The following is a 115343-nucleotide window of genomic DNA, read 5'->3' as shown; positions in this document are numbered from 1 at the left end:
GTGGGGCCGGCGACCACGCACGTGGCCGGGCTGTTCACCGCGGCCACGGACAGGCCCTCCGGCAGCATGGGCGTGACGTGCTCTTCGGGCAGCGACACCGCGAGCATGGAGCCCGCGGGCAGCGACTGCATCAGCCGGCCGCGCGCGGCCACCAGCGCCAGCGCGTCGTCCAGGGTGAAAACACCCGCGAGGCACGCGGCCACGTACTCACCGATGCTGTGGCCCACCATCGCGTGCGGCGTCACGCCCCACGACTCCCAGAGCTTCGCCAGCGCGTACTCGATGACGAACAGCGCGGGCTGGGTGAGGCCGGTCTGCTTGAGGCGCTCCGACGCCAGCTCGCGCGACCCGGCGGCCGGGTACAGCACGGTGCGCAGGTCCAGGCCCAGGTGCGGCTTGAGCTTCTCCGCGCAGGTGTCCACCTGGGCGCGGAAGGTGCTTTCCGTCTCGTACAGCTCGCGGCCCATCTCCACGTACTGCGAGCCCTGCCCGGAGAACATGAACATCACCGGACGGCCGCTGTTCTCCGCGGTGCCTGAGAACACGCGGCCCGGCGTGCGCTCCGCCAGCGCGGAGGCCAGCTCCTCCGTGGTGCGCGCCACCACCGCGCGGCGCTTGCCGAAGCGCTTGCGCCCCAGCTGGAGCGTGTACGCCACGTCCGCCAGGTCCACGCCCGGGTTCTCGCGCAGGTGCGCGGCCAGCCGGTCCGTGGCGACCTCCAGCGACTTCTCCGTGCGCGCCGACAGCAGCACCACCTGCGCGGGCAGGCGGGCCTTGTCGGTGGCGGGCAGCTCCGGCGCCTCCTCCAGGATGGCGTGCGCGTTGGTGCCGCCCATGCCCAGCGACGTGACGCCCGCGCGGCGCGGCGTCTCACCTCGCGGGAAGTCGCGCAGCTCCGTGTTCACGTAGAACGGGCTGTTGGGGAAGTCGCACGCGGGGTTGGGCGTCTTGAAGTTGAGGCTGGGGGGGATGACCTTGTGGTGCAGCGTGAGGGCCGCCTTGATGAAGCCCACCGCGCCCGCCGCCGAGTCCAGGTGCCCGATGTTGCTCTTCACCGAGCCCAGCGCGCAGAAGTTCTTCTTGTCCGTGCCCTGGCGGAAGGCCTGCGTGAGCGCCGCGACTTCAATGGGGTCGCCGACCTTGGTCGCCGTGCCGTGGGCCTCCACGTAGCCGATGGAGTCCGGATCCACGCCCGCCACCGCCTGCGCCAGCGCGATGACCTCCGCCTGCCCCGCGACGGCCGGGGCCATGTAGCTGACCTTCTGCGAGCCGTCGTTGTTCACCGCCGAGCCGCGCACCACCGCGTAGACGGTGTCGCCGTCCTTGAGCGCGTCCGACAGGCGCTTGAGCGCGACCACCGCCGCGCCGTGGCCGGCGACGAAGCCCGCGGCCTCCGCGTCGAAGGTGTGGCAGTGGCCGTCCGGCGCCGTGGTGCCACCCTCGTGGTACAGGTAGCCCGCCTTCTCCGGGAAGTGGATGGACACGCCACCCGCCAGCGCCATGTCGCACTCGAACGACAGGAGGCTCTGGCAGGCGTAGTGGATGCACGTGAGCGACGTGGAGGACGAGGACTGGACCGTGACGGCCGGGCCCTTCAGGTCCATCCGGTACGCCACCTCCGTCGTGAGGCTGTCCTTGTCGTTGCCGATGGACGCCTGGAGGCTCTCCACCGACGCGACGTGCGCCAGGTGCGAGTACAGGTTGGAGAGCAGGTACGTGTTCATGCTCATGCCGCCGAACACGCCCACGCGGCCGGGCTGGCGCTCCGGGCTGTAGCCGGCGCTCTCCATCGCCTCCCACGCGCACTCCAGGAAGACGCGGTGCTGCGGATCCATCAGCGCCGCCTCGCGGGGGTTCATCCCGAAGAAGGCCGCGTCGAATTGATCCGTGTCGCCCAGCGTGCCGCGGGCCTTCACGTAGTTGGGCGCGCGGACCATGGCGGGGTCGGCGCCCTCCGCGATGAGCTCCTCGTCGGTGAAGAACGTGATGCTCTCCACGCCGCCGGTGAGGTTCTTCCAGAACTCGGAGATGGTCTTCGCGCCGGGAAGGCGGCCGCCCAGGCCGATGACCGCGATGCCATCCACTTCAGGGGTGTCAGTGCTCATGGAGCCGTCCTTCGAAACCTGGGGGTGTGCCTGAAAGTCGTTCGTTACTTGCCGCGGCCGCGCGCCTGCTGACGCCGCGCCTGGGCGGCCCGGCGGCGCTCCGCCTCGTCCTTGATCTTCTGGGAGGCCGCGCCGGAGTCCTCGCCCTTGTTCGCGAGGTGCTGGGCCAGCGCGCTCACCGTGGTGAACTTGAACATGTCCACCAGCGCCAGCTCCGCGCCCAGCTCCTCCTTGAGGCGCCGGTGGGCCTGCGCGATGAGCAGCGAGTTGCCACCCAGCTCGAAGAAGTTGTCGTTGAGGCCGACGCGCTCCACCTTGAGCACCGCCGCCCAGATGGCCGCCACGCTGCGCTCCACCGCGCTCTGCGGCTGGGCGTAGGCGACGCCGGTGGCGAGGCGGGCCCCTTCCGGCGCGGGCAGCGCCTTCGCGTCCACCTTGCCGTTGGGCGACAGGGGCAGCGCGGACAGCGGCACGTACGCGGACGGCAGCATGTACGGCGGCAGCCCTTCCGCGAGGAAGGTGTTCAGGTCGGAGTGCGTGGGCGCGGGCTCGCCCAGCACCACGTACGCCACCAGGCGCTTGTCCCCGGGCGAGTCCTCGCGCGCCATCAGGAACGCTTCCTTCACGGCGGGGTGGCGGCGCACGGCGGCCTCCACCTCCCCCAGCTCGATGCGGAAGCCGCGGATCTTCACCTGATCATCCGCGCGGGACAGGAACGTGAGCACGCCGTCCGGCAGCCAGCGCGCGCGGTCGCCCGTGCGGTACAGGCGCTCGCCGGCATGGAACGGATCCGCGATGAAGCGCTCGGCGGTCAGCTCCGGCCGCTTCCAGTACCCGCGCGCCACGCCCAGGCCGCCCACGTACAACTCACCGGCGACGCCCACGGGCAGCAGGTTGCGCTCCGCGTCCAGCACGTACACGTCCGTGTTGATGACGGGCCGGCCGATGGGCACCCACGCGTGGCCCTGCAGGTCCTCCACCGCCATGCGGTGGTAGGTGGAGCACACGGTCGTCTCCGTGAGGCCGTAGCCGTTCACCACCGGCGTGGTGGCGAGCAGCTTCTCCACGTCGCTGGCCACCAGCGCCTCGCCGCCGGAGAGCACCAGCTTGAGCGGCGGCAGGTGCTCCAGGCGCGCGTTGAGCCCGGCGATGACCGCGGGCACCGTGCTCACGATGCTGACGGTGTGGCGGGTGATGAGCTGGTAGAGCCTCTCCTGGTCGAGGATCTCATCCTCGGTGGGCAGCACCAGCGCGCCGCCCGTGCACAGGAGCGGGAGGATTTCGCCCACGAAGCTGGCGGAGGCCACCGACGTGAGCGGCAGCATCCGGTCCGTCGCCGTAGGCGCGTAGGACTCCACGAACGAGCGGACGAGGTTGGCCAGGCCCCCGTGCTCCAGCATCACGCCCTTGGGCTGGCCGGTGGAGCCGGAGGTGTAGACGAGGCACGCCAGGTCCCCGGCCGCCACCGTCGCGGCGGGCGCGGAGGACAGCGCGCCGTCCAGCGGCTGATCCACGAACAGCGTGCGCGCGGAAGCACCGGCGGGCAGCGTGCGCTGGAGCCAGGACTGGGTGATGAGCACCGGCGCCTGCGTGTCGCCCAGGATGAAGGCCACGCGCTCGGACGGGTAGGCCGGGTCGATGGGCACGTACGCCGCGCCCGCCGCCATCACGGCCAGCACCGACACCAGCGTCTCCACCGAGCGCTCCAGGCAGATGCCCACGATGTCGCCCGGCTTCACGCCCGCGCCGCGCAGCCACGCGGCCAGCTGTCCCGCGCGCGCGTCCAGCTCGCGGTAGGTCAGCTGCGCGTCCTTGAAGAGGACCGCGACGTTGTCGGGCGTGCGCGCCACCTGCGCCGCGAAGAGCGCGGGCAGCATGTCCGCCTGCGTGAGCGGCACGCGCGGACCCTTCCAGGTCTCCAGCAGCTGCCGCTGTTCGGCCTGCGTGAGCAGCGGCAGGCCCGCGAGCGCGCGGCCCGGCTGGGCGGCGATGCCGGACAGCAGCGTGGCCAGGTGCCCGGCCATGCGCTCGATGGTGCCGGCCTCGAAGAGGTCGGTGTTGTACTCGAAGGAGGCCACCAGCTCGCCGTCCGCCTCGCCCATGGTGAGCGTGAGGTCGAACTGCGCGCCGCCGTGCGACAGCACCAGCGACTCGATTGGCAGGCCCGCCACGGTGGACTTCGCGCCTGGGATGTCCAGGGCGAAGGGCGTCAGGCCGCGCTCGTCCAGCTTGGAGGCGCGCTGGTAGACGAACATCACCTGGAACAGCGGCGAGCGGCTCTGGTCACGCACCGGCTGCAGCCGGTCCACCAGCGCGCTGAACGGGTAGTCCTGGTGCTCCAGCGCGCCCAGCATCGTCTGGCGCGTCTGGGCCAGGTAGTCCGTGAAGGACAGGGTGGGGGAGGGCCGCGTGCGCACCACCAGCGGGTTGACGAAGTAGCCCGTGATGCCCGCCAGCTCCGCGCGGCCGCGGCCCGCGCTCACCACGCCCAGCGTGAAGTCCTGCTGGCCGGTGTAGCGGTGCAGCAGCACCTGGAACGCCGTCTGGAGCACCATGTTCGGCGTGGCGCCGTGCTCGCGCGCCAGCGTCTTCACCGCGTTCGCGACGGTCGCGTCCAGACGGGTGGTGTGGACGTGGCCGTTGAAGGTCTGCGCCGGGGGACGCGGGTGGTCCGTGGGCAGGTCCAGCACCGGCAGCGTGCCGGACAGCTGCTCACGCCAGTACTTCTCCAGCGCCTGGCCGCGAGCCCCCGCGAGCATCTCCGCCTGCCAGCGCGCGTAGTCCGCGTAGGTGCGTGCGGGCTGCGCCAGCGAGGGGCGCTTGCCCAGCTTGAGCGCCGGGTAGAGCGCGTCCAGCTCCTCCGCCATCACCGCCAGCGACCAGAAGTCGGTGACGATGTGGTGCATCGCGATGAGCAGCGCGTGGTCCTCGGCGGACCGCGACACCAGCCGCACGCGCAAGAGCGGCCCCTTCTCCAAATCAAACGGGCGGCGGGCCTCGGCGGACAGGGCTTCCGCCACCTGCGCGTCGCTCCAGCCCTTCGCGTCCGTGGTGGTGAAGTCCAGCGGCAGCTCCGCGTGCACGCGCTGCACGGGGCCCGTGGCCGCCATGACGAACGTGGTGCGCAGGGCAGGGTGGCGGGCCACCAGCGCCTCGAAGGCGCCCTTCAGCGCGTTGGCGTCCAGCCCCGCGCGCACGCGAACGGCGACGGGCACGTGGTAGGCCGCGCTGTCCGGCGCGAGCTGGTGCATGAACCACAGCGCCTGCTGGCCGCCGGAGAGGGGCGCGTCACCCGTGGCGGACGTCACGGCCACGGCGCTGGAGGCCTGCTGGGACGGGGGCGCGGACAGCAGCGTGACGACGGTTTCCGCCAGCTTCGACAGCGACACGCCCTGGAGCACGTCGGACAGCGGCAGGTCGATGCCCAGGCCCGCGTCCACGGCGCTCTTGAAGTCCACCGCCATCAGCGAGTCCACGCCGTAGGCGTGCAGCGGCTTGTTCGCGTCCACCTGCGCGGTGGGCAGCCGCAGCACCTGCGCGGCCTGCTCCTGGAGGAACACCGCCACCATGGCCCGGCGCGCGGTCGTGTCCGTCACCACCGCCAGCATCTTCTGCAGCATGCTGGTGTCCGGGCCCACGGGCGCGGGCGCGGCGGCTTCCGGGGTGCTGGCTTGAGCCGTCACGGCCGCGGGGGCCTGGACGGGAGCCGCGGCGATGACGCTCTTGTGCAGCGCCTCCAGCGTGTCCGCGACGTACTCCGCGCGGGTGGCGAAGCGCTGGATCTTCCCGCTGGACGTCTTCGGGATGGCGCCCGGCCCCAGCAGCACCACGCCCTGGGCCTGCAGGTCGTGCCCGGCCGCGACGGCCTGCCGGATGCCCTGCGCCAGCGCGTCCAGGTCCACGCCGTCGCGCTCCACCGCGCGGCGGTCCACCTCCGTCACGACGATGAGGCGCTCCTCGTCGTCCTGCTCGATGGAGAACGCCGCCGTGCAACCGGGGCGGATGGCGGGGTGGCTGGACTCCACCGTCCGCTCGATGTCCTGCGGGTAGTGGTTGCGCCCGCGGATGATGATCAGGTCCTTCAGGCGGCCCGTCACGAACAGCTCGCCGTCCGCGAGGAAGCCCAGGTCGCCCGTGCGCAGGAACGGCGTCGGGTCGCCCGTGCCCGCGAGCGGCTGCTGGAACGTGGTCCGCGTCTGCTCGTCGCGGCCCCAGTAGCCCTGCGCGATGCTGGGCCCGGCGACGCGGATCTCTCCCACCTGGCCCGCGGGCAGCGGCGCGCCCGTCTCCGGATGCGCGATGACCAGCTTCTGGTCGGTGAGGTTGCGGCCGGAGCCCACCAGCGTCTGGGCGCCGGGGCTCGCGGCCTCCTTCGCCACCACGCGGTTGTCCTTCAGCGCGCCCCCGTCCACGGTGCGCTGCACCGGCAGCTCGCGCTTGTCACCGCCGGAGGCGATGAGCGTGCCCTCCGCCAGGCCGTAGCAGGGATAGATGGCCTCCGAGCGGAAGCCCTGCGGACCGAACGCCTCCGCGAAGCGCCGGAGCGTGTCCGGCATGATGGGCTCCGCGCCGTTGAAGGCCAGGTCCCACTGGCTCAGGTCCAGCTTCGCGCGCTCCTCCGGCGTGGACTTGCGCACGCACAGGTCGAACGCGAAGTTGGGCCCGCCGCTCGTGGTGGCCTTGTAGCGGGAGATGGCCTCCAGCCAGCGCATGGGGCGCTTGAGGAAGTCCACCGGCGAGAACAGCGTCACCGGGAAGCCGCCGTACAGGGGCTGCAGGATGCCGCCGATGAGGCCCATGTCGTGGTACGGCGGCAGCCAGATGACGCCCTGGCTCTGCGTGGAGTGACCGAAGCACGAGTGGATCAGCTTCGAGTTGTGCAGCAGGTTGCCGTGCGTCAGCACCACGCCCTTGGGCGACGACGTGGAGCCGGACGTGTACTGGAGGAACACCCGCGTGTCCGTGGCCACGCCGGGGTCCTTCCAGCCTTCGGCCACCTCCGCGTCCAGCGTGTCCGTGGCGATCCAGTGCAGCTCCCGCAGCTCCGGCGCCTGCTCGAAGAGCATCTCCCCCATGCCGTAGATGAAGTCGGTGGTGAGGGCGATGGTGGCCTGCGCGTCCTGGCTGATGGCCAGCAGGCGCGGCAGCGTGCGCGCCAGACGCATGGGGTCGGGCGGATAGATGGGGACCGCGATGACGCCCGCGTACAGACAGCCGAAGAACCCGGCGATGTAGTCCAGCCCGGGCGGATACAGCAGCAGCGCCCGCTGCCCCTGGGCCCCGCGCGCCTGGAGCGCCGCCGCGATGGCGCGCGCCTTCTGGTCCAGCTCCGCGTACGTCAGGTGCGCTTCGTCCGTTTCCCCGTCCAGCAGGAACGTAAAGCCGCGACGATCACCCTGGGTGCTTGCGCGGACGCGCAGCAATTCAACCAGGGTGGAAAACGCAAAGTCGGGGGCCGGGGAAGAACCGGGCGTGGTTCCAGTGGGCATGAACGCGACTCCTGGGATGCGGGGGGTGTTCCGTGCGCGGGCGGCACGGAGACGCGGATTCAGGGGCCGGGGGGAAGCTGTCGCCCGGCGAGACAGGGTTTCAAGAGGTCAGTCGCAAGCAGCACCCGCCGTGAAGGCGCGTTGTGTGGCGCATGTATCGTCTGGCGCGCGCGCGAGCAATCCCCCCCACCCCCCTTGAAGCCTCACCGGACCTCGGGCACGGCGGAGGGCTCGTGAATCAGGGGCGAGGCAGGGTGCGAATTTCATGGTGACGGAATTCGGTGAACGTCGGGGCCGCGAGTCACTTCATCGCGCGAACGGAGGCACATTCAAACGACCCCCAAGGTCGGAAACCCGGGGACCTCCCCTGTTCACGGGATACTGCGTGTGATGCCCGTGTAAACGTGACACATCGGATCATGTGACGGGAACACGCGGAGTGTATGGGTCCGCCCCCCCAACCGGCCTCTTCGCTACGCCGAAGTCGCGTGGCTATTGCTTGCATCTATGGATTGTCAGTGAAGATTGGATTCCTTGGATTCTTTCGGAGAGTGTTTCCGGAGGATACGGGGCAGGTCCGACACGGCCCTGCGCGCTTGTGCCGCAGGGGGTGCCCGCGAGGCGCATGGTAGAGGCGGCTTTGGAGCGTGAGGCATGCCGAGGCCGGTTCGTGACGTGACGCGGTGGACGTGGGGCGCCCTGCTCGTGTGCGGCGTGCTGGGCTGTTCCGTGGAGCCGGAGCTCGCGCGGGTCGTGGACGCGGGCGTGGAGCCGGGCCCGGACGCGCTGCCCTGTGACGTGCAGGCGGTGGTCGCGGAGCGCTGCGCGTCGTGTCACACCACGCCCGCGAAGGCGCATGCGCCCCTGGCGCTGCTGGCGCGCTCCGACTTCCAGCGGGTCTCCGCCGTGGATCCTCGGCTCACCGTGGGGGAGCGCAGCCTGGCGAGGATGAACGACGCCCGGTCTCCGATGCCGCCTGCCTCCGAGCCGCCGCTTCCGGAGGAAGCGCGGGCCGTGCTCACGGGGTGGTTCGAGGCGGGGATGCCGCCGGGCAACTGCGGCAGCCTGCCGCCGGGGCCCGCGCCGACGACGTGCGCGAGCGGGAGCGTCTGGACCGAGTCGAGCGGCGACACCGGAGCCGCCATGGCGCCGGGATACGCCTGCCGGAGCTGTCACCTGCGGCAGGCGCCCTCGCTGGCGTACTTCTTCATGGGCACGGTGTTCCCGACGCTCCACGAGAAGGACGGGTGTGATGCCCGGCTGCCAGAGCCTTCGCGGGTGAAGGTGGAGATATTGGACGCGGAGGGGCGGGTGCGGCTCACGCTGGTGCCGAACGCCGCGGGCAACTTCCTGTCCACGACGCTCCAGCCGTCCTTCCCGCTGCCGTACCGGGCGCGGCTGGTGGGGCCGGAGGGCACGTCGCGGACGATGGTCACGCCGCAGACGAACGGCGACTGCAACACCTGTCACACCGAGCAGGGAACCCAGGACGCTCCGGGGCGCATCGCGCTGCCGTGAGGCGCATGGCGCGGGCGCTGCGACAAATGACCGCAGCGGCCGCTCCTCCAGGGGCTGCTATCCGGGGTGCTCCATTCTTCCTGGAGTCACCTGATGAAGCTTCCCCTGGGGCCGCTGTGCTTTGTCGCGGGTTCGCTGCTGTCCTCTTCCGCCTTCGCGCACGCGGCGGTGGCGGGGGCCACGCCTCCCTATGCCGGCGCGACCTTCGAGGCGGACTTCACGGTGAGCCACGGCTGTGACGGCGCGGACACGTACAAGATGCGGGTCCGGATTCCGGAGGGCGTGACGGGCGTGCGCCCGGTGGACTCCGTCTTCGGCAAGGCCGAGGTGGAGAAGGACGCCTCCGGCAACGTGACGGCGGTGACGTGGACCCGGCCCGTGGGCGAGGTGAAGGCGGCGGACACGCACTTCTTCCACCTGGGGCTGCGGATGAAGCTGCCCGCGAAGCCGTTCACCGCGGTGTTCTTCCCCACGACGCAGACGTGCCGCACTCCGGCGGGCGTGGAGACGGTGGTGGAGTGGACGAGCACGGCCGGGGGCGAGCACGGCCACGACGGTGACGCGGGCACGGCGCCCACGGAGAACCCGGCCCCGTCGCTGTACCTGCTGCCCTCGCGGCTGCCGGGTTGGAACCAGTACACGGTGGAGGAGCACGTGCACGACCTGACCGTGTTCAAGGACGCGCTCATCGTCTGGTCCGGCGCGCAGGCGTACAGCTTCAACCCCGTCACGCAGGCGCTCATCGAGAAGGAGCCGGGCGTCACCGCGCTCACGCAGATCCACCCGGGCACGGTCATCTGGGTGAAGTACTAACGTGGCACGGGAGACAGCGACCATGCGCCACTGGCTCATCGTGTTGTGCGTCGGCGTCCTCGCCGGCTGTTCGGACAAGCCCGTCGCGCCGCCGCCTTCGGGGCAGACCGACGCGGGCACCATCGTGGAGGACGCGGGCACGTCCCCGTCCGGTGTGGAGCGGCCCGGGACGCTGGAGCGTCCTCCGCTGGAGCGCTTGCCGGACGACCTCAAGCCGCCGACGCGGTAGCGCGGGCTTCAGCGGGAATGGCGTTCCGCGACGCGGTAGAGCTGGGTGAGGGAGTGGTCCAGCAGTGACTGGGTGGACCGCATGTAGCGGTGGGCGCGGGCGAAGGGCAGCCACACGCGCTCACCGACGCGGACCTGGGCTTCCATCCACTGTTTGCGAGGATGCCACTGTCCGCCCAGGTGCTTGACCAGCACCTCGCCCAGGTAGGCGCCGATGGCCGGCACCGCGACGGCGTCGATGTTGTGCCGCTCGAAGGTGTCCGGGAAGGTCTCCTTCCAGAAGTGGAAGTCGATGTCCGTGAGTGACTCGGGGGACATCTTGAAGACGGAGGGCACCGGCGTGTGGAGCAGAGCGATGAGGCGCTCCGCGAAGTACGCGTATTGGTCGAGGGCGGCCTTCGGGTCGGCCACGTCCGGGGGAAGGGCGGCGTCCAGCGGAAGCCATTCCTCCGGCTCTGGAGGGACATAGGCGTTGAGCTCGGCGATGCGCCGCTGACGCTGGCCCAGGGAGGCGTATTCGGGCAGGCGTGAGAGCAGCGCGGCGATATCCGGAGCGAAGCGGGGTTCGACGGGGGCGAGCATGGCGCTTCGTTCGCGGAGGGTGGCCATCACGGTGTCGAAGTCCAGGTCCGGCCGGAGATGGACCCACGCGCGGGCCTGGGCGGTGCGTGCGGCTTCGCTGGCGAAGTCCGCGGCCGTAGGCCAGGTGACGAGGAGGACGGATCCGTCGGGAAGTTCTTCGACACGGTGGGCGGGCGTGGATCGCATGCGCTCGCGACCGACGGTCTCCACCAGCTTCGCGCCGAAGACGTTGAGCCAGCAGATTTCGTAGACCTTGTCGAAGCCGTCCCGGTAGTACGTTTCCCGGTCACGGCCGAAGCGAGGGGCGCCCGCCAACTCCATGTCCGCCGAACTGTGGGCCGAGGCGTGGGTGACTGGGTAGTGGATGGCCCAGGCCCGGACCATCTCCACGAGCTTCTTGCAACTCGGCTCCTGCGCGACGCGGTCGAGCGGCTTCAGCGTAAGAGAGAATCTCAGGCTTGGTTGTAGTGGCGGAAGTCGAAGATGGAGTGACGTGTCCAGGTCGGGCACCGTTGTGCTGTAGAGCCCCACGGAGGTCGTTCTTTCCTGGCGCCGTTCGGCCAAACCCTTGGCGACTGCCTCACGTGTGTATTTTCGGCGTCGCACCCCCTTGACGATGTCTGGCATCCACTCCTCAGCACCTGATTCGAGTGCTTCAAGAAACGGTGCCAGCTCGTGCCCGAGGTCGCCGAGGGTGTTACAGGCTCCATCAAACGAGAGATTCAGGTAGTCGCCCGCCATGAACCCGGGGTTCTCTTGCTCGATCATTGGATCTGGACCTCCACACCTGGGACCTGATCTTGGAGGTCCGCCAGGATTCCCTCTAGTTTGGCCGTGTCCAGATATTGGAGGGCCCCTCCCTCGTAGACGAGGCGCACCCTGCGGATGCGTGCCGGTCCTTCCAGCCCAGGTCTGCGGACGTTCACGGTCTCGCCGTAATACAGAACAGCCGCACGCGCGTCCGCCCCCATTTGGGCCTTCAATGCACCCTCGTCGAGCTGACGAAGATTTCGGCTCTTGAAGCTGAAGGTCTCCATGCGTGGCGGTTGTCCCGATGGCGGCCTCGTCTCAATGACCAGCACGTCCGCGAAGCGCAGGTCCGCCTTCGTCATTCCCACGTGCGTTTCGATGCGGGGCTCCTCGAAGTCTCGGAGCCACTGACGCTGCGCTCGGGGCAGTGCCGCGTCCGCCCGGAGCCGGGCGACCATGGCTCGCTCGAACAGCAGCCCGCGGATGAACAGGCCGCGCAGGTCCAGGTAGCCTTCCCATTTAAGGGGACCCTTCGCGGGCGTGCCTTGCTCCAGCTCCGCGAGCCGTGCCTCCCGGTAGCTCACGTACTCGGTCCAGAGCGGGTGCCCTTCGGCTCCCGGTGGTGCATCCCTCTCCGGTGGATGCTCCTTCAGGAAGGACACATCGCGGGACAGGCGTGGACCCGTGGCCTCCCACTCCACCTGGGCGAGCCGCGCCTCCAGGACCTCAGGTGGCACGCCCGCGAAGTCCTTCGATAGCGCGGCGGCATCTCCACTTCGTCCAAGACCCTTCTGTGCGGCGCCCGGGCGTTCGCGGCTTGCCTCCGCCAGCAGGGCCTGCGCCTTCGCCGCGTTGCCCCGGGCTTCGTACAGCGCGAGTGCTCCCGCTTCTCCCCACTCAGCCGCGAGGAGCGCACCTTCCCGGCTCGCCCGAAGCTGGCGCAACAGCTCCCGCGTGGCGTTCACGCCGAGCTGATCTTCAAGACGCTCCACCGCCGCCTTGAGCGCCTCCACGTCGAACGTGGGCCGGCCTTCTCTCAGCGCCCGTGCGCCCTTGCCTCCCGCGTACAGCGCCACCATGAGCGCGGCGGGTGCCAGCTCCCGTGTGGCCTGTTCATACCGGCCCTTCGCCAGGGACGCCGCGCCCTGCGCCGTTCCGGCGAGCAGATGGAAGAAGCCCATCGGGACACCGAACGTCAGGTGGTCGAAGCCACCCATCACCACGTTGCCCGGTGAGAAGTGCCCCGCCATCAAGGCCCGCTCCACCGCGTCGAGCGCGTCCTGGTACGGCGGAGGCAGTTGGGCCCGCTTCTTCGTGAGGTCCACGTAGCGGGCCCCGGCGCTCACATCCGTGCTGGAGAGCGCGTCCCGCCCCGCGCGGCCCAGTCCCCTCAGGACGTCTCCGGCCTGCTCCTCCCGCTCCGGAGAGGCCGTGACCTTCAAGCCCCTGCGCAGCAGTTCCTCGCGCACGGCGGGCATTCCGCCCAGCGTCTCCCCGAGCTGCTTGTCGCGCGCCAGGCGCTGGAGCAACTCGCGCAGCTCGTCATCGAAGGTGGTGTGCAGGAGGAAGAGGGCGAACACCTCCGCGCGCGGAGGGCCGTACTGCTCGACTGCGCTGACGAGGAAGGCCGCGCGCTTGCCCTGGAGGATGCCGGAGGCCTTCGCGTTTAGCGGGCCCAGCGCTCCCAGGCGGACGGCATCCCAATCATCGAGGGATTCCACCAGCCGGGCCATGTCCACCCCTCGCTGCATGGCCACGAAGGCCGCGGGCGAGGCGCAGGACAGGAAGGGCGCGAGGCGCTGCTCGCTTCGGTCCAGCTCCGGCCAACCCGGCGGCAGGACCCGGCCACCGCAGCCCCGTGCCCTGTCCGCCCGGGGCTCCGCGTGGGGCCTCCGGGGAACTCCACCCCACGGACTCCATGCGGAGCGCGCCGTCGGGGTGCCCTGGCTCCAGGTGCCCCCGTGGGATGGAGACGCAGCACAGCCCGTGAGGAGCAGGGCCAGGCAGGTCAGCACCGCCCACCGCTGCACGAGGAATCGCCATGGCTGGATCACAGCCGATGACGATACCGGCTCACGGCGCGGGGGCGGGATCCGCGAAGCGCGGGTCGGTCAGGAACGCGGTGTCCGTGAGCGACTCCAGGAACGCGATGACGTCCGCCTTCTCGTCGGGCGTCAGCTCGAAGCCGCGCACGAAGGGGCTCTGCAGGGGACTGGCCTGTCCTCCGTTCGCCGCCCTCGCGCGGCCTCCCGCCGCGTAGTGGTCCAGCACGTCGGAGAGCGTCGCCACGCTGCCGTCGTGCATGTACGGCGCGGTGACGGCCACGTTGCGCAGGGACGGCGCGCGGAAGCGCCCCATGTCCTCCGGACGGCCCGTGATTTCGAGCAGGCCGGTGTCCCCGGCGGGATACGCGCCCTGGCCGTCCTCGTTGTAGAGGCCCGTGTTGTGGTACGGCAGCACCGGCTCCGGCGTCTGCGCGTGCACGGTCGCGTCCTGGAAGTTGAAGCCGGAGTGGCAGTGGTCGCACTCCAGGCGCTCGGACAGGAACAGCTGCAGGCCCCGCTTCGCCGCGGGACTCAGCGCGTCCACCTCCTTGCCGTACAGATAGCGGTCGTACGCCGACGTGCCCGACAGCAGGGAGCGCTCGAACGCCGCCAGCGCCCGGGTCAGCGTGGCCAGCGACACCGGTGAGGCCTCCCCCGGGAACGCCTCCGCGAAACGGGCCGCCAGGTCTGTGTCCGCGCGCAGCCGCTCCAGCAGGACCTCCTGTTGATCCGCGAACCCCAGCTCCACCGGCTCTCTTCCGAACAGCGGCACCAGCGCCTGGGACTCCAGCGTGGTGAGCGCGGAGTTGGCCCAGGTGAGGCTGGTCGCGTACGCCACGTTCGCCAGTCCCTGCCCGTTGCGACGGTGCGCCTGCCCCGTGCTGCCCACCGCGTGCACCCGCCCGTCCGTGAAGGCCCGGGCCTGCTCGTGGCAGGAGCCGCAGGACTGCGTGCCGTTCAGCGACAGGCGCTTGTCGTAGAAGAGGCGCCGGCCCAACTGGACCTTCGCCTCCGACATGGGGTTGTCCTCGGGCACGCGCGGCGTGGGGAAGCCCGCCGGCAGCTTCCAGTCATAGGGCGCGGGGGGCTCGGGCTCCTCGCCAGGGCCCGAGGGATCCGCGCAGCCCGCGGCCAGCAGCGCCACCGTCGCGAGGGCCTTCCACGCCTGTCTCTGTCGTCGTGCCACGGCGGACGTCCTCTCCTACTCGGCCCGGATGAAGGTCTGCGCGGCCGGGTTCGCCGCCTGGGCTCCGAAGGCCAGCCCCATGCGCTCGAAGAAGGGACCGCAGTCCGCGTCGGTGGGGGACGACATGCAGCCCGCGGCCGTGTTGGGGGCGTTCACGTCCAGGTTGGAGCCCGCGAACAGCGTACCCAGGTCCATCACCACGCGGTTCTTCGTCACGTCGAAGCCGTCCAGGTGGAACTCCGGGCGGTTGTTGTTCGCGCACCCGGCGGTGCCCTGCGTCTGGCCCTCGGGCGGCGGCGCGCAGGACGTGCTGCCCAGGTGCAAGACGTGCTGGGCAAGGCCCTGCGTGCGGCCCTCGATGCGCGTGAAGATGAAGCCGCTCTGCCAGCTCCAGTGCAGGCCCATGTCCCCCAGGGGCGCGCCCAGCGTCGTGGGGTCGCCGTGGTTCAGGTCCTCCGGCACGCCCAGCGTGAAGCGCAGGCCCGTGTAGTCATCGTCCGGCACTGTGCCACGGATGGAGGCGTTCATGCCCTCCGTGCCCTGCGTGCACAGGCCGTCCTTGTTCGCGAAGTCCAGCAGCACCACGCCCGAGTGCTGCCACGTGCCGTCCTCGGTCAGCGCGACGGGCACCTCCTTCCCGTCCCGCGTCACCAACCGCACGTCGTGCACGTACACGCGGAAGTCCATGGGCTCGTAGGTCGTCCCCGTCGTCCCGACGTTCGTGTACGTCCTTCCGCACGCGAAGGCCTCGCCGCCCACGCGGGCGACGACGGGGAGGTCCACCGTCAGGGTTTCGGGTTCATCCTCGCCACAGCCGAGCGCGCCCACGAGGGCCAGCGGGAGGAGGAGGCGGGAGCGGAGCAGGGAGCGCATGGGGGTCATCCTTGGAAGGTGCCTCCGTTTAACGCACCGGCCGTGCGGGCATGCCGTGGCATGTTGCCGCACCCGCTTTCCGCCTCACGCCACCTCGCGCGCTTCGTCCGGAACCGGGAGCCCGGCCCCGCGCGCCTTGCGCTGCTGGATGGCGAGGAAGAGGGCCTCGTGCGTGGCGGGAGAGGGCAGCCCCACGTCACCGCCCGGCGCTCCGAAGGCGGCCACCGCGTCGCGCAGCGCCTCCCGCACGGACAGGGCCAGCATCAGCGGCGGCTCGCCCACGGCCTTGCTGCCGTGGATGACGCCCTTCTGCTCCGCCCGCTCCACGAAGGCCACGCGCAGATCGATGGGCGCGTCGCTGAACGCGGGCACCGCGTAGGTGCTGGCGGAGTGCGTGAGCAGCCGCCCGTTCGCGTCCCACTTCAGCTCCTCGCCCGTGAGCCACCCCAGGCCCTGCACGAAGCCGCCCTCCACCTGGCCCCGGTCCACGCCAGGGTTGAGCGAGTCGCCCACGTCCTCCAGCAGGTCCGCGCGCAGCACGCGCTTCATGCCCGTGTCGCCGTCCACCTCCACCTCGCTCACCGCCGCGCCGTAGGCGAAGTAGAGGAACGGCTTGCCCCGGCCCAGGGCCCGGTCGTAGCCGATGCCCGGCGTGCGGTAGTAGCCGGTGACGGACAGCCCCACGCGGTCGCGGTAGGCCTCCTCCACCACGGCCTCGAAGGGCAGCCCCTGGTCCGGACGCGACGCCGCCGCGATGCGCCCGTCCTCGAACACCAGCGCGTCCGGAGACACCGCCTGCCCGTGCAGCTGCACCAGCATCCGCGCGGCCACCGGGGCCAGCCGCTCGCGCACCTGGATGCACGCCTCGCGCACCGCCGCGCCGTTGAGGTCCGAGCCGCTGGAGGCCGCCGTCGCGGACGTGTTGGGCACCTTGTCCGTGGCCGTTTGCGCCACGCGCACCATGCCCGCGGGCAGGCCCAGCTCGCGCATGGCCACGCCTTGAATCTTGGTGTGCAGGCCCTGGCCCATCTCCGTGCCGCCGTGCGACAGCAGCACGGAGCCGTCGCGGTACACGTGCACCAGCGCGCCCGCCTGGTTGAGGAAGGTGGCGGTGAAGGAGATGCCGAACTTCATCGGCGTGATGGCGAGGCCGCGCTTGATGCGGGGGCTGGACGCGTTGAAGGCCTCCACCTGCGCGCGGCGCTTCGCGAAGTCGGACGACTCCATCAGGTCGTTCCACAGCTTGGGCAGCCGGTTGTCCTCCAGCTCCTGGCCGTAGTGCGTGGTGTTGGTGTCGCCCACGCCGTCATAGAGATTGCGCTGGCGCACGGCCTCCGGCGCCAGGCCCAGCGCGCTGGCGATTCGGGCCAGGATGTCCTCCATCACCAGCATGCCCTGCGGCCCGCCGAAGCCCCGGAAGGCGGTGTTGGAGACCAGGTGCGTCTTCGCCACGCGGCCCGTGTAGCGCACCGAGGGCACGTAGTAGCCGTTGTCCAGGTGGAAGAGGGCGCGGTCGGTGATGGACTCGGACAGGTCCAGGGACCAGCCGCCGTTGGACGTGAGGTCCGCCTTGAGCGCGAGCAGCCGGCCCGTGGCGTCGAAGCCCACCTCCCAGGCCGCGTGGAACGGGTGGCGCTTGCCGGTGACGACCATGTCCACGTCCCGGTCCAGCATCCACTTCACCGGCCGGCCCGTGTGCACCGCAGCCAGCGCCACCAGCGCGGCGGGCGCGTTTCCTTGCGTCTCCTTGCCGCCGAAGCCGCCGCCCATGCGGGGCGCCTTCACCACCACGCGGCTGCGGGGCACGTGCAGCACGTGCGAGATGATGGCCTGCACCTCGGACGGGTGCTGGGTGGAGGACGTCACCGTGACGTCGCCGTCCTCGCCCACCTCCGCGAAGGCCGCGTGCGTCTCCAGGTAGAAGTGCTCCTGGCCGCCCATCGTCAGCACTCCGGCCAGCCGGTTCGGGCTGGAGGCGAGCGCACTGTCCACGTCGCCCCGGCGGATGACGTGCGGGTCGGTGTGGAAGCTGCCCTGCTTGAGGGCTTCGTCCAGCGTGAGCACCGCGGGCAGGGGCTCGTAGTCCACCACCACCTGGCGGGCGCCCTCGCGGCAGGCCTCGGGTGTCTCGCCGACGACGAGCGCCACCACCTGCGCGTGGAAGAGGACCTCGTCCTTCGCGAGCAGCGGCTCGTCGTGGCGGATGGGGCCCGTGTCGTTCATGCCCGGGATGTCCTCCGCGAGCAGCACCTTCACCACGCCGGGCACCTTCAGCGCGGCGCTGGCGTCGCGGCGGAGGATGCGTGCGTGCGCGTGCGGCGACAGCACCGGCCACACCGTCAGCATGGGGCGGCGCTGCGCGAGGTCGTCCACGTACTGCGCGCTGCCCGTCACGTGGCCCAGCGCGCTCTCATGGCGCAGCTCGCGGCCCGCGTCCGCCGTGGCGGCAGGAGCGCCCGGGGCGAAGCGCGGGCGGCCGTCCAGCGCGGGGCTTCGCGCGCCGGACGCGAACTTCTCCAGCAGCGACACCACCAGCCCGCGCCGGTAGTCCGCGCTGCCGCGCAGGTCGGTGAGCGGCGTGAACTCGCGCTCCAGCGTGGCGCGCACGCGGGCCACGGCCTCCGTGTTCCACGGGTGGCCCAGGAGCAGGGCCTCCGTCTGCTTCGCGCGCGCCGGAGTGGCCGCGACACCGCCGTAGCCCAGCCGCGCGGTGCGCACGAGCCCCAGCGCGTCCGTCTCGATGCAGAAGCCCGCCGCGACGATGCTGATGTCCAGCTCGCGGCGCTTGGAGACCTTGAAGCTGTCCGAGTGGCGCGTGAGCCCGCTGTCCTTCGCCGGGGCGTGGGGGATGACGACGAAGCGGACGACCTCGTCCGGCTGGAGCGCCGTCTTGCGGTACGCGAGGAAGAAGTCCGACAGCGCCACGGTCCGCTCGCCGCGCACGGACGCGAGCACCAGCCGCGCGTCCAGCGCGAGCAGCACCGGCGCCGTGTCCCCGATGGGCGACGCCGTCACCAGGTTGCCCGCGAGCGTGGCGCGGTGGCGGATCTGCCGCGAGGCGAAGACGTTGAGCATCTTCGCCAGCTCCGGCACCTCGTGGCCCAGCGCGTCCTCCACGTCCACCAGCGACGCGGCGCCGCCCACGTACCAGCCGTCCTCCTCGCGGCGGATGGCGCGCAGGGCCTCCACGCCTTCGGTGGAGATGAGGAAAGGATAGCGGCGGGACTTCTTGGTGATGTCCACGCCCAGCTCCGTGGCGCCGGCCACGAGCATCGCCTCCGGGTGCAGGGCGCGCAGCGCGAGCAGGTCCTCCCAGGTGGTGGGGCGCAGGAACAGGCCGTCGCGGGCCTCGTAGCGCAGGGGCGGCGTGGGGGAGGGCGGGCCCTCCAGCGACACGCCGGGGAGGCCGGGGCCGTCACCCTTCGCGTCGCGGGTGGCGAGCGCGTCCATCATCGCGTCGCGGATGGGGCGGTAGCCGGTGCAGCGGCAGATGTTGCCGCAGAGCTGATCCGCCACGGCCTCCGGCGAGCCCGCGTCCTTGCGACACCAGGCCTCCACCATGGAGACGACGAAGCCCGGCGTGCAGAAGCCGCACTGCGAGCCGTAGTGCTTCACCATCGCCTGCTGCACGGGATGGGGCGCGGCGCGGCTGCCCACGCCCTCCACCGTGACGAGCTCGCGCCCGGCCACCATGGGCAGGAGCGCGATGCAGCTGTTGAACGCGCGCAGGGTCTTCTGGCCGTTCACGTCCCGGTCCACCATCGCCACGGTACACGCGCCGCAGTCGCCCTCGGCGCAGCCCTGCTTCGTGCCGGTCAGCCCGCGCGCGCGCAGGTGGTCCAGCAGGGTGGTGTTGGGCGACGCGCCGTCGACCTGGACGGTCTGGCCGTTGAGCCGGAACTCGAAGGGGGTGCTCATTCCCCGGAGGATAGCAGGGGCGTGGGCGGCGGCTGAGCGCCTGTCTCCTGGGCCAGTCCATGGTGGAGCTGGAGCAGCCCGGCGGCGATGCTCACGGCCACCTCCTGCGGTGACTTTCCCCCGATGGGCAGCCCCATGGGGCACTGGACGCGGCCCACCTGCCGGGCGGGCATCCCCTTCGCCTCCAGCCGCTGCCGGAAGCGGGCCCACTTCGTGTCGCTGCCGATGAGGCCGATGTAGCGGGCAGGCTTCTGGATGGCGAACGCGATGATGTCCTGGTCCACGTCGTGACGGTGCGTCATCACCGCCACGTAGGTGCGCGCCTCATCCCAGACCGCGCGCGACGCGAAGTCGTCCCAGGGCTCCTCGTGGCGGACCACGCCCGCGGGCACCAGCGGGGACTGGACCCACTCTGCGCGCTCGTCCACCAGGTGCACGCGGAACGGGGTGCCCTCCAGGATGCGGCACAGCGCCTGGCCCACGTGGCCCGCGCCGAAGAGGTACAGCTGGGGCCCGTGGTTGACGGGCTCGACGAAGACGTCCACGACCCCTCCACAGCACTGGCCCAGCTTCGCGCCCAGCGGATAGCGGAACGTGCGCGCCTCGCCCTTGTCCAGGCACGCGCGCGCGTCCTGGAGGACCAACTGCTCCAGGTGGCCGCCGCCGATGGTGCCGTGGAAGGTGCCGTCCGCGCGCACCAGCAGCTTCGCGCCGGGGGACGCGGGCGTGCTGCCCTTGCACTCCGTCACCGTCACGACGGCGAACGGCGTGTCCTCCCGTGCCCACTCCGCCAGCTGGTGAACCCAGTTCCACATGCCGCGGGCGAGTCTGCCACGGCCGCAGGCGCACGTCTCCACCGCCTTGAGGTGAAGCGCCTCGTCCAGTCCCGCCCAATTCAATGCAAGTCAGTCGAAGTGGTCGGCTTGGTTTGGGTGAATGAGGTTCTGGTTTCTATGGAAATTTATTTGCAAGAGAATGTCGTGGGATTCCACAGGGCGTCGCTGTATATCTTTGTCTGTCGTTGCGGTGAGTCACCAACGGAGGGATGCATGCGGAAGTTCGTGATGTTGGGTGCAGTGCTGCTGTCGATGGCCGGATGTGGCGCGGGCGTTCAGGAGGACACCGGGAGTCAAGAGATTGGCTCGAGCGAAGCCGCCGTCTGCAGCGGCACGGCGGGGAGTGGCCAGTGTCGGAGCGGAACTTGTTTTGGAACCACGGGGTCTACAGCGGCCTGTAATGGCCAGCCCTGTATGAGCCCTGATGATTGCGCGTCCGCGTGTGTGAATGGCGAATGGGCTTGCAGCCCGATCGGCAGGTAGTCACGCGCTGCCAGTCTGAAGTCTGACCAGGGGTGGCGCTGGAGCAGGTTGTCCGGCGCACCTCGCTGCGGCGCGTACTGCGCGAGCGCATGCATGAAGGCCATGAATGGAACGGCGGACCCTGGTTCCCTGGACAAGGACGGTGGCTCTTGTGCCGCGAGGATGCGGCCCGGCATTGCTGGCCCCCTCCTGGCTGCCTGCCCACCGGACAGGGAGGACTGCGCCCGTTGTCGCTGGGAAGGAGATCACCACCTTGTCGGCCAGCGTCATCCCTTCACTGATTCCAAGGAGAAGCACGTCATGGCCAACGCCGCCGCCGAACTCGAAACGTTGAACTCCTTCCTGCGGGGGGAGATCTCCGCCGTGGAGACCTACCGGCTCGCCTCGAAGCACATCGAGACCGAGGTTGCCCGGACGGAGGTGGAGGCCTGCCTCCATGACCACGAGAAGCGCGTGGAGGCCCTCAAGGAGCGCATCGAGAAGCTGGGAGGCGAGCCCGCGAAGGGCTCGGGGCCCTGGGGCATCTTCGCCAAGGTCGTCCAGGCGGGCGCGGACCTGCTGGGCGAGAAGCGCGCCATCGACGCGCTGGAGGAGGGCGAGGACCACGGCCTGAAGGACTACAACCGGGACGTGGACAAGCTCCACGGCGAGGCGCGCACCTTCGTGCGTCAGCAGCTGCTGCCCTCGCAGAAGCAGACGCACGCGCGCCTCAGCGCACTGAAGAAGAACCCGACCCTGCACTGAGCGTATTGGTTGCGCAGTGCCGGACATCCCAGGGCGTCCATCCCGGCTTCAGGGACGGGCGCCCTGTGGTGCATCGCACGTCCCCGCATCCAGCTCTGGAGGCGACAGGGGGCGTGCGATATTCGGAAGGACGGAGCTTCCGCCGGCGAAGGAGGGTGAAGCGCGCATGGTGCGTGAGCACACGGTGCCGGGGCCGCATGGGCCCGGCACCGACAGCGAGGATGTGGAGACCCTGTCTCCGCGTGCGACCGGCGTGCGCGCCGAGGCCCCCGGCCTGCCTCCCATCCCCTCTCCGACGACCGCCGACACCAGCTACGCCGCGGGCGCGCTGGGCACCGGCCTGGAGGTCCTCTTCACCACCTCCGAGCGCGCCCTCCAGTGGGCCTGGCGCGTGCTCCAGCTGGCGCGCGGCGTCGTGGACCCCACGCCGAAGGGCGACGTGTTCGTCCGCGAGGCCCGCGCGTGCGTGGTGGACTTCCTGGACCACATCCCGCCGCACGTGCGCCGCGGCGTCGAGGAGGTGCTCGTCTTCTGCAACCTCTGGCAGGCGGTGGTCGTGCGCCTGCGCCGCCGGGGGGACTTCCCCATGGGCGATGACGTGGCGTGGCGCCAGCTCTGCGAGGACGTGGAGCTCTTGCAGCGCGCCGCCCAGGCCCGGCTGGGCACCGCCGCCGCGCTGGAGCAGGGGCTGCTCAAGGACCTGGGCCGCCTGCGCGCGCTGGCCCTGTCCTGCGGCGACTGCGCCAACGAGGTCACCGTGGGCATGGAGGTCTTCACCCGCTGCATCGCGGAGCTGATGGCCGTGGCCAGCGCCGTGCGCCGCGCGTGGGAGGCCGCCGCCGGGGAGCTGGCCGAGTCCTCCGCGTGGCTGCGCGCGGGCGACCCGGCCTTCAGCGCGTGGCTGGCGGAGCACCTGGTCGCCGCCGAGCCCGCGTGGGAGCGCACCCAGAAGATCGCCCGCTGGCTGCGCGACGTGGGTGCCTTCGCGGGCCAGCCCTGACGGCGTCCTTCGCGCAGGCCCGCGCTCAGGGCTCGACGAGGATGCGGTGCCGGTGCAGCTCCAGGAGGATGTCCGGATCCAGGTCCGCCTGCTTGTGGTCGCGCAGGTGCTGGCGGACGGCCTCCACGGGCTTCTGGCCGGTGAACTCCACCAGCAGCGCGTACGCCTCACCGGGCAGCGCCACCGCGTCGTATTCGCTGTACGAGCCCAGCGCGACGCTGCCGTCCGGCAGCCACTTCACCGTCGCGTCCGGGTTGAAGCGCAGCACGCGCGGCAGCGTGGGGGCGGTGGCCTGGGTGTGCAGCTTCTCCAGCACCTTCTGCTCGATGGTGCCGTCCAGGCCCAGCAGCCGCTCCAGCCCGTCGCGGTCCACGGCGCGCACGGCGTCGTAGCAGGCGCGGTAGAAGTCCTTCTCCATCCCGGCGTACCCCTTCCACAGCGCGGCGTACACCTTCGCCGGGGGGGCCGCGTCGTCCAGGTCCTCCACGGACAGGGGCGCGGTGGCCACCTCCGCCTTGTCGCGCCCGTCCAGGAGGAACTCCGGCATGAGCTGGAGCAGCGCGTGGCGCGACAGCTGGAACTCCGCCAGCGTCAGGTACGTCTTGAGCGACATCCAGAAGCGCTGGCCGTCCCGGCCCGCCACGTACTTGCAGAAGAACGTGGAGCAGACCGACTCGCGGTACGCCCAGATGGTGCAGCCGCCGGACTCCAGCGCGTAGTACGGGCAGCGCAGCGACGACGCCCGTCCGAAGAACTGGTGCGCGTTCTTGTACAGGTGGTTGAACTTCGCCGGCGGCTTCACCCACTGCGGGCTCACGCCGATGCGGCTGTCGATCTTCGCCTCGATGCGCCGGCGCCCCTCCGCCATCTGGGGCGAGTCATCCGACAGCAGCGCCCCGACGAGGTAGTTGGGCAGCCGGGGGTAGTACGTGCAGCACTTGGTGTCCGGCCGGAACAGGTGCTCCGCCCCGTCCACCGACTCCACCGTGGCCTGCGCGGAGGCGCGGCTCATGGCGCAGTTGGAGCAGGTGGCCTTCACTTCCGTGGGCGCCTCCTTGCGGAAGAAGGCCGGGAGGAGGTCCTGGTAGAGGGCGGGCAGCGTCGAGAGGATGGAGGACATGGGAGCCGGTGTCAGGAGGCGTGGTCGGCCCAGTCCAGGTGGTAGGTGGCGGACTCGGGCGAGTGGCGGGTGCGGTGCAGGGTGAACTTCTGCACCCCCACGCGCAACATCCCTTCTTCCAGCACGCCGTCCACGAAGCCCTCCAGCGCCTGCGGCTCGTTGAACCAGAGGTCCGCCTGGGCCGGGCCCAGCACGGTGAGGCGCGTCTCCGTGTAGTTGTTGCCGCTGCGGAAGTTGTGCTGCATCCGCTCCAGCGAGCGCATGGGCCCCACCACGCGGGCCAGCGTGAGGACGGCGCCGCCCACCAGCGTCTGCGCGTAGCCCTCCACCATGCGCCGGCCCAGCATGCGCCGGCCCTGCTCCACCGGCTGGTCCGGGTGGAGCGTGCGGGCCGTGTCCTCCAGGCACTCCACCCAGACGGCGAACGGATACGCGGCGAGCAGCGGAGCGTGGAGGTTGAGGCCGCGCGAGCGCAGCCGGTCCAGCAACTCGGGCGTCAGGGAGGGCGCCAGCACCTTGCGGTACAGGCTGTCCACGCTGCTGCTGAAGATGACGCGCTCGTCCCTCATGGCCCTCTGCCTTGCCGGAGGCCCGAAGCGGCCCCGGGCGCGCATTCTTCGCCCAGGGCCCCGAAGGAGGCCAGCCCCCAGGTGCCCACCCTCACCGCGCGTGCGCGCGGCGGAGGGCAGGCAGCCAGGTGTGTCAGTAGTGCACGGACAGGCTCACGCCGCTGTAGGCGCTGAAGCCCTGGAGCAGGATCCACTGGCGGCCGGCGGTGGCCTGCGCCGCCAGGTTGCACGTCTCGTTGTTGCCTCCCAGGTAGGGCCGGCAGTTGTAGGCCGTCGTGGTGGGCGCGGCGCCAAAGCGCGTGTAGAGGTCCACGTCCCCGGTGCCGCTGGAGATGGACACCGTGGACGCGGTGCTCGCGGGCACGTCGAAGCAGTAGTACTGCTGCGAACCGGCGGCGCCGGAGAGCAGGGACACCGTGGTGTTGTTGGGCAGCAGCGTGCAGGTGGGCGGCGGTGTCGCCACGCCCACGCCCACCGCGTCCCATGCCGCGCCCACCGCGTTCTGGATGGCGGTGCTGTAGCCCAGGTTCACCGCCGCCTGCCGCGTCGCCGTCTTCGCCGCGGCGAGGGTGGTGGTGGAGGTGAAGAGGTTGGCGTTGGCGTAATAGAAGATGCGGGCCGCGGCCTGCACGCCGATGGCCGGCACGTTCACGGTCGTCTTGCCGCGCGGGTGCACGCCGCCGGTGGACAGCAGCTTGAACGCCAGGTTGGGCACTCCGGAGCCGTAGTGGACGTCCGTGGCGCTGGTGACGTCCGGGGCGTAATCCAGCGACGCGCCATCCAGCGCGGGGTCGTTCATGTAGCGCAGGGCGTCCCCGGGCGTGCTCGGCGTCCAGGCCGTCTCACCCAGCTGCCAGACGGACGCGGCGGTGCTCCAGGTGCCGGTGGCCCAGCTGGTACAGGTGGCGGCGAAGATGTCCGACAGGGACTCGTTCAGCGCGCCGGACTGGCCGCTGTAGACGAGGTCGGACGTGCTGTCCGTGACGGCGTGCGTGTACTCGTGCACCACGATGTCCGGGTCCCCGCACGGCGGCCCGAACTGGGGCAGGCTGCCGTCGCCGCACACCAGCTTCGCGCCGTCGAAGTACGCGTTCGGGTAGTTGGTGCCGTAGTGCACCTGCGCCAGCAGCTGGCCTCCCGTGCCGTTGTACGAGTCGCGGGCGAAGTTCTGCTGGAAGCAGTCGTAGAAGAGACCCAGGTTGTCGTACGTCTTGTCGATGCCCGTGTCGCCCGTGGGCAGCTGACCCTCCAGCCGGCACCAGCCGTTGGACGCACCGCCCACCGAACAGACCTTGCGGTTGCGCGCGGTGTGGATTTCAGGCGTGCGCAGCACCTCATGGCCGTCTGCCGCGCTCACGTAGACGCGGTCGCGCAGCGGCAGGCCGTCCTCGTGCTGGCCGGACACCACCACCTCGAAGGCGCGGACCAGCGCTGCTTCCGGGGCGGGACGGACGAACACCTCCCGCACCGATTCCGCGAGGCCGCCGGAGGACGCCGCCAGCGCCGCCTCGCTCGCGGCCTCCGGGCTGATGAGCGCGGGGGCCGGCAAGGGCTCGCCGTCGCGCGCGGTGCTGTTCACCGCGTACACCTGGCCCTGCGCGTCCACGTGGACGATGAGCTCCTCGTTCACCACCGGCAGGCCTGCCTTGGTCTGCCCGTAGCGCAGGTGCGTGTGGCCCAGCTCGTCCCGCTGGATGCGCTGGGGCACCACGTCCTTCGCCGTCAGCCGGAAGGCGGGCAGCACGCGCAGCAGGGTGGACTCCAGAAGCGCGTGCGCCTGCCAGGCGCTGGCCCCCGGAATGGGACGGCCCGCCGTGCCCAGCTCACCCTGGATGAACTGGGGGACGCCGTCCTCGTGCACCCCCAGCACCTGGGCGCCGGGCAGCGCGCCCAGGGCTGCCCGCAGGTCGCCCGTCCGGGCCTCGGCCGGAGCCGAAGGCGCCTCTGCGTCGGGGCCCCCCGCGCCACAGGCGGACAGCGTGAACGTCAGGCCGGCGAGGAGCCAGCGTGTCTTGCGCGTCATGAAGATGCCCCCAGTGTGACAAAGCGAGAATTTGAAGCCTGGCGAGCAAAGCATGGAGCACTGACTGTCAGGTGAATTCTCAGAAGACTGGGAGTGTTGGGAGGGAGGCCCGGGACGGAGGAGGGCACACGTCGGCGGCGGTTCACCCACCTGGGTGCTGTGCGGGCGTCCGGGCGTGAACTCCGGGCGTTGTGACGCGGGGCGCGGTGATAAGGACGGCCCCGCTGTTACCTCCCGTCACCCGTTCGCAAGGACCTTCATGCTCACGCTGCGCGGGGCTCCGGCCCTCTCCGAATTCAGGCTCGCCAAGCTGCTCGTCCGTTGCCGGGAGCGGGTGCCGACGGTGGCCACCCTCTACGCGGAGTTCGTGCACTTCGCGGACACGTCGGCGCCGCTGACGCAGGACCAGGCGGAGCGGTTGGGGCGCCTGCTGGAGTACGGCCCCCACGCGGCGAAGCGCGAGCGCACCGGCACGCTGCTCCTGGTGGTGCCGCGTCCGGGCACGGTGTCGCCCTGGGCCTCCAAGGCGACGGACATCGCGCACCACTGCGGCCTCGAGCAGGTGCGCCGCATGGAGCGCGGCGTCGCGTTCTTCCTCACCGGCCCCGGCGGCCGGCCGCTGGACGCGAACGAGGCGGAAGGGGTGCAGGCGGTGCTGCACGACCGCATGACGCAGGCGGTGCTGCCCCGGCTGGAGGACGCGGAGGTCCTCTTCCGCACGGACGCGCCCCGGCCGCTCACGCGCGTGGACGTGCTGGGCGGGGGCCGCGCGGCCCTGGTGCGGGCCAACGGCGAGCTGGGCCTGGCGCTGGCGGAGGACGAAATCGACTACCTGGTGGAGCGCTTCACGGAGCTCAAGCGCAACCCCACCGACGTGGAGTTGATGATGTTCGCGCAGGCGAACAGCGAGCACTGCCGCCATAAAATCTTCAACGCGTCGTGGACGGTGGATGGCAAGCCGCGCGAGCGCTCGCTGTTCCAGGCCATCAAGAACACCTTCGCCCAGAGCCCGGGCGGCGTGCTGTCCGCGTACAAGGACAACGCCGCCGTCATCGAGGGCTTCGAGGTGGAGCGCTTCTTCCCGCAGGGCGAGGCGCGCGAGTGGGGCACCGTGCGCGAGCCGGCCCACATCATGATGAAGGTGGAGACGCACAACCATCCCACCGCCATCTCCCCGTACCCGGGCGCGGCCACGGGCGCGGGCGGTGAGATTCGCGACGAGGGCGCCACCGGGCGCGGCGCGAAGCCGAAGGCGGGGCTCACGGGCTTCTCCGTCAGCCACCTGCGCCTGCCGGACTTCGCGCGGCCGTGGGAGGTGCCCTACGGCAAGCCGGACCGCATCGTGTCCGCGCTGGACATCATGGTGGACGGCCCGCTGGGCGGCGCGGCGTTCAACAACGAGTTCGGCCGGCCCAACCTCACCGGCTACTTCCGTAGCTTCGAGCAGCAGGTGCCCACGCCCGAGGGCGTGGAGGTGCGCGGCTACCACAAGCCCATCATGCTGGCGGGCGGCCTGGGCAACATCCGCGCGGACCACGTGAAGAAGGCCCCGCTGCGCGCGGGCGACAAGCTCATCGTGCTGGGCGGCCCGGCGATGCTCATCGGCCTGGGCGGTGGCGCGGCGTCGTCCATGGCGCAGGGCGCGAGCGCGGCGGACCTCGACTTCGCCTCCGTGCAGCGTGACAACGCGGAGATGGAGCGACGCTGCCAGGAGGTCATCGACCAGTGCTGGATGCTGGGCGACAGCAACCCCGTGCGCTCCATCCACGACGTGGGCGCGGGCGGCCTGTCCAATGCGCTGCCGGAGCTGGCGCACGACAACGCGCTGGGCGGCCGGCTGGAGCTGCGCGAGGTGCCCAACGACGAGCCGGGCATGTCCCCCGTGGAGATCTGGTGCAACGAGGCGCAGGAGCGCTACGTGCTGGGCGTGGCGCCGGAGGACCTGGCCCGCTTCGCCGCGCTGTGCGAGCGCGAGCGCGCCCCCTTCGCCGTCCTGGGCGAGGCCACCGCGGAGCAGGTGCTCACGCTCACGGACCGGACGCTGGGGGACACGCCCATCGCGCTGCCCATGGACGTCCTCTTCGGCAAGGCGCCGCGCATGCACCGCGAGGGCGTGTCGCGCCCCCTGAAGCACGCGCCGCTGAGCGTCCCGTCCGACCTGAAGGCCGCGGCGCACGCGGTGCTGTCGCACCCGACGGTGGCGGACAAGTCGTTCCTCATCACCATTGGCGACCGCTCCGTGGGCGGCCACACCGCGCGCGACCAGCTGGTGGGTCCGTGGCAGGTGCCGGTGGCGGACTGCGCGGTGACGCTGTCCTCGCTGATGTCCGACACGGGCGAGGCCATGGCGCTGGGCGAGCGCACGCCGGTGGCGCTGGTGGACGCGGCGGCCTCCGCGCGCATGGCGGTGGGCGAGGCGCTCACCAACCTGGCGGCGGCGCGCATCGCGAAGCTGTCGGACGTGAAGCTGTCCGCGAACTGGATGGCGGCGGCGGGCAGCCCCGGCGAGGACGCGAACCTCTACGCGGCGGTGCACGCGGTGGGCATGGAGCTGTGCCCGGCGCTGGGCATCGCCATCCCGGTGGGCAAGGACTCCATGTCCATGCGCACGCAGTGGCAGGAGGACGGCCAGAAGAAGGCGGTGACGGCGCCCCTGTCGCTCATCATCACCGCGTTCGCGCCGGTGCTGGACGCGCGCGTCACGCTGACGCCGCAGCCGGTGGACGTGGCGGGGGACACGCGCCTCTTGCTGCTGGACGTGGCGAAGGGCCGGCAGCGGCTGGCGGCCTCCGTGCTGGCGCAGGTGCAGCAGCAGGTGGGCCCGGAGTGCCCGGACGTGGACGACCCCGCGGCGCTGAAGGGCTTCTTCAACGCGGTGCAGGAGCTCCACGCGGCGGGCGTGCTGCTCGCGTACCACGACCGCTCCGACGGCGGCCTCTGGGCCACGCTCGCGGAGATGGCCTTCGCGGGCCACTGCGGCCTGGACGTGGACCTGTCCCCGCTGGGCGGTGACGCCGTGGCGGCCCTCTTCAACGAAGAGCTGGGCGCGGTGGTGCAGGTGCGCGCGTCGGACGTGGCGCGAGTGCGTGAAGTCCTCAGCCGCCACGGCCTGGGCGCGCACGTGCATGAGCTGGGGCGCCCCACGGCTCGGCAGGTGGTGCGCGTGCGGCACGGCGCGCGGGAGTTGCTCGCGGAGGAGACGGTGGCGCTCAAGCGCACCTGGTCGCGCGTGAGCTACGAAATCCAGAAGCTGCGTGACAACCCCACCTGCGCGGAGGAGGAGTACGCCGCCAAGTGCGACGCGCAAGACCCGGGCCTGTCGCCGGTGCTCACGTTCGACCCCACGGTGGACGTGGCGGCGCCGTACATCGCGAAGGGGGCCCGGCCTCGCGTGGCGGTGCTGCGCGAGCAGGGCGTCAACAGCCAGCAGGAGATGGCGGCGGCGTTCACGCGCGCGGGCTTCACCGCGGTGGACGTGCACATGAGCGACCTGCTGTCGGGCCGCGTGTCGCTGAAGGACTTCCACGGCGTGATGGCGTGCGGCGGCTTCAGCTACGGCGACGTGCTGGGCGCGGGCGGCGGGTGGGCCAAGTCCATCCTCTTCAACCCGCGCACGCGGGATGCCTTCTCGGAGTTCTTCGCGCGGCCGGACAGCTTCGGCCTGGGCGCGTGCAACGGCTGCCAGATGTTCGCGCAGCTGCGCGAGCTCATCCCCGGCGCGGACGCGTGGCCGCGCTTCGTGCGCAACGCGTCCGAGCAGTTCGAGGCCCGCCTGGGCACGGTGGAGATTTCTCCGTCGCCGTCGCTCTTCTACAAGGGCATGGAGGGCAGCCGGATGCTCATCGTCGTGTCGCACGGCGAGGGACGGGCGGAGTTCGCCAACGCGGAGGCCGCCGCGCGCTTCAACACCTCCGGGCTGGTGACGACGCGCTGGGTGGACAACCGGGGGCAGGTGGCGGCGAAGTACCCGGCCAACCCCAACGGCTCGCCGCACGGCATCGCGGGGCTCACCACGAAGGACGGGCGCTTCACCATCACCATGCCGCACCCGGAGCGCGTGCACCGCACCGTGCAGCACTCCTGGCACCCGGCGGAGTGGGGCGAGGACGGCCCCTGGATGCGCATGTTCCGCAACGCCCGCGTCACCCTGGGCTGACGCGGTCCCGCGAAAGGCCCCGCCTTCCTCCTGGCCGCTACTGGAGGAAGGCCGCCTTCACCGCGTTCAGCAGCGGGTTGGCCCCCGTCGCCGGGTCGGTGCACCCCTGGTTGATGGTCCAGATGATGGTGCCGCCGTAGCCCTGCGCCTTCACGAAGGCCCCCTTGGCGGCGATGGCCTGGGGGCCGTCATAGGAGATCCACGTCACCGTCCCATCCTCGACCAGGTCGGGTGGCGCGAAGGTCAGGTAGTCGGCCTTGGCGGTGTCGTCCCAGTGGTAGGTGCCCTTGGGCGCGAAGCCGAGGATCTTCTTGTACGTGAAGGAGTTGTCCCCGCCCACGTAGTCGGACCAGTCCGTGAACGGCTGGTAGGGGCCGGTGATGTGGCGCCAGGCGAGGCCATAGAAGGGGATGCCCATGCCCAGCTTCGCCTTGGGGATGCCCGCTTGCACCCACAGGGCCAGGCTGGAGGACACCGACGAGGGGCGCAGGCCGCTCTCGCCCCGCAGCGCGGACGTGTACCAGGACTGCCAGCCGTCCCACGGACCGATCATCTCATAGGTCATGACGTTGACCTGATCCAGGTAGGGCGCGAGCTGCGCGTACCAGGGGTCCGCGTCCTCGCGGAAGTTGGTGTTGATCCAGTGGATGGGGAAGGTGAGGAGCATCTTGGGGCGCGCGGCGCGCAGCTCCTTCACCAGCGCCAGCAGCTGCGGCCGGTCCGCGGTCTCCACGGGCTCCCAGTCGATGTCGAGCCCGTCGTAGCCGAAGTCGTCCATCGCCTTGAGCAGCTGGGTGACGAACTTCGCCCGGTTCGCATTGGACGCGGCGCCCACCCACCCGTCGTGCTCGCCGGAGCCTCCCACCATGATGACCGCCTTGCGGCCCGCGGCGTGGGCCCGGGTCGCCAGGGTGCGCGCGATGGCAGGCCCGTTGTCGTTGTCGAACTGGGTGTTGAGCGTTCCGTCCGTCCGGGGCGTGGCGCGGCCCACGAAGATGTGCGTGAGCGCGCTGAAGTCCACCTTTTCCGGGGGATAGTCATCCGCGTTCCAGCCGGTGTAGTAGCCCGACACCCACTTGCCCTGGCCGGAGGGGTCGGGCGGGCTCACCATCACGACGGCGGCGCCCGTGCGGGTGGGGTCCGCCTTGCTGGTGGCGATAACGCGGTAGGTCCCCGAGCTGGCAGGGGCCGTGTAGAGGCCCTGGGCGTCGATGGTGCCTCCTGCCGGGCCTTGCTCCACGGACCAGGTCACCGCCGTGTTGGAACTGCCCGTCACGGTGGCCGTGAAGGCCTGGGTCGCGCCTGGCGCCAGGCCGACGTCCGCCGGCGACACGCTGACCTTCACGCCCTCCGGAGTGGTTGGTGCCTCCACGCCAAGGTCGTCGAAGTACAAGGGCGGCAGGGTTTTGCCACTGTCCTCCTGGAGCCAGATCCCCGTGAGGACGGTCGTCCCGGCGGGCATCAGCTTCGACAGGAGGATCCGGCAGGTGGCCCACTGGTTCGCCGGGATGGCCCCGCCCGTACAGGTCGGCCCGAGCGGGACACCCGGGGATTGTTGGCCGCCAGCGACGGCGCGCACCCGCACCGCGCTGTTGCCCCCCTTCGCGCCGCCGTTCACCTTCAACACGAGCGTGTCCCCAGCCGCCACGGTCAAGCCGGGGTGGCTGAAGTAGAGCGCCTCCCAGGGCCCCATCGTCACGGAGATGGAGCGCGTGCCGCTGGCCACGGGCTTGGTGTTGTTCAGGGAGTGGACCTTGGCCCACGTCCAGTCCTGCCAGGGGACGGCCAACCGGTCTTGATAGATCCACGCCGTCACGGTGGCCGCAGCGCCTGCATCCGCCGCGGACGGGGCCCCCGCGTGGCTGAGCGTGCCCGTGAACAACAACAGGGTGCTCAGCGCCGTGAAAAGCCTCTTGGGAACTCGCCTCATCGAACTCCGCTCCTGCGCACCGCCACATGAGTTGTGGTTGGAAGAAGGAGATTCGGAGTCGGTGCCGGATTTCACACCCGGATCTGGAGGGAGGCCTGGAGCGCGGTACGAGACGGCCATGCCCTGTCTGATGGATGCAGGTGGCGCAGGTAGGAGAAGATGGGCGCCACCTGAGCCAGGGTCTGGTCGTTGAGCGCGAACTTGTCCGATGGCGCGCTTGATGACGTTGCGCTGAAGTCGGGGCGCCGGCTCGAAGCGCGTGCGGCATCGCGCGTTGAAGTGCGCCGGGTCCGCCCGACGCGGGAGCATGGAGCGCACGTGGTCCTTTCGGACCCAGGTGCGCACGGTCTCGAAGCTGTAGCCCATGTCCGCCACCGGGATGTCAGGGCGCTGCCGCGCGCGACTTCGCGGGCTTGGATTCGGACGGCGTCCAACGCGGGGACAAGGCCCATCAAGTCGCTGGCCTGATCCGCTGTCAGCGCAACAGAGAAGACATGGCGGTGGCGCTCGCAGGTGAGATGCCTCTTGGTGAAGAAGCCCCCACGCGAACGCCCCAAGGCGTGGTCTGTGGGCTCGTCGGCTCCCCTTTGGCTGCCTCCGGCGGCGGTGCGGGAGGCGCGCATGGAGGACGCTCATGTCCGACCCATCCCGAGCCCGCGGCTGCGCCTGGAGCGTGTGCCTCAGGTGCTGCCAGATGCCGTCCTTTCGCCACCGCACGTAGCGGTCATGAACGGTCTGCCAGGGGCCGTAGCGCGAAGGCAGATCGCCAGCACGAGCCCCGTGAGCGCCCCCAGTGCCAGCACGACGAATCACCACTGCTTCAAAGGTCTTCCCACGGCACTGTCTCGGAAGGTGAGCGCTTGTGCTCACACGCCGCGCGGGTTGGCGGGTGCCATGAGCGTCGGGGTGGGGGATGCGCCGGGCACCCGGACCGGGGTGGCACCGGCGTCGCCCTGGGGGACGGGCTACGGAAGGAACGCCACCTTCACCGCGTCCAGCAGCGGGTTGGCGCCGGTCTCCGGGTCGATGCACCCCTGGTTGAGCGTCCAGACGATGGTGCCGCCGTAGCCCTCTGCCTTCACGAAGGCCCCCTTGGCGGCGATGGCCTGCGGGCTGTCGTAGGAGATCCACGTCACCGTCCCGTCCTCCACCAGCTTGTCCCTGGCGAACGTCACGTAGCTGGCCTGGGCCTTCTCATCCCACTGGTACGTCCCCTGCTTCGAATAGCGGAGGATCTTCTTGTAGGTGAAGGAGTTGTCCCCGCCCACGTAGTCGGACCAGTCGGTGAAGGGCTGGTAGGGGCCGGTGATGTGTCGCCAGGCGAGTCCGTAGAAGGGGATGCCGATGCCCAGCCTCGCCTTGGGGATGCCGGCCTTCACCCACAGCTCCAGGCTGGACGCGATGGACGTGGGGTGCAGTCCCTGTTCGCCCTTGAGCGCGGACGTGTGCCAGGACTTCCAGCCGTCCCACGCGCCAATCATTTCGTAGGACATCAGGTTCATCTGGTCGAAGTGCGTCGCCAGCTCCGCGAACCAAGGGTCCGCGTCGGTGGGGAAGTTGGTGTTGATCCAATGGAGCGGGAAGGTGAGGAGCATCCTCGGCCGCGCCTGTCGCAGGGCCTTCACCAGGGCCAGCAGTTGGGGCCGGTCCTCCTTCTTCACGGGCTCCCAGTCCAGGTCCAACCCGTCGTAGCCGAAGTCGTCCATCGCCTTGAGCAGCGAGCGGACAAACTTCGCGCGGTTCGCGTCGGACGCCGCGCCCACCCAGCCGTCATGCTCACCGGAGCCGCCTACCATGATGAGCGCCTTGCGGCCCGCGGCATGCGCGCGCTTGGACAGCGTGCGGGCGATCTCCGGCCCCCGGTCGTTGTCGAACTGCGTGCTCAGCGTGCCGTCCGCCTTCGGTGTGACGCGGCCCACGAGGATGTGCGTGAGCGCGCTGAAGTCCACCTTCTCCGGCGGATAGTCGTCCGCGTTCCATCCGGTGTAGTAGCCCGACACCCACTTGCCGCCCGGTCCCGGGTGTCCGCTCGCGACCGGGGATGCGCCCACCACCACGCTGGCCGCGGCCAGTTGGCTCGGGTCCGCCTTGCTCCGGGCCAGCACCCGGTACGTGCCCGGCTTGCGGGGCGCGGTGTAGACGCCGGCCGCGCTGACGGTTCCGCGCTCGTTGCCAGGCTCCACGCTCCAGGTCACCTCCGCGTCCGGGCTGTTCGTCACGGTGGCGCGGAAGGCGTGCGTGGCGCCCGGTGCCAGCAAGACAGAGGACGTCTCCAGCGTGAGGCTCACCGGCCGTGGGCCCTGCTCGACGCCAATGTCATCGAAGAAGAGGGGAGGCAGCGTCTTGCCGCTGTCCTCTTGGAGCCACAGCCCGGTGATGCGCGTGCGCCCTTCGGGCAACAGCTTCGCCATCGGAACACGGCACGTCGTCCACTTCCGGGCCGGGATGGCGCCGCCGTCGCAGGTGGGGCCGAGTGGAGCGCCCACGGGCTGTTCGGATCCGATGACAACGCGCGCGCGTATCGCAGCGTTCGCGCCATTCTTCCCGCCGTGCACTTTCAGCACCAGCGTGTCCTCGGGTGACACGTCGAAACCCGGGTGGCCGAAGTACAGCGCCTCCCACGGCCCCAGCGTCACGGAGATGGCGTGCGTGCCGGCAGCGCCCTGGACGGTGGCACTCATCGCGTGCACGCCGGCCCACGTCAGGTCCTCCCAGGGCGAGACCAGCCGGTCCTGGTAGAGCCACGTCACCTGGGGGGGAATGGGCGGTGTGGCCTGCGGAGGTGGCGCCCCCTGGGAAACGCCGCCCAACAAGAGCGCGGTGAGCAGAACCCGGAGTCCGGCCGGAGGTCGTCGCATGGTCCTCCATCCTCACAGAGGAGGGGGCGACGCGTCCTGCCCCAAGAGGCCAGACGGGGCGCCGGGAATCCATCAATCAGCCTCGCGACCCGAGATTCTCCGTGACACCGCGCGCCTTGGCGGAACGCCGCAACGAGGGCCACGTGATTCCGAAGCGGGCATACAGGTGGTCCACGGACAGGGGCCCTCTGCCGGGAGCGATGTCCGCGAACTGGTCCGACTGTCGGACCAGTTCGCGCCCCCTGCCACCGGAGGCCGCGCCATCCCGAAGAGTGCTGAGCCCGGTGGGCCCTCGCGTCCATGTCAGACCCCTGTGGTTGGATGGGCGAAGCATGGGCGAGAAGGGCGGCGGCGATGGTGCGGGTAGGGCTCGTGGCGTACGTGGAGGAGCAGATCGAGCAGGACATTTCGCTGGGGCGGCTGCCGAGCAACGGGCGCCTGGCCTCGGAGCGGATGATGGCTCGGCGCTATGGGGTGAGCCGGGGCACGGTGCGCGAGGCCTTGCGGCGGTTGGCGGCGCGGGGCCTGGTGGTGCAGCGTTCCGGACGCCAGGCACGCGCGGTAGCACTGGACGAGTCTTTGACGCTTGAGAACCTGGGCCTGGCGCTGCATGACGAGCGCCCCCAGGAATGTCGGCGACTTCTGGAGGGCTTCTTCAGCCTCAAGCGCCAAGTGCTGGTAGAGCTGTTGCTCGACTGCTGCCCGAAGGCTTTTCTCATCGAGTTGGGGGTGCTGACGGACCTCTGCTTCCAGCTCTGGGATGCGGCGCGCTGGCATCCGGGAGAGCGCTGCGCGCAGCTGGAGTTCGAGCTGTTGCGGCAGGCGGCCCAGGTGGCTGGACGTCCCGGGCATCTGCTCCTCATCCTGTCGCTGCAACGGGCCTTGAGGGGCAACGCGGCCCTGCTGATGACCTTCATGGGCGGCGAATCGCTGCGTGAGTGGGCCATCTGCGCGAGCCATGCCCTGGACGAACGCGACAGCCAGACGCTCCAGCATCAGCTGCCGGGGTTGTTGAAGGCGTGTGATGACCTGGTCCTCAACCAATTCGTTCCGGTTCCCCAGGAGCATGCCTCCAGTGAGGCGCACCCCGCTCAGGAGCACAGCCTCACCGCCCCCGTGTCAGCCTCCGCGCAGGGGGATGCGCTGGAGACGTTCCCCTGCGTCGAGGAGCGTGGCCCTGGCTGTCTCCTGTCGACCACCGCGCAGGGGGATGCGCTGCTGGAGGTACTCCCTGACGTTGAGACGCATGAAGCCCGCGCGCCCGCGTCAGCCACCGCGCAGGACGATGCTCCGCCCGAGGCACTTCCCTGCGGTGAGTCGCGTGGCTTCGGTGACCTCGTTTCCGCCACCGGGCAGGACGATGCGCCAACGGCACGCTCTTTTGCCGAGGAGCGTGGACCTGGCCCCATCGCGCCAGCCGCGAAGGAGAACGGGCCGCTCGGACTTCCAGCGGGTCTTCATGGGCGGGCTCTTCCCAGGGAGCCGGACAGCGAGGTGCCGGGAGGACCATCCACTTTAGAGGCCGTCTTCTGCGAGCCCGTTGGTGAGGGCTCTGGGAGAGACGTGACGGGCGCGACCTTGGGCCCCTTGTCCGACTGCCGGACGCGTGGGGACGCATCGTCATTGGACGGAGGTCTCCAGTTCGAGGGGGCACCCACCGGCTCCCGCGGACAAACCCGCGGGGCGGTGTGCGAGGAGGGCGGACTGCCTCACGGTGCTCGGAGCCCTCTGGGCCGGTGGGCCATGCGTCTCTGGTGCTTCATTGCCCGGTCCCTTGGGCTTCCAGATTCGTGAGCGCCGGTGACCTCACGCGCCGGGCTCCGGATGTGTCAACGAACTTTCGGTGACCGGCTCAGGCTCGGACCAGCTCGATGGGGCTGCCTTCGGGGACGTGCTTCATCGCCACGGAGTTCATGCAGTAGCGCAGCCCCGTAGGCGGCGGGCCGTCCGGGAACACGTGGCCCAGGTGGCCGTCGCAGCGCGCGCAGCGGACCTCGGTGCGGATCATCCCGTGCGACACGTCGCGGATCTCCGTCACGGAGTCCTCTGACAGCGTCTGCGTGAAGGACGGCCAGCCCGTGCCGGACTCGAACTTCGTCCCTGACTTGAACAGCGGGTTGTTGCAGCCCGCGCACACGTAGGTGCCCGGCGTCTTGGTGCCGAGGAAACAGCCAGAGCCCGGGTACTCGGTGCCGTGCTGACGCAGCACCTGGAACTCCTCGGGGGTGAGGCGCTTGCGCCACTCCTCGTTGGAAAGGTTGAGCTTGTCCGCCATGGGTCCTCCTCCACGTTTCGGGCCTGAAGCCCGGAGCACGGCCTTGGATGCACCGCCGGCCTTTGCGTCGCACCCTATACCAGGGAGGCAGTCAGGCGGTTGACACCCGGGCCCTGCCACATGCGGCACGGCAGGCCTTGCGGTGCAGGGCCTGATGGCCCGTGTGCCATTTGTACTCCTCCAGGACGCGGTGCGCGCCACGAGGAGGCAGGCCGATGCGGATTTCGGAGTTGATGCACACGGACGTGAAGACCATCGACGCGGATGAGTGCCTGCGCTCCGCCGCCGAGCGGCTGACCACCTCCAGCCTGGGCGCGCTGCCCGTCACGGAGCACGGCCAGGTGGTGGGCCTGCTCACCGACTCGGAGCTCTCCCTGTGCTCCACCGTCCACGGGCACGACCCTGACGTCACCACCGTGCGGGAGGCGATGACGGCGCCGCTCGTCACCTGCTCGGAGGATGAACCGCTGGAGGCCGGTGAGCGCCTGATGGAGCAGCATCACCTGAACCGGCTGGTGGTCGTGGACGCGGACCACCACGCGGTGGGCCTGCTGCGCCGGGACGACGTCGCCTCCGAGCCCCTCACGCTGCTGCGGCCCGGCGAGCCGCTGGAGCACCTGAGCCTGTATTCCTGAACTCCGGCCCGACGCTCCCTTCGTGGAGAAGGGAACGCCGGGCCGACGGGCTCTCGCTCAGCCCGCCACGGCCGGCTGGCACGCGGCGGACAGCCACGCCACGGCGTCATCCCAGGGCAGGTCGCGCTGGGAGCCGTCGCGCTGCCGCAGGCGGACGCCCTTCGACTCCACCTCGCGGCCACCCACCACCGCGAGGAACGGCACGCCGTCCTCGTGCGAGCCCAGGACCTTCTTCGACAGCGACTCGTCCCGCACGTCCGCCCGAGCACGGCAGCCGGCCAGCCGTAGCCGCGCCGCCAGCGCCTCCGCGTAGTCGGCGGCCCCCGCGCCCACGGAGGCCACCACCACCTGCTCCGGCGCGAGCCACGCGGGCAGCGCACCTCCGTGATGCTCCAGCAACATGCCGATGAACCGCTCCAGGCTGCCGAACAGCGCGCGGTGAAGCATCACCGGGCGCAGGCGCTCTCCGGACGCCCCGACGTAGTGCAGGTCGAAGCGCTCCGGCAGCACCAGGTCCAGCTGGATCGTCCCGCACTGCCACGCGCGGCCCAGCCGGTCCTTCAAAACGAACTCCAGCTTGGGCCCGTAGAAGGCGCCCTGGCCGGGCTGGTCCTCGTACACCAGCCCCGCCTGCTTCGCCGCGGACTGGAGCCACGCCTCCGCCTGGTCCCACAGCACGTCACTGCCGGCGCGCATCGCCGGACGGCTGGAGAAGGCCACCTGCACGTCGTCGAAGCCGAAGCCCGCGTAGAACGCCTTGAGCGAGCGCACGAAGCGGACCACCTCCGCCTCCACCTGCTCCGCCGCGCAGAAGATGTGGCCGTCGTCCTGCGTGAACTGGCGCAGGCGGAACAGCCCGTGCAGCGCGCCGCTGGGCTCGCTGCGGTGCACCAGCCCGAACTCCCCCAGACGCAGGGGCAGGTCGCGGTGGCTGGGCGCCATGCGCTGCACCAGCTGGATGTGGCCAGGGCAGCTCACCGGCTTGAGGGCCAGGTGCCGGTCGCCTTCAGGCAGGCAGAACATGTTCTCGCGGAAGTTCTCCCAGTGGCCGCTCTGCTCCCACAGCGGCTGGGAGCACAGCTGCGGCGTACGGACTTCGCGGTAGCCCTCCTCGCGCATGCGCAGGCGGACGTGGTCCTCCAACAGCCGGTACAGCATCAGTCCGCGAGGGTGCCAGAACACCATGCCCGGGGCCTCCTCCTGCAGGTGGAAGAGGTCCAGGCGCTGGCCCAGCGCGCGGTGGTCGTGTTCGTCGAGCATTGTCGTCTCCGTGTGTCGGTCGGGATGAAGCAGCCGGGGCCGGACACGGGGCGTGTGAGGTTGCACGGTCGCCCCGGCCGGAACTCGGCGGGGCGGGAAACCGTGCGCTCGTCAGGCTACCGACACGCGCACCGGACCCACGCCCGCCGAAGCGGTGGTGGTGGTCTGGGTCGCGGTGGTGTGGATGACGAGGCTCACGGGACAACAAGTGCTCCCGGCCGCACGGAAAGTCAAGCCGTGCGCCGGGGCAGGGTGCATCAGCCCAACAGGGCCAGCAGGCCGGCGAGGCCGACGAAGAGGTAGAAGAGCGACTCGCCCGCGATGAGGCCGCCGCCCACCAGGGACATGGTGCTCATGTCCTCCGGCAGCACCGCCTCGCCGGGCGCGGGCTCCCTCCGGAAACGCTTGGAGACGGTGTTGAAGACGGACGTGAGGATGCCGCCCATGCCGAACCAGATGGCCGCGGGCAGCGCGATGAAGCCGCCGAACGCGAGCGCGTAGGGACTGGCCAGCACCATCGAGTCCATCGTCCAGCCCACGCCGAACCCCGTGCGCGACCCCTGCACGAAGCGCAGGTAGGCCGGATGCCGGCGGACGACCTTGCGGATGACCTCCAGCGTGAAGCCGATGGACAGGCCCACGAGCAGCGCCGTCACCTTGTGCGCCGACAGCGCGCCCAGGTCGCGGATGGCGCCCACGAACTTGTACGTCATCGCGGAGCTCCACTGGGCCACCTTCACGTCCGGGTGATCCAACTGGTTGACGGACAGCACGGGGTAGGCGCCCATGAACACGCGCGCCAGCACCACGCACAGCACCGCGCCCATGAAGATGCCCAGCACCTGGTAGCGGAACTGCACCACGCGGTTGGTGCCCAGGCGCCAACCGGTGGAGCGGTCCTGCTGCATGTCGCAGCCCACCGACGTGGAGATGAGCAGGATGGAGGACGCCATCAGGCCCACCAGCGGATCCTTCAGGCCCAGCAGCGACATCAGCAACACCGACATCACGAACGCGCTGGAGATGGGGTTGTTGTCGCTGATGCCGTAGGCGATGCCGTTGATCAGCACGAACAGCAGCGACAGCGCGAGCCCGAAGAGGATGAAGCCCGCGGGCTGGTGCAGCACCTGCGTGGCCACCACCACCACGGCCGCGCCCCAGCCCACCACCCAGGCGATGAGGCGGGGCACGTTGACCTTCTTCCACGCGGGCTCGGTGTCCGCCGGTGCCTGCGCGCGGCCCCGGATGCGGTCCACCGCCTGCACCGCGAGCAGCGCCAGGTCCACCAGCGCCGCGCCGCAGATCATCGCCAGCGACACCAGGAAGCCGACCTTGCGGTAGGGATCATTCGGGCCCAGCCACCCGATGCGCTGCAGGTACGGGCTGATGGCGTAACCGATGAGCCCCATGAGCATGGCGGGCACGGTGATGCGGCTGCCCACCACCATGCCGGCGCCCACAGTGGAGCTGCTCACGCTCAGCGCGGCGATGGCGGCCACCTTCTCCGTGAGCCACGCGGCCAGTATGCCCAGGCCGGTGCCGCCGCCCAGCTTCGCGATGGAGGCCTTGAGCAGGCGCTTGTCCGTGAGCGCTCGCAGGATGTTGGCCACCGCGTAGCCGGACGGGTAGTCCAGCTGGAGCCGGTCCACGAGCAGCGGCGTGTAGAGCATGCCCACGCCCACGCCGAACATGCCCACGCACCCGACGAAGAGCATCAGCTGCCACGCGGGCGGCTGGGGCATGCCCAGCCACACCATGGACTGGATGAGCACGGACATGGCGCACAGCGAGGCCACCGACGCGGCCATCGTCTGCATGTAGTTGGCGCCGTGCTTGCCCTCCGCGCCGTAGCCGTAGGTGACGACGCTGCCGAGGATGCCGGAGAGCACCTGGCTGGCGACGAAGAAGCCCAGGCTGAAGTTCATGTACGACGCGGCCACGCCGCCCAGCGGGCCCAGGATGAAGATGGCCACCGAGGCGAGCAGCAGGTGGTACTTCCACGTGCCCACCGCGGGCAGGAAGCGGAAGCGCGGCGTGACGGCGTCAGGCACGGAGGACAACGGAGCGGAAGGCTCCGGCGGGAGCGGCTCGGCGGGGTGGGCCATGGGTGCGGGGAGGGTACTGGCCTCGCTGGGGGGCCCACAACCCGCCCCGGCCCGGGCGGCCCGGCGGCCGGTCGCAAGCGCAGGCCCTTGCGAAGGGCGGTGCGCCATGCGACGTCGCACGCATGCGATTCACCCTGCACCGCGGCGTCAGCCTGGCCGTCCTCGCCTCCGCCCGCACGGAGGCCGACCACCACGAGGACCTGGGGTGCAGCATCCAGGGGCCCACCGCGCGCCCGGTGCGCCGCGCGCAGGTGCCGCTGAAGCGCCACATCGCCGCGCTGGGCCGCGAGGGCGCGCTGCACGAGGCGGGCGCGCTCATCCGCTGGCTGGAGGACACGCCCCGCTACGCCGCGCTCTGCCAGGGCACGAAGCGGCGCATGGGCCGCCGCGTGCTGCGCGAGGACGTCCTCTTCCCGGATCCGCTGCGCCACCGCCCGCGCGTGCTGCACCTGCGCCAGGACTCGCTCGGGCTGGACGTGCCGGTGCGCGCGAAGGACTGGCCGGTGGTGGCGGACCTGTTCGCGTCGCTCGCCCGGGGCGCGACGCGCGAGGAGCTGCGCGCGCTGGCCACCGTGCCCGTCGTGGGCGAGCTGCTGGGCGACCTGTCGCAGGCCGGCTGGCTCGTGCGCCACGCGGGGCCGGTGGACGTGCCCGGACCGGGGGCCCTCTTCGTGGGGCACAACACGGTGCTCGTGTCAGGCAGGGAAGGGCGCGTGCTCGTGGACCCGTACTTCCGCCCCACGGGCGAAGTGGACCTGCCCGGCTACGGGGCGCTGCAGGCCGGGGACCTGGGACGGGTGGACGCGGTGGTCATCACGCATTCCCACGGGGACCACTTCCACCTGGGCTCGCTGCTGCCCCTGCCTCGCGACACGCGCATCTTCGTGCCCGCGGTGGCGCGCGAGAGCCTCTTCTCCACGGACTGCGCGCTGCGGCTGAAGCAGCTGGGCTTCACGCGCGTGGAGCCCCTGCGCTGGGGGGAGACGCGGCAGGTGGAGGACGTGACGGTGCACGCGCTGCCCTTCCACGGCGAGCAGCCCACGGATGGAGAGGGCCCGCACCCGGACCTCTACAACGAGGGCAACACGTGGCTCGTGCGCTCGAAGGACTTCTCCGCCGCCTTCTTCGCGGACGCGGGCCATGACGTGCGCGGAGACATGGACGCGGTGTGCCGCCGCGTGCGCAAGCAGCAGGGGCCGGTGGACGTCCTCTTCTGCGGCGTGCGCGGCTTCCGGCTGCCGCCCATCTTCTTCGGCTTCACCACGCTGGATGCGTTCCTCGTCAACGTGCCGCGCGACGCGCTCACCACGCCGCAGCGCCTGATGGCGGGCCCGGAGGAGGCGCTGCGCTACGGAGAGCTCCTGGGCGCGCGCTACGTGGTGCCCTGCGCGGACGGCGGTGCCCCCTGGTACTGGCGCGAGGGCATGGGCCCACGCTACGCCGGCTATCCAGGCGAGCCCGTCGCGGGCGCGAGCAACATGGACGAGAACCCGGACGCGGACCCGTATCCGGAGCGGCTGGCCCAGGTGCGCAAGGCGCAGGGCGAGGGGCCACAGGCGCTCCTCCTGCGGCCGGGCGAGGCCCTGCGCTGGCGGGGGGCTCGGAAGCCGGAGGTGCTGAGCACGCCGGGCTTCGAGTGGCCGTTCGGGAGCTGGCGCGAGGCCGCGCCTCAGCCGCGCAGCGCGTCGCGGGCGGTCCAGAGGCCGCGCAGGTAGAGCGCGCCCAGGGCCATGAGACAGACGACGCCCACCGTGACGTTCCAGTGGATGACGCGGCTGACGTTCCAGCCGTAGACGTCCACGAGGGTGCTGGGGTCGCTCAGGCCCACGCCCTCGATGCGGCCGAAGGGGATGCGGTCCACGTCGGTGCGCGCCGCCCACCATTGCTCGAAGCCGTCCATGAACGCCGCCGCGCCCATGGCAACGAAGCCCCAGCGCAGCTGGTGCCGGTGGAGGTAGTGGCCGCGCGGCACGTAGAACGTGGCCAGCAGCAGCGCGCCCAGCACCATCAGGCCCGCGTCGCCGCCGAAGAAGGTGAGGGCCTTGGCCTGCGCATGCGTCAGCCCGAACGTGCACACGCCCTGCGCGACGAGCAGCCCCGCGCCCACGCCCAGCCACGTCCACCGGCGGCGCTTCCAGCCCTGCCACGCGAGCGCGCCGCAGAGCCCCGCCATCAGGAGGATCATGAACGTCGAGCGGTCCTCCGACACGTGGGTCACCCACAGCGTGGGCGTGGCGCTGAAGCCGCAGAACCACGCGGTGACGGCGTGCCCCACCTCGTGCACCGGCATCGTGAGGAAGACGCGCAGCAGCCCATGGAAGCCCGGTGAACCGACCGCGAGGAAGGCGATGCCGAGCGCGGCCGGCAACACCGCCAGCCGCAAGCGCGCCTCCAGGGCGCCCTCGCTCCCCGTCTCCTCACCGTGGAAGGTGATGCCCTCCGTGGCGGGCTCCGGCGCGGGGCGCGCCGCGACCAGGGGCGGCACGAACGTGGGGGCCGCGTGGGCCTCCAGGGCCTCTCGCAGGGCCTGCCGCTGGTCCTCGGCTTCGCGCCGGGCGGCCTCGCGGGCCTCGTGGTCGCGGGCCTCGGCCTGCCGGGTGGCGGCGCGCACCTCCGCGCGCAGGTAGATGACGCCGCACGCCGGGCACTCGGGCCCGTCCACGCGGGGGGCACCACAGCGGGGACAGGTGGCGGACGGAGGGCTCACGGGGCCGGAACTCTAGGCGCGCCGTGGGCGGGACGAAAACCGCACCGCCGGGACCCCAGGGGCTCCCGGCGGCGGGATGGGGCTCTAGAAGCCGTAGTAGTCGCTGTAGTCCACCCCGAACAGGTCGATGACCAGGGTGCCCCAGGGGCGCACCATGATGATGGTGACCGTCTTGAAGAAGCGCGTGAGGTTGTAGTCGCGGAGGGTCTGCTGCTGGAGGCCCACGTTCATCGGGGAGCCGTAGCGCGCCGCCTGCAGCGGCGCGGGGAAGGTCTCGACGCGCGTCGCCCGCTGCGCGACCGCCTTGCCATCCTTGTCGACGAGGGTGGCGATGGCCTTGTACTTGCCCACCTGGATGTCCTCCGGGTTGGCCCGGACGTTCACGCGGTAGTACCCCGCCGGGACGCCCGCGTCAGGCGAGTCGATGTAGACGAAGGCCACGTCCACGCCCTTGGCGTACTCCGTGTCGGGGACCTTCTCGAAGCCCGCGATGCTCGTCGCGACGATGTTGCCCGTGTCCGACGAGAGGGTGCCGATCTGATCCTCGCTGAGCGCGAGGCCCTGCGCCTTCGCCGCCTCCAGCAGCTGGGTCTTGCTGTCGGCGCAAGCGGTCGCGGTGGTCGTCGCGAACCGGGGCTCGGCCGCGAACGCGGAGCCGGAGAGGAGGAGGGCGGCCACGAGGGAGGAACGCATGAAGCTGGAAGTGATCATGGGGGGACGGGGAGCCAATCTCTTTGAGGGGACTTCGATCACTGACACCACGGGACTTCGACGCCAGGTCGCCCACGCGTTCCGGTAGCCGCGCGTGAGCGGACTCGCGGCCCGCAGTGCAGTGACGGTGCCAATCCCCGGCACGGCCGTGTTCCCTCTGGCGCCAGAGCGGGCGCCCCGGAGGACTCAGGGGTTGGTGGCCCTGGCTGTGACATTCCGGGTTACGGCCAGCGCCGGGCAATGACGTCTCGCGCTACAACGTCGGGCATGGCTGGTGAGCTGGATACCCCCACCCGGGGCAGGACCGCGCGCGGGCGTCTGCGCGCGCTGGACGCGTACCTGTGCCAGTTCGAGGCCGCGCTCCTCACGCGCACGGACGACGCGTGGGACCGCGCCGTCTTCGTGGACGTGGGCTTCGGAGAACACCCGTGGACCACGCTGGAGAGCGCCACCGCCTTCCGCGCGCTGAACCCGGCGCTGTCCGTGGTGGGCGTGGAGCTGGAGCCGGAGCGCGCCACCGCCGCCGCGCGCGCGCATGCGGACGCGCGCACGCACTTCCGCGAGGGCGGCTTCGCGCTCCCCCTGTCCCCGGACGAGCCCGCCCGCCTGGTGCGCGCCATGAACCTCCTGCGCCAGGGGCCGCCGGAGCGCATCCCGGAGGCCCACCTCGCGATGTCGCGCCACGTGCTGCCCGGCGGGCTGCTCGTGGAGGGCTCCTCCGATACGGACGGCGCGGTGCTGGTAGCCCACCTGCTGCGCCGGACCCCGGAGGCCGAAGCCCCCGCGCGTGAGGGGCTCCTGTTCCACACCGACTTCTCCCGAGGCTTCGCGCCGCTGCTCCTGCGCGACTGGTTGCCCCGCGACCTGCGCCGCCGCGTCCGCCCTGGCGAGCCCATGCATGCCTTCTTCCAGGCGTGGGAGGCGGCATGGAAGGCCGCGCGCGCGGAGGGCCACGCCGCGCCCCCGGACGCCTTCGCGGAGTCCGTCGTGCGCCTCGCGCGGATGACCCCGGGGGTCTGCGCCGACGCCTGGCTCCTTGCTCACGGCTTCCTGCGCTGGTGCCCACCCGGCGGCACGCCGACCTGAACGTGGGCCTGAACCCAGACAGCCCCTTGGAGATCCAATCGACAGGGGGGCGGGTCGCAAGCGGCGCTGGAAAAGGTATTCTGTCGGGAATTGGGTTTCCGGCGGCGCCCCGAACCGCCGGAGACAGACGGCTCGACATGAACAGGCACCTTCTGACGCTTCTCGCCGCGGGGCTGATGGCCAGCTCCGCCGTCGCCGGCCCGTCAACCCCGGACCTCGGGGGCGGCCGCCTCGCGCAGCGTCCCCACCGCCCATCCCGTCGTTCCTCCGCGCGTCCGCGCCGCGAGGCCGACCCCGCGAACCTGGAGCATGAGATGCAAGAGGCCGCCTTCTCCGATGAGGCCCCCGCGGCCGCCATCGCGGCCCGCCCCCCCGCGTTGCTGTTCTCCGCCAACTTCTACGGCACCCTGGCCGCCGCCCGCTGTCTGGGCCGCCACGGCGTGGACGTGACGGTGGCGGACACCGGCCGGTTGGGGCCGGCCAGCTACTCGCGCTTCGTCAGCCGCCGCGTGCAGTGCCCGCCGGAGTCGCGGCCGGAGGCCTTCCTCCAGTGGCTGGTGGACTTCGGCCTGCGCGAGCCCGTCAAGCACGTGCTCTACCCGACGAGCGACGAGCTGGCGTGGCTCATCGCCGCGCACCGCTCCAAGCTGGAGGACCTCTTCCACCTCTACGACCCGGGCGTGGACGCGGTGTACGGGCTGCTCAACAAGCGCCGCCTCTACGAGCTGGGCACGGAAGCCGGCCTGCACCTGCCGCGCACCTGGTTCCCCCAGTCGGAGGAGGACCTGGAGCAGGTGCGCCGCGAGGCGAACTTCCCGGTGCTGCTCAAGCCCACCACGCAGATCCTCCACGCCACGCACCGCAAGGGGCAGCCGGTGTCGTCCCCGGACGACCTGGCGCGCGAGTACCGCGAGTTCGCGCGCGACACGTACGCGCCCATGCTCGTGAAGTTCGACCCGGCCGTGGTGAACCCCATGGTGCAGGAGTTCCACCCGGAGGCCGCGGAGGGCATCTACAGCCTCTCCGGCTTCGTGGACGAGTCCGGCGAGCTCTTCGAGGCCCGCGCCGCGATGAAGGTCCTCCAGCGTCCGCGCCGCCTGGGCGTGGGCGTCTGCTTCGAGTCCGCGCCGCTGCGCCCGGACCTCGTCGCGGGGCTCACCCGGCTGTGCAAGAAGCTGGGCTACCACGGCGTCTTCGAGGTGGAGTTCATCCAGACGAAGGACTCGTACCTCCTCATCGACTTCAACCCGCGCTTCTACGGGCAGATGGGCTTCGACATCGCGCGCGGGCTGCCCCTGCCGCTGCTCGCGTACCACGCGGCCACGGGGGACCGGGACGCGCTCACGCGCGCGGTGGAGGACGCGCGCGACGCCGCCGCGGCGCACGAGGACGCGGTGTTCTGCAACCGCATCGCGCTGGAGATGCTGCTCAACCTCCAGCGGCTGTCCGGCGCGCTGCCGGCCGACGAGGCCCGGCAGTGGCGGCAGTGGTTCAACACCCACAAGGAGACGGCGGTGGATCCGCTCATCGACCGGGACGACATGATGCCCGCGGCGGTGGAGCTGGCCACCATCTCCTACGGGGCCGCGCGCCACCCGCGCGCCTTCCTCCGGATGATGGTCCTCAACCGCTGAAGGCCGTCAGCCCGCGGCGCGAGGGGCCGCGGGGACCGGGTCGTCGAACGTCACCAGGTCCTCGTGCGTCTCCGCCCGGCGCAAGAGCCGCACCTTCCCGCCCTCCACGCCCACGATGGCCGGCTGCGGGAAGGAGAAGGACGTGCCGAAGGGCACGAAGTACGCGCCCGCGTCCATGATGGCCAGCGTGTCGCCCACCTTCAGCTCCGGCAGCCGCACCGCGTGGTACAGCGTGTCGCCCGGCGTGCAGATGGGACCCACCACCGTGTACGCGCGGTGCGCGGACGCGGCCGGGCGCTCGACGTGGAAGAGCTGGTGGTACTCGTTGCGCACGCATTCGGCGTGGTTGATGCCCATGTCGAGCACCGCCCACGTCCGCTCGCCGCCCTCCTTGAGCGCGTGCACCCGGCCCAGCAGCAGCTGCGTGTTGCCCGTCATCGCGCGGCCCGGCTCCAGGAAGATGCGCGGACGCTTGCGGCCCTGCTTCGCGTAGTGCGCCTCCACCTGCGACACCACCTTCGCCACGTACCGCTCGATGGAGAGCGCCGCCGCGAAGTCCGGCGCGGGCAGGTCGCGCTGGAAGGTGAGGTTGAGCCGCCAGTCCCGCTGCTCGATGTGCTCCACCGTCGGCGTGCAGAGGCTTCCGCCCAGGTCCAGCACCTCCAGGTCCAGCCCCAGCTCACGGTGCAGCTCATCCGCGAAGTCCAGCACCGAGCCGACGAAGCCCTCCAGCTCGCCCTCCGTGCGGATCAGCTCGCCCCGGTGCGCGTGCAGGCCCACCACGTCCAGCGTGCCCGCGGAGAGCGCCTGCCGGTACGCCGCCAGCGCCTGGCCTCCCGCGATGGGCGTGCCGAACTGCGACGTCCAGCCCGTGGCCGTCGTCACCCGCACGGCCACGCGCGGGCGCTTGCCCAGCTCCGCCGCGTGGCGTGAGAAGACGTCCAGCTCCTCGCGGTGGTTCGCGGCCAGCAGGCCGATGCCCCGGGTGATGGACTCGCGGATGGACGCGTCCGACTTCACCGGGCCGTTGTAGACGATGCGCTCCGGCGCCACGCCCAGCTTGAGCGCGAGCCACAGCTCGTAGGCGGAGATGACCTCCGCGCCCACGCCGCGCGCGTGCAGCGCGGACAGCACGCCCGGCACGGGGTTGGTCTTGTACGAGTAGTACACCTCGCAGCCGCCCGCCGCGCCCGGGGGCACGGCCTGGAACGCGTCCGCGTTGCGGTGCAGCGCCGCCATGTGCACCACGTGCAGCGGCGAGCCGTACTCGCTCGCGAGCCGCGACAGCGACACGCCCTCCAGGAAGAGGCCCTGGCCGGCGCGCGACTCCAGGCTCCAGGTCTCCGGGGGGAGGAAGGCACGCGCGGGGGCCATCGCGCGCTGCACGACGGGCCCCAGGGTCTGCTTCAACTGCCGCTTGGCGGTTCCAACGAGACGACGACGCAGGCTCACGGTGAGGGGCCCTTTCAGGAGACGCCAGGCAGCTTGAGGGGGAGATAGCGCGTGAGGCCGAAGCGGCCCTTCAGCGCGCGCGTGGCCACCTGCAGGAGCCGGTACTCCAGCTCCCCGTGCTCGCGCCGGTACTTGTTGTGGATGATGGCGTTGGACTCCGCCACGGACTTCTCCACCTTCGCGCCCGTCTTGCCCAGGTCGTTCATCAGCGACGGCTTGCCCACGCGGTAGTTGAGGATGGGCCGGTTCACGTAGACGTGGCCGTAGCGGCGGATGCCGCGCATGTAGAAGTCCACGTCCTCGTAGACGGGGATGTTGGGGTCGAACCCGCCCAGCGGCTGGAAGTACTCGCGGCGCACCATGCACGCGGAGTTCACGTACAGCGTGCCCAGGAACAGGATGTGCGCCACCGTCCACGCGCTGTTGGGCGTGGTGGCCCCCACCTTCGCGACCCGCTCGAAGTAGCTGCTCTTGTCCTCCAGCCACTCCGGGTCCTCGCTGAAGGGCACCACCCAGCCCACCGCCACGCCCGCGTCCGGGCGCGCGTCCAGCGCCGTCACCATCGCCTTGAGCGCGCCTTCGGCGAGCGTGTCGTCGTCGTCCAGGAAGTGCAGGTAGCGGCCCTTCGCCAGCGTGGCGCCGTGGTTGCGCACCAGCGCGGGGCGCCCCTTCGACGGCACCTCCTGCTGGATGTAGCGCACGCGCGAGTCGCCAAGGCCCTGCACCGCGTCGCGCGCCGTGCCCTCCGCCGAGTCGTCCAGGACGAGCACCTCCACCTGGACGCCTTCTTGACGCAGCGCGGAGTGGATGGCCTCCACCACCTCCTTCTCGCGCTTGTAGGTGGGCATCACGACCGAGACGTCGATTGAGGACATAGGCCGGCGTTTATACCGGGGGCGCCCCACGACTGAGAAGCCAGCCGGGCCTCCCCGCCCGCGAGGCATTCCACCACCCCGGGGGGCATCTCATCCGCCCCTGTGTCCGGGGCTACCCGCCTGCTGTCCGGGCAAGCGAACGCGGCGGGCCCTCTCGCGATTTCTCGGAAGTTTCTACGGCCCCTTCAGGGGCGCGGACCGGCAATATCTGCAGGCGGACCGGCAAGACTTGCAGTCGGATCGCGACAGATTTGCCGCACCGTGGCCGCCTGCCCACGGCCTTTCAGAAGCTGGCGATGGCGAAGTCGAACGCGTCCAGGTCGTCCACGACGTCGGCCTCGGCGGCCTGGAGCGAGGCGTCATCCTCCTCGACGAACGCGTCGCTCCAGAGGGGACCGTCGGCCTCCTCCGGTTCCAGCGGCAGCCATCCAGGATGCAGTTCCTCGCGGGCCATGTGCGTCCATCCTCTTCCGCAAGCGGTTCGGCTACACCCCGAGGCTTGCAGCCGTTGTGCCACCTGTTGGTACGAAACGGCCCACGCAGCCGGGTCGTTTCCGACGGAGGGTGGGTCGCCAGCCGGGCAGGCATGGCTTGACGCGCGAGCCCGGGGCCGACAGGAAGGGAACACCGATGGCCGTCCTGCTGGCACATGAAGTCGAACCCCCGCGCCCGTGCAGCTACCTGCCGGACCGGGAGGCGTCCCTGGAGACGTTGCTGATGCGCAACGTCACGGCGCAGGAGTACGAGCACCTGCTCGTGCGCGGCTGGCGCCGGTTCGGACCGCAGTACTTCCGGCCCGCGTGCGCGGCGTGCAACGAGTGCGTGTCCCTGCGCGTGCCGGTGGCGGGCTTCACGCCCAACCGCAGCCAGCGCCGGGCCCGCGCCGCGTGCGCGCACCTGCGCGTGGAGGTGGGCCCGCCGCGCGTGGACGAGGAGCGTCTGGCCCTGTACCGCGCGTGGCACGCGGAGCGGGAGGCGTCGCGCGAGTGGGAGGCGTCCGAGCTGGGCGCGCGGGAGTACTCGCTCCAGTTCGCCTTCCCGCACCCGTCCGCGCGCGAGGTGGCCTGGTACGACGACAGCGACCCGGCGGGCCCGAAGCTGGTGGGGCTGGGCCTGTGCGACGAGACGCCGCACGCGTGGAGCGCGGTGTACTTCTTCTACGACCCCGCCTACGCGCGGCTGTCGCTGGGCAAGGCGAGCGTGCTGTTCCAGGTGGAGCTGGCGCGCGAGCGGGGCATCCCCTACGTGTACCTGGGCTACCGCGTGCTCGCGTGCGACTCGCTGCGCTACAAGGCCGGCTTCCGTCCGCACGAGCTGCTGGAGGGCCGCCCCGCGCTGGACGCGCCGCCGGAGTGGCGCGCCGCGCCCGACGCGCCAGCGCCTGACGCGCCAGCGCCCGTGGGGCCGGAGGCGGTCAGGAGCCGCTGAGCAGCGCCGCGTCGAAGAAGGCGCGCAGGCGGTGCGCGTACTCCTCCGGGGCCTTCTTCGCGTACTCGCCGTGGTGCGCGCCGGGCACCACCCAGTAGGACTTGGGTTCGCACGCGGCCTGGAACAGCGCGTCCTGGAGGAACGCGGGTGCGTACGCGTCGACGTCGCCGTTGATCAGCAGCAGCGGCCGGCCCTTCAAGTCACACAGGCGCTTCATGGGGTCCACCGCGTCCACGTCCACGCCGGACAGGCGCATCGTCCAGAGCACCGGCTGGGAGCTCAGCGGCCCCCACTTGCCGTAGCTGTAGCGCGTGTCCGCCTCCAGCGACGGGTACGCGCCCGCGGCGGCCACCGCCTTGAGGCGGTCATCCTCCAGCGCCTCCAGCATCGCGGTGGTGCCGCCCATGGAGAAGCCCAGCACGCCCAGGCGTGAGGGGTCCACGTCGTCGCGGTGTGAGACGAAGTCCACCGCCGCGCGCAGGTCCTCGCGCTCGCGGTCGCCCCACGTCACCAGGTCGCCCTCGCTCTCGCCGTGGCCGCGCGAGTCGAAGAGCAGCACGCCGTAGCCCGCGCGGGAGAGCACCTCCGCCTCGAAGAGCATCTGCGTGCGGTTCTCAGCGAAGCCGTGCATCACCACCACCGCCGCGTGGTTGCGCGAGGGCAGGTACCAGCCGCGCAGCGTCAGCCCGTCACGCGTGCGCAGCGCCACGTTCGTGCGCTCCGCGAGCGCGCCTTCCGCCACGGGCTTCAGCGGCTGGCGCGCGGGGTGCAAGACGGCGCGGGCGGTGCGGACGTTGCGGTACGCGATGACGGCCACCACCGCGAGCACGCCCACGAGGGCGAGCGCGATGAGGCGGGCGGGGCGGGGATGGTTGGGTTTCTTCACGAGGATGGATTGTGAGCCTATACCCGGAGTCCAGTGCACGGCAGGAGGCCCCGGGCTCGTTGAGCCCCCAAGCAGTGGGGCCCGAGCCCTGCCTCGCCAGGCGCACATGGGGGTGCCCTGGCTGGAGGTGCCGAGATGACGCCTGAGGTCTCCGTGGTGGTGCCCACCTTCCGCCGTCCGGCGCTCGTGGTGGAGGCCGTGAAGAGCGCGCTGTCCCAGGCGGACGAGGGCGTGCGCGTGGAGGTGCTGGTGCTGGACGACAGTCCGGAGGGCTCCGCGCGGGAGCCCGTCCTGGCGCTCGGGGACGCGCGCGTGCGCTACGTGAAGCGCGACGTGCCCACCGGCGGCAACCCCGCCACGGTGCGCAACGAGGGCTGGCCGCTCACCACCGGCCGCTACCTGCACTTCCTGGACGACGACGACCGCGCGGCGCCGGGGGCCTACCGGGCGCTGATGCAGGCGCTCGACGCGCATCCGGACCGGGGGGTGGCCTTTGGCCGCGTGGCGCCCTTTGGAGAGGACGCCGGGGTGCTGGCCCGTCAGACGGCCTACTTCGAGGACGCGGCGCGCCGGGCGCGCGTGGCGCAGCGCCTGGGGTCGCGGCGCTGGATGGTGGCGAACATGCTGTTCCGCCCCACGGTGCTGGTGAACTCCGCGTGCCTCATCCGCCGGGAGCTGCTGCCGCGCGTCGGCGGCTACGACACGCGGCTGCCGCTGGTGGAGGACGTGGACTTCTACCTGCGCGCCATCCGCCGCGCGGGCGCGGTGTTCCTGGACCGCGTGGTGCTGGAGTACCGCACCGGCGCGCCGTCGCTGATGCACAACGAGCGCGACGCCAGCAAGGCGGCGAGCGCGTACCGGCTCATCCACGAACGCTACCGGCGGGAGTGGGGCGCGGCGGAGCACACCGCGCTGAAGCTCGCCACCCGCACCGTCCTGCGGTGGCTCTGATGCGCCTCACCGTCGAACAGGTGGACACGGTGGAGGGGCTCCACGCGCTGGGCCCGGAGTGGCGGGCGCTGGCGGCGCGGGTGGGGCAGGGGCTGCCCTTCGCCACCTGGGAGTGGAACGTCACCTGGTGGCGCCACTTCCAGGAGCGGCGCCGCAGCGTGCGCGACCACCTCCGCGTGCTCGCGCTGCGGAGCGCGGATGGAGCCTTGCGCGCCGTGGCGCCGCTCATTCTCACGGAGCGCCCGGGCTCCGGGCCCGTGCGCTTCCGCGTGCTCCAGCTCCTGGGCGCGGACCCCAACGTCACGGAGCTGCGCGGGCTCATCTGCGCGCCGGAGCTGGAGGCCCCCGCCTTCGCGGCCGTCACGCGCCACCTGCGCGCGCACGCGTCGGAGTGGGATTGGATCCTCTGGAGCGGGCTGGACCTGCAGGGTCCCGCGGCGGGGGAGCTGTCCCGGATGTCGCCGCTCACGCCGCTGCACGAGGTGCCCGCGTACGTGCTGCAGCTCGCGCCCACGTGGGAGGCGTTCAAGGCGGGCCGCTCGCGCAACATCAAGGAGTCGCTGCGCAAGTGCTACAACTCGCTCAAGCGCGACGGGCTCTCCTTCACCTTCCAGGTCGCGCGCACGCCGGAGGAGGTCGCCCCGGCGCTCACCAGGTTCTTCCAGCTTCACCAGGCCCGCGCGCAGGCGCAGGACGCGGGCGTGCGTCACCGCGACGTGTTCAGCTCGGCGCAGGCCCGGGACTTCCTGACGGCCCTGTGCCAGGAGCTCGCCCGGCAGGACGCCGTGCGGGTGTTTCAACTGTGTATCGGCGGGGCGGTGGTCGCCACCCGCGTGGGCTTCGTGCTGGGCGACACGCTGTATCTCTACTACTCCGGCTATCTGCCCCGCTGGAGCGACTACAGCGTGATGACCACCACCGTGGCGGAGGCCCTCCAGTACGCCATCGCCCAGGGGCTCAAGTTCGCCCACCTGTCGTCCGGGAGGGATGTTTCAAAGCTGCGCTGGGGCCCCCGGGAGATCCACCGGCACGACGCCGTTCAACTGTCTCCTGAGTGGCGGGGCCGCGTGGCCTTCGCTACCTATCGCAAGGTGCGTGAGCTATTGAGCAACGAGCAACTCCAAGGGTGGGCCCGTCGGACGCTCGCGCGCCGGGCGGGAGGTTGAAAATCGTCTCTTACCGGGAATCCCAGACATTGGAACTGCAGGCGCGAGACATGGCGGTCCCGGCACCCGGGCGGAAGCGTGTGTTGTTCACGCTCGTGTTCATGGGGACGGGGGGCATCGAGCGCTCGGTGTGCAACGTGCTGGCGGGCCTGGACCGGGAGCGGTTCGATCCCTCGCTGTTCTTCCACCACGGGCCGCCGCCGCCGGACACGCGCGGGCGCATCCCGGCGGACGTGCCCATCTCCTGGGGCGTGGGCGTGGAGGCCTACCGGCGCTGGGAGCTGCCGCGGATGCTGTGGCGGCTGTTCCACGAGGCGCGCAAGGCGGACATCATCGTCTCCGGGCAGGAGGGAAGGGCGGCCCTGCTGGCGCGGATGGCGGGGGCCCTCCTGGGCAAGCCCGTGTTGGGGATGGTGCACTTCGACTGGGGGGCGTTCCACCGGGAACAGCCGCGCCGTCAGCTCTGGGGCCTGAAGGTGCTCTACCCGGGCATGGACCGCATCGTGGCGTGCGGCTACGACTCCGCGAAGGCGTTCGCGGAGCTGGTGAACGTGGACCGCGAGCGGCTGGAGGTCATCCCCAACTTCGTGGACGCCGAGCGGATCCGCGCCGCGGCGGACGCCCCCCTGCCCGCGTGGGCGGAGCCGGTGTTCCAGAAGCCCGTGATCATCGCGGTGGGCCGGCTGGAGCCGCAGAAGTCCTTCGACATGCTCATCCGCGCGCACGCCCGGATGCGGGCCGCCGGGACGGACACCCACCTGCTCGTCCTGGGGGTGGGGTCGCTGGAGGCGGAGCTGAAGGCGCTGGTGGCGGAACTGGGGGTGGAGGCTTCCGTGTTCATGCCAGGCTACGCGGACAACCCGCACGCGCTGATGCGGCGGGCCACGGCGTTCGCCCTGTCCTCGCGCTTCGAGGGCCTGCCCATGGTGCTGCTGGAGGCGCTCGCGCTGGGCTGCCCCATCGTCAGCACGGACTGTCCCTCTGGCCCCGCCGAGGCCCTGGACGGGGGGCGGGCGGGGGTGCTGGTCCCCATGGGGGACGACGCGGCCATGGCCCAGGCCCTGTCCCGCGTGGTGGAGGACGCCGGGTGGCGCGACGGGCTGCGCCAGCGGGCCCTGGACCGGGCGGACGAGTTGTCCGCCGAGCGGGCGCTCAAGGCCTGGGAGTCGCTGCTGGCGGAGGTCTGAACCCGGGGCCGGGTCAGGAAAACCTTGCTCCCCTGGTCCCGCTTCAAGAGGATTCGCACCCATCATGACGACGACGAACGAGACGCAGGGCCTCAACTTCCTCCAGGAAGTCGTTGAGGAAGACCGGCGGGCGGGAAAGCACGGCGGACGCGTGCACACCCGCTTCCCGCCCGAGCCCAACGGCTACCTCCACATCGGCCACGCCAAGTCCATCGTGCTGAACTTCGGGCTGGCGCAGCAGTATGGCGGCAAGTGCAACCTGCGGCTCGACGACACCAACCCGCTCACCGAGGACACGGACTACGTGGAGTCCATCCAGCGCGACGTGCGCTGGCTCGGGTTCGACTGGGACGACCGGCGCTTCTTCGCGTCCGACTACTTCGACCGGCTCTACGCCTTCGCGGAGCAGCTGATTTCGCAGGGCCAGGCCTACGTGTGCAGCCTGTCGCCGGAGGAGATCTCCCAGTACCGCGGCAACTTCACCACGCCGGGCAAGGACAGCCCGTACCGCACGCGCACGGTGGAGGAGAACCTGGACCTGTTCCGCCGGATGAAGGCGGGCGAGTTCCCGGACGGCAAGCACACGCTGCGCGCGAAGATCGACATGACGTCGTCGAACCCCGTGCTGCGCGACCCGCCCATCTACCGCATCCGGCACGCGCACCACCACCGCACGGGCGACACGTGGTGCATCTACCCGCTCTACGACTTCGCGCACTGCCTGTCGGACGCCATCGAGGGCATCACGCACTCCGTCTGTACGCTGGAGTTCGAGAACCGGCGCGTGCTGTACGACTGGATCGTCGACGCGCTGATCAAGGGTGACCGGCCCTACCAGTACGAGTTCGCGCGGCTGAACCTCACCTACGCGGTGATGAGCAAGCGCAAGCTGCTCCAGCTGGTGCAGGAGAAGCGCGTCTCCGGCTGGGATGATCCGCGCATGCTGACCATCAGCGGCCTGCGCCGCCGGGGCTACACGCCGGCATCGCTGCGCGACTTCGCCAAGCGCATCGGCGTGAGCAAGTCCGACAGCCTCATCGACATGGGCGTGCTGGAGCTGTCCATCCGGGACGACCTCAACGAGACGGCGCCGCGCGCCATGGCCGTCCTGCGTCCGCTCAAGGTGGTGCTGGAGAACTACCCCGAGGGCCAGACGGAGGAGCTGGAGACGGCGAACCACCCGAAGCGCGAGGACATGGGCACGCGCAAGGTGCCGTTCATGCGCGAGCTCTACATCGAGGCGGACGACTTCCAGGAGGTGCCGGAGAAGGGCTTCTTCCGCCTGGCGCCGGGCAAGGAGGTGCGCCTGCGCTCCGCGTACTTCATCAAGTGCGAGAAGGTCATCAAGGACGCCGCGGGCAACATCACGGAGCTGCGCTGCACCTACGACCCAGCGACGCGCGGTGGCGACTCGCCGGATGGCCGCAAGGTGAAGGGCACGCTGCACTGGGTGCCGGGCAACGCGCCCGTGGCGCAGGTGCGGCTGTTCGACCGGCTCTTCTCCGTGGAGCAGCCGGACAAGGACGAGGCGAAGGACTTCAAGGAGTTCCTCAACCCGAACAGCCTGGAGACCCTCACCGGCGCGCGCGTGGAGCCGGGCCTGGCGGAGGCGAAGCCGGGCGACCGCTTCCAGTTCGAGCGCCTGGGGTACTTCTGCGCGGACGCGGTGGACTCCAAGCCGGGCGCGCCCGTCTTCAACCGCACGGTGACGCTGAAGGACTCGTGGGTGAAGGAGCAGAAGAAGTAGGGCGCGTCCTTCGCTCAGGAACGGGGCGGCGTCTCACGGGTCATCTCCACCATGGTGGGACGCCAGCCCAGCCGTTCGAACAGGCGCCGCGCGGCTTCGTTCTTCGCGGCGGTGCTGAGGACGACGCGCGGCGCGCCCATCTCCGTGAGCCGCTGCACCATGGCCTCCGCGAGCAGCCGGCCGGTGCCGGTGCCGCGCGCCGTCGCCTCCACCCAGATGTCGTGCAGGGCGCCGTGCTTGTCGAGGAGCATGTTCCAGTCCACGCCCTCCAACCGGCCGTAGCAGTAGCCCACGACCTCGCCGTCCAGCTCCGCCACCAGCACCACGGCCTCCTGCGGACGGCGCGCCTCCTTGCCCAGCCACCAGCGGTAGCCGGACTCCACGTCGTCCGGGACCATGAAGCGCTGGGCGTCGAAGCCATGGTGCTGACGCGCGAGCGCCGCGCCCATGCGGCCCAGCGCGGGCGCGTCCGAGTCCTTCGCGGGGCGGATGGTGACGGGCATGCGTTCTCCAGGAAGCGGGTGTCCGCCCCAGGATGGGCACCCCAGGCCGCGCCTGTCGAAGTCTTCCCGCTGGAAGTGCTCAGCCCGTCACTTGAAGGGGCGGCCCGGCGTTGCCTACCGGGCCTTCGCGCGCATCGGCGGGGCGGCGCGCTTGCTGTCGCGCAGGCTGGTGCGGGCCAGCTCCACCAGGCCCCAGGCGGCCACCAGCGCGAACACCGCGCCGCCCAGCGTCACCAGGTAGTTCACGACGCCCGTGTCGCCGCACTGGAGGCACGCCACGGAGGGGTCCTCCGGCTCGTAGTGCAGCGTCACCGGCGAGCCCGCCGCGTAGTGGCGCGACACGGCCTGCGCGTCCGCGAGCCCGCCGGAGCCGTGGCCGTCGAAGGCCACCGTGTCGGAGGTGTACGGGACGCCGTTCACCTCGTAGCGGTAGCTCACCTCCGGGCGGAAGCTCACCGCGCGCTTGCTGCGCAGCGTCTCCACGCGGGAGGTCAGCACGGTGCCCTGAGCGGTGGGCCAGTCCTTGCTCGCCTTGGAGCGGTACACCATCCGCCCGCCCGCGAACGCCAGCGCCACGCCAATGCCCAGCAGGGCCAGTCCCATCAGCCACTTCATCATCGTTCGAGTCCTTGCTTGCACCCCGCCGTGCTGCCCGGGGGAGGAAGACGAATCCCCCCGGGATTGCAGCCACCGGGCCAGGGCTTCCGCCCTGGACGGTGGGGCGTTCGCGGCGGGGCAGATTTCCCCACGAGGGGCAATTCGCCCCAGTAGACTCGGGGGCCTCCATGTCCGCACTCGCCCAAGAGCTCGAAGTGGCCCGGCGCATCGCGCGCCAGGCTGGTGACATCCTCCTGCAGGTCTACGCCACGGACTTCTCCGTCACGGACAAGGCGGGCGGCGCCGGGCCCGTCACGGTGGCGGACGAGCGCGCCAACGCCTTCATCGTGGGCGAGCTGCGCAAGGCCTTCCCGGCCGACGGCGTGGTGGCGGAGGAGAAGGAGGACGTCTCCGACGCGAAGCGCTTCAGCCGCTGCTGGTTCGTGGATCCGCTCGACGGCACGCAGGAGTTCGTCAACCGCAACGGCGAGTTCGCCATCCACATCGGCCTCGCGGTGGAGGGCCGGGCGGCGCTGGGCGTCGTCTACCGCGCGGTGGGCGACGTCCTGTACTCCGGCGTCGTGGGCGAGCAGGGCTACGTGGAGGACCCCCAGGGCCGCCGCGCGCTGCGCGTGTCGGACGTGGCGGACCCCGCGCAGCTGCGGCTGGTGGTGTCGCGCTCGCACCGCTCCAAGACGACGGACGCGGTGGTGCAGCGGCTGGGCATCACGAAGGAGACGGAGTCCGGTTCGGTGGGGCTCAAGTGCGGCCTGCTGGCGGAGGCCCGCTGCGACCTCTACGTGCACGTGAGCGACAAGAGCTACCGCTGGGACAACTGCGCGCCGGAGGCCGTCATCCGCTCCGCGGGCGGCGTGCTCACGGACCTCGCGGGCAACGCGTACCTGTACGACGGCTCCGAGCTCCAGAACCGCCGGGGCCTGCTCGCGTGCAACGCCGCCGCCTTCGACAAGGTGCTGCCCGTCGCCTCGCAGGTGGCCCGCGAGTCCGGCCTGCTGAAGTAGTCAGCGGGCCTCCACCGCGCGGCGCAGCTCGCCGTACAGCCGCGCGAGGTCCGGCAGCTGGTAGCTGGCGTTGAGCCCGCTGGGATTGGGCAGCACCCACAGCCGGGTGTCGCCCAGCGTCTCCTCCTGGAGGCCGAACCTCGCCTTCGGCCGCGCGAAGGCGGTGCGGTACGCGCCCAGGCCCAGCACCGCGAGGTACCTCGGGCGGTAGCGCTTCACCTTGCGGGCGAGCGACTTCGCCCCTTCCGCGTACTCCTCCGCGTCCAGCATGTCCGCGCTCGCCGTGGCCCGGTCCACCACGTTGGTGATGCCCAGGCCCAGGCCCAGCAGCTCCTCCTGCTCGGAGGGTTGCAGGCGGCGCGGCGTGAAGCCCGACGCGTGCAGCGACGGCCAGAAGCGATTGCCCGGCCGCGCGAAGTGCACCCCCACCACCGCGGAGTAGAGGCTGGGGTTGATGCCGCAGAAGAGCACCCGCAGGCCCGGGGCCAGCAGGTCCTTCATGGTGCGGCCGGTGGCGGCGAACAGCTCGTCCTTCGTGGGGCGGTGGAGCTTCATGGAGTGGGAGACCTGGCCCGGAACCTAGCGGGTGGGATGCCGCGTCGCACGGCGATGCGCCCGGCCGGGGGCCGGACAGGGGAGGGGCCGGATGCCTTTCCCCGGCGACAGCACCCGGCCCACACGGGCAGAGTGCCGCCCCGTGTCCGCTCCGAATCCGTCCGCGTCCTCCCGGCTCGCGCCCAGGCACTGGGTCGCGCTCGCCGTGAGCGTGTTGCCGCTGGTGCTCTACGCCGCGCTCTCCCTCCGCGAGGGCGACCTGCCGCTGTACTTCCGGACGGCCCGCGCGTTCCTGGACGGCGCGACCCCCAACCGCGACTTCCGCTTCGAGTACCCGCCCTACGCGCTCCTGTGGTTCGTGCCCGCGACGTGGGCGGGTGGCGACCTGCGCGGGTTCATCCTCGCGTTCGGCCTCCAGCTCACGCTCTTCGACGCGTTCATCAAGTGGCTCCTGCTGTCCGAAGGGGTGCGCCGGTGGGGCACGTCCTGGCGTGCGTGGGCGCCGCTCGCGGCGTACTTCGTCGTCAGCTGGATCCAGAGCGTGCACTACCTCAAGCGCTACGACGTCATCCCCGCCGCGCTCGCGCTGGCCGCGCTGGTGGCCCTGATGCGCCGCCGTGAAGGCTGGGCCGGCGCGGCGTTGGCGGTGGGCACCGTCACCAAGCTCTACCCGGCGGTCCTCGTGCCGCTGGCCCTGGCGGTGTGCTGGCGTCGGGGCGCGAAGCCGACACGGGCCCTGCTCACGGGCCTGGTCGCGGGCGTGCTGCCGCTGGTGCCGCTGAGCTTCGTGTGGCCGTGGTGGCAGTTCGCGTCCTTCCACGTCGAGCGGGGCCTCCAGGTGGAGGCCTTCTCCGCGGGCCTGCTCTGGGCCGCGCACCAGCTGGGCCTCGCCCAGGCCCAGTGGGTCCACGCCCCCGCCTCCTACGAGCTGCACGGCGCGGACGCGGAAGGGGTCCGCGCCGTCACCCGCCAGCTCTGGGTCGCGGGCTCGCTGCTGGCCGCGGCGGTGTCCGTGCGCGCCGCCTGGCGCAGGCCTCCGGTGCACATCGAGGACCTGGCCCGGCTGGCGCTGGTGCCGCTCACGGCCTTCGTCATCCTCAACCCGGTGCTCAGCCCGCAGTACCTCATCTGGCTCACCGGGGCCGCCGCGCTCGCGCTGCTCTCCGGCAGGGTGGGGCCGTCCGTCGTGCTGCTGGTGGCCGCGGCGATGACTCGCGGCCTCTTCGCGGGCAGCACCTACAGCAAGGGCTTCCAGCCGCCGTACACGCTGCTGCTCCTCGTGCGCAACGCGATGGTGCTGGGCGCGGGAGTCGCCTGGGCCCGCGAGACGTGGCGCGCCGGGACCCCCACGCCATCCAGCGAGCCGGCCCGGGGCGGCGTGTCCCAGGCCGACGCCTGACGCCGCGGGGCGAGGCTCACTGCTCCTTGAACTCGCGGCCCAGCACGCGCTGCTTGCGCATGCGGCTGAGCGCGCTCAGCGTGATGGACGGGATGAGCATGGGCCCAATGCGCGCCAGCATGGACCAGGTCCACCACCAGTAGTTGGTGGCGATGGCGTCCTCCACGGTGAGTACGCGGTGCCACCAGCCATACGGCAGGTAGAGGATTTCCCCGGCCTCCAGCACGAAGTCGTAGTCCGGGACGTGGCCGCCGGGCAGTTGATCCGCGCGGCCGCCGTCCGGTGCCAGGTCGTACGCGCTCATCACCGACCAGACGTGGCCCAGCTTCGAGGGCCGCAGCTCCTTGTCCCGCTTGGGCGAGTAGAGCTGCCACTGCTTGCGGCCCACCATCACCGCGTGCAGGTTGTGCGCGCGGTCCAGGTGCAGCTGGGTGAAGCAGCCCTTGGGCCCCATGAAGAAGAGCTGCTCGGTGAGCCGGTGCGGGACGTCGTAGTCCTGGAAGCGCACGTCGCCGCGCAGCTGGGGGAGGATGCGGAACAGGTCGTTGCCAATGAGGTAGCCCGCGTCCCGCGCGTCCGGGCCCTTCACCGTCTGGACGTAGTCGCGCAGCTTCGCCTCGCGCACCCGGCCCACGCGCTCCACGCCACCGCCGTCCTTGCGGCTGTAGCGCAGCCACTCCACCGGGACGCGCGTCTCCCCTAGTTCCCTGGCGAACCAGTCGAAGGTCCACTGCTTCGCGGCGGGCCAGTCCTTCATGGCCTCCGTGAGGATGACGGGCTTGTCGTCGGCTTCGAGCCCGTCGAAGAAGCCCCGCCGGTCGCTGGCCGGCAGCGGCCTTCTCTCCGGCGCCCGCGCGGTGGAGCCGGCGAGGGGCGTCGCGGCGCTCATGACGCCTCCGGAGCGGGCGTGCCCTGGGCGCCGGTGCGCTGCAGCCGTTCGAAGTTGTCGTCGATGCCGTGGCGCACGTCCGCCAGCATGTGGATCTCGAACTCCTGGTAGGCGAACGACGGCCAGGCACGCAGCAGCGACAGCAGCGCTTCGTGGGAGTCCGCGTTGATGATGCAGAGCCCCATCTTGGGCAGGACGTAATAGGCGCAGTCCATGGTGCGGTCCATGAGGCGGGCCTCCACCCACGCGCGCACCGAACGGTTGAGCGCGACGGGATCCGGCGGCTGGACGCCGGAGGGACGGTCCTTGACGTAGACGAGGTACTTCATCGGTGTGTCTCCTGGGAAGACGGGAGGGAAGAAGCAGGGCGTTTCACGAGGCTCCTGCGCAGGTTCTGGATGAGCCCGCGCGGGGTGTTTCGCAGGAAGAAGTGGTCGCCCAGGAACGTCTGGGTGGAAAAGGGGCCGGTGCTGAGCTCGCGCCAGGCCAGCGTGGCGTCCTCTGGGACGTAGTCGTCGAAGCCCCGGAAGGCGGACAGCGGACACGTCAGCGGCGGGCCTGGCGTGAAGCGGTAGGACTCGCACAGGGCGGTGTCCGCCAGCAGCGTGCCGCGCATCAGCGACAGCATCTCCTCCGCCATCTCCCCGGACAGGGACAGCGCCGAGCCCAGGCGCCGCGCCTCGGCCACGTCGATGTCGTGGGTGGACGGGGTGGCCGGTGCGGACTGGAGCGTCTGGGGGGCGCGGTAGCTGGCGACGAAGAGGTGCAGCGGCTGGGGCAGCCCCCGCGCGCGCAGGGTGCGCGAGAGCTCGAAGGCGAGCAGCGCGCCCATGCTGTGCCCGAAGAGCGCGAAGGGCTTGTCCGGGTGCCCGGCGATGACGTCCACCAGCAGGTCCATCATCCGGGGCAGCTCGCGCAGGGGTGGCTCGCGCAGCCGGTTCTCCCGGCCGGGCAGTTGCACCGGGCAGACCTCGATGTCCGCCCCCATCCCCTTCTGCCAGCCGCGGAAGAGGGACGCGCTGCCCCCCGCGTGCGGCAGGCAGAACAGGCGCACCCCCGCGGACGGAGGAGGCTCGTGGAAGGCCAGGCCTCCGGAAGGCGTCGCCGCGCTCATGGCCGCACCTCCTGCCGGGCGCCAGGGGCCGGGGGACGGGCGGGCGCGCGGAGCACCTGGTGGTACACGGCGAGGTTCGCGGCCACCATGCGCGGCAGGTTGAACACATCCACCACGCGGCGCTGTCCCGTCTCTCCCATGCGGCGGGCGCGGGCGGGGTCCGCGAGCAATTCCAGCAGCGCGGCGGCGAACGCGTCCACGTCCACCTCGCGGGGGCCGCCCGAGGCGCCCGGGTTCACGGGGACGATGAGTCCCGTCTCTCCGGGGATGACAATCTCCGCGGGGCCTCCGGAGTCGGTGACCACGAGGGGCAGGCCGGACGCCATGGCCTCGATGACGGTGTAGCCGAAGGGCTCGTACAGCGAGGGCACCACCGCGATGTCCGCGATGCGGTGGAGCAGCCCCAGCTGGGGACGGGGCAGCTTGCCCAGCAGCTTGATGCGGGGCAGCAGCGGCGCGTAGCGCTGGGACAGCTCCTGCACCATCTGCGTGGATTCGCGTGAGTCGGTTCCGCCCGCGAGCAGGAATCGAACCTCCGGCCGTTTCGCCAGCACCCGCTCCGCCGCGGCGAAGATGGCGCTGATGCCCTTCATCTGATGCAGGCGGCCCGTGTAGAGGACGATGGGGTCCGCTGGCGTGGCCACCGTCGCGCGCAGCCGCGCGTAGTCCTCTGGCGCGTGGGACGGCTTGCGGAAGGGCTCGGCGTCCATGGCGCAGTGGATGGTGTGCAGCAGCGACGCGGGCAGGCCGTACGTCTCCTGGATGAGCCCGCTCATGGACGCGCTCACGGAGATGATGGGCGTGGAGCCGTCGTAGAGGCTGCGCTCCTCCTCCAGGATTTCGGGGTCCGGTGTCTGGCCCCACCAGCGCTCGGCGGGCTCGGAGATGTAGTGGCTGGTGCCCAGAACGGGCACGCCCGCCTCGCGGCCCAGCGCCCGCGCGGCGCGGTGGGTGTGCCACTGGTGGAAGTGGATGAGGTCCGGCTTCGCCTCCCGCAGGCGCTCGCGCGCGGCGCGCAGCAGGTCCTCGTTGAAGAGGCGGATGCCGCCCACGAGCGACAGCTGCGCCGCCTGGGACAGGCTCTCGCGGCTGGGCGGCACCAGGTGCACCGTGAGGCGCGGCTCGCGCAGCACCGCGGGCTCGCCCGGCGTGTACGCGACGACCTCGACCTCGCAGCCCTGCTGGACCAGGCCGCGCGCCAGTTCGTACACGTACGTGCCCACGCCGCCCGCGATGTTGGGCGTGTACTCCATGGCCAGGATGAGCGCCCGGACGGGCGGGGAGTTGGGGGGAACCATGGTGTGCTCTCTCTACGGCGCGCGGCGCGCCGCTTCCTTCCGGGACGTCAGCTCATCCAGCACCCGCAGCAGCGCCGCGACCTCCGGGTCGCCAGGACCGGGGTGGACGCGCTGCTGTTGGACGCGGGCCGCGAGCTTGTGGATGGTGGGGGCCTCGAACAGCGCCTGCAGCGGCAGGGCCGCGCCGAAGGTGTCCCGCAGGCGGCCCACCAGCGTGGTGGCCAGGAGAGAGTGGCCCCCGAGCGCGAAGAAGTCGTCGTGCGCACCCACCGGCCGCACGCCCAGTACCTCCTCCCAAACGCGCGCCAGGGCCCGCTCGTCGTCGGTGGAGGGCGCCACGAACTCCGTGCGGAGCGCCGGGCGCGTGTGGCCCGGGGCCGCGGGCGCTTCCGGGGCCGCGGCCGTCCGCGACTCCATGGGGGCCGGCGCGGACGCGTGCGCGCGCGGGCCATCCGGGGACACCCAGTAGCGCTTGCGCTCGAACGGGTAGGGGGGCAGGGACACGCGCTGACGGGGCACACCCGCGTGCACGGCCGCCCAGTCCACGTCCACGCCCGCCATCCACAGCCGTCCCAGCGCGGTGCGCGCGGCGACCGTGTCCGGCGTCCGCTCCTCCGGGTGCGGCAGGGACGTCACGGCGGTGGCGGGGACGCGCGGTCCGGTCTGCCGCGACGCGAAGGTGGACAGCGTCCGGCCGGGGCCCACCTCCAGCAGGACGTGGCTGGGGCCCAGCGTCTGGAGCGCCGCGGCGAAGCGCACCGGTCGGCGCAGGTGGTTCGCCCATGCGGCGGGGCTCGTCGCCTCCTCGGCTGTCACCCAGGTGCCGGTGACGTTGGACAGGTACGGGATGCGGGGCGGGGACAGCTTCACGCGGCGCACCCGTTCGGTGAAGGGCGCGAGCAGCGGATCCATCATCTCCGAGTGGAACGCGTGCGACGTGTGCAGCGCCCGGTGAACGACGCCGCGCGACTGGAGCCGCGCCTTCAGCCCCTCCACCGCGTCCACCGGCCCCGCGACCACCGTCAGGCCGGGCGCGTTCACCGCCGCCACGGACAGCCGCGCATCCAGCAGCGGGGCCAGCTCCTCCTCGGACAGCGCGACGGAGAGCATGGCGCCCGGGGGCAACTCCTGCATCAGTTGTCCGCGAGCGGCCACCAGGGCCAGCGCGTCCGGCAGGCTGAAGACGCCCGCCAGGCACGCCGCCACGTACTCGCCGATGCTGTGGCCCACCATCGCCTCGGGCCGCACACCCCAGGACATCCACAGCTTCGCCAGCGCGTACTCGAGCGTGAAGAGCGCGGGCTGGGCCAGGCGCGTCTGGCGCAGCTGGGCGGCGGCGGTCTCCTCGTCCTTCGCGGGCGGGTAGAGGACCGTCCGCAGGTCCAGGCCCAGGTGCGGCTGGAGCTTCGCCGCGCACGCGTCCACCTCCGCGCGGAAGGCCCGCTCGCCGTCATACAGGCCCCGCGCCATGCCCACGTGCTGCGAGCCCTGGCCGGGGAACATGAAGACGGTGCCGCGTCGCGAGCGCTCCTCGAACTCCGTGAGCCACCGCGACGGATCCGCGAGGGCGGCCAGCGCGTCCTCGCGGCCCTGGCACACCACGGTCCGGCGGTGCGCATGGCGCCGACGGCCCACCTGGAGGGTGTTCGCCACGTCCCCCAGTGCGAGCCCGGGGTGCGCGCGCAGGTGCTCCGCCAGCCGCTCCGTCTGCGCCGTCAGCGCAGTGGCCGTGCGCGCCGACAGCACCAGCAGCTCCGGCGCATGCGGGGCTGGGGCCGAGGCATGGACGCGCGCCGGGGGCTCCTCCAGGATGACGTGGGCGTTGGTGCCGCCCATGCCGAAGCTGCTCACGCCCGCGCGGCGGGGGCCGTGGCCCGGGGCCTTCCACTCGCGCAGCGCCGTGTTGACGTAGAAGGGGCTCTTCTCCCAGGGGATGTTGGGGTTGGGCGTGTCGCAGTTCAGGCTGGGCGGCAGCTTGCGGTGCTTGAGCGCGAGCGCCGCCTTGATGAGCCCCGCGACGCCCGCGGCCGCGTCCAGGTGGCCCACGTTCGCCTTGAGCGAGCCCAGCGCGCAGGTGCGCGGCCCCGCCTCGTCGCCGAAGGCACGTGAGAGGGCCTGGACCTCGATGGGGTCGCCCAGCGGCGTGCCCGTGCCGTGGGCCTCCACGTAGCCGATGCTGCCGGCGGACACGCCCGCGTTGCCCAGGGCCTCGGAGATGACGGAGGCCTGGCCCTCCACGCCCGGGGCGGTGTAGCCCACGCGCGCGCCGCCGTCGTTGTTCACCGCGGAGCCGCGGATGATGGCGTGGATGGGGCTGCCGCTCGCCAGCGCGTCCTCCAGCCGCTGCAGCGCCACGACCCCCGCGCCGCTGCCGAAGACGATGCCGCGCGCGTGCGCGTCGAAGGGCCGGCAGTGGCCGTCCGGGGAGAGGATGCCGCCCTCCACGTAGCGGTAGCCGCCCTGGATGCCCAGGTTGATGGACACGCCGCCCGCGAGCGCCACGTCACATTCGTGGTTGAGCAGGCTCTGACACGCGACGTGCACCGCGACGAGCGACGTGGAACAGGCGCTCTCCACGTTGAAGCTGGGACCGCGCAGGTCCAGCTTGTAGGAGGCGCGCGTGGTGAGGAAGCTGCCCGCGTTGCCCAGGTTGAGCTGGAGCGGATCCGCCGTGCGCATCAGCTCCGAGTTGCCCAGCAGGTTCAGCACCAGGTAGGTGCTCAGGGCCTGGCCGCCGAAGACGCCCACCAGCGTGTCCTCCGGCGGGGCCGCGTGGCCACAGTCCTCCAGGGCCTCCAGCGCGCACTCCAGGAAGAGGCGGTGCTGCGGGTCCATCAGCTCCGCCTCGCGCGGCGTGTAGCCGAAGAACGCCGCGTCGAAGCCGGCGACGTCCTCCAGCCGCGAGGCCACCGGGATGAAGTGCGGGTCCGCCAGGGCCGCCGGGGACGCGCCCGCCTTGAGCGCGTCCTCGGCCGTCAGCGGCTCGATGGACTCCACGCCGTCGCACACGTTGCGCCAGAACTCCTCCAGGGAGCGGGCCCCCGGGAAGCGTCCGGCCATGCCGACGATTGCGATCTCCGTACCTGTCAGGGTCTGGGACACGGGCGGTGTTCCTTGGAAGGGCTTCAGCGGCTGGTGGGACGGCGCTGCTGCATCTGTTCGCGGCGGCGTGCACCGCGCCCGCGCCGGTCATGGGTTGCGGGCGCGGCCGACGCCTGGGGCGTGAGCAGCCGGGCCATGGCACCCAGGGTGGGGTTCTCGAAGAGGGCCACGACGGGCAGGTCCCGGTCGAAGCGACGCTTCACTTCGTGGATGACCTTCAGGCCGATGAGCGAGTTGCCCCCCAGCTCGAAGAAGTTCTCGTGCAGGCCCACCTGCTCCAGGCCCAGCAGGCGCTGCCAGATTTCCATCAGCGCCTGCTCGGCGTCGTCCAGGCGGACGGGGGCCTCGCCCGGGGCCGCGTCGCTGGCCGCCCCGCCCATCAGCGTGTCCAGCAGCGCCGCGCTGCTGGCGATGGCCGCGCCCAGGTCCCGCGTGGAGACGACGACGCTGGGGCTGGGGTGGGTGAGGACGCGCTCGAAGACGTCCACGCCCTCCGCGGACGTCAGCGCGTGCGCGAGCGTTGCGTCGCGAAGGCCCCGCGCCGCGTCCGGCAGCGCGGTGGAGACGGCCTGGCCCACCTCGCGCCAGGTGTCCCAGCCCAGCGACAGCACCTTCGCGTCCCCCTGCAGGGCGGCGTGGTGGGCGAAGGCGTCCTGGAAGCTGCACGCGGCGCAGTGGTCGATCTGCCCGGGCTCGGCCGTGTACGCGGTGCGGGACGAGCAGAGCAGCAAGAAGTCGAGCGGCACGCCCCGCAGCAGCTCATGCAGCACCCACGTCCCCAGCACCTTGGGGCGCAGCACGCCCTCCACGGCGTCACGGGTGCGCAGCTGGGCCAGGCCTCCGGCGGGCACGCCCGCGGCGTGGATGACGCCATGCGGAGGGCCGAACGCCTCGCGCGTTCGGTGGAGCACCCGCGCCATCTGCTCGGAGGACCCCACGTCCGCCTGAAGCACCAGCACCTCCGCGCCCAGGGCCTCCAGGGCCTGCACCTGACGGATGCGCTTCGCCGTCGCGTCGTCGCTGGCGGAGGACGCGAGCCAGCCGTCCCACGACGCCCGCTCCGGCAGGGCGTTGCGGCCCACCAGCACCAGCCGCGCCTGCACCTGCCGCGCGAGGTGCTCCGCGAGCACCAGGCCGATGCCGCCCAGGCCGCCGGTGATGAGGTACGTGCCCCGGGCGCGCAGGCGGGACGGCGCGCCCGTGGCGGGGGCCTCCAGCCGGGCCGGCTCGAAGGTCTGCTCCCACCGGTAGGCGCCGCGCAGCGCCGTGACGCCGTTGGCGGGCGTCGCGGACACCTCCACGACCAGGCGCGCGGCCAGGGCCTGGTGCGCGTCCGGGCTGACGGCGGGCTCCACGTCGATGGCCTGACACGTGAGGCCCCTCACCTCGTGGGGCAGCACGCGACAGGCCCCCAGCACGGTGGCCTTGGCGGGGGTGAGCAGCTCGTGGCCGGTGACCGCCTGCACGCCCGTGGTCACCACCGTGAGGTGCACCGGCCCGCGCGAGCCGCGGCCCTCCAGGGCCTGCGCCAGGAACAGCAGGCTGTGCAGGCCCATGCGCTGGGCGTGCTCCACGCCCGCCGTGTCCGGGCTGGCCGCGTCCGCGCCCCACAGGTGGATGACGCGCGCCAGGGGCTCGCCGTCCTCGTCCAGCGCGGCCACCAGCGCCGCGTAGGTCTCCGCGCGGTCGGGGTCCACCTCGAAGGTGCCGTCCTCGTGACGGAGGAAGCCGGTGCCCGGCCGCACGCGGACGACGTGGCCGCCGTCCTGCGTGAGCCGCGCCGCCAGCGCGTCACCCAGCCCGCCCGCGTCGGTGAAGACGAGCCAGGCCGGGGCGTTCGCGGCGGCGGCCGGGGGCGGGGCCACCGTCCGCTTCCACGACGGCAGGTAGAACCACTGCGCCCGGTCCTCGCGGCGCTCGAGCGGCGCGGGCGCGCTGACGGCCACGCCCTCCGCGCGCGGCTCCAGCCAGTGCCGCTTGCGCTCGAAGGGATAGGTGGGCAGCACCACGCGCCGCCGCTCCTCGTGCTGGGAGAGCCGACGCCAGTCCACGGCCACGCCCGCGACCCACAGGCGGCCCAGCGTCGTCAGGGCGAAGCGCAGGTCGGAGCCCGGCTCACGCGGGGCGCGCATGGACGTGAGGACCACCGTGGGCTGGCCGCGCTCCACCTGGAGCCGCGCGAGCGACCCCAGCGTGCGGCCGGGGCCCACCTCCAGCAGGACGCGCGCCGGATCCTCCAGCAGGGTGCGCACGCCCTGCCCGAAGCGCACGGTCTGCCGCAGGTGCCGCACCCAGTACGCGGGGCTCTGGGCCTCCTCGGCCGTCAGCCAGGTGCCCGTCACGCCGGACACGACGGGCAGCTTCGGGGGATTCAATTCCAGCCGGCCCACGCACGACGCGAACGCCGGGAGGATGGTGTCGATGAGGTGCGAGTGCGCGGCAACGTCGATGTGCACGCGCCGGTGCTCGACGCCCCGGGCGGCGAGGTCCGCCACCAGCGCGTCCACCGACGCGTTGTCGCCGGCCACCACGCACTGCGATGGCGCGTTGACCGCGGCCAGCGACAGGTTCGCGCCCAGCAGCGGGCGGACCTCCTGCTCCGGCAGGGCCACGCTCACCATGCCGCCGGGGGGCAGCTGTTCGAACAGTCGGCCGCGCTCCGTGACGAGCGCCAGGGCGTCCTCCAGCGAGAACACGCCCGCGAGGCACGCGGCCACGTACTCGCCCATGCTGTGGCCAATGAGGGACTCGGGCTGGATGCCCCAGGACTCCCACAGCCGTCCCAGCGCGTACTCCACGCTGAAGAGCGCGGGCAGCCCCACGGACGGCCGCGGCAGCGGGGCCCCGCCGTCCGCGTCGCCCGCGGGGTAGAGGACGGCGCGCAGCGACGGACCTCCCAGGCGGGTGAGGATGGCGGCGCACGCGTCGAAGGCCTCGCGGAACGCGTCCTCCGTTTCGTACAGCTCCTGTCCCATGCGCAGGTGCTGGGCGCCGCCGCCCGGGAAGAGGAACGTGACGGCGCGCCCGCCGTCCCGGGCCTCGCCGGTGTGCACGTGCTCCGGATCCACGTCCGCGAGCAGCTGGACCGCGTCCTCCCGGTCCGCGCAGACCAGCACCCGCCGCCTCGCGAAGGCCTTGCGGCCCACCTGGAGCGTGTACGCCACGTCCGCCAGGTCCTGGCCGGGGGCCGCCTCCAGGTGCGCGCCCAGGTTGTGCGTCAGCGCGTCCAGCGCGCCCGGCGTCCGGGCGGACAGGGGCAGCAGCTTCCACGCCCGGGACGGCCCGGACGCAGGACGCGCGGGGGCCTGCTCCAGCAGGGCGTGCGCGTTGGTGCCCCCGATGCCGAACGAGCTGACGCCCGCGCGGCGCGGGGCCCCCGCGGTGTCCCACGTCTTCAGCTCCGCGTTGACATAGAAGGGGTTGTCCTCCCAGGAGATGTTGGGGTTGGGCGTGCGGAAGTGCAGCGTGGGCGGGATGCGCCCGTGCTCGACCACCAGCGCCGTCTTGATGAGGCCCGCCACGCCCGCCGCCGCGTCCAGGTGGCCGATGTTGGACTTCACCGACCCCAGCGCGCAGAAGCCATGGGCCTGCGTCCCCGCGCGAAAGGCGGTGGTGAGGGCGGAGACCTCCACCGGGTCGCCCAGCAGGGTGCCGGTGCCGTGCGTCTCCACGTAGCCCACCGTGTCCGGCGTCACGTCCGCCAGCGCGTGCGTCCGGGCGATGACCTCCGCCTGGCCCTCGGCGCTGGGCGCGGTGAAGCCCAGCTTCGCCGCGCCGTCGTTGTTGATGGCGGTGGCGCGGATGACGGCGTGGATGGGGCTGCCGTCCGCGAGCGCGTCCGACAGCCGCTTGAGCACCACCACGCCCACGCCGCTGCCGAAGAGGGTGCCCTGTGCCTGCGCGTCGAAAGGGCGGCAGTGGCCGTCCGGTGACGCGATGCCGCCCGCCTGGTGCACGTAGCCGGTGCGCTGCGGGACGTCCACGGACACGCCGCCCGCGATGGCCACGTCGCACTGGAAGCCGAGCAGCGCCTGACACGCCAGGTGGGTGGCGACGAGCGACGTGGAACAGCCCGTCTGCACGTCCAGCGCCGGGCCCTTCAGGTCCAGGTGGTACGCCAGCCGCGTGGCGAGGAAGTCCTTGTCGTTGCCAATCATCACCTGGAAGGCCTCCTCCGAGGTGAGCAACTCCGGGTGCGTGCGCAGGTTGAAGAGCAGGTACGTGCTGAGGCTGGTGCCCGCGAAGACGCCCACCGAGCGCGAGTCGCCCTCCAGCCCGTGCGCGGACCGCTCCAGCGCCTCCCACGCGCACTCCAGGAAGAGGCGGTGCTGCGGATCCATCAACAGGGCCTCGCGCGGCGAGTAGCCGAAGAAGGACGCGTCGAACTGGTCCACGCCGTCCAGCACCGCGCCCGCGCGCACGAAGCCCGGCTCCTTCAGCCGCTCCGGCGGCACGCCCCGGGCCTTCAGTTCCTCGTCGGTGAAGTGACGGATGCCCTCCACGCCCGCGCAGAGGTTGCGCCAGAAGGCGTCCACGTCCGGGGAGCCCGGAAAGCGTCCGGCCATTCCGACAATGGCGATGAGCAGGTCGTTGCCCTCATCCAGGGTGGTTTCGTTCATGGCGTGGGTGGGCGCCTCCACGGGAGGAGGGCGCGGGGAGCGGGAGGTGGAACCAAGACGGGGATCTAGGGGGCCGCGCGCGACATGAAAGCGCGGTCCCCTGTGGCGAAAGGGGCCGGGCTAGCGCCGGTCCCGCTGACGCTGGCGGCGGAGGCTCTCCATCTGCCGCCGCGCGCGGTCCTGCGCGGCCTCCACCGGCTGGTTCTTCGGGGTGGAGGGCTGGCGCAGATAGCGCGCCAGGGCGCTGATGGTCGGGTGCTCCAGCAGCTTCAGCAGGGGCAGGTCCTGGCCCAGCGCCGTCTTGAGCCGCGTGTGCACCTGCACCATGAGCAGCGAGTGGCCGCCCAGGTCGAAGAAGTTGTCGTGCACGCCCACCTGGTCCACGCGGAGGACTTCGCGCCACACCGCCGCGACCTGCTCCTCCACCTGTCCCTGCGGAGCCACGTACGCGGCCTTCACGGCGCGCGCCTGCGTGGGGGCCGGCAGGGCCTGGCGGTCCGCCTTGCCGTTGGGCGTCAGCGGCAGCACGTACAGGGGCACCACCAGCGACGGCACCATGTGCTCCGGCAGCCGGCGCGCCACGAAGTCCCGCAGCGTGGCGGGGTCCGCCTCCTGCCCTGGGTTCGCGACGACGTAGGCGACGAGGCGCACGTCACCGGGGACGTCCTCGCGCGCCACCACCACGGACTCGCGCACGGACGGGTGCGCGGTCAGGGCCGCCTCCACCTCGCCGGCCTCGATGCGGAAGCCGCGCACCTTGAGCTGGAAGTCCACGCGGCCCAGGAACTCCACCGTGCCGTCCGCGCGCCAGCGCACCCGGTCCCCGGTGCGGTACATGCGCGCGCCGGGCTCCTCCCCGAAGGGGTCGGGCACGAAGCGCTCCGCGGTGAGGGCCGGCCGGTGCAGGTAGCCGCGCACCACGCCCGCGCCGCTGATGTAGAGCTCCCCGGGCACGCCCACCGGCACCGGCGCCTTGCGCGCGTCGAGCACGTAGAAGCGCGTGCGCGTGAAGGGCGAGCCGATGGACGCCACCGCGCCGGCCTCCGCGTCCGACACGCGGTGGGTGGAGGACCAGACGGTGGTCTCCGTGGGGCCGTACATGTTGAGCAGCGCCGCGTCCGGCGACAGCGCCTGCTTGAGCGACGTGGCCAGCGCGGTGGGCAGGGCCTCTCCGCCCACCATCATCCGGCGCACGCTGCCCAGGGCCTCCTGGGGGGCCGCGTCCGCCAGCAGGGTCCGCGCCAGGGACGGGGTGCACTGCAGGTGGGTGATGGCGTGCTCGCGCAGCCGCTCCGCCAGGGGCTTCCCGGTGCCGGTCCGCCGGCCGTCGCGGTCGCTCCGGGCCTTCACCTCGTGCAGCCGGGGCAGGCTCGCGAGCACCGTGTCGGTAGGGATGCCGAAGTCGATGAGGCAGCCCACCTCGTCCACGCCGCCCGCGCGCAGCTGCTCCACGCGCTCGCGCACGCCGCGCGGCGTTCCGAAGAGGCCGCTCGTCTCGAAGTAGCGCTCGAAGGCGTGGCCCGCCAGCCGCTCCAGGTCCGCTTCCGTGGCCGCGTCCATGTCCACGCCCAGCGTGCGGCCCAGGCCGCGCATCAGGTCCGCGGAACTCTTGAGGTAGTTTCGGAACGGGCGCTCCGCCGCCGCGCGCACCGCGCCCGCGTCCTCCCCGATGAAGCTATGCAGCATGAGGGTGACGTGGCCGTCGCCCGGGTGGCCCGCGCCGCGCCACGCGTCGCGGTAGAGCGACAGCTTCTGCTCCAGGTCATCCCACGACTGGCCCAGCAGGTGGGTGAGGACGCGGCAGCCCAGCCGGCCCGCGGTGACGAAGGTGTCCGGGTTGCCGGCCGCGGTGAGCCACACCGGCAGCTCCGCCTGCACGGGCCTGGGCCGCAGCGTGACGTCCACCTGCGCGCCCCCGCCGCCGGGCATGCGCAGCGTCTCGCCGCGCCACAGCCGGCGCACGGTGTCCAGCCCCTCCATCATCTGCTCGCGCCGCCGCGCGTACGCATCCGGCGCGAAGACGAAGTCATTGGCGTGCCAGCCCGACGCCACGGAGATGCCCGCGCGGCCCCGCGAGAGGTTGTCCACCAGGGACCAGTCCTCCGCCACGCGCACCGGGTGGTGGAGCGGGAGCACCACGCTGCCCGCGCGGATGCCCACCCGCTCGGTGACGGCGGCGATGGCGGCGCCGGCGACGGCGGGGTTGGGGTACAGGCCGCCGAAGGCGTGGAAGTGCCGCTCCGGCGTCCACACCGCCGTGAAGCCCTGGCGGTCCGCGAACCTGGCGCCCTCCAGCAGCAGCCGGTAGCGGTCCGCGCCGGAGCCGCCGTCCGCGTCGTCCGCGAAGTAGAAGAGGCTGAACTCCAGCGGCTTGCGGCGCGTGGCGGACGCGCGCGAGGGGGCCTTCAGCACCGCGTCCTCGCCCTGCACCACGACCTTGAAGCCGCGCGTGAGCGTCCACAGCAGCTCCAGCACGGAGATGTCGAAGGAGATGCTGGTGACGGCCAGCCACGAGCCGGCGGGGGAGGGGCCCACGCGCGCGTCCATGGCGGTGAAGAAGTTGTCCACCGCGCCGTGGGGCACCATCACGCCCTTGGGCCTGCCGGTGGAGCCGGAGGTGTAGATGACGTAGGCCAGGTCGCCCGGGCCCACGCGCACGGAGGGGCCGCCCCGCGCGTGCGCCGGGGCCGGAGCCTCCGGGCCGTCCAGGCACACCACGGGCAGCCCGGCGGTGGGCAGCAGCTCCGCCAGGTGCGCCTGGGTGAGGAGCAGCGCGGCGCGCGAGTCCTCCAGCACGTACGTCAGGCGCTCGCGCGGGTAGTCGGGGTCCAGCGGCACGTAGGCCGCCCCGGCCTTGAGCACGCCCAGCATGGCCACCACCATGCTCGCGGAGCGCTCCACGCACAGGCCCACGCGCGACTCCGGGCCCACGCCGCGCTCCCGCAGGCGCCAGGCCCACGCGTCGCTGCGCGCGTCCAGCTGCGCGTAGGTGAGCGCCTCGTCGTCGCCCACCACGGCCACCGCGTCCGGCGTGCGCGCGGCCTGCGCCCGGAACTGGCCGGGGATGCTCACGTCCGTGGCGGCGTCCGGGGGCGGGGTGAAGTCGTTCCAGTCGCGCAGCACGGTGCGCGCCTCGTCCGGCGTGAGCAGCGGCAGGTCCGCCACGCTCGCGCCGGGAGCGCCCACGGCCGCGCGAAGCAGCCGCTCCAGGTGGCTGGACAGCCGCGCCACGGTGGCGGGCTCGAAGAGGTCGGTGCGGTACTCCAGCGCGCCCTCCAGGCCCGCGGGCGTCTCCGCCAGGGACAGCTGGAGGTCGAACTTCGCCGTGCCCTCCACCGCGCCGTCAGGCACCGGCAGCACGGGCCGCCACGTCATGCCGGGCACGTCCAGGTCCGTGGGGGGCAGGGCCTCCAGCAGGAGGTTCGTCTGGAAGAGCGGGTTGTCGGCGCCGCGCACCGCGCGCGAGGCGCCCACCACCTCCTCGAAGGGCAGCTCCGCGTTCGCCAGCGCCTCGTGGAAGGTGCGCCGCGTGCGCGCGAGCAGCTCGCGGAACGAAGGCGCCCCGGACACGTCACAGCGCAGCACCAGGGTGTGGGCCAGGAAGCCCACCACGTCGCGGAGGCCCGGGCGCTCGCGCTGGGACACGACGGTGCCCAGCCCGAAGTCCTCCTGGCCGCTGTAGCGCGACATGAGCGCCGCCCACGCCGCCGCCAGCGTGACGAAGAGCGTGCACCCCTCCTCGCGGCCCACCGCCTTCACGCGCTCCACCAGGTCGCGGGGCAGGGTGAGCCGGTGCAGCGCCCCCTGGAAGCCGGGCGTCCGGGGCCGCGCGTGGTCCGCGGGCAGCTCCAGCCGGGGCATGCCCTGGAGCCGGCGCGCCCAGTACTCGCGCTGCGCGTCCAGCAGCGGCCCCCACGCGTGCTGCCACCGGGCGACATCCGGGTATTGCAGCGCGACGGGCTTGAGCGCGTCGGACGTGCCGGACACCCGGGCGCGGTAGAGCGAGGCCAGCTCGCGGGCCAGCACGCCGGTGGACCAGCCGTCCGTGATGATGTGGTGCTGGGTCATCAGGAGGACGTGCTCCTGGTCCTCCAGCGTCACCAGCGCGGTGCGCAGCAGCGGGCCGGCGTCCAGCGCGAACGGCTCCTGCGCCTGGGCCAGCGCCAGCTCGCGCAGCCTCGCGTCCTGCTCCGCGGCGGGCCGCCCGCGCAGGTCGGTGCGCGGCAGCGCCACGGCCCCCACGGGCTGGACCTCCGCGTGCGGCTGTCCGCCGGCTTCCAGGAAGCGCGTGCGCAGCACCGCGTGCCGCGCGACCAGCGACTCCAGCGCGTGGCGCAGCGCCGGCTCGTCCAGCGGGCCCGACAGCCGCAGCTGGAAGTGGACGTGGTACAGCGGCGTGCCCGGCACCAGCCGGTCCAGGAACCACAGGCGCTGCTGGCCGGGGGACAGCGGCAGGGGGCCCTCCAGCGCTCCGGCCTGGAGGGGCGGCAGGTGGCGCGCGCGGTCGCCCGCGTCCAGCAGCTGCTCCGCGCAGTCCTTCAGCGTGGGGTGCTGCCACAGGAAGGCGACCGGCAGCGGCGCGCCCAACGCCGCCTCCAGCTCGCCGTGCAGCTCCAGCGCCATCAGGGAGTCCAGTCCCAGGCTGGCCAGCGCCGCGTCGGAGCGCACCTGTCCCGGTGACATCCCCAGCTGGCGCGCCACCGCGCCGCGCAGCGCCTCCTCGACGCGCGCGCGGCGCTCGGGCCCGGACGTCGACAGGGCCTCGCTCAGCGACACGGCGGGGACCCCGGGCACGTCCGCGCCTGTCACGATGGACGAACCCACCACCTCCAGCTCCCCCGCGAGGTAGCCGTCGCGGCAGGCCCGGCGCTGGATCTTCCCGCTGGACGTCTTCGGGATGCTGCGCGCCTGGAGCAGCACCAGTCCGTGGGCGTGCACCGCGTGCTCCTCGGCCAGCGCCCGGCGGACGGCGTCCACCACGGCCGCCGCGTCGAAGTCATCGCGCGCGTCGACCTCGGCGGTCACCACCAGCCGCTCCTCGCCCGCCTCCTCCACGCTGAAGGCGGCCACGCAGCCCGGACGCACCGCGCGGTGCGCGCGCTCCACGGACTGCTCCAGGTCCTGGGGATAGAGGTTGCGGCCCCGGATGATGATGAGGTCCTTGAGCCGGCCGGTGACGAACAGCTCTCCGTCCGCGCCCAGGAAGCCCAGGTCCCCCGTGCGCAGCCACGACTCCGCGCTCCCCACCAGCCGCGCGCCGAAGGCCCGCTCCGTCTCCTCCGGCCGGTTCCAGTAGCCCCGGGCCACGCTGGGGCCCGTGGTCCAGATCTCCCCCACCGTCCCGGCGGGACACGTGTCCAGCGTCTCCGGATGCACCACGCGCACCTGGTGCCCTGGCGCGGCGCGCCCGGAGGACACCAGCGACAGCGCGCGGCCGTCCGCCCCCGCGGCCACCGGCCTGCCGCGCGCGACGGAGTCCAGGTCGAAGGCACCGTGCGCGTACGGCTCGCCCTTCGTTCCACCGCTGACGATGAGCGTCGCTTCGGCGAGGCCGTAACATGGATAGAACGCCGTCTTGCGGAACCCACAGCGGGCGAAGGTGTCCGCGAAGCGCTCCAGCGACTCGCGCCGCACCGGCTCCGCGCCGTTGAACGCCAGGTCCCAGCTGGACAGGTCCAGCCGCTCGCGGTCCGCGTCGGTGGCCTTCCGCACGCACAGGTCATACGCGAAGTTGGGCCCGCCGCTGCAGGTGGCGCGGAAGTGCGAGATGGCCTCCAGCCAGCGCAGCGGCCGCTGCAGGAACGCGATGGGCGACATCAGCGTGCACGGGAAGCCCAGGTACAGCGGCTGGAGGACCTTCCCGATGAGGCCCATGTCGTGGAACATGGGCAGCCACCCCATGCCCGACGAGCGCGACGCGTCCAGCCCGAAGCCCCGGGTGATGAGCGCCTCGTTGCTGAGGATGTTGTGGTGGCTCACCTGCACGCCCTTGGGCGTCCCGGTGGAGCCGGACGTGTACTGGAGGAACGCGAGCGAGTCCGCGTCCACGTCGGGCCGCCTCCACTCCGCCGCGCGCGCTTCGGGCACCGCGTCGGTGGCCACCCAGCGCAGCTCCCCGAGCTCCGGGGCCTGCGGGGTGAAGAACTCCGCCATGTCCTGGATGGCCTGCGTGGTGAGCACGTAGCGCGCGCCGCAGTCCCGGGCGATGGCGCGCAGCCGCGGCAGCGTCCGGTCCAGCCGCGTGGGGTCCGGCGGGTAACAGGGCACGGCCACCACGCCGCCGAAGAGACAGCCCATGAAGCCGGCGACGAACTCCAGGCCCGGCGGGTAGAGCAGCAGCGCCCGCTCACCCCGGGCCCCGTCCGCCGCGAGCAGCGCGCCCACCGCGCGCGCCCGCGCATCCAGCCGGGCGTAGCTCCACTCCTCCACGGGCCCGTCCACGTCGCCCGTCTCCAGGAAGCGGTAGAGCAGCTCCTCCCCCTGGGTGCCCGCGCGCGCGCGCAGCAGATCCACGAGCGTGGGGAAGGAGGGCAAAGCGGTGGGACTCCCGGTCATGGAGTGCATGGAACGCTCGGAAGATGGACACGGACGCCAGGGGACGGGGGGACCCGGCGTCAGGTGGGACGGGAACGGCGGAAGGGGAGCGGAGCCCGGGGCTCACGCCTCCCATGGAACCTGGGGCCGCCGGGGATGACACCCCGGGGGCGCGGCGCTTCAGGCGCGGGGCCGGGCCTCGGGACGGACGGCCTCGGGCGGCGCCTCCGCCCGGCTCAGCCCAAAGGCCTCCGCCAGCAGCTCGTACGAGCGCATGCGGGCGCGGTGGTCGTGGCAGATGGTGGTGAGAATCAGCTCTTCCGTCTGGAAGTCCTCCGCCATGGCCAGCAGCCGCGCCTTCACCTGGGACGGGTCTCCGCAGACGACGCGCTGGCGGTCGAACTCGAGCACCGCCAGGTCCTCGGGCGTGTACGGATACGCCTCCGCCTCCTCGATGGAGGGGATGGGCTCCTCGTTGCGCCCCTTGCGGGTGTTCACCGTCAGCAGGTCGCTGCTGCGCGCGATTCGCCGCGCCTCCGCTTCCGTGCGTCCACAGATGACGTACACGCTGACCGCCGAGCGGGGCGCGGACTGCACGTGCGAGCCCTGGAACTTCTCGCGGTAGCCGCGCGTCACCGGCGCGCCGTTCACCGGGTTGAAGAAGTGCGCGAAGCAGAAGGAGATGCCCAGCCGCGCCGCCAGCAGCGAGCTCTGCTCACCCGACCCCAGCGCCCACAGCTGCGGCATGCCCGGCGCCATGGTCTTGAGCCCCAGCCCCTTCAGCCCCTCCGTCGCGGGCGTCGTGCCGGACAGGAACGCGATGAGGTCCTCCAGCTTCTGGGGGAAGGCCTCCGGGTTCACCGGCCCGCCATACGCCAGCGCCTTCGCCACCAGATCCGAGCTGCCCGACGCGCGCCCGATGCCCAGGTCGATGCGGCCCGGATGCAGCGTCTCCAGCAGCCGGAAGACCTCCGCCACCTTGAAGGGGCTGTAGTTCGTCAGCAGCACGCCGCCCGTGCCCACCCGGATGCGCGAGGTCGCCGACGCGACGTGCGACACCATCACCTCCGGCGCCACCCCCGCGAAGTGCCCTGAGCCGTGATGCTCCGCGACCCAGTACCGGTGATACCCCCACTGCTCGGCCGCACGGGCCAGCTCCAGGGTGTTCTGGAACGCTTCACGCGGACTGCCGCCGCGAACGACGATGGAGTGGTCGAGCACGCTGAGCTTCACGGTGGATTTTCCTCTTGGGGTCGGGTCCCCAGAGCCTGCGTGGCGGATGACAAACGCGCAGGACAGCAATTCTTCACGTCAATTCGAAACTAGCTGAAGCCTGATAAACATGGCAATTCCAGTATAAATGGAACTGACGACAACATGCGTCATGAATGATGTGACGCGTCTCAATGCTTCGCGGTGTGATGTGTTTCTTCCGCGATGACGAGCGCGCACATGGTGGCGCCCTGGCGTGTGTTCACGATGCCGGTGCCCCGGCCCGCCGGGTTCATGCGGACCATGGTTCCACCGTAGAGGTCGCCAAAGACGAAGGGACCCCAGATGAGGTTGTGGGGCCCCACGCCGCCGTCCGCGCGCAGGTAGTGGTAGGGCTGGGACTCCACCCGCTCCTGGAGCACCCAACCGCCGGAGTCGAGCGCCGAGCGGATGGCCTCGTCCCACTCGGCGGCGGGCGTGGCCCAGCCCATGCGCACGGACTTGCCCGCGTAGTCGCGGCCCGCCTTGAGGACCAGCTCCTCCCGCCGGCTGGAGGCCAGGTCCGGCAGCCACACCTTCTCGCCGCCGCGCGTCGTGTGCGCGCGCTCCAGCTTGCGCGACCACGGGATGTGCAGGCGGATCAGCTCGCGCTCCGCGTCGCTCAGCAGCGGGGACTCCGCGTGCTCCGACAGCAGGGTGATGTTGCGCTTGTCGTCCAGGATCTCCTGGGCGGGGCCGTTGTAGAGGCACAGCGTGCGGGCGGCCAGCGCGGCCCGGGCGCGGGCGTCGAACTCCGGACCCGCGAGCTTGAGCCGGTCGCGCGCGTCATGCTCCAGCACGCCGTGCAGCCGCTTGCCGCGCAGGGTGAAGCGCTGCCCGTCCGCGTCCTGCACCTCGCTGTAGGTGCCGATGAGCACCTCGCCCTTCACGCCCGCGGGCTCCAGCACCTGCTGCAGGTGGTGGTTGAGCAGGATGGTGGCCATCTCGATGCCCACCGCGTCCGGCGTGTCGTTGTCGGGAAAGAGCACGCCCAGGTTGCACTCGTTCTCCCAGGGCACCACGCCGCGGCGCATGTCCTCCAGCAGGTGCTGGAAGAGGACGTGCAGGGTGTCCTGCGCATGCACCACCAGGCCGCGCTCCTTCGCGAAGCGCTGCAGCGCGGGCTGCTGCATCACCAGCTCCGCCTGGAGCGCCGTCTCCCAGCCGCCCAGGCCCGCGGTGAGGTTGAACTCCAGGCACTTCATGCCCGTGGCGGAATCAATGAAGTCCCCCCGGCTGATGGCGCCCCGCGCGTCGTCCGTGAGCGCCAGCGCCTCCAGCGCCACCCGGGCCCGCTCCAGCGGAAGGCCGTAGTACGCCGCCACGCGCGCTGCGTCCCCGCCGAACAGCCTCCGGGGCGCCCGCTTGATGAGCCGGCAGACGCCCAGCGACATCTCCTCCAGGAGCTTGCTGCGGCGCAGGTCGATGAGGGTGGGCCACCGATGCAGGTCGTAGTGCATCAGCGGGGACTCCTCGAACTTGTTGAACTTGTGCAGTGCGTAGAGCTCCGGCTCCCGCTCCGCGAAGTCCAGGAACGCCGCGAACGTGGGGGACAGCCCCGCATGCAGCGTCTTCAGTTCGGGGGAGAAGGTCGGAAGGGTGTTGGACTCGGGCCGCTGCTGCATGGATGCAATCCCCCTTTAGCGTCACGAGCGTGTAATGCAGTTCTCTCAGTATTTCAATTGTGTTACGTTCCGCGCCCCCGTTTGAGCTGTTGTGATTCACAACAGCCGTCTTCCAATTCCTGAGAGTGATTCGCGACCGATGAGCGCCGAGACACGACTGCCACGTCTGACGTACTTCCACGCCCGCGGTCTGGCGGAGAAGATCCACCTGCTGCTGGCGGAAGCGGGGGTCGCGTACGAGTACCGCGACCTGGGCGTCTATGACGCGAAGGCGAAGGTGAAGACGCCGGAGTTCGAAGCCCTCAAGGCCACGGGCATTCTTGCCTTTGACAAGGTTCCGCTGTGGGAGGAGCAGGATGGGTTCTGCGTGGTGCAGAGCCGCGCCATCCTGCGTCATGTGGCGCGCACGCGGGGCCTGTATGGCGTCAACGACCGGGAGGCGGCGGCGTGCGACATGATCATCGAGAGCGTCGAGGAGGTGTCCGCGCGCGCGCTGAGCCTCAGCTCCATGTCTCCGGACGAGCTGGGGGAGATGCTGCCGGTGGTGCTGGGCGAGGAGCTGCCGGTGTGGCTGCGCCTGTTCGAGCGGTTCCTCGCGCGCAACCACGGCGGCGAGGGCTTCTTCGTCGGGGAGAAGGTGAGCGTGGCGGACACGTGTGTCTTCGGCATGCTGGAGATGCTGGTGGACAATGGGCTGATGGAGGTCATCGAGGGCTATCCGCGGCTGCGCGCCTTCTTCACGCGCATGCAGCAGCGGCCCGGCATCGCGCGGTGGCTCGCGGATGCGAAGCGCTTCCCGCCCGTGCAGCTGCTCAACGGCTGACGGCCCTGACAGAGGGAGCACCGCCATGAACGTACGCCAGGCCATCCAACGCGCCCGGGACTGGGTCGCCGAGGAGTCCACCCGCATCCCCGGCTTCCACGGCGCCTTCCTGGCCGGAAGCCTCACGCACCTGCCGCCCGAAACGCCGCTGGAGTCCTGGCGGGACGTGGACGTGGTGGTGCTGACGACGGACCCCACCGCCGTGAAGGACGACCGGCTGGAGCTGGTCCACGAGGGCGTCATCCTGGAGTGCGGCGTGCTGGGGGATGAGCCGTTCCGCTCGGCGGAGGCCATCCTGAGCGCGCCGGAGCACGCGGACAACGTGGCCGCGGGCGTCATCCTCGCGGACCCCACGGGCGCGCTGGGCCGGCTGCACGGGACGGTGGCGGCGGAGTACGCGCGCCGCCGCTGGGTGCAGGCCCGGTGTGACAGCCGCAAGCAGCTGGTGGGCAAGCGCCTGGCGGCGGCGCGCAAGGCGCTGGCCGCCGGGGACCTGCCCGCGGTGCTGATGCACTTCTATGTCGGCACGGCGCTGATGATGGGGCTCACGTCGCTGTCCAACGCGCGGCCGCTCACCCTGCGGCGCTGCTTCATGCGCTCCGGGGAGCTGCTGGAGGCCCAGGGCCGCGCGGACCTGCACGAGGAGGCGCTGGCGCTCATCGGCACCGCGACGCTGACGCGCGAGGACACGGAGCGCTTCCTGTCCTACTTCGACCAGGCCTTCGAGCTGGCCACCCGCATCAAGCGCCAGCCGGTGCACTACGACTTCAAGTTCCGGGGCCACCTGCGGCCCTACTACGTGGACGGCACGCGGGAGATGATCGACGCGGGCCGGCACCGCGAGGCGACGTTCTGGATCATCGGCTACGCGTATCAGGCGTGGCTGGTGCTGCTGAGCGACGCGACGGAGGAAGAGCAGCAGCCGCACCTGGAGCGGCTGGTGGAACTCTTCCAGGCGTTGGACCTGCTGCCCACGAGCGACTGGGCACGGCGCCTGGACCGCTACGAGGCGCTGCTCCAGAAGTTCTCCGAGGCCGCGGACGCGCGCGTGCGCACCCACCCCGGCCTGCGTGACTGAGTTCCCGGCGCCGGCCCGGGTCGCACCGGCCGTCCGCCAGCCCCCTGACGCGAGGCCGGCCCCTGCCCGTGGAGCGGCCTCTTTGGACGACGACGGATGACGGTCTTCACGCTGCTGCTGCGCACCTCCCGCGGGCTCTTCGCGCTCGCGGTCCTGCTGGGCCTCATGTCCGGTGCGGCCAACGCCCGGCTCATCGCGCTCATCAACGACGCCATCGGCGGCAACGGCCCCGGGGGCACGTCCAGCGCGTGGCTGTTCGCGGGCGTGGTGGCGGTGGCGCTGGGCGCGCGCGTGGGCTCGCAGATGGTGCTGAGCCGGTTGAACTTCGGGATGCTGCACCGCCTGCGGGTGGACTTGAGCCGGCAGGCGCTGGGCTCACCGCTGCGGGGGCTGGAGCAGCTGGGCGAGCACCGGCTGATGGGCGTGCTGAAGGAGGACGCGTTCACCATCTCCCAGGCGCTGGTGCAGGTGCCCACCATGTTCATCAACATGGCGCTCATCTGCGGCTGCCTCGTGTACCTGGCGTGGCTGTCCGGGCGGACGTTCCTGGCGTTCTGCCTGGTGCTGGGTCTGGGGCTCGCGGGGCTGATGGTGCTCCAGTCCCGTTCGCGCGACAGCCTCCAGCAGGCGCGCAGCCGCATCGACGAGTTGTTCCGGCACTACCGGTCGCTGTGGGCAGGCATGAAGGAGCTGCGGCTGCACCGGCGGCGGGGCCAGGCCTTCCTGGAGGAGCAGCTGGGCCCCACGTCCGCCTTCATCCGCGACCAGCTCTTGCGCACCGCGGACGTCAACGCGGTGAGCGCGGCGCTGGCGTCGCTGCTCGTCTTCGCGCTCATCGGCCTGTTGCTGTACGCCTTCCCCGCGTTCGGCGCGCTCGAGCGCACCACCGTGGTGGGCTACGTGCTGGTGGTGCTGTACCTGCAGCCGCCGCTCGACTCCGTCATCAGCCTGCTGCAGTCCGTGATGCGCGCGGACGTGGCGGTGCGCAACGTGGAGCGCACGGGGATGGCGCTCGCGCAGGGCGTGGAGCCCGCCGGCACGGAGCGTCCGGAGCCACGCGCCTTCCAGCGGCTGACGCTCGACGGCGTCACGCACTCCTATCACCGCGAGGACGAGGACACGCGCTTCACGCTGGGGCCCCTGCACCTGGAGCTGGTGCAGGGCGAGGTGCTCTTCATCGTCGGGGGCAACGGCAGCGGCAAGACGACGCTGGCCAAGTTGCTCACCGGCCTGTACGTGCCGGAGGGCGGACGGGTGCTGCTGGACGGCGTGCCCGTCACCGACGCGGACCGCGCGCACTACCGTCAGCTCTTCTCCACGGTCTTCGCGGAGTTCCACCTCTTCGACAGCATGCTGGGCCTGTCGTCCCCGGCGCTGGCGGAGCGGGCGCGTGCGCTGCTCGTGCGGCTGAGGTTGGAGCGCAAGGTGACGTTGACGGACGGGCGGCTGTCCACGACGCAGCTGTCCACCGGGCAGCGCAAGCGGCTGGCGCTGCTCACCGCGTACCTGGAGGACCGGCCCGTCTACGTCTTCGATGAGTGGGCTGCGGACCAGGATCCGGTGTTCAAGGACGTCTTCTACCGGGAGCTGTTGCCGGAGCTGAAGGAGGCCGGCAAGGCCGTGGTGGTCATCTCCCACGACGACCGGTACTTCCACGGCGCGGACCGGCTGGTGCGGCTGGAGGACGGCCGCATCGTGACGCCGGCGTCCGAAGCCGCCCAACCGACGAGGAGCCTGTCATGACGTCCGCTTCGCCCGCAGGGACGACGCTCCAGGCCGTGGATGCGTCCCGCATTGATCCGGACGCGCTGGCCACCCTCCAGAAGCTGCACGCGCACGGCCACGTGGCGTACCTGGCGGGCGGGTGCGTGAGGGACCTGCTCGTGGGGCGCAGGCCCAAGGACTTTGACCTGGTGTCGAGCGCGTCCGCGCTCCAGGTCCGCGAGCTCTTTCCCCAGAGCGTCGCGTTCGGAGGCCGCCGGTTCCTGGTGGTCCAGCTGCGCCTGGGAGGCGGCAGGGTGCTGGAGGTCGCCACCTTCCGCGCGCATCCCGCGCACGATCATCCGGGGCCGGACGCGGTGATCATCCAGGACGAGGTGCTGGCGGACTACCTCCCGGAGCAGGGGACGCCCGAGCAGGACGCCCGCGCTCGAGACTTCACCGTCAACGGGCTCTTCTACGATGTGGTCCAGGGCCGCGTCCTGGATGCGACCGGCGGACAGCGCGACCTCCAGGCGAACCTGCTGCGCATCAACGGGACACCGGAGGAAGCGCCGGCGCGGCTGCGCAACGACCCTGGCATCATGCTCCGGGGCGCCCGGTTCGCCACGCGGCTGGGGATGGAGCTGGAGCCCTCCACCGCGGAGGCGATGGCAAGCTGTGGGGACGCGCTGGCCCGATGTTCGCGCTACCGCCTGTTGAGCGAGACCCTGCGGGGCGTAGGCGCCGGAACTGGCGCCCCGTTCCTGCGGCTGGTGCGGAAAATGGGCTGGCTGCCGCTGCTGCTGCCGCCCGTGGCCCGGTGGCTGGAGCAGGGGAGCGGGGCTCGGGAGCGGCGCCTCCTGGCCCACGTGGATGCCGTGGACCGTCAGGTGCGCGCCACGGGGCAGCCCTTCAACCAGCTGGCACTGGCCACCGCGCTGTTGCTGCCGGTCGCCACGCCGGACGCGGGAGGACCCCCGGATCCAGCTGTCCTCGGGGCGGTGCTGGGCGAACTGGTGGAGGGGGAGCCGGAGCTAGCGCCCCTTCCGGCGCACGCGCGGGCCCTGACGGCCCTGGTGGGCCAGGTGGTGGCGTCCCCGGAGTCCGGGCCGCAGGGCCACCCGCTGTTGCCCGATGCCCGGCGGTTGGCCGCGCTCGTCGTTGAGGCGGGTACCGCCCAGGCCTGATTCCCGTCATGCCTGCCCGCCAGCCTGCCCCGCGCCCGGGGCGGCGCGTGCGCTGCGAAGCCGCTCGCCCGGCGTTAAGGGGAGGCCATGCCCCAACCGGTGAACGTCAACGCCCTGCTGCCCGTGGAGGTGGACTTCCAACGCGAGCGCGCCTCCGGGTTGCGCCGCTCCGGCGACAAGCTGGAAGACGCCCTCGTGCTGGTGGCCCAGGCGGAGAAGGAGCTGCGCGCCCTGAGCGGCCTGGCGCGCGTGGAGCGCTACGCGGCGTACCGCGCGCTCTGGAAGGAGGCGGAGCGGCTGCGCTGGAACCTCACCGTGCAGCGCGAGGCCTGCGGGCTGCGCAACCACCGCGACCTGGACCTCATCTACCCGCTGCCGCCCCTGCTCAAGGAGTGACGCGCGCTGTCCACCGCTTCACGGCGTGGCGCGCCACGCGGCCATGGCGAAGAGCACCCAGCCGGCGAGGAAGCCCAGGCCGCCCAGCGGCGTGATGGCGCCCAGCACGCGCACGCCGGACAGGGCCAGCGCGTACAGGCTGCCGGAGAACAGGACGATGCCCGCGAGCATCGCCCACCCCGCGGACGACAGCAGCGCGGAGGGGCGCACCGCGCCCAGCAGTCCCACCGCCACCAGCGCGAGCGCGTGGTACATGTGGTAGCGCGCCCCGGTTTCGAAGATGACCAGCAGGTCCTGGGGAAGCCGGGCCTTCAACGCATGGGCCCCGAAGGCCCCCGCCGCCACGGACAGGAAAGCGTTCACCGCGCCAACCACGAGCCACCAACGCATCATCGAGTGCCTTTCTTCGCGCGCTTGACTGCGGCACGCTACACCGCGCTTCACGGCAGCGTCCTGGTTGAACACGCACCCGCCCCAGCCGCGCCCCCTATCCGCGATGACGACTTCCCCTTCCTTCCAGCCGACCCCGTCGATCCCCTTCGAGCTGCGCCAGTCCCCCATCCAGGGCCAGGGCGCGTTCGCCACCCGCCGCATCCGCAAGGGCGCGCGCATCATCGAGTACATCGGTGAGCGCATCACCCAGGCGGAGGCGGACACCCGCTACGACGACGAGTCGATGGAGCGCCACCACACGTTCCTCTTCAACCTGGACGACGACACGGTGCTGGACGCGGGCACGATCCACAACGAGTCGCGCTACATCAACCACTCCTGCGAGCCCAACTGTCAGTCGCTCATCGACAAGGGCCACATCCACATCTACGCGCTGCGCGCCATCGAACCGGGGGAGGAGCTGACGTACGACTACGCGTACGAGCGCACCCCGGAGATGGACGCCGACGCCGAGTCGCTCTACGTCTGCCGCTGCGGCACGCCCTCCTGCCGGGGCACCATCCTCGCCCCGGAGAAGAAGGCCCCCGCGCGGCGCAAGAAGCCCGCGTCGAAGGCCAAGTCGACCTCCAAGGCGAAGTCCGCCTCGAAGTCCAAGTCGACGTCCAAGGCGAAGTCCGTCAGGAAGGCGAAGTCCGCGCCGCCGGCCCCCGCGAAGAAGAAGCGGAGCGCCCCGCGCACGAAGTCCCCCGGCCGCGGCCGCCGCGCCGCCAGCTGAAGGCCCAAACGGAGCGCGCAGGCTCCGGAGCCGGGCATTAGACTGGAGGCGTGAAAGACGTCCTGCGCTTCCTGCTCACCGAGGCCCCTGACTTTCCCGCGCTCGACTCCGTGGAGGCCTGGTGGCGCCGGCACCTCGCGGTGCTGCCTCGCTTCCCGGTGGCGGCGGACCTGGCGCTCGCCAGCGGCTTCCGGATGGACCGGGTGGGGTTCGCGTTCTCCTCCGGCTACCAGGCCGCGCTGCGCTCGCTCTTCCCCCAGCTCCCGGCGGACCGGCGCGCCGCGCTCTGCGCCACGGAGACCGGCGGCGGGCACCCGAGCGCCATCGAGACGAAGCTCACGCCGCACGGGTCCGGCTGGAAGCTCGACGGCGTGAAGACCTACGTCACGCTGGGCACGCACGCGGAGGTGCTGCTGGTGGTCGCCTCCGAGGGCCGCGACGCCCAGGAGCGCAACCGCCTGCGCATGGTGCGGCTGGACGCGAGGACGCCCGGCGTGACGGTGGAGCCGCTGCCGCCGCTGGGCTTCGTGCCGGAGGTGCCGCACGCGGCGCTGCGGCTGGACGGCGTGGAGCTGGCGGCGGAGGACGTGCTGCCCGGGGATGGCTACACCCGCTACCTCAAGCCGTTCCGCACGGTGGAGGACTGCCACGTCAACCTGGCGGTGCTGGGCTGGCTGGTGAAGGTGGCCCGCCGGTGCGGCTGGCCGGTGGCGCTGCGCGAGGAGCTGGTCGCCATCGCCGTCATGCTCCACGCGCTGGCGCTGGAGGACCCCAGCGACGCGGCCGTGCACGTGGCGCTGGGCGGCGCGCTCACGCAGCTGCACCGCGCGCTGGAGCGCTGCGAGGTGGCCTGGGAGGGCGTGGACGTGGAGATGCGCGAGCGGTGGCAGCGCGACCGGCGACTGCTCGACCTGGCCTCCAAGGTGCGCGCGAAGCGGCTGGAGGTCGCGCGGCAGCGGCTGGCCGGCGGCGCGGGCGACGACTGACGACGCGCTCCGCACTGACGGGCGCGGGCACACCTGCCTTCGCGGCCGCTTGCGTCCCAAAGCGAAGCCCGCGAGGGGAGGGGCTCGAAGCCTCCTCCACCGCGCGGGCTTGGGGGGGGCTACGGGGGCTTCAGTACCGGCCGCCGCCCAGCGCGGAGACGAGCGCGGACAGGACGCGGTTCTCCACGCCCCAGACGGCCTTGTTCATGCCCTTCACGCCCGCGCCGCGCATGTAGTCCGTGAAGTCGTGCAGGGCGGTGGAGCGCTGCATGCGCTCGGTGCTGGCGGCGTAGAGCAGCGGCGTGTTGGGCGCGCCGGTGAGGCCCAGGTCGGGACAGGCCTCCGACAGCGCCGCGCGGTCGATGCCCGTCACCGCGGACAGCATCGCCACCGTGAAGTGGTGCACCGGCAGCTCGCGCGCGTTGGGCACGCGCTCCAGCACCTTCGCGCGCGTCTCCGGGTCGGTGGCCAGCTTGTCCAGCGTCACCCGGGACATCTCCATAATCTGCTCGTTGGTGACGTGCTTGTTGTCCAGGATGGCCCGGTCGAACAGGCTCTGCGGCGTGTCACCCTTGATGGTGATGTTCACGTCGGACAGGCGCTGACGCATGGTCTGGATGGCGCGCCCCACCTCCGTGTTCGCGCCCCCGCGCCACGAGCCCGGCGTCGCCTGCACCGGCGCCGCCGTCGCGCGGGCGCGCGCCAGCTCCGCGCGGTTGAGCACGTCCGCGCGCGACGCCTGCGTGACCTGGTTGGCCCGGGCGGGCTGCGCGGCCGGCGCCTGCGTGCGGGACGGAGCGACGGAGGGGGCGGCGGGACGGTTGCGGATGGGCTGCGTCATGGAGGCACCTTCTACCCTGGATTTCGGAGTACCGGATTATCGCCGGGAGGGCAGGGGAGTTGCCTCTCTCGCGCCCTTGCGGCGCGTGCGTTCCGCCCCTGTCCCGGTATGGTGCGCGCCATGTCCCCGCGCCTCCCCACCCAGTTCGCTGACCTGCTCACCCCGAAGGGCCGCCGCATTCTCGAAGGCCGAGACTCCGAGACGTGTGGGGCACTCCTGGACCCCACGCGGCCCTTCATCGCGCTGCAGGGTGTCATCGACGTGAAGAAGGCGGCCGAGGCCCGGGACGTCCTGGACGCGGCGCTGCGTGACACGCTCGTCACGATGGAGGACCCCATCCCGGAGGACTCCATCTCCGGCATGGTGGAGAACTACACGGAGGCGCTGCCCAAGACGGTGCGCGTGCGCACGGCGCTCCTGGAGAGCCGGCGCTCGCGCTCGTGGCGCGCGGCGGAGGGCGTGGGGCTGGTGGCGCTGCTGCGCTCGGACACGTTCGCGGCCTTCTCGGCGGCGGTGAGCGGCCGGCCGCTCAAGCGGGGCTGGGGCATCCAGGTGCTCTGCTACGGGCCGGGCGACTACACGGGCCCGCACAACGACCACCACCCGGAGGAGGCGGACGCGCGCGACGGCTACGTGGACATGCACGTGAGCCTCACGATGCCCGCCGTGGACCACCAGTACCTCGTGTACGCGAAGGACGGGCACTTCTCCGAGCTGACGAAGGTCAGCACCGTGGGCGGCGTCACCGTGTACCGGCTGCCCTTCTGGCACTACACGACGCCGCTCGCCGCGAAGCCGTCCCAGGAGGACGCGGCGCGCCGCTGGGTGCTGCTGGGCACCTTCCTGGACGCGGCGCCCGGGACGCGCCCCTCCTCCACCATCCTGCCGGCGGGCGCCCCTCCGCCTGTCCGGACGGTGACAGTCGGACGTGGCACCGGGGCCGGACGGCGTTAGCGTGCCGGGCCCATGAGCCCGACCGACATCGACACGCAGGCCAACGACCTCCTCCAGTACATCGACGCGTCGCCCACGCCGTACCACGCCGTGCGCGAGACGGCCCGCCGCCTCACCGCCGCGGGCTTCCGCGAGCTGGACGAGCGCGAGTCCTGGTCGCTGAAGCCCGGCGACAAGGTCTTCGTCATCCGCGGCGACACGAGCATCGCCGCCTTCCAGCTGGGCACGAAGCCCGTGGACACCACCGGCTTCCGGCTGGTGGGCTCGCACACGGACTCGCCCAACCTGCGCCTCAAGCCAAACGCGCCCGTCAACCGCCACGGCTACCAGCAGCTCGGCGTGGAAATCTATGGCGGGGTGCTGCTGCACACGTGGACGGACCGCGACCTGTCGCTCGCGGGCCGCGTGGTGGCGCTGCACAACGGCCGCCCCCAGCACCACCTGGTGGACTTCCGCCGGCCGCTGCTGCGCGTGCCCAACCTGGCCATCCACCTGAACCGCGGCGTCAACACGGACGGCCTGAAGCTCAACCCGCAGGAGCACATGGTGCCGGTGCTGGGCCTGGAGAGCGCGGGCCCCGCGGAGCTGCGCGCGCTGCTGGTGGAGGAGCTGGGCCGCGCGGGCGTGAAGGCCGCCGCGGACGACCTCTTGGGCTACGACCTGTGCCTCTATGATTTGCAGCCGTCCACGCGCTCCGGCCTGCACGGGGAGTTCCTGCACGCGCCCCGCCTGGACAACCTGGCCAGCTGCCACACCGGGCTCACGGCGCTCCTGTCCGGTACGGACAAGCGCGAGGCCACGGTGGGCGTGGTGCTCTACGACCACGAGGAGTGCGGCAGCCGCAGCGCGCAGGGCGCCGCTTCGCCGTTCCTGAAGGACCTGCTGGAGCGCATCGTCCAGGGGCACTCGGACGGGCGCGCGGACGCGTTCCACCGCTCCATCCGCCGCTCGTTCCTGGTGAGCGCGGACATGGCGCACGCGGTGCACCCCAACTACTCCTCCATGCACGAGCCCAAGCACCAGCCGCAGCTGGGCGGCGGCCCGGTCATCAAGACCAACGTCAACCAGTCCTACGCGACGGACGGCGAGTCGTGGGCGCACTTCGCCGCGCTGTGCAAGGAGGCGGGCGTCACGCCCCAGCACTTCGTCACCCGCACGGACCTGGGCTGCGGCAGCACCATTGGCCCCATCACCGCCGGGCAGCTGGGCATCCGCACGGTGGACGTGGGCAACCCCATGCTGTCCATGCACTCCATCCGCGAGCTGGCCGCCGCGTCCGACGTGGCCCGCATGGTGGCGGTGCTGACGCGCTTCTTCGCCTGAGCCTCCGGGCCTGACGGCACAAAGGAAGAGGCGGGCCCGGTGGTGACACCGGACCCGCCTCGGGTTGTTTCAGGAAGCTTTCAGCGCTGGGACTAGTTCACGCCCACCGCGGTCCAGGCGTCCTTCACCTTCTGGACCTGGGTGGAGTCCGCGCCGTACAGGTCGGTGGCCGACTTGATGGTGGCCTCACGCGCCTGGGCGAACGTCGTCTTCGGCGTCATGTACGTGGTGAGGGCGCGGCCGAAGATCTTCAGGCCGTCCTCCATGCCCACGCCGCCCTTCACTTCCAGGCCGGAGGTGCGGTTCTTGCCACCCTCCACGAGCAGGTAGAAGGCGTTGTTGGCGATACCGCTGGAGCCGTGCACCTCCGTCTGCTTCGGGTAGTTCTTGTAGTTGTCGACCGAGTAGCCGTCCTTGGTCGGGTCGTTCATGTAGCGCAGGCCGTCCTCGTTGCTGCCGTTGTTCGGCGTCCACGCGGCCTCGCCCACGGTCCAGTTCCACTTGGCCTCGGGGTTCTTCTGCGCGGCGAACCACTCCACGCCCGTGCCCATGATGTCGGAGAAGGCCTCGTTCAGGCCGCCGGACTCGCCGCTGTAGATGAGGCCCGCGGTGCGCTCGGTGAGGCCGTGGGTGATTTCGTGGCCCGCGATGTCCAGCGTGGTGAGCGGGCCGGACTGCTTCCCGTCGCCGTCGCCGTAGCTCATCTTCTCGCCGTCCCAGAACGCGTTCACGTAGTTGTTCTTCACGTGCACGTAGCTGGTGAGCTTCTCACCCGCGCCGTCGATGGAGTCGCGGCCCAGGATCTCCTTGTAGAAGTCGTAGGTCGTCGCCGCGCCGTAGTGCGCGTCCACGGCGGCCTTGGCGCGCGCCGGGTCGGTGGCCTCGCCCCACTTGTCGTTGTTGTCGGTGATCTTCGTCTGGCCGGACGCGGTGGGCTTGTTGTTCGCGTCGTAGGTCACCACGCCCTTGCCGCGCGTCGAGTCCTCCAGCGAGTACGTGCCGTCCGCTTCCTTCTTGGTCTTCAGGTCCACGTGGCCGCTGTACATGGACAGGTCGTCCGCGGTGCCCGTGGGCGGGTTCTGCGGATCCGTCGGCGGAGGCGTGGTCTCCTTCGCGGTGATGTTCAGGCTCCAGTTGTTCAGGGTGCCCGTGTCACGCGCGGCCTTGTCCTCGACCGTGATGGTCCACTCGCCCTTGGCGCTCTCGCCCTTGAAGGCCTCGGACAGGTCGAACGAGCCCGCGATGTCGTCCTTGGAGCCGCCCTTGCGGTCCTGCAGCACGGCGGACTTGCCAGAGGGGCTGGTGACCGTGACCTTCAGGTCGCCGCTCCAGGTGTGCTTGATGTTCAGGTCGACGGACAGCTTGTCCACCGTCACGCCGTCCGGGATGTTGATCTTCGACTGGACCTGGCCCTTGTCCGGGATGGCGACGTTCGGGCTGGAGGTGCCGTTGACCTGGAGCTGCGCGGGCGCGGACTTGGTCCAGCCGCCGATCTTGTTGAAGCTCTCCAGCACCTTCCCCGTGTTGGCGTCGATGATGTAGTTCTGCTTCTTGGGCTTCTCCTGCCCGGCGATCTGCGTCACTTCCACCTGGTAGGCGGAGTGGTACTTGCCTTCCTTGTCCTGGTAGATGACGCGCTCGGAAGAGGGCTGCTTGTCGGCCTTGCCGCCCAGCTCCTTCTTCGCGATGTCGATGGCCTGCTGCGGCGCCAGCTTGGGCTTCTGCGAACCCAGGCCCGCGGGGATGGGGTTCTGCTCACCGGTGACGCTGGACACCTTGCCGTCCGCGCCCAGGTGGCTGATGAGCTGCTCGCCGAAGACCTTCACGCCCTCGTGCATGCGGTCCAGGCGCACGTGGGTCATGCCCAGCTCGTCGCGCTCCACGCTCCGGGGCGCCAGCGTCGGGCCGCTCTTGTTCGCCGCCAGCAGCGACGAGGCCGTCATCGGCGGGGTGAGGTGCTTCAGGGACGCCTGGATGGCCTGCTGCGCCTCCTTGCTGTCCAGCGCGAGGCGGCCGGGCTGCGAGGCCGTGGCCCCTGTGGAGGACTGCGTCGTCGCGGCGGCGGCCGTGGGCTGCGCGCCAGCGGCGGCGCCCGTGCGGGAGACGGACTCGAAGCCGTCCTTCACGCGCAGGACGTTCTTGGCCTTCGCCGGGGTCGCGGTGTCAGTGGTGGGGCGGAGAGAAACGGGCGTCGAACCGTCGGTGCGGCGAATGGTCATTGAACACTCACGCTGCAAGGGGGATGAACAATTCTCGCACGACGAACTCCGAGAGTTTCCGATGGGTTGAAGAAGTTAACGCGGCAGCCCGGAATTCAGGGGATAGCGCTGGTGGACTTCCTGTGAATTCAACGGTTGACACGGAAATTTTGCTTTCAGTAGGGGTCCATTGTGACCCGAATTCCTGAAATCCCCGACGCGAGCCGTCATGGAGCCGCCGCCGCGGGGGGCCGAAAATGCGGCGAAAATTCATGGAAAAATACATCCGAGCGGCAACCAGGCAGGCAGGACGGATGCGTGGAGGCTGATACACTGCGACACGGTTTCCCGGCCGGGTTGGTGCGGGGGCTGGACCCTGGGGGGGTTGAGACATGGAGCCGTGGATTCATCCGGAGACGCGGGAGGCGCCTGCCTTCGCGCCGCTGCCGGTGCGGGTGCCGCGCCGGAACTTCGAGGGCTTGTTTCAGCACGCCCTGAGGCCGTCTGGCCTGTTCGCGCAGGCGCTGCGGGACGTGGGCTACGACCCGGACGCCGTGGAGGAGGTCTTCCCGCTGGAGGTGTGGCGCGCGTCGCTGGCGGTGGCGCGGCGGCATGCGTGCCCGGGCCTGGCGAGCGAGGACGCCAACCGCGTGCTGGGCACGCACTACGTGGAGGGTTTCGCGCAGACGCTGGTGGGGCGCATCTTCGCCGCGGCGGCGCCGTTGCTGGGCGCGGAGCGGTGCCTGGCGCGGCTGCCCACGTACCTGCGCGCGGGACGCGACGACATGAAGCTGATGCTGGAGCCGGTGCGCGCCAGGGAGTGGCGGGCGCGCGTGGTGGACGCGGATCCGCTGCCGGACTTCGTGGCGGGCGTGATGGAGCAGGTGCTGCGCCGCACGCGGGTGCTGCCGCGCGTGGACGTCCTGGAGCGCGCCGAGCACTACTATTCGCTGCGCATCCGCTGGGACGAGGCCTGACGGCCGGCGCGTCCCCCCGCCCTAGTTGAGGTACGTCTTCGGCGGGGGGCGCTTGCTGACGGCAGCGGGCGGCGCCGGATGTGACTGACGCCACCGGCCGATGACGTCCATCAGCCCGTCGAACGTGTCGCGCAGGGCCCAGGCGCGGTCCTCCGCGTCCTTCAGGCCCTCGCAGCGCAGCAGGCCGTCGCGCAGCGCGCGCTGGACGCCGGGGCAGTCGTCGCGCTCGTCGATGAGCTGTTCGGCCGTCTGCGCGTAGAGCCGGTAGCACCCCTCCACGTCGCCCCGGTTGTAGGTGGGGGCGCCCACGTTGATGGCCTGGCCCAGCAGCGCGGCCACGGACTCCACGGCCGGCGGGGCGCAGCCCTCCAGCAGTCCCACGGGGTGCTGGGGCACCTGGCGCACGCGGGCGGCGCGCTGCCGGGGCGCGTCCAGCGCGGACAGCGGGCGCAGCGGACCGGGCGCCTTGAGCAGCGGCGTGATGTAGCGCACCGGGATGACGAGTCCCAGCGCGCGGCCGTTGGCGAGCGCCGCGGTGGCCAGCCCCACCACCTCTCCCTTCGCGTCCAGCACCGGCGAGCCGGAGGCGTCCTCGGGGAGGGTGCGGGACAGCTCCAGCAGGGTGAGCCATTCGCCCAGCACCTGCACCGCGCGGACCTCCAGGAGGCGCTGTTCGGGAGGGCGGTCCGCGTGGGCCTGGAGCACGTGCAGCGCTTCGCCCTCCCGGGGCAGCGTGGCGGGGCCCAGCGGGAGGGCGGGCACCAGGTCCGGGACGGACAGGCACAGGACGGCCAGGTCGCGGCGCTCGTCCACGGCGGCCACCTGCACCACCGGGGAGCGCAGGCCGTCCGGGAGCACGGCGGTGATGGCGCGCGCGCTGGCCACCGCGTGGAGGCTGGTGACGACGTGGCCCTCGGAGGAGATGACGAAGCCCGTGGCGGTGTGGCCCCCCAGGTCCAGCAACACCAGGGAGGCACTCGTGCGCCGCAAGGCCTCTTCGGCCCGCGCACGGCGTGCCTGGTCGTCGTCGGACATGGCCACCCCCACTTGTGATGCTTCGGCCGGCATTCCCATCGAGTTACATCCGACGCGCCCGGCCGCATCGCGTTGTATCAGCCCGCCCGCTCTCCACCCAACCCACCCGGGTGGGGTGATGTTGGCCGTCATGTTGTGATTGGCGCGCGAGTGTCTGGTCGTTAAACCTCCGGCCGGCATGCACAAGACCCACCTCGTCGGCGCCCGCACCCACAACCTCAAGGATCTGTCCGTCGACCTCTCCGAAGGAGAGTTCGTCTGCGTCACCGGCGTGTCCGGAGGCGGCAAATCGAGCCTCGCGCTGGACACGCTCTACGCGGAGGGCCAGCGGCGCTTCGTGGAGAGCTTCAGCCCGTATGCCCGGCAGTTCCTCGAGCGGCTGGAGCGGCCGCCCATGGACGCGCTGGAGCCGGTGGCCGCGGGCGTCGCGGTGGACCGGCGCGCGCCGGTGAAGAGCTCGCGCTCCACGGTGGCGACGCTTGCGGACGTGGAGCCGTACCTGTCCGCGCTCTTCACCCGGGAGGCCATGCCGGTGTGTCCGGACTGTGGCCTGGAGGCGGTGCGCACCGACGCGCGCGTGGCCGCGCAGGCCGCGCTGCGTGAGCACCCGGACGCGCCCGCCGTCTTCACGTACCCCGTGCGCATCCCGGACACGTCCGCGTTCCTCGACGCGAGGGCCCGCCTGCTGAAGGACGGCTACCACCGGCTGATGGTGCAGGGCGAGGTGAAGGAGCTGGAGACGCTCAAGCCGGGCGAGGCCACCGACCCCGCGGGCGTGGCGCAGGTGGTGGTGGACCGGGTGAAGCTGACGGACGCGAACCTGTCCCGCGTCACCCAGGCGCTGGAGGACGCGTGGGCGCGCGCGGACGGCGAGGCGCTGCTCTTTCTTCCGGAGGCCGCGCCGAAGCGGCTGCGCCGGGGCCTGGTGTGCCCGAAGTGCGCGCGGGAGTTCGAGCCCGCGAGGCCGGGCCTCTTCAGCTACCAGAGCCCGGTGGGCGCGTGCGCGCCGTGCCGCGGCTTCGGGCGCACCATCGGCATCGACTGGGGGAAGGTGATCCCCAACCCGGGCTTGAGCCTGGCGCAGGGGGCCATCCGTCCCTGGTCCGGCCAGTCCACCAGCTGGGAGCGCGAGATGCTCCAGCGCTACTGCAAGCAGAAGGGCATCCCCTTCGACAAGCCGTGGGAGAAGCTCACCGCCGCGCAGCGCGAGTCGGTGCTCCAGGGCGAGGGGGAGTACGACGGCGGCCGCGTCTACCCGGGCGTGCGCGCGTGGTTCCGGTGGATGGAGGGGCGCACGTACAAGATGCACGTGCGCGTGCTGCTGGCGCGCTATCGCGCGTACACGCTCTGCGAGAGCTGTCACGGCGCGCGGCTCAACGAGCAGGCCCGCGCGTGGCGCGTGGGCAACCTGGACCTGCCGGGCTGGCACGGGCTGGAGCTGACGGACGCGCTGACGCGGCTGGATGCGCTGAAGACGCTGACGGGGCAGGGCGACCTGGCGCGGCGCGAGCTGTCCGCGCGCCTGCGCTACCTGCAGCGCGTGGGCCTGGGCTACCTCACGCTGGACCGGCCCGCGCGCACGCTGTCCGGCGGCGAGGCGCAGCGCGTGTCGCTGACGGCGGCGCTGGGCACGTCGCTGACGGGCGCGCTCTTCGTGCTGGACGAGCCCACCGTGGGCCTGCACCCGGGGGACGTGCCGCCGCTCACGGAGGCCATCGCGGAGCTGGCGGACCGGGGCAACATCGCGCTGGTCATCGAGCATGATCCGCTGGTCATCCGCTCCGCGCACCGCGTGCTGGAGCTGGGCCCGGGCGCGGGACGCGACGGCGGCAAGCTGTGCTTCGACGGCACCCCGGAGGCGCTGGCGAAGCGGCAGGACCTGCCCACCGGCCGCATGCTGTCCGGCGGCTCGGAGGCGCCGCGCACGCCGCGCACGCGCACGGGGGAGCTGGTCATCCGCGAGGCGCGCGAGCACAACCTCAAGGACGTGTCCGTGCGCGTGCCGCTGGGCGTGCTGTGCGCCATCACCGGCCCCAGTGGCTCCGGCAAGAGCACGCTGATGGACGAGGTGCTCTACCGGCACCTGGCGCGCGGGCTGGGCGTGAAGGACGTGGAGGCCCCCGGTGACGTGGCGGCGGTGGAGGGTGGGGCGCAGGTGGAGGCCATCACCTTCGTGGACCAGTCCCCGCTGGGGCGCACGTCGCGCGGCAACGCGGCCACGTACACCAAGGCGTGGGACCGGCTGCGCGAGCGCTTCGCGTCCGAGCCCGACGCGGAGGTGCGGGGACTGACGTCCGCGCACTTCTCCTTCAACGTGGACAAGGGCCGCTGCGAGGCCTGCGCGGGTGAGGGCTACGAGACGGTGGAGATGCAGTTCCTCGCGGACGTGGCCCTGTTGTGCGCGGTGTGCCGGGGCCGGCGCTTCAAGGAGGAGGTGCTCGCCGTCCGCCACCAGGGCTTCAGCGTGGCGCAGGTGCTGGAGATGACGGTGGACGAGGTGCTCCAGCACTTCGGCGACGATTCCGCGTTGAAGCGCACGCTGGGGCCGGCGCAGCGGCTGGGCCTGGGCTACCTGCCCCTGGGCCAGCCCCTGTCCACGCTGTCCGGCGGCGAGGCGCAGCGGCTCAAGCTGGCGCGCGCGCTGGCCAGCGACGCGAAGGGCACGCTGTTCCTCATCGACGAGCCGAGCGCCGGCCTCCACGCGGAGGACGTGCGCCACGTGATGGCGTCGCTGCACGCGCTGGTGGACCGGGGCGCCAGCGTGCTGGTGGTGGACCACGACGTGTCGGTGATGAAGGGCTCGGACTGGATCATCGACCTGGGGCCCAAGGGCGGCCGGGACGGTGGCCGGCTGGTGGCGGAGGGCACGCCCGCGGACGTGGCGAAGGTGCAGGGCAGCGCCACCGCCGCCGCGCTCCGGGGCGAGGGCAAGCCGCTGGCGAAGGCGGTGAAGCTGCGCCGCCCGGGGAAGGACGCGCCGCCCGCCATCGAGGTGGAGCATGCGCGCGAGCACAACCTCAAGGACGTGTCCTGCCGGATTCCCCTGGGGAAGATGACGGTGGTGACGGGGCCCAGCGGCTCCGGCAAGAGCTCGCTGGTGTTCGACGTCGTCTTCGCGGAAGGGCAGCGCCGCTTCCTGGAGACGCTGACGCCGTACGCCCGGCAGTTCCTGCCCACGCTGCCGCGCCCGGACGTGGAGCGCATCAGCAGCATCCCGCCCACCGTGGCGCTGGAGCAGCGCACGTCACGCGCGGGGGCCACCAGCACCGTGGCCACCGTCACCGAGGTCGCCCACTACCTGCGCCTCATGTACGCGAAGATTGGCGAGCCGCACTGCCCTCACGACGACACGCCCATCGGCGCCACGACACCGGCCGCGCTCTACGCGCAGGTGCTGGCGACGAAGGGCGAGGGGCAGGTGCTGGCGCCCGCGGTGCGCGCTCGCAAGGGCACGTACCTGGACGTCTTCACCGCGGCGGCGCGCGCGGGCATCACCCAGGCCATCGCGGACGGGGCGCTGGTGTCCACGGACAACCCGCCGCGCCTGACGAAGACGAAGGAACACGACATCGACCTCGTGATGTACGAGGGCAAGCTCGCGAAGCTGCCGCGCGAGGTGTTCGAGTCTTCGCTCAACTGGGGCAAGGGCGCCGTGAAGCTGCGCACGGGCAAGGCGGAGACGCTGCTGTCCAGCGAGCGCACGTGCCCCAGGTGCGGGACCGCCGTGCCGGAGCTGGACCCGCGCTGGTTCTCCTTCAACACGAAGCAGGGCCGCTGCGAGTCGTGCGAGGGCACCGGCGTGCAGGGCGGTCCTTCCGCGATGGCCGAGGGCGAGACGGCCCCGTGCCGCACGTGCGGTGGCACCCGCCTGTCCCCGGTGCCGCGCGCGGTGCGGCTGGAGGGCGCGCGCTACCACGAGGTGGTGCAGGCGTCGGTGACGGCCACGCTCGCGCGCGTGCGCACCTGGAAGCTCAAGGGCGACCGGGCGCTGCTGGGGGAGACAGCGCGGCAGGAGATGCTGCGGCGCCTGGAGTTCCTGGAACGCGTGGGCCTGGGCTACCTGTCCCTGGACCGCAACGCCGCCACGCTGTCCGGCGGTGAGATGCAGCGGCTGCGGCTGTCCGCGCAGCTGGGGGCGGGCCTCACCGGCGCGATGTACGTGCTGGACGAGCCCACCATCGGCCTGCACCCGCGCGACACGCACCGGCTGCTCGACAACCTGCGCGCGCTGGTGGAGACGGGCTCCACGGTGCTCGTGGTGGAGCATGACTCCGACACCATCCGCGCCGCGGATCACCTGCTGGACCTGGGACCCACGGGCGGCCGGGGCGGTGGCCACATCCTGGCGGAGGGCACGCCGGACGTGGTGCTGGAGTCGGACTCTCCCACCGCGCTGGCGCTGCGGGCCGCGCAGGTGCGGCCTCCTTCAGGGAGAGGCGAGCCGAAGGCCTGGGTGGAGCTGAACGGCGCACGCGCGAACAACCTCCAGCGCGTGGACCTCAAGCTGCCGGTGGGCCGGCTCAACGTCGTCTCCGGCGTGTCCGGCTCCGGCAAGAGCACGCTCATCCGGCAGGTGCTGTACCCGGCGCTGCGCGACAAGCTGGGGCTCGTCACATCGAAGCCCGGCGCGTTCGACTCGCTCAAGGGCACGGAGTCCATCAAGCGGGTGCTGTCGGTGGATCAGTCGCCCATCGGCCGCACGCCGCGCTCGGTGCCGGCGACCTTCCTGGGCATCTGGGACGAGCTGCGCCGCGTGTTCGCGGCCACGCCCGAGGCGAAGATCCGCGGCTTCGGGCCCGCGCGCTTCTCCTTCAACACGGCGGCGGGTGGCCGCTGCAAGGTGTGCGAGGGGCAGGGCGCCATCTCCCATGAGATGTCCTTCCTGCCGGACGTCGTCACGCCGTGCGAGGCCTGCAACGGGGCGCGCTTCGACGCCGCCACGCTGGAGGTGCGCTACCACGGGCTCACCGTGGGCGACGTGCTGCGCCTGTCCGCGGACGAGGCGAAGGACGTGTTCCGTTCGCTGCCCAAGGTCGCCGCTCCGCTGGAGTGCCTGGCGGACCTGGGCGTGGGCTACCTGCAATTGGGGCAGGGCTCCAACACGCTGTCCGGCGGCGAGGCGCAGCGGCTCAAGCTGGCCGCGGAGCTGACGGCCACCTCCCGCCACGAGCCCACGCTGTACGTGCTGGATGAACCCACCACGGGCCTGCACCTGGGCGACGTGGAGAAGCTGATCACGTTCCTGGGCCGGCTGGTGGACCGGGGGGACACGCTGGTCGTCATCGAGCACCACCCCTCGGTCATCGCCGCGGGGGACCACGTGGTGGAGCTGGGGCCGGAGGGCGGCGAGGGCGGAGGCCGCATCGTGGGCGCGGGCACGCCTCGCGAGGTGGCGAAGCTCAAGACGCCCACGGGGCGCGTGCTCAAGACGGTTTTTTCCACTGAAGAACCCAGGACGCGCGTCGCCGCGCGGGGACGGTGAAACGATGAACGCCTTGCGGCATCCTGCTCGCGCCATGCGAACCCCACTGCTGTTCACCGTCGCGACGGTGCTCTCCCTCTCCACGGCGGCCTCCGCCGCGGACAAGACCGAGAAGAAAGCCATGTCCTTCCACCAGCTGTCCGCCAATCGGCTCGACGGCAAGCCCGAGAAGCTGTCGGACTTCCAGGGCAAGGTCGCCCTTGTCGTGAACACCGCGTCCGAGTGCGGCTACACGCCGCAGTACAAGGGCCTCCAGGCGCTCTACGACAGCTACAAGGACAAGGGCGTCGTCGTCCTGGGCTTCCCGTCCAACGACTTCGGCGGGCAGGAGCCGGGCACCTCCGAGCAGATCGCGAAGTTCTGCGAGCTGCGCTTCAAGGTCTCCTTCCCCATGTTCGAGAAGGTGAAGACGAAGGGCGAGGGCCAGTCCCCCGTCTACGCGTTCCTCGCCAAGGACCACGGCGAGCCCAAGTGGAACTTCCACAAGTACGTGGTGGGCAAGGACGGCCAGGTGAAGGCCGCGTTCCCCAGCAGCGTCACGCCCGACAGCCCGGAGCTGAAGGCCGCCATCGACAAGGCGCTCGCGGAGAAGTGACGGGCGTTGCCCGGCGGCGGATCCGGTCCTTGTGACGTGGATCCGCGCCGGGCGTTGGACGTCCGACGGTGGCTCCGCGCCGGGGGGCCGCTCGGCGATGGGGCAGGGCGTGCGCAGCTTGGGTCCCGGCCCATGGCTCCGGTTCCTCCCCCTGTCCGCGTCGTGACCGTGGTGCTGTTCGCGGCGCTGTGCGGTGGATGCGCGTCGCTGGAGCCCCAGCGCTCGGAGCTGTCCACGCGCGTGGGACGCTCCGACCTGTCCGTGGCGGTGATGCGCACGCGGGTGCGGGACCTGGCCCGGCGCTTCTCCGGATTGATTGAGGCCCTGGCGGACGACCTGGCCTCGCGTTCCGGTTCACCCACCGTGGCCGCGGCCATGCTGCGGTTCAAGGCCAACGCGGTGCCCGCCGTGCAGAGCTCGCTCTTCAAGCCGGATCCGGTGGCGGCCCTCATCGACACCTGGGCGCTGCTGGCCCAGCTGGAGGAGGCCCTGCCGCGCTCCGCCGCGGGTGCCTCGCCGGAGCTGGTGGCGCGCGCCCATGACTCGCTGGTGGCGCTGGAATCCCAGCTGGAGGCCGAGTGGCGCGAGGTCACCGGCCGCGAGGACGTGACCGGAGCCCGTGACACGGTGCACGCCTGGGCCGCGGCGCACCCGCTGACCGGACCGCTCGTCACACGCGAATCCACCACGGCCCTGCTGTCCTCCCTCACGGATGTGACAGGGGGAGGCCTGAGGTCCACGGCGGCCGGTCTCGTCGAGGACACGCGCGACCTCACCGCGCGCGTGGACCTCTATGCGACGAGCCTCCCCCGGCAGGCGCGCTGGCAGGCGGAGCTGGTCGCCACCGACGCGATGCGTGCCCCCACCGTCCAGGCCGCGCTGGCGGAGCTGGGGCGCACGGTGGACCTGCTGGACCGTGTGGGCGCGATGGCCGCGAACACGCCCGCGCTCATCGAACGCGAACGCCGCGCGGTGCTGGACGCCGTGCACGGCGAGCGCCTGGGCCTCCAGACGTTCGTCACCGGCGAGCGGCAGGCGGTGCTCGCGGACGTGGGGCGTGAGCGGCAGGCGGTGGTGGACGCGCTGCACGCCGAGCGCGTGGCCACGCTCCAGCAGCTGGACGGACTGGCGCGCGGCTGGGTGGACCACGCGTTCGACCGGCTGGGCCCGCTGGTGGACCGCGTGTTCCTCTGGCTCGCGCTGCTGTCGTTGCTGCTGGGCGTGGGCGGGGTGCTGGGCGGCCTGTTGCTGACGCGGGCGTGGCGGCGCGCGCGCTGAAAAGAGCGCCTACGACTTCTCCGGCTTGGGCGGGAACTTCTCCATCATCTTCTCCACGCCTTTCTCAATCCTGCCGCCGTTGCCCTGGACGCTCGGGGTGTCGCCCAGGTTCGCCTGGGCCGTGCCGCGCCAGACGAGCCGCTTCTCCCTCGCGTCCACCACGTCGAGGATGAGCGTGCCCACGTCGTACTGGCGCACGTACGTCCCCCAGGGCCCGTAGTACGAACCCCAGAACGGATCCCACGGGTAGCCCCAGTAGTTGTCCACCGACTCCGCGGACAGCCGCGTGTCGATGGCGCCCTGCCAGCCGATGAGGAAGTCCGGGTTCGCGCTCGCGTCCACCCTCTTGTAGCCGCGGGCCTGGAGGTCGCGATCCACGGCCTCCGTCACCTGGGCCTGGGTGATGTCGTTGTTGATGCGCGTGTCCTTCGTCCGCTGGGGCTGCGAGAGCCACGCATAGGTGTGGAACGAGTTGATGCGCTGGACCGCGGCGGGGTCGTAGTTGGTGCCGACCTTGACGCCCGCGCAGGACGCGAGCCCCAGGCACACGATGACGGAAAGGACACGGGACAGCAGACGCATGGCGGCCTCCAGGAGGATGGGCGCGTCCCCGGGGGAGGGACACGGTCGATGCCATGACGTTGGGGATGGCCCCCGGGGATGACTTCCCCCCGTGCCCGCCTGACCGCCTCCGACTTTCGGGAGGGGCGGCCTCAGTCGCCGCGCGGTTCCTTCAGTCCCCTGGCCTTCATCCCCTTCGCGCCCTCGGAGCGGGCCATGACCATGGCCAGCTTCGCGCGCTTCTGCGGGGACAGGTCCTTGGCGAGCGCCTGGTACAGCTCTCGGTCCAGCGCGGCGATCTGCGCCCGCGCGTCGAAGGCCTTCTGCGCCGCCGCGTCCACCTGCGACAGGGCCTCGGTGTCGCCGCGCGCCGCTTGGTGGAGGATGCGCGCCGAGTCCCGCACCTGCTCGCGCAGCGGGCGCCGGCGGTCCTCGAAGCGGCGCAGCGTCTCATCCATCTTCAGGGCCTGCGCGCTGTCCAGCTCCAGCGTGTCCGCCAGCTCCAGCACCTGCCGCAGCCGCTGCCGCTGTTCGGCCCGGGCCATGCGGTCGGGGTCACGCGCGCCAGGCTGCCGCGGCATGGGCTGCGCCAGCGCCATCACCGGCAGCGCGAACGCGAGCGCCAGGGCCATCCGCCTCATCGTCTTCACAGTGTCTCTCCCAGGTCGAAGTCCCCATCCAGGTCGGCGTCGTCGCCCTCCCACGTCAGGTCCTCGTCCACGCTGTACCCCGAAGCGTCGTCCTCCAGCGGATCCAACCCGGCCCACGCCTCGAAGGCGGCCAGCGTCTCCGCGTCCACGTCGTCGCGGGGACTCGCTGTCTGCACGGCGGCCGGCGTCGCCACGGGGTGGGGCGCCTTGAGGCGCTCCAGCGCGGACGGCCCCAGCATCAGCGCCACCACCGCCGCCACCGCCGCGAGCGAACCCAGCGCCCGGCGGCCCATGCCCCGCCGCGACTGTTCACGGCGCCAGGCCGCCAGGGTCCGTGCGCCCAGGCCCTCCTGCGCGCGCACCTCCACGGGCGTCTGGGGCGGCAGCGCCACCAGCCCCAGCACCTCTCGCGCGGAGGCCACCTCCGCCTGACAGGCCGCGCAGGACTCCAGGTGGGCCTGGAAGCGCGTGGCCTCCTCGCCCTCCAGCGCCTCCGCGGCGTGGAGGCTCGCCTGCTCCTCGTATTCCACGCACGCACCCATCACCGCGTCTCCCCGGCCACGTCGGCCTTCAAGCGTTTCACCGCGTGGTGGAACTGCACCTTCGCGTTGTTCTCCGTGATGCCCAGCGTCTCGGCGATGTCCTTGAACGGCAGCCCGCCGTCCACCCGCAGCGTCAGCACCTCGCGCTGGCGGCGGGGCAGGGCCAGCACCGCCTGACGCACCCGCTGTCCCCGCTGGGTGCGCTCCAGCGACGCCTCCGCGCCCTCGCCCGGATCCGCCGCCACGTCATCCATCACCCGCTCCACCAGCACCGGCCGCCACCGCAGCCCCTGGCGCGCGTGGTTCTTCGCCAGGTTGAGCGCCACCCGCACCAGCCACGAACGGAAGGGCGTGGGCGTGGAGGGGGTGAAGCGCGCGAACACCCGTCGTGACGCCTCCATGGCCCGGAGGAACGCCTGCTGGGTCAGGTCCGCCGCGTCCTCCGCGCTCACGGTGTAGCGGCGCATCAGCGAGAAGACGAGGCCCCGGTGCCGCTCAAAGAGCTGGCCGAACGCCGCCGCGTCCCCCGCGAGGAAGGCCCCGCACAGGGCCTCGTCCGAGAGAGCGCTCACGGCCCCACCGGGCCTCACCAGTCCTAGGACCCGTCCGCTCACAGGGGCTCCAACCCTCCAGGGGGCGGAAGGTTATTTTCCGGCCCGCGTTTCGCCCCGTAGGCAGTGCAGCGGACGTCCGGTACCGGGCAGGCGGGCGGGCCCCAGGCCCTCAAGCGGAGGCGGTGTCGCTGCCCGGGGCGGGGTGGGACTGGAGGTACTTCAGCACGTCGTCCAGGTGCCGGTAGACGCGCACTTCGTGGTGGATGACATGTTCGACGGTACCGTCCGCGCCGATGATGAAGGTGACGCGCCGGTCGATGTTGAGGACGGGCCACAGCACGCCCCAGGCGCGGCTGATCCGCCGCTCGTCGTCTCCCAGGAGGGCGAAGTGGATGCCCTCCTGCTGGGCGAAGTCGCACTGGGTGGTGAGCGTGTCCACGGAGACGCCGACCAGCTCCGCGCCCAGCTCGCGGATCCGCTCGTGGTTGTCCCGGAACGCCCTGTTCTCGATGGTGCAGCCCACGGTGAAGGCGCGCGGGAAGAAGAAGAGCACGACGCGCCGGCCTCGCAGCTCCGACAACCGCACGCTCTGGCCATGGCAGTCGGTCGCGACGAAGTCAGGTGCGAGGTCTCCGACGGCAATCATTCGATGCGCGCTCCATCCCGACGGCGGGGCCGCCCCTCCCCTACCACGTTTTCCCCGCCATCCCATGCCGCGCCGCGCCGGGTGTCCCCTCCCTGGGGAATCTGGCAAGGTGCCCCGCCGTGTCGCCTGCCTTGACGGACCCTGCCTCCCCCGCCTTCCTCGATGCCCTGGCCCGTGGCCTGGGCGTGACCCGGGTTGCCCGCGTCACCGGCCTGGACCGCACCGGCGTGGAGGTCGCCTGCGCGGTGCGTCCGGGTGGACACGTGCTCCAGGTGTGTAACGGCAAGGGGCTCACCTTCGAGGCCGCGGCCCGGGGCGCGCTCTTCGAGACGGCGGAGCTGTGGGCGGCGGAGACGGTCCGGCCGGAGCGGCTGCGCTGGGGTTCCCAGGCGGAGCTGGAGCGGACAGGCGACCCGGTGTGGGGCGTGGAGGCGCTGGGGTCGGCGGGGGCGGTGGTGGCGCCCAGGCTCGCGGGGCCGGCGGTGCGGCTGGCGTGGTGCGAGGCGCGGACGCTGGACGGCGGCGAGCGCGTCTGGGTGCCGGCGCAGGGCGTGTACTGCCCGCCCTCCGGGACGTCGGCGCTGGGGCCGCTGTCGGTGGCCTGGACGACGAATGGCTCCGGGGCGCATCCGGAGTCGGAGCCGGCGCTGCTGCACGCGCTGCTGGAGGCCACGGAGCGCGACCAGCTGGCGCGGGCGCTGCCGGAGGGCTGGTCGGAGGAGGGCGTGGTGGGGCGGATGCTGCGGCCGGAGCGCCTGGAGGACGGGGCGCCGCGCACGGCCGGGCTGAGGGAGACGCTGGAGGCCCGGGGGTTTCGCGCCTACCTCTTCGACGTGACGCCAGCGCCCCGGACGCGGGGCCGGGTGGGGCTGCCGGTGGCGGCGGCGGTGCTGGTGGACGCGGACGAGGGGCCGGTGCCCCTCACGGCCGGTTATGCGTGCGCGCTGGACCGGGATGAGGCCTTGCACAAGGCCCTGCTGGAGGCCGCGCAGTCGCGGCTGACGGACATCCACGGCGCCCGTGAGGACGTGGCGGCGGCGGACCGCGAGGCTTCGCTGGGGTTCGCCCAGGCCCTGGCGGAGGTGCGGCCGAGGCGCGCCGTGGACGCGATGCCGGACGTGGCGGTCCGGCGGGCAGGCACCGCGACAGCGAAGGTGCGCACGGTGCTGTCGCTGCTGGATGGCGCGGGCTTCACCCGGGTGGCGGGTGTGGCGCTGGATGCGCCGGTGCCAGGGCTGCACGTGTGGAAGGTGGTGGTGGCGGGCATGCGCGTCTCGGAGCTCCTGTGAAACGGCGGTCGGACGACCTGGTGGTGTTCCTGGGGCCCTCGCTGCCCGAGGCGGAGGCGCGGCGGATCGCGCCGTGCACGGTGTTGCCCCCCGCGCGGCAGGGGGACGTGTGGCGGGCGCTGTCGCTCAAGCCCCGGGCCCTGGTGCTGGTGGACGGCGTCTTCGAGGCGCAGCCGTCCGTGTGGCACCACGAGCTGCTCGCGGCGATGGAGGCGGGCGTGGCCGTGTTCGGCGGCGGCAGCATGGGCGCGCTGCGCGCCTCGGAGCTGGCCGGGCAGGGCATGGTGGGCGTGGGCCGCATCTTCGGGTGGTACCGCGACGGCGTGGCGGTGGATGACGCGGAGGTGGCGCTGCTGCACGCGGACGCCGAACACGGTTGGCGTCCCCTCACCGTGCCCCTGGTGAACGTGCGGCACGCGGCGGAGCAGGCACGCAAGGCGCGCGTGCTGGGACGCCCCGGCGCGCAGGCCCTGGTGGACGCGGCGGCCGCCGTCTTCTACCAGGAGCGCACCTGGGCGCGGATCCGCGAGGCCGTGGAGCCCGCGTGGACCCAGCCCGTGCGCGACGCATGGGACGCCTGGTTCGCGAACGGGGTGGAGGACCTCAAGCGGCTGGACGCCATGGAGTGCATCCGCGCGGCGGCGGACTTCGTGAGCCAGGCGGAACCGGCCCGGCCCGGCGTGCAGCGCAATCCCTCCTCGCTGGTGCGGCGCCGGCGCCTGGTGGAGGACGTGACGCGCGTGGGCCCGCGCCCCGTGGACTCCGGACGGGTGATGGAGCTGCTGCGAGGCGCGCCGGATGCGGCGGCGTGGGCGGAGGCGGGCCTGCGGCGCGCGCTGCTCGCGGGCTGGGCGCGTTCGCTGGGCCTCGAGGCGACGGAGGAGGAGATCGCCGCGGAGGAGGCCGCATGGTGGAAGGAGCGGGGGATCCGCGCGTCACGCCGCGAGGCCTTCCTCGCCGCGAGCGGGCTCGATGGACCGGGGCTGCGCCGGCTGTGTGAGGCCCGGGCGCTGGAGCGGCTGGCATTGCTGAACGCGTCGCGGCTGCTTCCGGATGGCCCCTCCTGGGACGAGGCCCTGGCCTCCGAAGCCCGGCTGGGCGGCCAGTGGGAGCAGGCCGCCCGGGCGCTGGCGGAAGCGGACGAAGGGCCTGACGAAGGCGGGTGACGGCCCGTCCCCCCCGAGCAATCCCAGACAGGGGCTCCCGTCACGGCTGACGGTTGAGCCCTGTTTCACGTGCCCCGTGGCCTCCATGCGCCCTGGCGGGTTGGACGCGCGTTCAGGTTCAACCCTCCTGCTGCGTCACGAAAAAACGTGACAGCCCCGTACGGACGGATAGGGTCAACCCCGGAGGTTGTCCGCATTGAACACCGCTCCCCGGGTGGTTCCGCCAAGTGGGTCCGCGCCGTCGCCGGCAGGGCACGCTCGCGGATTGCGGGGAATCCAACCTCCGCGGTGGGGTGTGGCAGGGAAGGCACCCTCGCTGGTCCTGAACCCCTGGAAAGGTGTCCCCACCTCCCAGGTTGTGTCACGGGTTGAATCAGGGTCATGACCACGCCGCTCCACCCGGACCAGCTTGAGGTCGGTCACCACGTCGGCCCGTGGCGGATCGTGGGCTTCCTGGGCGCGGGCGGCTTCGGCCGGGTGTTCAAGGTGGAGCGGGGTGGGCACGTCTACGCGTTGAAGCTGGCGCTGCGGCCGGCGAACCAGCACGCGGCGGACGAAGAGGACGTCAACGGGCGGCTCTCACGGGAAGTGGCGGCGCTGCTCGCCTGCGCGCCGCATCCCAACCTGCCGCGAGTGCACGCGGTGGATCGTTGGCCGGAGCCGCCGGACGGCTACCTCTTCCACGTCACCGACTTCGTGGACGGCGAGACCTTCCACGAGTGGCGCTGGCGGGTGAAGCCCTCCGCCGCGCACCTGCTGACCGTCTACACGGAGGTCGTGCGGGTGTTCGCGGATCTCCACCGCCGGGGCGTTCTTCACCGCGACCTCAAGGCGGACAACCTGCTCATCCGCCGCGCCGACGAGCGCCCCATCCTCATCGACATGGGCACGGCGCGCATCCCGGGGGCCTCCACGCTGACGGTGGGCGTGGCGCCCGCGTCGCCGCACCTGCTGCCGCCCGAGTGCGTGGCGTTCCTGCGCGAGGGCTCCTGGAAGTCGGGAGCGAACTTCGACGCGGGCATCCCGGGCGACCTCTACGCGCTGGGCGCGCTGCTCTACGAGTCGCTGACGGACGGCTACGCCTTCGACCCGCGCCTTCCCTACGAGCGGTTGCTGCCCGCCATCGAGACGGTGGTGCCGCGCGCCCCCAAGGACATCAACCCCAAGGTCCCCTCCAGCCTGTCGGACATCGCGATGCGGCTGCTCTCCAAGCGCCCCGAGGACCGTTACTCGGGAACGGAGACGCTGCTGCAGGCGCTCTGGGACGCGGCCAAGGACAAGCGCCACTCGGACTGGAAGGTGTCCCTGGACATCCCGGCGGATCCGGAAGCATCCGGCCTGGACCGGGGCGTGGTGTCACTGTCGCAGTACCCCGGGCGCCCCAAGGAGTCGGAGGCCGGTGCCACGGAGCCTGCGGGTTCGCCCGCCACCGTGGATCCCTCCGTGGCGCCGAAGCGGCGTCGCCGTTCCGGAGCGGTGCTCGGCCTGGGAGCACTCCTGCTGGGTCTTTTGGTTTTCGGGCTGGTCCGGCTGACACCGGACCGGCCTTCACCTGCTTTAGCGCCTGTGTCTGAGAAAGGAAGTCCGTCCGTGACCCCAACCCCGAGTCTTCCCGATGCCGCCGTGCTCGCGGTGGCCGCTTCCCCGGATGCGGGAGTTCCCGCATCGGTGGAGCCGACTCCGTCCGTGCCGCCCGCGGTCGCGAGTGCTCCCGTGAAACCCTTGCGTGCAGACGGGGGAGTCATGCGGAAGATCGCGGGAGCGGCCGTGGCGGCGTGCGTGGGTGTGTCTTGCGCGGGCGGTAATGCCAACACCCGCAGAGAGGAAGGCGAACCGTGCCCGCCGGGCGCCAAGGAGGCCATGAGGGCGTTGGATAAAGCGGGCCGCGTCCCAATGCACGGCGTCTACCTGCAAGAAAACGAGAACCTTGGAATGGCGGTCCGTGAAGGGCCCATCTCCGGCCTGGTCCATCGGGCGAAGCAGGACGGCCAGCTGCCGGTGGGCACAAGGATCAATGGTCGCGCGGTGTTCAATCCGGGAAACACGCGGCTGCTCTTCGATGAAGCCATCCTACCTGGAGGGAAGGTCGTCCCCATTTGCATGGAGTTCTACGACGAGCAACGCAACCGCATCGGCTGGGACATGAATACGTACGGCTACGAGGAGGACACCGCCACCGTCCGTCACATTCCGGTCGAGTTGTTCGGCGTAATGGCGGTCAGGCGCTTCAACGCCCCCGAGGAGTAACCATTTCGTCTCATTGAAGCCTACTCATGGGGATGGGTCATCGTCGCGCGGCGGGCACACGTCACGTCCCATGGTAGAAAGGGGGCCCTGTTCTGCCCCGGTTCGAGGAGCCCTTCCCACCGTGCCCGCTTGTCTGTTCGTCGCGCTTCCGGTTCTTCTCTGGTCGACCAGTCTCCTGGCGGCGCCTCCCATCGAGAAGGAGGTGGGGGCGGGGACGCTCCGGATGGAAGTGGGAGCGGACGAGACAGGGACGCGGCCCATCCACATCGGGCCAGGGGTGAGCACGACGCTGCTCTTCGATACAGACATCCAGCAGGACCAGGTGAGCCTGGAGTCGCGAGTGCATTTCGCGCGGGTAAGTACGGGCAGTTCGGTGCTCGTGCTCATTCCGTCCAGTGACTTGCGGCAGGGGGAAACCTTGAAGCTGTCCGTTCCCTTCAAGGATTCGGGAACGACGGCTCCCTCGCGACTGTCATTGACCCTGGTGGTGGAGCCCGGTGCCGTGGACCGACAGGTGGAGGTCTACCGGAGAGGGCGTTCCGCGGAGTCATACCGCCTGGAAGTGCAGCAACTGCGCACGGAGTTGAAGCGCTTGCGACAGGAATACGGTTCCCCAGCAAGCGGTGCGTGCGAACCGGGGGGCTTTCGGGGGCTCCTGCTGTCCACGATGGACAGTCCTGCCCTGATGGCCAAGTTCATGTCGACTCCATCGAACTGCAAGCAACCCTGCCCAGTTCATCTCGGAAAGAGTTCGACGTACGCGTTTGGGAAACGGCGGGCTGTGCGGCTGTCATTGCGGTCGGTCGACAAGAAGCCATGGAGCATCGGGCGGGCGGTGCTGGTGGATCGGCAGGGAAAGGAGTGGGAGTCCCTGCCACCCGCCCAGTCCGGGCCCATCACTGCGGACGCAGAGGCGATCCTGGTCCTGGAGTTCGACGTGAACAACCCGGAGCTGAACGGCTATCAACTAATCGTCTCGGATGTGGATGGAAACCTGATGGCGCAGTGGAGCGGGATCAGTTTCCCCTGAGTCGAAACGCAGCTCAGTCCAGGAACCTGCGCTCCCAGCGACGTTGGGCTTCGGCATCCCTGGAGGGACGGGAGTCACCCTGGAAGTACATCCAGGGCTCCAGGACGCGGGCCAGCTCACGGTAGGGCGGTAGCACGGGGCTCCGCGCCGTCTCCCCCGCGTCTGGCTCAGGGCCCAGGGTGATGACCGCGCGTCCCTCCGAAAGGGGCTGCACGGTCGTGCCTGGACTCTTGAGCCTTTCACGGAGGGCATCCACGCCGCCCAGTTCCGCGAGCACTGGAGGGCCCAGGAAGTTCATCCAATGGACGCCGCGGATGCGGTTGCCCAGGTGCAGGGAGGCGGACTCATCGGGAACATCCATTCCGGGATGACGAAGGCGTTCGCGATGAACCAGTTCGTCGACGCCCAGGAGACTGAGCTGGCCATTGAAAGCGAGGCCCGCATGCCCGGAGGTAAACGGCAGGTCCGCTGAGAGTTTCAATGCCAGCTCGCGGACGAGGACTGGCCCTTGCGACTCCAGGAACTCCGTGGGGAGCCAGAAGGTGACGGTGCTCAACACCCGTGACGCATCCGGGGAATCGGGATTCTCCCTCCACTGGCCGTCATAGATGAACCCGTAATCACCCACTCCATTGACGTGATCCGCCAGATGAATATGAGCGAACTGGGAGGAGTGGAATTCCTGCTCCAGGAACGCTCGACCAGCGCTATTGATTTTGTGGAAATCCCCTTCGTAGTTGCAATACCAATCCAGCGACGCCGGTGCGATAGCGTGCTGAAACACATGAAGGGTGTGTTCAATGTGCTGGGTGATGTCGTGGTGCGAGTGACCCAGGTAGAAGGCAATGCTGACGCCATCCTGGAGCAACATGCCCCCGTGCCCTGCACGAATCCTGATGCGTGGATGAGAACGCGTCACGGTGCTGCTCCCAGAATGGGGACGATGAGCCAGGGCCGAACTCCCAAGGCCTGCTCATACATCTGACCTTGCGTCTTCCCCACGTAAGGATGGTTGCGAGGATAACGCTTCCATCTCGGGGGATTGCTGACGGGGCACGGAAACTTGAAGTCGAAGACAGCTTCGGCCTTCAGCGGCTCCCCCAAATGGATGACGACATCCGGGACGAGCGTGCCCAGGAGCTGGCCCGCTTGTCCGGAACGAAGCCATACCTCCGCTTGAGCGCGGGTGATCAACCTGAGCGCTCCCGTCTTCATGTCGTAACCGTACCGTTGCTCCAAACTGAATCCACCTGGCCGTTCGACGGATAAGAGTGCCTGCGCACAGCGGAGGGCAACAGCGTGCTTCTCTTGGCCCCACCGCATGGCCCGGGTGATGGGCTCCCCGCTTGCGTTCGTTCCCACCTGCTCCTCGCACTGCTGCACTGTCGGCGTCTTGCCGTCGAGCATCCGCAGGTTCACTTCCAGATCCGCCTGGGTCGCGCACTTCGTCAGCAGCTCCCGCAGGCGTGCCTCCGCCGCCGCATCCATGACCTGCAGCGCCCCCGCCACGGACGCACCGGCCTGCGCCGTGGCACGGATGCCAGCGGGCACGGCCATGTCCGCGCAGTACGCGGGGTTGTGCCGGCACGCGTTCGTGCCTGAATCCAACGTCTGCGCGAACTCCCGCCGCGTCTGCCCACCGCCCGCGGACTGACACCCGCAGAGCAGCAGCCAGCCCAGCAGGGCCGTTGTGTGACGAATCCGCATGGCCACCGAGCGTGCCAGAATCCCCTCAGCCCCGTCCCTCATGCCGGGTAGGGTGCGGCTCCACACGATGACCTCCGACCTCTCGCCCGAATCCCTGCGCTGCGTCCGCGCCGACGCGCGCGAGCCCGAGGGCTACCGGGCCGCCCTCGGCGACACCCGCGCGTCCCTGCTCCACACGGATCCGCCCTATTGCCTGCTCACCCGGCGGCGCAAGGGCGGCGACCTGCGCGACCCCCGCGCGAACAAGAAGATCGACCGCAACCCCATCGTCCGCTTCGAGTCCGTGCGCGACTACCGCGTCTTCTCCGAGGCCTGGCTCTCGCGCGCCACCCAGCACCTCACCCCCGACGCGCCCCTCATCATCTGGACGAACCTCCTGGGCAAGGAGCCCATCCTCTCCGCCGCGCGCGACCTGGGCTACACCCACCTGCGCGGTGAATACGTCTGGGGCAAGCGCACCACCGACAAGAACGCCAACGAGCAGCTCCTGCGCGTCTACGAGGTCGCCCTCGTCATCGCCCGCACGCCCGCGCCGCCGCTCGCGCCGGGGGACGCCCCCACCGTGTGGGCCGTCGTCGGCGGCTACGACGATGACGCGGAGGCCGTGCAGTGGGGCGGCCACCCGCACCACAAGCCCTTCTCCGTGCTGGAGCCCCTGGTCCGCACCTGGAGCCGCCCCGGCGACACCGTGCTGGATCCGTTCGCCGGCAGCGGCTCCATGCCCTCCGCCGCCCTGCGCCTGGGCCGCCGCCCCGCCTGCATGGAGGTCGAACCCGAGTGGGCCGAGCGCGTCACCCACCGCCTGCGCGACACCGCCCGTCAGCTGGCCAGCGCCCGGTAGAAGCGCGTCTCGCTCCACGTGGGCACGTCCGTGGGACGGTGGCCCCACCAGTTCATCACCAGCGTGCGCCGCTCGCGCGAGGGCCCCGGCAGCTTCCCGTCCGGGACCTGGTTGTCCGCGTCCAGCACCCCGTGCGTCAGCGTCCCGTCGAACACCACCAGCCGGTTGGGGCGCGGCGCCACCAACGTCAAGTCCTCCAGCCGGTCCGGCGCGAGCGACGGATTGCCCTCCGACGGCAGCTCCCGCGTC

The 115343-nt window shown here is 71.5% G+C and carries 82 protein-coding genes (2 of these 82 only partly in view); 36 read left to right on the top strand and 46 right to left on the bottom strand.

Going from position 1 to position 115343, the window contains the following annotated elements:
* Positions 1 to 2105, bottom strand: the 5' end (the start) of a protein-coding gene (locus AABA78_RS03720) for a type I polyketide synthase (RefSeq protein WP_338261649.1). Its footprint begins 2554 nt before the window's first position; the window shows 2105 of its 4659 coding nt (coding positions 1-2105); its start codon is at positions 2103 to 2105; the stop codon falls past the left edge of the window.
* Between the two features lie 44 nt (positions 2106 to 2149).
* Positions 2150 to 7594 (bottom strand): non-ribosomal peptide synthetase, encoded by a 5445-nt coding sequence (locus AABA78_RS03715; RefSeq protein WP_338261648.1) that lies wholly within the window; start codon positions 7592 to 7594, stop codon positions 2150 to 2152.
* Between the two features lie 654 nt (positions 7595 to 8248).
* Between AABA78_RS03715 and AABA78_RS03710 the strand changes: the two genes are divergently transcribed.
* The 3 genes from AABA78_RS03710 (at position 8249) to AABA78_RS03700 (ending at position 10154) form a co-directional block, all read left to right on the top strand.
* Positions 8249 to 9112, top strand: coding sequence for a hypothetical protein (locus AABA78_RS03710; RefSeq protein ID WP_338261647.1), 864 nt, complete (start codon positions 8249 to 8251; stop codon positions 9110 to 9112).
* A gap of 93 nt (positions 9113 to 9205) precedes the next feature.
* On the top strand, positions 9206 to 9925 hold the full coding sequence (locus tag AABA78_RS03705) for a YcnI family copper-binding membrane protein (RefSeq protein ID WP_338261646.1): 720 nt from the start codon (positions 9206 to 9208) through the stop codon (positions 9923 to 9925).
* Positions 9926 to 9947: 22 nt separating this feature from the next.
* Positions 9948 to 10154, top strand: a complete 207-nt coding sequence (locus AABA78_RS03700) for a hypothetical protein (RefSeq protein WP_338261645.1) — start codon at positions 9948 to 9950, stop codon at positions 10152 to 10154.
* Positions 10155 to 10162: 8 nt separating this feature from the next.
* Here AABA78_RS03700 and AABA78_RS03695 read toward each other — a convergent pair whose 3' ends face one another.
* From AABA78_RS03695 to xdhC, 6 genes are all read right to left on the bottom strand, one after another.
* On the bottom strand, positions 10163 to 11503 hold the full coding sequence (locus AABA78_RS03695) for a hypothetical protein (RefSeq protein ID WP_338261644.1): 1341 nt from the start codon (positions 11501 to 11503) through the stop codon (positions 10163 to 10165).
* The gene (locus AABA78_RS03690) at positions 11500 to 13218 is read right to left on the bottom strand and encodes a hypothetical protein (RefSeq protein WP_338261643.1); all 1719 of its coding nucleotides are present in this window, start codon (positions 13216 to 13218) and stop codon (positions 11500 to 11502) included. Before AABA78_RS03690 ends, AABA78_RS03695 begins: the two co-directional genes overlap by 4 nt.
* Before the next feature lie 340 nt (positions 13219 to 13558).
* Complete coding sequence (locus AABA78_RS03685; protein ID WP_338261642.1) at positions 13559 to 14716, bottom strand: MbnH family di-heme enzyme; 1158 nt, start codon at positions 14714 to 14716, stop codon at positions 13559 to 13561.
* 15 nt (positions 14717 to 14731) lie between these two features.
* Positions 14732 to 15589 (bottom strand): MbnP family copper-binding protein, encoded by an 858-nt coding sequence (locus tag AABA78_RS03680; protein WP_338261641.1) that lies wholly within the window; start codon positions 15587 to 15589, stop codon positions 14732 to 14734.
* An 84-nt stretch (positions 15590 to 15673) separates the two neighbouring features.
* A complete protein-coding gene (gene xdhB, locus AABA78_RS03675) occupies positions 15674 to 19507 on the bottom strand; it encodes a xanthine dehydrogenase molybdopterin binding subunit (protein ID WP_338261640.1) in 3834 nt (1277 codons plus the stop codon).
* On the bottom strand, positions 19504 to 20322 hold the full coding sequence (gene xdhC / locus AABA78_RS03670) for a xanthine dehydrogenase accessory protein XdhC (protein WP_338261639.1): 819 nt from the start codon (positions 20320 to 20322) through the stop codon (positions 19504 to 19506). The genes xdhB and xdhC overlap by 4 nt, the downstream gene beginning before the upstream one ends.
* An 804-nt stretch (positions 20323 to 21126) precedes the next feature.
* On the opposite strand from xdhC, the gene AABA78_RS03665 reads away from it, so the two are divergent.
* Both AABA78_RS03665 and AABA78_RS03660 read left to right on the top strand, forming a co-directional pair.
* On the top strand, positions 21127 to 21570 hold the full coding sequence (locus tag AABA78_RS03665) for a DUF2383 domain-containing protein (RefSeq protein ID WP_171413524.1): 444 nt from the start codon (positions 21127 to 21129) through the stop codon (positions 21568 to 21570).
* A 166-nt stretch (positions 21571 to 21736) separates the two neighbouring features.
* Entirely contained in the window at positions 21737 to 22570 is an 834-nt protein-coding gene (locus AABA78_RS03660) for a hypothetical protein (protein WP_338261638.1), read from the top strand.
* 25 nt (positions 22571 to 22595) lie between these two features.
* Here AABA78_RS03660 and AABA78_RS03655 read toward each other — a convergent pair whose 3' ends face one another.
* The 3 genes from AABA78_RS03655 to AABA78_RS03645 form a co-directional block, all read right to left on the bottom strand.
* On the bottom strand, positions 22596 to 23690 hold the full coding sequence (locus AABA78_RS03655) for a hypothetical protein (RefSeq protein WP_338261637.1): 1095 nt from the start codon (positions 23688 to 23690) through the stop codon (positions 22596 to 22598).
* Positions 23691 to 23701: 11 nt separating this feature from the next.
* Positions 23702 to 24259: a DUF2378 family protein gene (locus tag AABA78_RS03650; RefSeq protein WP_338261636.1), complete on the bottom strand. Its 558-nt coding sequence runs from the start codon at positions 24257 to 24259 to the stop codon at positions 23702 to 23704.
* 133 nt (positions 24260 to 24392) lie between these two features.
* Positions 24393 to 26282, bottom strand: a complete 1890-nt coding sequence (locus AABA78_RS03645; protein WP_338261635.1) for a M4 family metallopeptidase — start codon at positions 26280 to 26282, stop codon at positions 24393 to 24395.
* Between the two features lie 259 nt (positions 26283 to 26541).
* On the opposite strand from AABA78_RS03645, the gene purL reads away from it, so the two are divergent.
* A complete protein-coding gene (gene purL, locus AABA78_RS03640; RefSeq protein ID WP_338261634.1) occupies positions 26542 to 30438 on the top strand; it encodes a phosphoribosylformylglycinamidine synthase in 3897 nt (1298 codons plus the stop codon).
* 37 nt (positions 30439 to 30475) lie between these two features.
* On the opposite strand, the gene AABA78_RS03635 is transcribed toward purL, so the two are convergent.
* On the bottom strand, positions 30476 to 32368 hold the full coding sequence (locus AABA78_RS03635) for a glycosyl hydrolase family 18 protein (RefSeq protein WP_338261633.1): 1893 nt from the start codon (positions 32366 to 32368) through the stop codon (positions 30476 to 30478).
* 965 nt (positions 32369 to 33333) lie between these two features.
* Positions 33334 to 35226 (bottom strand): glycoside hydrolase family 18 protein, encoded by a 1893-nt coding sequence (locus AABA78_RS03630; RefSeq protein ID WP_338261632.1) that lies wholly within the window; start codon positions 35224 to 35226, stop codon positions 33334 to 33336.
* 372 nt (positions 35227 to 35598) lie between these two features.
* Between AABA78_RS03630 and AABA78_RS03625 the strand changes: the two genes are divergently transcribed.
* Positions 35599 to 37020: a GntR family transcriptional regulator gene (locus AABA78_RS03625; RefSeq protein WP_338261631.1), complete on the top strand. Its 1422-nt coding sequence runs from the start codon at positions 35599 to 35601 to the stop codon at positions 37018 to 37020.
* 58 nt (positions 37021 to 37078) lie between these two features.
* On the opposite strand, the gene msrB is transcribed toward AABA78_RS03625, so the two are convergent.
* Positions 37079 to 37501, bottom strand: a complete 423-nt coding sequence (gene msrB, locus AABA78_RS03620) for a peptide-methionine (R)-S-oxide reductase MsrB (protein ID WP_120526020.1) — start codon at positions 37499 to 37501, stop codon at positions 37079 to 37081.
* A gap of 215 nt (positions 37502 to 37716) precedes the next feature.
* Here msrB and AABA78_RS03615 point away from each other — a divergent pair, with 215 nt between their 5' ends.
* Positions 37717 to 38136: a CBS domain-containing protein gene (locus AABA78_RS03615; protein WP_338261630.1), complete on the top strand. Its 420-nt coding sequence runs from the start codon at positions 37717 to 37719 to the stop codon at positions 38134 to 38136.
* A 57-nt stretch (positions 38137 to 38193) separates the two neighbouring features.
* Here the strand turns inward: AABA78_RS03615 and thrS are convergent, their stop codons facing one another.
* Both thrS and AABA78_RS03605 read right to left on the bottom strand, forming a co-directional pair.
* Positions 38194 to 39396 (bottom strand): threonine--tRNA ligase, encoded by a 1203-nt coding sequence (gene thrS, locus AABA78_RS03610; RefSeq protein ID WP_338261629.1) that lies wholly within the window; start codon positions 39394 to 39396, stop codon positions 38194 to 38196.
* A gap of 257 nt (positions 39397 to 39653) precedes the next feature.
* Complete coding sequence (locus AABA78_RS03605) at positions 39654 to 41501, bottom strand: OPT/YSL family transporter (RefSeq protein ID WP_338261628.1); 1848 nt, start codon at positions 41499 to 41501, stop codon at positions 39654 to 39656.
* Positions 41502 to 41623: 122 nt separating this feature from the next.
* On the opposite strand from AABA78_RS03605, the gene AABA78_RS03600 reads away from it, so the two are divergent.
* Positions 41624 to 43216, top strand: a complete 1593-nt coding sequence (locus AABA78_RS03600) for an MBL fold metallo-hydrolase (RefSeq protein WP_338261627.1) — start codon at positions 41624 to 41626, stop codon at positions 43214 to 43216.
* Here AABA78_RS03600 and AABA78_RS03595 read toward each other — a convergent pair.
* Complete coding sequence (locus AABA78_RS03595) at positions 43171 to 44208, bottom strand: hypothetical protein (RefSeq protein ID WP_171413511.1); 1038 nt, start codon at positions 44206 to 44208, stop codon at positions 43171 to 43173. The genes AABA78_RS03600 and AABA78_RS03595 overlap by 46 nt on opposite strands.
* An 84-nt stretch (positions 44209 to 44292) precedes the next feature.
* On the bottom strand, positions 44293 to 44901 hold the full coding sequence (locus AABA78_RS03590; protein ID WP_338261626.1) for a hypothetical protein: 609 nt from the start codon (positions 44899 to 44901) through the stop codon (positions 44293 to 44295).
* Positions 44902 to 45186: 285 nt separating this feature from the next.
* On the opposite strand from AABA78_RS03590, the gene AABA78_RS03585 reads away from it, so the two are divergent.
* Together AABA78_RS03585 and AABA78_RS03580 are read left to right on the top strand one after the other, a co-directional pair.
* Positions 45187 to 46005: a methylase gene (locus AABA78_RS03585; protein WP_338261625.1), complete on the top strand. Its 819-nt coding sequence runs from the start codon at positions 45187 to 45189 to the stop codon at positions 46003 to 46005.
* Positions 46006 to 46319: 314 nt separating this feature from the next.
* Positions 46320 to 47639, top strand: a complete 1320-nt coding sequence (locus AABA78_RS03580; RefSeq protein WP_338262370.1) for a carboxylate--amine ligase — start codon at positions 46320 to 46322, stop codon at positions 47637 to 47639.
* A 6-nt stretch (positions 47640 to 47645) separates the two neighbouring features.
* On the opposite strand, the gene AABA78_RS03575 is transcribed toward AABA78_RS03580, so the two are convergent.
* The 3 genes from AABA78_RS03575 to AABA78_RS03565 form a co-directional block, all read right to left on the bottom strand.
* Positions 47646 to 49091, bottom strand: a complete 1446-nt coding sequence (locus AABA78_RS03575; protein ID WP_171413507.1) for a type III PLP-dependent enzyme domain-containing protein — start codon at positions 49089 to 49091, stop codon at positions 47646 to 47648.
* Positions 49092 to 49105: 14 nt separating this feature from the next.
* Complete coding sequence (locus tag AABA78_RS03570) at positions 49106 to 49966, bottom strand: glycosyltransferase family 2 protein (RefSeq protein ID WP_338261624.1); 861 nt, start codon at positions 49964 to 49966, stop codon at positions 49106 to 49108.
* Positions 49967 to 50249: 283 nt separating this feature from the next.
* The gene (locus AABA78_RS03565) at positions 50250 to 50420 is read right to left on the bottom strand and encodes a hypothetical protein (RefSeq protein WP_338261623.1); all 171 of its coding nucleotides are present in this window, start codon (positions 50418 to 50420) and stop codon (positions 50250 to 50252) included.
* Positions 50421 to 50596: 176 nt separating this feature from the next.
* On the opposite strand from AABA78_RS03565, the gene AABA78_RS03560 reads away from it, so the two are divergent.
* Positions 50597 to 51394, top strand: coding sequence for an arginyltransferase (locus tag AABA78_RS03560; RefSeq protein WP_338261622.1), 798 nt, complete (start codon positions 50597 to 50599; stop codon positions 51392 to 51394).
* Here AABA78_RS03560 and AABA78_RS03555 read toward each other — a convergent pair.
* Entirely contained in the window at positions 51381 to 52280 is a 900-nt protein-coding gene (locus AABA78_RS03555) for an alpha/beta hydrolase (RefSeq protein ID WP_338261621.1), read from the bottom strand. The genes AABA78_RS03560 and AABA78_RS03555 overlap by 14 nt on opposite strands.
* Positions 52281 to 52415: 135 nt before the next feature.
* On the opposite strand from AABA78_RS03555, the gene AABA78_RS03550 reads away from it, so the two are divergent.
* The 4 genes from AABA78_RS03550 (at position 52416) to AABA78_RS03535 (ending at position 57331) form a co-directional block, all read left to right on the top strand.
* Positions 52416 to 53231 (top strand): glycosyltransferase family 2 protein, encoded by an 816-nt coding sequence (locus tag AABA78_RS03550; protein ID WP_338261620.1) that lies wholly within the window; start codon positions 52416 to 52418, stop codon positions 53229 to 53231.
* On the top strand, positions 53231 to 54397 hold the full coding sequence (locus AABA78_RS03545) for a GNAT family N-acetyltransferase (RefSeq protein WP_338261619.1): 1167 nt from the start codon (positions 53231 to 53233) through the stop codon (positions 54395 to 54397). The genes AABA78_RS03550 and AABA78_RS03545 overlap by 1 nt, the downstream gene beginning before the upstream one ends.
* An 80-nt stretch (positions 54398 to 54477) precedes the next feature.
* Complete coding sequence (locus AABA78_RS03540) at positions 54478 to 55584, top strand: glycosyltransferase (protein ID WP_338262369.1); 1107 nt, start codon at positions 54478 to 54480, stop codon at positions 55582 to 55584.
* Between the two features lie 64 nt (positions 55585 to 55648).
* Positions 55649 to 57331 (top strand): glutamine--tRNA ligase/YqeY domain fusion protein, encoded by a 1683-nt coding sequence (locus AABA78_RS03535; RefSeq protein ID WP_338261618.1) that lies wholly within the window; start codon positions 55649 to 55651, stop codon positions 57329 to 57331.
* Between the two features lie 14 nt (positions 57332 to 57345).
* On the opposite strand, the gene AABA78_RS03530 is transcribed toward AABA78_RS03535, so the two are convergent.
* Both AABA78_RS03530 and AABA78_RS03525 read right to left on the bottom strand, forming a co-directional pair.
* Complete coding sequence (locus AABA78_RS03530; RefSeq protein ID WP_171412491.1) at positions 57346 to 57834, bottom strand: GNAT family N-acetyltransferase; 489 nt, start codon at positions 57832 to 57834, stop codon at positions 57346 to 57348.
* A 114-nt stretch (positions 57835 to 57948) separates the two neighbouring features.
* Entirely contained in the window at positions 57949 to 58452 is a 504-nt protein-coding gene (locus tag AABA78_RS03525) for a DUF3592 domain-containing protein (protein ID WP_338261617.1), read from the bottom strand.
* Between the two features lie 167 nt (positions 58453 to 58619).
* Between AABA78_RS03525 and AABA78_RS03520 the strand changes: the two genes are divergently transcribed.
* Positions 58620 to 59453 (top strand): 3'(2'),5'-bisphosphate nucleotidase CysQ family protein, encoded by an 834-nt coding sequence (locus AABA78_RS03520; RefSeq protein ID WP_171412489.1) that lies wholly within the window; start codon positions 58620 to 58622, stop codon positions 59451 to 59453.
* On the opposite strand, the gene mug is transcribed toward AABA78_RS03520, so the two are convergent.
* The gene (gene mug, locus AABA78_RS03515) at positions 59454 to 59954 is read right to left on the bottom strand and encodes a G/U mismatch-specific DNA glycosylase (RefSeq protein WP_370469445.1); all 501 of its coding nucleotides are present in this window, start codon (positions 59952 to 59954) and stop codon (positions 59454 to 59456) included.
* 196 nt (positions 59955 to 60150) lie between these two features.
* On the opposite strand from mug, the gene AABA78_RS03510 reads away from it, so the two are divergent.
* Positions 60151 to 61407 (top strand): glycosyltransferase 87 family protein, encoded by a 1257-nt coding sequence (locus AABA78_RS03510; protein ID WP_338261615.1) that lies wholly within the window; start codon positions 60151 to 60153, stop codon positions 61405 to 61407.
* A 16-nt stretch (positions 61408 to 61423) separates the two neighbouring features.
* On the opposite strand, the gene AABA78_RS03505 is transcribed toward AABA78_RS03510, so the two are convergent.
* The 9 genes from AABA78_RS03505 to AABA78_RS03465 form a co-directional block, all read right to left on the bottom strand.
* Positions 61424 to 62296 (bottom strand): cupin-like domain-containing protein, encoded by an 873-nt coding sequence (locus AABA78_RS03505; RefSeq protein WP_338261614.1) that lies wholly within the window; start codon positions 62294 to 62296, stop codon positions 61424 to 61426.
* Positions 62293 to 62625, bottom strand: coding sequence for a hypothetical protein (locus tag AABA78_RS03500; protein ID WP_338261613.1), 333 nt, complete (start codon positions 62623 to 62625; stop codon positions 62293 to 62295). Before AABA78_RS03500 ends, AABA78_RS03505 begins: the two co-directional genes overlap by 4 nt.
* The gene (locus AABA78_RS03495) at positions 62622 to 63410 is read right to left on the bottom strand and encodes a thioesterase II family protein (RefSeq protein ID WP_338261612.1); all 789 of its coding nucleotides are present in this window, start codon (positions 63408 to 63410) and stop codon (positions 62622 to 62624) included. Before AABA78_RS03495 ends, AABA78_RS03500 begins: the two co-directional genes overlap by 4 nt.
* On the bottom strand, positions 63407 to 64708 hold the full coding sequence (locus tag AABA78_RS03490) for a glycosyltransferase family 4 protein (RefSeq protein WP_338261611.1): 1302 nt from the start codon (positions 64706 to 64708) through the stop codon (positions 63407 to 63409). Before AABA78_RS03490 ends, AABA78_RS03495 begins: the two co-directional genes overlap by 4 nt.
* Before the next feature lie 12 nt (positions 64709 to 64720).
* On the bottom strand, positions 64721 to 67810 hold the full coding sequence (locus tag AABA78_RS03485) for a type I polyketide synthase (RefSeq protein WP_338261610.1): 3090 nt from the start codon (positions 67808 to 67810) through the stop codon (positions 64721 to 64723).
* Between the two features lie 23 nt (positions 67811 to 67833).
* Positions 67834 to 72429, bottom strand: a complete 4596-nt coding sequence (locus AABA78_RS03480) for a type I polyketide synthase (protein WP_338261609.1) — start codon at positions 72427 to 72429, stop codon at positions 67834 to 67836.
* Positions 72430 to 72549: 120 nt separating this feature from the next.
* On the bottom strand, positions 72550 to 78984 hold the full coding sequence (locus AABA78_RS03475) for a MupA/Atu3671 family FMN-dependent luciferase-like monooxygenase (protein WP_370469444.1): 6435 nt from the start codon (positions 78982 to 78984) through the stop codon (positions 72550 to 72552).
* A gap of 159 nt (positions 78985 to 79143) precedes the next feature.
* Complete coding sequence (locus AABA78_RS03470; protein WP_338261607.1) at positions 79144 to 80196, bottom strand: LLM class flavin-dependent oxidoreductase; 1053 nt, start codon at positions 80194 to 80196, stop codon at positions 79144 to 79146.
* A 170-nt stretch (positions 80197 to 80366) separates the two neighbouring features.
* Positions 80367 to 81839: a hypothetical protein gene (locus AABA78_RS03465; protein ID WP_338261606.1), complete on the bottom strand. Its 1473-nt coding sequence runs from the start codon at positions 81837 to 81839 to the stop codon at positions 80367 to 80369.
* Positions 81840 to 81978: 139 nt separating this feature from the next.
* Here AABA78_RS03465 and AABA78_RS03460 point away from each other — a divergent pair, with 139 nt between their 5' ends.
* The 5 genes from AABA78_RS03460 (at position 81979) to AABA78_RS03440 (ending at position 87024) form a co-directional block, all read left to right on the top strand.
* The gene (locus tag AABA78_RS03460; protein ID WP_338261605.1) at positions 81979 to 82662 is read left to right on the top strand and encodes a glutathione S-transferase family protein; all 684 of its coding nucleotides are present in this window, start codon (positions 81979 to 81981) and stop codon (positions 82660 to 82662) included.
* Positions 82663 to 82687: 25 nt separating this feature from the next.
* Positions 82688 to 83740, top strand: coding sequence for a hypothetical protein (locus AABA78_RS03455; RefSeq protein ID WP_338261604.1), 1053 nt, complete (start codon positions 82688 to 82690; stop codon positions 83738 to 83740).
* Between the two features lie 96 nt (positions 83741 to 83836).
* Positions 83837 to 85483, top strand: a complete 1647-nt coding sequence (locus AABA78_RS03450; RefSeq protein WP_338261603.1) for a cyclic peptide export ABC transporter — start codon at positions 83837 to 83839, stop codon at positions 85481 to 85483.
* The gene (locus AABA78_RS03445) at positions 85480 to 86628 is read left to right on the top strand and encodes a tRNA nucleotidyltransferase/poly(A) polymerase-related protein (RefSeq protein WP_338261602.1); all 1149 of its coding nucleotides are present in this window, start codon (positions 85480 to 85482) and stop codon (positions 86626 to 86628) included. The genes AABA78_RS03450 and AABA78_RS03445 overlap by 4 nt, the downstream gene beginning before the upstream one ends.
* 87 nt (positions 86629 to 86715) lie before the next feature.
* A complete protein-coding gene (locus AABA78_RS03440; protein ID WP_338261601.1) occupies positions 86716 to 87024 on the top strand; it encodes a hypothetical protein in 309 nt (102 codons plus the stop codon).
* Between the two features lie 18 nt (positions 87025 to 87042).
* Here AABA78_RS03440 and AABA78_RS03435 read toward each other — a convergent pair whose 3' ends face one another.
* A complete protein-coding gene (locus AABA78_RS03435; protein WP_171412486.1) occupies positions 87043 to 87417 on the bottom strand; it encodes a DUF423 domain-containing protein in 375 nt (124 codons plus the stop codon).
* A gap of 103 nt (positions 87418 to 87520) precedes the next feature.
* Here AABA78_RS03435 and AABA78_RS03430 point away from each other — a divergent pair, with 103 nt between their 5' ends.
* Both AABA78_RS03430 and AABA78_RS03425 read left to right on the top strand, forming a co-directional pair.
* Positions 87521 to 88192, top strand: coding sequence for an SET domain-containing protein (locus AABA78_RS03430; RefSeq protein ID WP_338261600.1), 672 nt, complete (start codon positions 87521 to 87523; stop codon positions 88190 to 88192).
* A 50-nt stretch (positions 88193 to 88242) separates the two neighbouring features.
* On the top strand, positions 88243 to 89178 hold the full coding sequence (locus tag AABA78_RS03425) for an acyl-CoA dehydrogenase family protein (RefSeq protein WP_338261599.1): 936 nt from the start codon (positions 88243 to 88245) through the stop codon (positions 89176 to 89178).
* Between the two features lie 130 nt (positions 89179 to 89308).
* Here AABA78_RS03425 and AABA78_RS03420 read toward each other — a convergent pair whose 3' ends face one another.
* Positions 89309 to 90019, bottom strand: coding sequence for a hypothetical protein (locus AABA78_RS03420; protein ID WP_338261598.1), 711 nt, complete (start codon positions 90017 to 90019; stop codon positions 89309 to 89311).
* A gap of 120 nt (positions 90020 to 90139) precedes the next feature.
* On the opposite strand from AABA78_RS03420, the gene AABA78_RS03415 reads away from it, so the two are divergent.
* Both AABA78_RS03415 and AABA78_RS03410 read left to right on the top strand, forming a co-directional pair.
* Positions 90140 to 90973: a hypothetical protein gene (locus AABA78_RS03415; RefSeq protein WP_338261597.1), complete on the top strand. Its 834-nt coding sequence runs from the start codon at positions 90140 to 90142 to the stop codon at positions 90971 to 90973.
* Positions 90974 to 90985: 12 nt separating this feature from the next.
* Positions 90986 to 92296 (top strand): M18 family aminopeptidase, encoded by a 1311-nt coding sequence (locus tag AABA78_RS03410; protein ID WP_338261596.1) that lies wholly within the window; start codon positions 90986 to 90988, stop codon positions 92294 to 92296.
* Positions 92297 to 92388: 92 nt separating this feature from the next.
* Here AABA78_RS03410 and AABA78_RS03405 read toward each other — a convergent pair whose 3' ends face one another.
* Positions 92389 to 94515 carry a M4 family metallopeptidase gene (locus tag AABA78_RS03405; protein ID WP_338261595.1) on the bottom strand — a complete coding sequence of 709 codons (2127 nt, stop codon included), beginning with the start codon at positions 94513 to 94515 and terminating at the stop codon, positions 92389 to 92391.
* Between the two features lie 371 nt (positions 94516 to 94886).
* Between AABA78_RS03405 and AABA78_RS03400 the strand changes: the two genes are divergently transcribed.
* On the top strand, positions 94887 to 95471 hold the full coding sequence (locus AABA78_RS03400; RefSeq protein WP_338261594.1) for a DUF2378 family protein: 585 nt from the start codon (positions 94887 to 94889) through the stop codon (positions 95469 to 95471).
* A 21-nt stretch (positions 95472 to 95492) separates the two neighbouring features.
* On the opposite strand, the gene AABA78_RS03395 is transcribed toward AABA78_RS03400, so the two are convergent.
* Positions 95493 to 96506 carry a S1 family peptidase gene (locus tag AABA78_RS03395; protein WP_338261593.1) on the bottom strand — a complete coding sequence of 338 codons (1014 nt, stop codon included), beginning with the start codon at positions 96504 to 96506 and terminating at the stop codon, positions 95493 to 95495.
* Between the two features lie 178 nt (positions 96507 to 96684).
* Between AABA78_RS03395 and uvrA the strand changes: the two genes are divergently transcribed.
* From uvrA to AABA78_RS03380, 3 genes are all read left to right on the top strand, one after another.
* Positions 96685 to 101988, top strand: a complete 5304-nt coding sequence (gene uvrA, locus AABA78_RS03390; protein ID WP_338261592.1) for an excinuclease ABC subunit UvrA — start codon at positions 96685 to 96687, stop codon at positions 101986 to 101988.
* A gap of 34 nt (positions 101989 to 102022) precedes the next feature.
* Positions 102023 to 102583, top strand: coding sequence for a glutathione peroxidase (locus AABA78_RS03385; protein WP_338261591.1), 561 nt, complete (start codon positions 102023 to 102025; stop codon positions 102581 to 102583).
* Between the two features lie 132 nt (positions 102584 to 102715).
* The gene (locus AABA78_RS03380) at positions 102716 to 103861 is read left to right on the top strand and encodes a chemotaxis protein (protein WP_338261590.1); all 1146 of its coding nucleotides are present in this window, start codon (positions 102716 to 102718) and stop codon (positions 103859 to 103861) included.
* 9 nt (positions 103862 to 103870) lie between these two features.
* Here the strand turns inward: AABA78_RS03380 and AABA78_RS03375 are convergent, their stop codons facing one another.
* The 5 genes from AABA78_RS03375 to AABA78_RS03355 form a co-directional block, all read right to left on the bottom strand.
* The gene (locus AABA78_RS03375) at positions 103871 to 104443 is read right to left on the bottom strand and encodes a DUF4136 domain-containing protein (RefSeq protein ID WP_338261589.1); all 573 of its coding nucleotides are present in this window, start codon (positions 104441 to 104443) and stop codon (positions 103871 to 103873) included.
* Positions 104444 to 104574: 131 nt separating this feature from the next.
* The gene (locus AABA78_RS03370) at positions 104575 to 105054 is read right to left on the bottom strand and encodes a hypothetical protein (protein ID WP_338261588.1); all 480 of its coding nucleotides are present in this window, start codon (positions 105052 to 105054) and stop codon (positions 104575 to 104577) included.
* Positions 105055 to 105068: 14 nt separating this feature from the next.
* Positions 105069 to 105614 carry a zf-HC2 domain-containing protein gene (locus tag AABA78_RS03365; RefSeq protein ID WP_338261587.1) on the bottom strand — a complete coding sequence of 182 codons (546 nt, stop codon included), beginning with the start codon at positions 105612 to 105614 and terminating at the stop codon, positions 105069 to 105071.
* On the bottom strand, positions 105614 to 106186 hold the full coding sequence (locus tag AABA78_RS03360; RefSeq protein WP_338261585.1) for an RNA polymerase sigma factor: 573 nt from the start codon (positions 106184 to 106186) through the stop codon (positions 105614 to 105616). Before AABA78_RS03360 ends, AABA78_RS03365 begins: the two co-directional genes overlap by 1 nt.
* A 151-nt stretch (positions 106187 to 106337) precedes the next feature.
* Positions 106338 to 106814, bottom strand: a complete 477-nt coding sequence (locus AABA78_RS03355) for a peroxiredoxin (RefSeq protein WP_338261584.1) — start codon at positions 106812 to 106814, stop codon at positions 106338 to 106340.
* Positions 106815 to 106933: 119 nt separating this feature from the next.
* Here AABA78_RS03355 and AABA78_RS03350 point away from each other — a divergent pair, with 119 nt between their 5' ends.
* The 4 genes from AABA78_RS03350 (at position 106934) to AABA78_RS03335 (ending at position 112546) form a co-directional block, all read left to right on the top strand.
* On the top strand, positions 106934 to 108103 hold the full coding sequence (locus tag AABA78_RS03350; protein ID WP_338261583.1) for a YcaO-like family protein: 1170 nt from the start codon (positions 106934 to 106936) through the stop codon (positions 108101 to 108103).
* Positions 108100 to 109269, top strand: a complete 1170-nt coding sequence (locus AABA78_RS03345; RefSeq protein ID WP_338261582.1) for a TfuA-like protein — start codon at positions 108100 to 108102, stop codon at positions 109267 to 109269. Before AABA78_RS03350 ends, AABA78_RS03345 begins: the two co-directional genes overlap by 4 nt.
* A gap of 381 nt (positions 109270 to 109650) precedes the next feature.
* Positions 109651 to 111516 carry a serine/threonine protein kinase gene (locus tag AABA78_RS03340; RefSeq protein WP_338261581.1) on the top strand — a complete coding sequence of 622 codons (1866 nt, stop codon included), beginning with the start codon at positions 109651 to 109653 and terminating at the stop codon, positions 111514 to 111516.
* Between the two features lie 70 nt (positions 111517 to 111586).
* The gene (locus tag AABA78_RS03335; protein ID WP_338261580.1) at positions 111587 to 112546 is read left to right on the top strand and encodes a DUF2381 family protein; all 960 of its coding nucleotides are present in this window, start codon (positions 111587 to 111589) and stop codon (positions 112544 to 112546) included.
* Between the two features lie 13 nt (positions 112547 to 112559).
* On the opposite strand, the gene AABA78_RS03330 is transcribed toward AABA78_RS03335, so the two are convergent.
* Both AABA78_RS03330 and AABA78_RS03325 read right to left on the bottom strand, forming a co-directional pair.
* A complete protein-coding gene (locus tag AABA78_RS03330; protein WP_338261579.1) occupies positions 112560 to 113417 on the bottom strand; it encodes a DUF3396 domain-containing protein in 858 nt (285 codons plus the stop codon).
* A gap of 44 nt (positions 113418 to 113461) precedes the next feature.
* Positions 113462 to 114253 carry a hypothetical protein gene (locus AABA78_RS03325; protein WP_338261578.1) on the bottom strand — a complete coding sequence of 264 codons (792 nt, stop codon included), beginning with the start codon at positions 114251 to 114253 and terminating at the stop codon, positions 113462 to 113464.
* Between the two features lie 67 nt (positions 114254 to 114320).
* Here AABA78_RS03325 and AABA78_RS03320 point away from each other — a divergent pair, with 67 nt between their 5' ends.
* Positions 114321 to 115094: a DNA-methyltransferase gene (locus tag AABA78_RS03320; RefSeq protein WP_338261577.1), complete on the top strand. Its 774-nt coding sequence runs from the start codon at positions 114321 to 114323 to the stop codon at positions 115092 to 115094.
* On the opposite strand, the gene AABA78_RS03315 is transcribed toward AABA78_RS03320, so the two are convergent.
* Positions 115073 to 115343, bottom strand: the final stretch of a protein-coding gene (locus AABA78_RS03315) for a 2OG-Fe(II) oxygenase (protein WP_338261576.1). It continues 368 nt past the right edge of the window; only the last 271 of its 639 coding nucleotides appear in the window; the start codon falls outside the window, past its right edge; its stop codon occupies positions 115073 to 115075. The two genes, AABA78_RS03320 and AABA78_RS03315, sit on opposite strands and share 22 nt — an antisense overlap.

This window comes from Corallococcus caeni, from assembly GCF_036245865.1.
In the GTDB taxonomy this organism is placed as follows: domain Bacteria; phylum Myxococcota; class Myxococcia; order Myxococcales; family Myxococcaceae; genus Corallococcus; species Corallococcus caeni.
Note: the sequence above shows the minus strand (reverse complement) of the source record. Positions and strands in the feature narration are given on the sequence as shown.

What these genes read in the sequence shown, in the direction of transcription:
- AABA78_RS03715 (WP_338261648.1), bottom strand. Translation starts at nt 7,594, where the DNA reads ATGCCCACTGGAACCACGCCCGGTTCTTCCCCGGCCCCCGACTTTGCG.
- AABA78_RS03710 (WP_338261647.1), top strand. Translation starts at nt 8,249, where the DNA reads ATGCCGAGGCCGGTTCGTGACGTGACGCGGTGGACGTGGGGCGCCCTG.
- AABA78_RS03705 (WP_338261646.1), top strand. Translation starts at nt 9,206, where the DNA reads ATGAAGCTTCCCCTGGGGCCGCTGTGCTTTGTCGCGGGTTCGCTGCTG.
- AABA78_RS03700 (WP_338261645.1), top strand. Translation starts at nt 9,948, where the DNA reads ATGCGCCACTGGCTCATCGTGTTGTGCGTCGGCGTCCTCGCCGGCTGT.
- AABA78_RS03695 (WP_338261644.1), bottom strand. Translation starts at nt 11,503, where the DNA reads ATGATCGAGCAAGAGAACCCCGGGTTCATGGCGGGCGACTACCTGAAT.
- AABA78_RS03690 (WP_338261643.1), bottom strand. Translation starts at nt 13,218, where the DNA reads ATGGCCCGGCTGGTGGAATCCCTCGATGATTGGGATGCCGTCCGCCTG.
- AABA78_RS03680 (WP_338261641.1), bottom strand. Translation starts at nt 15,589, where the DNA reads ATGCGCTCCCTGCTCCGCTCCCGCCTCCTCCTCCCGCTGGCCCTCGTG.
- xdhB (WP_338261640.1), bottom strand. Translation starts at nt 19,507, where the DNA reads ATGAGCACCCCCTTCGAGTTCCGGCTCAACGGCCAGACCGTCCAGGTC.
- xdhC (WP_338261639.1), bottom strand. Translation starts at nt 20,322, where the DNA reads ATGTGGAACTGGGTTCACCAGCTGGCGGAGTGGGCACGGGAGGACACG.
- AABA78_RS03665 (WP_171413524.1), top strand. Translation starts at nt 21,127, where the DNA reads ATGGCCAACGCCGCCGCCGAACTCGAAACGTTGAACTCCTTCCTGCGG.
- AABA78_RS03660 (WP_338261638.1), top strand. Translation starts at nt 21,737, where the DNA reads ATGGTGCGTGAGCACACGGTGCCGGGGCCGCATGGGCCCGGCACCGAC.
- AABA78_RS03655 (WP_338261637.1), bottom strand. Translation starts at nt 23,690, where the DNA reads ATGTCCTCCATCCTCTCGACGCTGCCCGCCCTCTACCAGGACCTCCTC.
- AABA78_RS03650 (WP_338261636.1), bottom strand. Translation starts at nt 24,259, where the DNA reads ATGAGGGACGAGCGCGTCATCTTCAGCAGCAGCGTGGACAGCCTGTAC.
- AABA78_RS03645 (WP_338261635.1), bottom strand. Translation starts at nt 26,282, where the DNA reads ATGACGCGCAAGACACGCTGGCTCCTCGCCGGCCTGACGTTCACGCTG.
- purL (WP_338261634.1), top strand. Translation starts at nt 26,542, where the DNA reads ATGCTCACGCTGCGCGGGGCTCCGGCCCTCTCCGAATTCAGGCTCGCC.
- AABA78_RS03635 (WP_338261633.1), bottom strand. Translation starts at nt 32,368, where the DNA reads ATGAGGCGAGTTCCCAAGAGGCTTTTCACGGCGCTGAGCACCCTGTTG.
- AABA78_RS03630 (WP_338261632.1), bottom strand. Translation starts at nt 35,226, where the DNA reads ATGCGACGACCTCCGGCCGGACTCCGGGTTCTGCTCACCGCGCTCTTG.
- msrB (WP_120526020.1), bottom strand. Translation starts at nt 37,501, where the DNA reads ATGGCGGACAAGCTCAACCTTTCCAACGAGGAGTGGCGCAAGCGCCTC.
- AABA78_RS03615 (WP_338261630.1), top strand. Translation starts at nt 37,717, where the DNA reads ATGCGGATTTCGGAGTTGATGCACACGGACGTGAAGACCATCGACGCG.
- thrS (WP_338261629.1), bottom strand. Translation starts at nt 39,396, where the DNA reads ATGCTCGACGAACACGACCACCGCGCGCTGGGCCAGCGCCTGGACCTC.
- AABA78_RS03605 (WP_338261628.1), bottom strand. Translation starts at nt 41,501, where the DNA reads ATGGCCCACCCCGCCGAGCCGCTCCCGCCGGAGCCTTCCGCTCCGTTG.
- AABA78_RS03600 (WP_338261627.1), top strand. Translation starts at nt 41,624, where the DNA reads ATGCGATTCACCCTGCACCGCGGCGTCAGCCTGGCCGTCCTCGCCTCC.
- AABA78_RS03590 (WP_338261626.1), bottom strand. Translation starts at nt 44,901, where the DNA reads ATGCGTTCCTCCCTCGTGGCCGCCCTCCTCCTCTCCGGCTCCGCGTTC.
- AABA78_RS03585 (WP_338261625.1), top strand. Translation starts at nt 45,187, where the DNA reads ATGGCTGGTGAGCTGGATACCCCCACCCGGGGCAGGACCGCGCGCGGG.
- AABA78_RS03580 (WP_338262370.1), top strand. Translation starts at nt 46,320, where the DNA reads ATGCAAGAGGCCGCCTTCTCCGATGAGGCCCCCGCGGCCGCCATCGCG.
- AABA78_RS03570 (WP_338261624.1), bottom strand. Translation starts at nt 49,966, where the DNA reads ATGTCCTCAATCGACGTCTCGGTCGTGATGCCCACCTACAAGCGCGAG.
- AABA78_RS03565 (WP_338261623.1), bottom strand. Translation starts at nt 50,420, where the DNA reads ATGGCCCGCGAGGAACTGCATCCTGGATGGCTGCCGCTGGAACCGGAG.
- AABA78_RS03560 (WP_338261622.1), top strand. Translation starts at nt 50,597, where the DNA reads ATGGCCGTCCTGCTGGCACATGAAGTCGAACCCCCGCGCCCGTGCAGC.
- AABA78_RS03550 (WP_338261620.1), top strand. Translation starts at nt 52,416, where the DNA reads ATGACGCCTGAGGTCTCCGTGGTGGTGCCCACCTTCCGCCGTCCGGCG.
- AABA78_RS03545 (WP_338261619.1), top strand. Translation starts at nt 53,231, where the DNA reads ATGCGCCTCACCGTCGAACAGGTGGACACGGTGGAGGGGCTCCACGCG.
- AABA78_RS03535 (WP_338261618.1), top strand. Translation starts at nt 55,649, where the DNA reads ATGACGACGACGAACGAGACGCAGGGCCTCAACTTCCTCCAGGAAGTC.
- AABA78_RS03530 (WP_171412491.1), bottom strand. Translation starts at nt 57,834, where the DNA reads ATGCCCGTCACCATCCGCCCCGCGAAGGACTCGGACGCGCCCGCGCTG.
- AABA78_RS03525 (WP_338261617.1), bottom strand. Translation starts at nt 58,452, where the DNA reads ATGATGAAGTGGCTGATGGGACTGGCCCTGCTGGGCATTGGCGTGGCG.
- AABA78_RS03520 (WP_171412489.1), top strand. Translation starts at nt 58,620, where the DNA reads ATGTCCGCACTCGCCCAAGAGCTCGAAGTGGCCCGGCGCATCGCGCGC.
- mug (WP_370469445.1), bottom strand. Translation starts at nt 59,954, where the DNA reads ATGAAGGACCTGCTGGCCCCGGGCCTGCGGGTGCTCTTCTGCGGCATC.
- AABA78_RS03505 (WP_338261614.1), bottom strand. Translation starts at nt 62,296, where the DNA reads ATGAGCGCCGCGACGCCCCTCGCCGGCTCCACCGCGCGGGCGCCGGAG.
- AABA78_RS03500 (WP_338261613.1), bottom strand. Translation starts at nt 62,625, where the DNA reads ATGAAGTACCTCGTCTACGTCAAGGACCGTCCCTCCGGCGTCCAGCCG.
- AABA78_RS03495 (WP_338261612.1), bottom strand. Translation starts at nt 63,410, where the DNA reads ATGAGCGCGGCGACGCCTTCCGGAGGCCTGGCCTTCCACGAGCCTCCT.
- AABA78_RS03490 (WP_338261611.1), bottom strand. Translation starts at nt 64,708, where the DNA reads ATGGTTCCCCCCAACTCCCCGCCCGTCCGGGCGCTCATCCTGGCCATG.
- AABA78_RS03480 (WP_338261609.1), bottom strand. Translation starts at nt 72,429, where the DNA reads ATGAACGAAACCACCCTGGATGAGGGCAACGACCTGCTCATCGCCATT.
- AABA78_RS03475 (WP_370469444.1), bottom strand. Translation starts at nt 78,984, where the DNA reads ATGACCGGGAGTCCCACCGCTTTGCCCTCCTTCCCCACGCTCGTGGAT.
- AABA78_RS03465 (WP_338261606.1), bottom strand. Translation starts at nt 81,839, where the DNA reads ATGCAGCAGCGGCCCGAGTCCAACACCCTTCCGACCTTCTCCCCCGAA.
- AABA78_RS03460 (WP_338261605.1), top strand. Translation starts at nt 81,979, where the DNA reads ATGAGCGCCGAGACACGACTGCCACGTCTGACGTACTTCCACGCCCGC.
- AABA78_RS03455 (WP_338261604.1), top strand. Translation starts at nt 82,688, where the DNA reads ATGAACGTACGCCAGGCCATCCAACGCGCCCGGGACTGGGTCGCCGAG.
- AABA78_RS03450 (WP_338261603.1), top strand. Translation starts at nt 83,837, where the DNA reads ATGACGGTCTTCACGCTGCTGCTGCGCACCTCCCGCGGGCTCTTCGCG.
- AABA78_RS03445 (WP_338261602.1), top strand. Translation starts at nt 85,480, where the DNA reads ATGACGTCCGCTTCGCCCGCAGGGACGACGCTCCAGGCCGTGGATGCG.
- AABA78_RS03440 (WP_338261601.1), top strand. Translation starts at nt 86,716, where the DNA reads ATGCCCCAACCGGTGAACGTCAACGCCCTGCTGCCCGTGGAGGTGGAC.
- AABA78_RS03435 (WP_171412486.1), bottom strand. Translation starts at nt 87,417, where the DNA reads ATGATGCGTTGGTGGCTCGTGGTTGGCGCGGTGAACGCTTTCCTGTCC.
- AABA78_RS03430 (WP_338261600.1), top strand. Translation starts at nt 87,521, where the DNA reads ATGACGACTTCCCCTTCCTTCCAGCCGACCCCGTCGATCCCCTTCGAG.
- AABA78_RS03420 (WP_338261598.1), bottom strand. Translation starts at nt 90,019, where the DNA reads ATGACGCAGCCCATCCGCAACCGTCCCGCCGCCCCCTCCGTCGCTCCG.
- AABA78_RS03415 (WP_338261597.1), top strand. Translation starts at nt 90,140, where the DNA reads ATGTCCCCGCGCCTCCCCACCCAGTTCGCTGACCTGCTCACCCCGAAG.
- AABA78_RS03410 (WP_338261596.1), top strand. Translation starts at nt 90,986, where the DNA reads ATGAGCCCGACCGACATCGACACGCAGGCCAACGACCTCCTCCAGTAC.
- AABA78_RS03405 (WP_338261595.1), bottom strand. Translation starts at nt 94,515, where the DNA reads ATGACCATTCGCCGCACCGACGGTTCGACGCCCGTTTCTCTCCGCCCC.
- AABA78_RS03400 (WP_338261594.1), top strand. Translation starts at nt 94,887, where the DNA reads ATGGAGCCGTGGATTCATCCGGAGACGCGGGAGGCGCCTGCCTTCGCG.
- AABA78_RS03395 (WP_338261593.1), bottom strand. Translation starts at nt 96,506, where the DNA reads ATGTCCGACGACGACCAGGCACGCCGTGCGCGGGCCGAAGAGGCCTTG.
- uvrA (WP_338261592.1), top strand. Translation starts at nt 96,685, where the DNA reads ATGCACAAGACCCACCTCGTCGGCGCCCGCACCCACAACCTCAAGGAT.
- AABA78_RS03385 (WP_338261591.1), top strand. Translation starts at nt 102,023, where the DNA reads ATGCGAACCCCACTGCTGTTCACCGTCGCGACGGTGCTCTCCCTCTCC.
- AABA78_RS03380 (WP_338261590.1), top strand. Translation starts at nt 102,716, where the DNA reads ATGGCTCCGGTTCCTCCCCCTGTCCGCGTCGTGACCGTGGTGCTGTTC.
- AABA78_RS03375 (WP_338261589.1), bottom strand. Translation starts at nt 104,443, where the DNA reads ATGCGTCTGCTGTCCCGTGTCCTTTCCGTCATCGTGTGCCTGGGGCTC.
- AABA78_RS03370 (WP_338261588.1), bottom strand. Translation starts at nt 105,054, where the DNA reads ATGGCCCTGGCGCTCGCGTTCGCGCTGCCGGTGATGGCGCTGGCGCAG.
- AABA78_RS03365 (WP_338261587.1), bottom strand. Translation starts at nt 105,614, where the DNA reads ATGGGTGCGTGCGTGGAATACGAGGAGCAGGCGAGCCTCCACGCCGCG.
- AABA78_RS03355 (WP_338261584.1), bottom strand. Translation starts at nt 106,814, where the DNA reads ATGATTGCCGTCGGAGACCTCGCACCTGACTTCGTCGCGACCGACTGC.
- AABA78_RS03340 (WP_338261581.1), top strand. Translation starts at nt 109,651, where the DNA reads ATGACCACGCCGCTCCACCCGGACCAGCTTGAGGTCGGTCACCACGTC.
- AABA78_RS03335 (WP_338261580.1), top strand. Translation starts at nt 111,587, where the DNA reads ATGGTAGAAAGGGGGCCCTGTTCTGCCCCGGTTCGAGGAGCCCTTCCC.
- AABA78_RS03330 (WP_338261579.1), bottom strand. Translation starts at nt 113,417, where the DNA reads ATGTTGCTCCAGGATGGCGTCAGCATTGCCTTCTACCTGGGTCACTCG.
- AABA78_RS03325 (WP_338261578.1), bottom strand. Translation starts at nt 114,253, where the DNA reads ATGCGGATTCGTCACACAACGGCCCTGCTGGGCTGGCTGCTGCTCTGC.
- AABA78_RS03320 (WP_338261577.1), top strand. Translation starts at nt 114,321, where the DNA reads ATGACCTCCGACCTCTCGCCCGAATCCCTGCGCTGCGTCCGCGCCGAC.